This is a genomic window from Paractinoplanes lichenicola (genome assembly GCF_016785085.1).
GTDB lineage: Bacteria > Actinomycetota > Actinomycetes > Mycobacteriales > Micromonosporaceae > Actinoplanes > Actinoplanes lichenicola.
The window spans coordinates 626,645-741,987 of sequence record NZ_JAENHO010000001.1; the positions used below are offsets into that span (position 1 = coordinate 626,645).

General features: G+C 71.4%; 92 protein-coding genes and 3 pseudogenes (2 of these 95 running past the window's edge). 51 read left to right on the forward strand and 44 right to left on the reverse strand.

What is annotated here, in order from left to right:
- The 5 genes and pseudogenes from JKJ07_RS02805 to JKJ07_RS49530 form a co-directional block, all read left to right on the forward strand.
- Positions 1-16,054 carry the 3' portion of an aldo/keto reductase gene (locus JKJ07_RS02805; RefSeq protein ID WP_202989560.1) on the forward strand. The gene continues 1,430 nt to the left of window position 1, outside the view, so only the last 16,054 of its 17,484 coding nucleotides appear in the window; its start codon lies off the left edge, out of view; the stop codon is at positions 16,052-16,054.
- 58 nt (positions 16,055-16,112) lie between these two features.
- Positions 16,113-17,159 (forward strand): hypothetical protein, encoded by a 1,047-nt coding sequence (locus JKJ07_RS02810; protein WP_202989561.1) that lies wholly within the window; start codon positions 16,113-16,115, stop codon positions 17,157-17,159.
- Positions 17,108-17,845 (forward strand): annotated as a pseudogene (locus tag JKJ07_RS02815) (hypothetical protein); the annotation flags it as partial. The gene JKJ07_RS02810 and the pseudogene JKJ07_RS02815, both read left to right, overlap by 52 nt.
- Positions 17,842-18,726 (forward strand): GlcNAc-transferase family protein, encoded by an 885-nt coding sequence (locus JKJ07_RS02820; protein WP_202989563.1) that lies wholly within the window; start codon positions 17,842-17,844, stop codon positions 18,724-18,726. The pseudogene JKJ07_RS02815 and the gene JKJ07_RS02820, both read left to right, overlap by 4 nt.
- A gap of 25 nt (positions 18,727-18,751) precedes the next feature.
- Positions 18,752-19,918, forward strand: coding sequence for an AbfB domain-containing protein (locus JKJ07_RS49530; RefSeq protein ID WP_236028199.1), 1,167 nt, complete (start codon positions 18,752-18,754; stop codon positions 19,916-19,918).
- Here the strand turns inward: JKJ07_RS49530 and JKJ07_RS02830 are convergent.
- Positions 19,884-20,354, reverse strand: a complete 471-nt coding sequence (locus JKJ07_RS02830) for a TetR-like C-terminal domain-containing protein (RefSeq protein ID WP_202989564.1) — start codon at positions 20,352-20,354, stop codon at positions 19,884-19,886. The two genes, JKJ07_RS49530 and JKJ07_RS02830, sit on opposite strands and share 35 nt — an antisense overlap.
- 77 nt (positions 20,355-20,431) lie before the next feature.
- On the opposite strand from JKJ07_RS02830, the gene JKJ07_RS02835 reads away from it, so the two are divergent.
- Both JKJ07_RS02835 and JKJ07_RS02840 read left to right on the forward strand, forming a co-directional pair.
- Positions 20,432-20,800 (forward strand): DoxX family protein, encoded by a 369-nt coding sequence (locus tag JKJ07_RS02835; protein WP_268919075.1) that lies wholly within the window; start codon positions 20,432-20,434, stop codon positions 20,798-20,800.
- 72 nt (positions 20,801-20,872) lie between these two features.
- On the forward strand, positions 20,873-22,825 hold the full coding sequence (locus JKJ07_RS02840; RefSeq protein WP_202989566.1) for an alpha-1,4-glucan--maltose-1-phosphate maltosyltransferase: 1,953 nt from the start codon (positions 20,873-20,875) through the stop codon (positions 22,823-22,825).
- Here the strand turns inward: JKJ07_RS02840 and JKJ07_RS02845 are convergent.
- The gene (locus JKJ07_RS02845; protein WP_202989567.1) at positions 22,822-24,270 is read right to left on the reverse strand and encodes a hypothetical protein; all 1,449 of its coding nucleotides are present in this window, start codon (positions 24,268-24,270) and stop codon (positions 22,822-22,824) included. The genes JKJ07_RS02840 and JKJ07_RS02845 overlap by 4 nt on opposite strands.
- A gap of 123 nt (positions 24,271-24,393) precedes the next feature.
- Between JKJ07_RS02845 and JKJ07_RS02850 the strand changes: the two genes are divergently transcribed.
- The 5 genes from JKJ07_RS02850 (at position 24,394) to JKJ07_RS02870 (ending at position 30,073) form a co-directional block, all read left to right on the forward strand.
- Positions 24,394-25,383 carry a zinc-binding dehydrogenase gene (locus JKJ07_RS02850; protein ID WP_202989568.1) on the forward strand — a complete coding sequence of 330 codons (990 nt, stop codon included), beginning with the start codon at positions 24,394-24,396 and terminating at the stop codon, positions 25,381-25,383.
- 40 nt (positions 25,384-25,423) lie between these two features.
- Complete coding sequence (locus tag JKJ07_RS02855; RefSeq protein ID WP_202989569.1) at positions 25,424-26,287, forward strand: transketolase; 864 nt, start codon at positions 25,424-25,426, stop codon at positions 26,285-26,287.
- The gene (locus tag JKJ07_RS02860) at positions 26,288-27,379 is read left to right on the forward strand and encodes a transketolase family protein (protein ID WP_202989570.1); all 1,092 of its coding nucleotides are present in this window, start codon (positions 26,288-26,290) and stop codon (positions 27,377-27,379) included.
- The gene (locus tag JKJ07_RS02865) at positions 27,376-28,482 is read left to right on the forward strand and encodes an NAD(P)H-binding protein (RefSeq protein WP_202989571.1); all 1,107 of its coding nucleotides are present in this window, start codon (positions 27,376-27,378) and stop codon (positions 28,480-28,482) included. The genes JKJ07_RS02860 and JKJ07_RS02865 overlap by 4 nt, the downstream gene beginning before the upstream one ends.
- A gap of 142 nt (positions 28,483-28,624) precedes the next feature.
- Positions 28,625-30,073, forward strand: a complete 1,449-nt coding sequence (locus tag JKJ07_RS02870) for a four-carbon acid sugar kinase family protein (protein ID WP_202989572.1) — start codon at positions 28,625-28,627, stop codon at positions 30,071-30,073.
- Here JKJ07_RS02870 and JKJ07_RS02875 read toward each other — a convergent pair.
- Positions 30,048-30,623 (reverse strand): hypothetical protein, encoded by a 576-nt coding sequence (locus JKJ07_RS02875; RefSeq protein WP_202989573.1) that lies wholly within the window; start codon positions 30,621-30,623, stop codon positions 30,048-30,050. The genes JKJ07_RS02870 and JKJ07_RS02875 overlap by 26 nt on opposite strands.
- Positions 30,624-30,731: 108 nt before the next feature.
- Here JKJ07_RS02875 and JKJ07_RS02880 point away from each other — a divergent pair, with 108 nt between their 5' ends.
- Complete coding sequence (locus JKJ07_RS02880; RefSeq protein ID WP_202989574.1) at positions 30,732-32,876, forward strand: LamG domain-containing protein; 2,145 nt, start codon at positions 30,732-30,734, stop codon at positions 32,874-32,876.
- A 5-nt stretch (positions 32,877-32,881) separates the two neighbouring features.
- Here JKJ07_RS02880 and JKJ07_RS02885 read toward each other — a convergent pair whose 3' ends face one another.
- Positions 32,882-34,129, reverse strand: coding sequence for a glycoside hydrolase family 140 protein (locus tag JKJ07_RS02885; protein ID WP_202989575.1), 1,248 nt, complete (start codon positions 34,127-34,129; stop codon positions 32,882-32,884).
- A 118-nt stretch (positions 34,130-34,247) separates the two neighbouring features.
- Here JKJ07_RS02885 and JKJ07_RS02890 point away from each other — a divergent pair, with 118 nt between their 5' ends.
- The 8 genes from JKJ07_RS02890 to JKJ07_RS02925 all read left to right on the forward strand — a co-directional run bounded on the left by JKJ07_RS02890 (position 34,248) and on the right by JKJ07_RS02925 (position 44,146).
- On the forward strand, positions 34,248-35,882 hold the full coding sequence (locus JKJ07_RS02890) for an extracellular solute-binding protein (RefSeq protein WP_202989576.1): 1,635 nt from the start codon (positions 34,248-34,250) through the stop codon (positions 35,880-35,882).
- Positions 35,879-36,835, forward strand: a complete 957-nt coding sequence (locus JKJ07_RS02895) for an ABC transporter permease (RefSeq protein WP_307834097.1) — start codon at positions 35,879-35,881, stop codon at positions 36,833-36,835. Before JKJ07_RS02890 ends, JKJ07_RS02895 begins: the two co-directional genes overlap by 4 nt.
- Positions 36,835-37,722: a carbohydrate ABC transporter permease gene (locus tag JKJ07_RS51570; protein ID WP_202989577.1), complete on the forward strand. Its 888-nt coding sequence runs from the start codon at positions 36,835-36,837 to the stop codon at positions 37,720-37,722. Before JKJ07_RS02895 ends, JKJ07_RS51570 begins: the two co-directional genes overlap by 1 nt.
- On the forward strand, positions 37,706-39,997 hold the full coding sequence (locus JKJ07_RS02905; protein ID WP_307834098.1) for a glycoside hydrolase family 2 protein: 2,292 nt from the start codon (positions 37,706-37,708) through the stop codon (positions 39,995-39,997). Before JKJ07_RS51570 ends, JKJ07_RS02905 begins: the two co-directional genes overlap by 17 nt.
- A gap of 45 nt (positions 39,998-40,042) precedes the next feature.
- Entirely contained in the window at positions 40,043-40,771 is a 729-nt protein-coding gene (locus JKJ07_RS02910) for a FadR/GntR family transcriptional regulator (protein WP_202989578.1), read from the forward strand.
- Positions 40,772-40,774: 3 nt separating this feature from the next.
- Positions 40,775-42,418, forward strand: a complete 1,644-nt coding sequence (locus JKJ07_RS02915; protein ID WP_202989579.1) for a D-apionate lactonase family protein — start codon at positions 40,775-40,777, stop codon at positions 42,416-42,418.
- A gap of 77 nt (positions 42,419-42,495) precedes the next feature.
- Positions 42,496-43,242 (forward strand): SDR family NAD(P)-dependent oxidoreductase, encoded by a 747-nt coding sequence (locus JKJ07_RS02920; protein ID WP_202989580.1) that lies wholly within the window; start codon positions 42,496-42,498, stop codon positions 43,240-43,242.
- A gap of 25 nt (positions 43,243-43,267) precedes the next feature.
- On the forward strand, positions 43,268-44,146 hold the full coding sequence (locus JKJ07_RS02925) for an LLM class F420-dependent oxidoreductase (RefSeq protein ID WP_202989581.1): 879 nt from the start codon (positions 43,268-43,270) through the stop codon (positions 44,144-44,146).
- Here JKJ07_RS02925 and JKJ07_RS02930 read toward each other — a convergent pair.
- From JKJ07_RS02930 to JKJ07_RS02945, 4 genes and pseudogenes are all read right to left on the reverse strand, one after another.
- The gene (locus JKJ07_RS02930; protein ID WP_202989582.1) at positions 44,119-45,165 is read right to left on the reverse strand and encodes a hypothetical protein; all 1,047 of its coding nucleotides are present in this window, start codon (positions 45,163-45,165) and stop codon (positions 44,119-44,121) included. The two genes, JKJ07_RS02925 and JKJ07_RS02930, sit on opposite strands and share 28 nt — an antisense overlap.
- A complete protein-coding gene (locus JKJ07_RS02935; RefSeq protein WP_307834099.1) occupies positions 45,162-45,713 on the reverse strand; it encodes an RNA polymerase sigma factor in 552 nt (183 codons plus the stop codon). Before JKJ07_RS02935 ends, JKJ07_RS02930 begins: the two co-directional genes overlap by 4 nt.
- A 31-nt stretch (positions 45,714-45,744) precedes the next feature.
- A pseudogene (locus JKJ07_RS02940) lies at positions 45,745-52,428 on the reverse strand (SDR family NAD(P)-dependent oxidoreductase); the annotation flags it as partial.
- 73 nt (positions 52,429-52,501) lie between these two features.
- Entirely contained in the window at positions 52,502-53,209 is a 708-nt protein-coding gene (locus JKJ07_RS02945) for a hypothetical protein (protein WP_202989585.1), read from the reverse strand.
- 79 nt (positions 53,210-53,288) lie between these two features.
- Between JKJ07_RS02945 and JKJ07_RS02950 the strand changes: the two genes are divergently transcribed.
- From JKJ07_RS02950 to JKJ07_RS02970, 5 genes are all read left to right on the forward strand, one after another.
- A complete protein-coding gene (locus tag JKJ07_RS02950) occupies positions 53,289-53,693 on the forward strand; it encodes a hypothetical protein (RefSeq protein ID WP_202989586.1) in 405 nt (134 codons plus the stop codon).
- A gap of 19 nt (positions 53,694-53,712) precedes the next feature.
- Complete coding sequence (locus tag JKJ07_RS02955) at positions 53,713-54,426, forward strand: hypothetical protein (RefSeq protein ID WP_202989587.1); 714 nt, start codon at positions 53,713-53,715, stop codon at positions 54,424-54,426.
- Positions 54,427-54,546: 120 nt separating this feature from the next.
- Complete coding sequence (locus JKJ07_RS02960; protein ID WP_202989588.1) at positions 54,547-55,482, forward strand: hypothetical protein; 936 nt, start codon at positions 54,547-54,549, stop codon at positions 55,480-55,482.
- Positions 55,483-55,684: 202 nt separating this feature from the next.
- Positions 55,685-56,815 carry a hypothetical protein gene (locus tag JKJ07_RS02965; RefSeq protein ID WP_202989589.1) on the forward strand — a complete coding sequence of 377 codons (1,131 nt, stop codon included), beginning with the start codon at positions 55,685-55,687 and terminating at the stop codon, positions 56,813-56,815.
- Positions 56,816-56,838: 23 nt separating this feature from the next.
- Entirely contained in the window at positions 56,839-57,246 is a 408-nt protein-coding gene (locus tag JKJ07_RS02970) for a hypothetical protein (RefSeq protein WP_202989590.1), read from the forward strand.
- Between the two features lie 7 nt (positions 57,247-57,253).
- Here the strand turns inward: JKJ07_RS02970 and JKJ07_RS02975 are convergent, their stop codons facing one another.
- The 3 genes from JKJ07_RS02975 to JKJ07_RS02985 are packed head-to-tail and all read right to left on the reverse strand — an operon-like array spanning position 57,254 to position 59,239.
- Entirely contained in the window at positions 57,254-57,997 is a 744-nt protein-coding gene (locus JKJ07_RS02975; protein ID WP_202989591.1) for an ABC-2 membrane transporter-related protein, read from the reverse strand.
- Positions 57,994-58,860, reverse strand: a complete 867-nt coding sequence (locus JKJ07_RS02980) for an ABC transporter ATP-binding protein (RefSeq protein WP_202989592.1) — start codon at positions 58,858-58,860, stop codon at positions 57,994-57,996. Before JKJ07_RS02980 ends, JKJ07_RS02975 begins: the two co-directional genes overlap by 4 nt.
- Positions 58,847-59,239 carry a GntR family transcriptional regulator gene (locus JKJ07_RS02985; RefSeq protein ID WP_236028200.1) on the reverse strand — a complete coding sequence of 131 codons (393 nt, stop codon included), beginning with the start codon at positions 59,237-59,239 and terminating at the stop codon, positions 58,847-58,849. Before JKJ07_RS02985 ends, JKJ07_RS02980 begins: the two co-directional genes overlap by 14 nt.
- 108 nt (positions 59,240-59,347) lie before the next feature.
- Here JKJ07_RS02985 and JKJ07_RS50995 point away from each other — a divergent pair, with 108 nt between their 5' ends.
- Genes JKJ07_RS50995 through JKJ07_RS03000 form a run of 4 tightly spaced genes read left to right on the forward strand, consistent with a single transcriptional unit; the run spans position 59,348 to position 62,388 of the window.
- Positions 59,348-59,476, forward strand: coding sequence for a hypothetical protein (locus JKJ07_RS50995; RefSeq protein WP_268919045.1), 129 nt, complete (start codon positions 59,348-59,350; stop codon positions 59,474-59,476).
- A 31-nt stretch (positions 59,477-59,507) separates the two neighbouring features.
- On the forward strand, positions 59,508-60,137 hold the full coding sequence (locus tag JKJ07_RS02990; protein ID WP_202989593.1) for a type IV pilus modification PilV family protein: 630 nt from the start codon (positions 59,508-59,510) through the stop codon (positions 60,135-60,137).
- Entirely contained in the window at positions 60,134-60,778 is a 645-nt protein-coding gene (locus tag JKJ07_RS02995; RefSeq protein ID WP_202989594.1) for a type II secretion system protein, read from the forward strand. Before JKJ07_RS02990 ends, JKJ07_RS02995 begins: the two co-directional genes overlap by 4 nt.
- Positions 60,775-62,388: an RICIN domain-containing protein gene (locus JKJ07_RS03000; RefSeq protein ID WP_202989595.1), complete on the forward strand. Its 1,614-nt coding sequence runs from the start codon at positions 60,775-60,777 to the stop codon at positions 62,386-62,388. Before JKJ07_RS02995 ends, JKJ07_RS03000 begins: the two co-directional genes overlap by 4 nt.
- A gap of 1 nt (position 62,389) precedes the next feature.
- Here JKJ07_RS03000 and JKJ07_RS03005 read toward each other — a convergent pair whose 3' ends face one another.
- From JKJ07_RS03005 to JKJ07_RS03025, 5 genes are all read right to left on the reverse strand, one after another.
- Complete coding sequence (locus JKJ07_RS03005) at positions 62,390-63,118, reverse strand: alpha/beta fold hydrolase (protein ID WP_202989596.1); 729 nt, start codon at positions 63,116-63,118, stop codon at positions 62,390-62,392.
- A gap of 62 nt (positions 63,119-63,180) precedes the next feature.
- The gene (locus JKJ07_RS03010) at positions 63,181-65,835 is read right to left on the reverse strand and encodes a helix-turn-helix transcriptional regulator (RefSeq protein ID WP_202989597.1); all 2,655 of its coding nucleotides are present in this window, start codon (positions 65,833-65,835) and stop codon (positions 63,181-63,183) included.
- A 47-nt stretch (positions 65,836-65,882) separates the two neighbouring features.
- Positions 65,883-66,983, reverse strand: a complete 1,101-nt coding sequence (locus tag JKJ07_RS03015; protein WP_202989599.1) for a DNA glycosylase AlkZ-like family protein — start codon at positions 66,981-66,983, stop codon at positions 65,883-65,885.
- On the reverse strand, positions 66,980-67,792 hold the full coding sequence (locus tag JKJ07_RS03020) for a GNAT family N-acetyltransferase (RefSeq protein ID WP_202989601.1): 813 nt from the start codon (positions 67,790-67,792) through the stop codon (positions 66,980-66,982). Before JKJ07_RS03020 ends, JKJ07_RS03015 begins: the two co-directional genes overlap by 4 nt.
- A gap of 52 nt (positions 67,793-67,844) precedes the next feature.
- Positions 67,845-68,690 carry an NAD-dependent epimerase/dehydratase family protein gene (locus JKJ07_RS03025; RefSeq protein WP_202989603.1) on the reverse strand — a complete coding sequence of 282 codons (846 nt, stop codon included), beginning with the start codon at positions 68,688-68,690 and terminating at the stop codon, positions 67,845-67,847.
- A gap of 82 nt (positions 68,691-68,772) precedes the next feature.
- Between JKJ07_RS03025 and JKJ07_RS03030 the strand changes: the two genes are divergently transcribed.
- A complete protein-coding gene (locus tag JKJ07_RS03030) occupies positions 68,773-69,312 on the forward strand; it encodes a TetR/AcrR family transcriptional regulator (RefSeq protein ID WP_202989605.1) in 540 nt (179 codons plus the stop codon).
- Here JKJ07_RS03030 and JKJ07_RS03035 read toward each other — a convergent pair.
- The 4 genes and pseudogenes from JKJ07_RS03035 to JKJ07_RS03050 all read right to left on the reverse strand — a co-directional run bounded on the left by JKJ07_RS03035 (position 69,301) and on the right by JKJ07_RS03050 (position 72,888).
- On the reverse strand, positions 69,301-70,170 hold the full coding sequence (locus JKJ07_RS03035) for a WD40 repeat domain-containing protein (protein WP_202989607.1): 870 nt from the start codon (positions 70,168-70,170) through the stop codon (positions 69,301-69,303). The genes JKJ07_RS03030 and JKJ07_RS03035 overlap by 12 nt on opposite strands.
- Positions 70,171-70,720: 550 nt before the next feature.
- Positions 70,721-71,958, reverse strand: a pseudogene (locus JKJ07_RS03040) (SPFH domain-containing protein).
- A 14-nt stretch (positions 71,959-71,972) separates the two neighbouring features.
- Complete coding sequence (locus tag JKJ07_RS03045; protein WP_202989609.1) at positions 71,973-72,497, reverse strand: NfeD C-terminal domain-containing protein; 525 nt, start codon at positions 72,495-72,497, stop codon at positions 71,973-71,975.
- The gene (locus tag JKJ07_RS03050; protein WP_202989611.1) at positions 72,487-72,888 is read right to left on the reverse strand and encodes a hypothetical protein; all 402 of its coding nucleotides are present in this window, start codon (positions 72,886-72,888) and stop codon (positions 72,487-72,489) included. Before JKJ07_RS03050 ends, JKJ07_RS03045 begins: the two co-directional genes overlap by 11 nt.
- A gap of 153 nt (positions 72,889-73,041) precedes the next feature.
- Between JKJ07_RS03050 and JKJ07_RS03055 the strand changes: the two genes are divergently transcribed.
- Both JKJ07_RS03055 and JKJ07_RS03060 read left to right on the forward strand, forming a co-directional pair.
- Complete coding sequence (locus tag JKJ07_RS03055) at positions 73,042-74,259, forward strand: sensor histidine kinase (RefSeq protein ID WP_202989612.1); 1,218 nt, start codon at positions 73,042-73,044, stop codon at positions 74,257-74,259.
- On the forward strand, positions 74,256-74,867 hold the full coding sequence (locus JKJ07_RS03060; RefSeq protein ID WP_202989614.1) for a response regulator: 612 nt from the start codon (positions 74,256-74,258) through the stop codon (positions 74,865-74,867). Before JKJ07_RS03055 ends, JKJ07_RS03060 begins: the two co-directional genes overlap by 4 nt.
- Here JKJ07_RS03060 and JKJ07_RS03065 read toward each other — a convergent pair.
- Positions 74,843-75,472, reverse strand: coding sequence for a TetR/AcrR family transcriptional regulator (locus JKJ07_RS03065; RefSeq protein WP_202989616.1), 630 nt, complete (start codon positions 75,470-75,472; stop codon positions 74,843-74,845). The genes JKJ07_RS03060 and JKJ07_RS03065 overlap by 25 nt on opposite strands.
- A 53-nt stretch (positions 75,473-75,525) precedes the next feature.
- Here JKJ07_RS03065 and JKJ07_RS03070 point away from each other — a divergent pair, with 53 nt between their 5' ends.
- On the forward strand, positions 75,526-75,852 hold the full coding sequence (locus JKJ07_RS03070; RefSeq protein WP_202989617.1) for a hypothetical protein: 327 nt from the start codon (positions 75,526-75,528) through the stop codon (positions 75,850-75,852).
- A gap of 188 nt (positions 75,853-76,040) precedes the next feature.
- A complete protein-coding gene (locus JKJ07_RS03075; RefSeq protein WP_202989620.1) occupies positions 76,041-76,808 on the forward strand; it encodes an NPP1 family protein in 768 nt (255 codons plus the stop codon).
- 8 nt (positions 76,809-76,816) lie between these two features.
- Here JKJ07_RS03075 and JKJ07_RS03080 read toward each other — a convergent pair whose 3' ends face one another.
- The gene (locus JKJ07_RS03080) at positions 76,817-77,413 is read right to left on the reverse strand and encodes a hypothetical protein (RefSeq protein ID WP_202989622.1); all 597 of its coding nucleotides are present in this window, start codon (positions 77,411-77,413) and stop codon (positions 76,817-76,819) included.
- Between the two features lie 153 nt (positions 77,414-77,566).
- Here JKJ07_RS03080 and JKJ07_RS03085 point away from each other — a divergent pair, with 153 nt between their 5' ends.
- Both JKJ07_RS03085 and JKJ07_RS49540 read left to right on the forward strand, forming a co-directional pair.
- Entirely contained in the window at positions 77,567-78,232 is a 666-nt protein-coding gene (locus JKJ07_RS03085) for a response regulator transcription factor (RefSeq protein ID WP_202989623.1), read from the forward strand.
- Positions 78,229-79,587 (forward strand): sensor histidine kinase, encoded by a 1,359-nt coding sequence (locus JKJ07_RS49540; RefSeq protein WP_202989625.1) that lies wholly within the window; start codon positions 78,229-78,231, stop codon positions 79,585-79,587. The genes JKJ07_RS03085 and JKJ07_RS49540 overlap by 4 nt, the downstream gene beginning before the upstream one ends.
- Here the strand turns inward: JKJ07_RS49540 and JKJ07_RS03095 are convergent.
- The 3 genes from JKJ07_RS03095 to JKJ07_RS03105 all read right to left on the reverse strand — a co-directional run bounded on the left by JKJ07_RS03095 (position 79,571) and on the right by JKJ07_RS03105 (position 82,003).
- A complete protein-coding gene (locus JKJ07_RS03095) occupies positions 79,571-79,723 on the reverse strand; it encodes a hypothetical protein (RefSeq protein ID WP_202989626.1) in 153 nt (50 codons plus the stop codon). The genes JKJ07_RS49540 and JKJ07_RS03095 overlap by 17 nt on opposite strands.
- A 5-nt stretch (positions 79,724-79,728) precedes the next feature.
- The gene (locus tag JKJ07_RS51575; protein ID WP_202989634.1) at positions 79,729-81,249 is read right to left on the reverse strand and encodes a diguanylate cyclase domain-containing protein; all 1,521 of its coding nucleotides are present in this window, start codon (positions 81,247-81,249) and stop codon (positions 79,729-79,731) included.
- 61 nt (positions 81,250-81,310) lie between these two features.
- The gene (locus JKJ07_RS03105) at positions 81,311-82,003 is read right to left on the reverse strand and encodes a response regulator transcription factor (protein WP_202989636.1); all 693 of its coding nucleotides are present in this window, start codon (positions 82,001-82,003) and stop codon (positions 81,311-81,313) included.
- A 399-nt stretch (positions 82,004-82,402) separates the two neighbouring features.
- On the opposite strand from JKJ07_RS03105, the gene JKJ07_RS03110 reads away from it, so the two are divergent.
- The gene (locus JKJ07_RS03110; protein WP_202989637.1) at positions 82,403-83,299 is read left to right on the forward strand and encodes a hypothetical protein; all 897 of its coding nucleotides are present in this window, start codon (positions 82,403-82,405) and stop codon (positions 83,297-83,299) included.
- Between the two features lie 3 nt (positions 83,300-83,302).
- Here JKJ07_RS03110 and paaI read toward each other — a convergent pair whose 3' ends face one another.
- The 11 genes from paaI to JKJ07_RS03165 all read right to left on the reverse strand — a co-directional run bounded on the left by paaI (position 83,303) and on the right by JKJ07_RS03165 (position 92,669).
- Entirely contained in the window at positions 83,303-83,779 is a 477-nt protein-coding gene (gene paaI, locus JKJ07_RS03115; protein ID WP_236028202.1) for a hydroxyphenylacetyl-CoA thioesterase PaaI, read from the reverse strand.
- 74 nt (positions 83,780-83,853) lie between these two features.
- A complete protein-coding gene (locus tag JKJ07_RS03120) occupies positions 83,854-84,651 on the reverse strand; it encodes an ABC transporter permease (RefSeq protein WP_202989639.1) in 798 nt (265 codons plus the stop codon).
- Positions 84,648-85,469 (reverse strand): ABC transporter permease, encoded by an 822-nt coding sequence (locus tag JKJ07_RS03125; protein WP_202989641.1) that lies wholly within the window; start codon positions 85,467-85,469, stop codon positions 84,648-84,650. The genes JKJ07_RS03120 and JKJ07_RS03125 overlap by 4 nt, the downstream gene beginning before the upstream one ends.
- Positions 85,466-86,251: an ABC transporter ATP-binding protein gene (locus tag JKJ07_RS03130; protein ID WP_202989642.1), complete on the reverse strand. Its 786-nt coding sequence runs from the start codon at positions 86,249-86,251 to the stop codon at positions 85,466-85,468. Before JKJ07_RS03130 ends, JKJ07_RS03125 begins: the two co-directional genes overlap by 4 nt.
- Positions 86,252-86,293: 42 nt before the next feature.
- Positions 86,294-87,349 (reverse strand): ABC transporter substrate-binding protein, encoded by a 1,056-nt coding sequence (locus JKJ07_RS03135; RefSeq protein WP_202989644.1) that lies wholly within the window; start codon positions 87,347-87,349, stop codon positions 86,294-86,296.
- Between the two features lie 155 nt (positions 87,350-87,504).
- A complete protein-coding gene (locus tag JKJ07_RS03140; protein ID WP_202989646.1) occupies positions 87,505-88,089 on the reverse strand; it encodes a helix-turn-helix domain-containing protein in 585 nt (194 codons plus the stop codon).
- Entirely contained in the window at positions 88,086-89,438 is a 1,353-nt protein-coding gene (locus tag JKJ07_RS03145) for an amidohydrolase family protein (RefSeq protein ID WP_202989648.1), read from the reverse strand. Before JKJ07_RS03145 ends, JKJ07_RS03140 begins: the two co-directional genes overlap by 4 nt.
- Complete coding sequence (locus JKJ07_RS03150) at positions 89,435-89,809, reverse strand: nuclear transport factor 2 family protein (protein ID WP_202989650.1); 375 nt, start codon at positions 89,807-89,809, stop codon at positions 89,435-89,437. Before JKJ07_RS03150 ends, JKJ07_RS03145 begins: the two co-directional genes overlap by 4 nt.
- On the reverse strand, positions 89,806-91,167 hold the full coding sequence (locus tag JKJ07_RS03155) for a dihydroorotase (protein ID WP_202989652.1): 1,362 nt from the start codon (positions 91,165-91,167) through the stop codon (positions 89,806-89,808). The genes JKJ07_RS03150 and JKJ07_RS03155 overlap by 4 nt, the downstream gene beginning before the upstream one ends.
- Before the next feature lie 12 nt (positions 91,168-91,179).
- Positions 91,180-91,989: an amidohydrolase family protein gene (locus JKJ07_RS03160; protein WP_202989654.1), complete on the reverse strand. Its 810-nt coding sequence runs from the start codon at positions 91,987-91,989 to the stop codon at positions 91,180-91,182.
- On the reverse strand, positions 91,986-92,669 hold the full coding sequence (locus JKJ07_RS03165; protein WP_202989655.1) for an isochorismatase family protein: 684 nt from the start codon (positions 92,667-92,669) through the stop codon (positions 91,986-91,988). The genes JKJ07_RS03160 and JKJ07_RS03165 overlap by 4 nt, the downstream gene beginning before the upstream one ends.
- Before the next feature lie 131 nt (positions 92,670-92,800).
- Here JKJ07_RS03165 and JKJ07_RS03170 point away from each other — a divergent pair, with 131 nt between their 5' ends.
- The 10 genes from JKJ07_RS03170 to JKJ07_RS03215 all read left to right on the forward strand — a co-directional run bounded on the left by JKJ07_RS03170 (position 92,801) and on the right by JKJ07_RS03215 (position 103,079).
- Complete coding sequence (locus JKJ07_RS03170) at positions 92,801-94,000, forward strand: LLM class flavin-dependent oxidoreductase (protein WP_202989657.1); 1,200 nt, start codon at positions 92,801-92,803, stop codon at positions 93,998-94,000.
- 5 nt (positions 94,001-94,005) lie between these two features.
- On the forward strand, positions 94,006-94,416 hold the full coding sequence (locus JKJ07_RS03175; protein ID WP_202989659.1) for a RidA family protein: 411 nt from the start codon (positions 94,006-94,008) through the stop codon (positions 94,414-94,416).
- Entirely contained in the window at positions 94,413-95,834 is a 1,422-nt protein-coding gene (locus tag JKJ07_RS03180; protein ID WP_202989661.1) for an aldehyde dehydrogenase family protein, read from the forward strand. Before JKJ07_RS03175 ends, JKJ07_RS03180 begins: the two co-directional genes overlap by 4 nt.
- Entirely contained in the window at positions 95,822-98,098 is a 2,277-nt protein-coding gene (locus JKJ07_RS03185; RefSeq protein WP_202989663.1) for an oxidoreductase, read from the forward strand. Before JKJ07_RS03180 ends, JKJ07_RS03185 begins: the two co-directional genes overlap by 13 nt.
- Positions 98,095-98,772, forward strand: coding sequence for an SDR family NAD(P)-dependent oxidoreductase (locus tag JKJ07_RS03190; protein ID WP_202989665.1), 678 nt, complete (start codon positions 98,095-98,097; stop codon positions 98,770-98,772). Before JKJ07_RS03185 ends, JKJ07_RS03190 begins: the two co-directional genes overlap by 4 nt.
- Entirely contained in the window at positions 98,765-100,201 is a 1,437-nt protein-coding gene (locus JKJ07_RS03195; RefSeq protein WP_202989667.1) for a GMC family oxidoreductase, read from the forward strand. Before JKJ07_RS03190 ends, JKJ07_RS03195 begins: the two co-directional genes overlap by 8 nt.
- The gene (locus JKJ07_RS03200) at positions 100,188-101,648 is read left to right on the forward strand and encodes an aldehyde dehydrogenase family protein (RefSeq protein WP_202989669.1); all 1,461 of its coding nucleotides are present in this window, start codon (positions 100,188-100,190) and stop codon (positions 101,646-101,648) included. Before JKJ07_RS03195 ends, JKJ07_RS03200 begins: the two co-directional genes overlap by 14 nt.
- 9 nt (positions 101,649-101,657) lie before the next feature.
- The gene (locus JKJ07_RS03205) at positions 101,658-102,092 is read left to right on the forward strand and encodes an Ohr family peroxiredoxin (RefSeq protein ID WP_202989671.1); all 435 of its coding nucleotides are present in this window, start codon (positions 101,658-101,660) and stop codon (positions 102,090-102,092) included.
- Entirely contained in the window at positions 102,085-102,555 is a 471-nt protein-coding gene (locus tag JKJ07_RS03210) for a flavin reductase family protein (protein WP_307834100.1), read from the forward strand. The genes JKJ07_RS03205 and JKJ07_RS03210 overlap by 8 nt, the downstream gene beginning before the upstream one ends.
- 74 nt (positions 102,556-102,629) lie before the next feature.
- Entirely contained in the window at positions 102,630-103,079 is a 450-nt protein-coding gene (locus tag JKJ07_RS03215; protein ID WP_202989673.1) for a hypothetical protein, read from the forward strand.
- Positions 103,080-103,081: 2 nt separating this feature from the next.
- Here JKJ07_RS03215 and JKJ07_RS03220 read toward each other — a convergent pair whose 3' ends face one another.
- Both JKJ07_RS03220 and JKJ07_RS03225 read right to left on the reverse strand, forming a co-directional pair.
- Positions 103,082-104,218 (reverse strand): Fic family protein, encoded by a 1,137-nt coding sequence (locus tag JKJ07_RS03220; RefSeq protein WP_307834101.1) that lies wholly within the window; start codon positions 104,216-104,218, stop codon positions 103,082-103,084.
- A 68-nt stretch (positions 104,219-104,286) separates the two neighbouring features.
- On the reverse strand, positions 104,287-104,700 hold the full coding sequence (locus JKJ07_RS03225; protein ID WP_202989675.1) for a DUF1761 domain-containing protein: 414 nt from the start codon (positions 104,698-104,700) through the stop codon (positions 104,287-104,289).
- 63 nt (positions 104,701-104,763) lie between these two features.
- Here JKJ07_RS03225 and JKJ07_RS03230 point away from each other — a divergent pair, with 63 nt between their 5' ends.
- Positions 104,764-105,732 carry a helix-turn-helix transcriptional regulator gene (locus JKJ07_RS03230; RefSeq protein ID WP_202989677.1) on the forward strand — a complete coding sequence of 323 codons (969 nt, stop codon included), beginning with the start codon at positions 104,764-104,766 and terminating at the stop codon, positions 105,730-105,732.
- On the opposite strand, the gene JKJ07_RS03235 is transcribed toward JKJ07_RS03230, so the two are convergent.
- Positions 105,729-106,598 carry a hypothetical protein gene (locus JKJ07_RS03235; protein WP_202989679.1) on the reverse strand — a complete coding sequence of 290 codons (870 nt, stop codon included), beginning with the start codon at positions 106,596-106,598 and terminating at the stop codon, positions 105,729-105,731. The genes JKJ07_RS03230 and JKJ07_RS03235 overlap by 4 nt on opposite strands.
- A gap of 84 nt (positions 106,599-106,682) precedes the next feature.
- On the reverse strand, positions 106,683-108,041 hold the full coding sequence (locus JKJ07_RS03240) for a BNR repeat-containing protein (protein ID WP_202989680.1): 1,359 nt from the start codon (positions 108,039-108,041) through the stop codon (positions 106,683-106,685).
- 81 nt (positions 108,042-108,122) lie between these two features.
- Here JKJ07_RS03240 and JKJ07_RS03245 point away from each other — a divergent pair, with 81 nt between their 5' ends.
- The gene (locus JKJ07_RS03245; RefSeq protein ID WP_202989681.1) at positions 108,123-109,109 is read left to right on the forward strand and encodes an aldo/keto reductase; all 987 of its coding nucleotides are present in this window, start codon (positions 108,123-108,125) and stop codon (positions 109,107-109,109) included.
- Between the two features lie 35 nt (positions 109,110-109,144).
- The gene (locus JKJ07_RS03250) at positions 109,145-109,939 is read left to right on the forward strand and encodes a hypothetical protein (protein WP_202989682.1); all 795 of its coding nucleotides are present in this window, start codon (positions 109,145-109,147) and stop codon (positions 109,937-109,939) included.
- On the opposite strand, the gene JKJ07_RS52185 is transcribed toward JKJ07_RS03250, so the two are convergent.
- The 4 genes from JKJ07_RS52185 to JKJ07_RS03270 all read right to left on the reverse strand — a co-directional run.
- A complete protein-coding gene (locus tag JKJ07_RS52185) occupies positions 109,908-110,276 on the reverse strand; it encodes an O-methyltransferase (protein ID WP_369076992.1) in 369 nt (122 codons plus the stop codon). The two genes, JKJ07_RS03250 and JKJ07_RS52185, sit on opposite strands and share 32 nt — an antisense overlap.
- Positions 110,277-110,499: 223 nt before the next feature.
- A complete protein-coding gene (locus JKJ07_RS03260; protein WP_202989684.1) occupies positions 110,500-112,233 on the reverse strand; it encodes an ABC transporter ATP-binding protein in 1,734 nt (577 codons plus the stop codon).
- On the reverse strand, positions 112,230-113,912 hold the full coding sequence (locus JKJ07_RS03265) for an ABC transporter ATP-binding protein (RefSeq protein WP_202989685.1): 1,683 nt from the start codon (positions 113,910-113,912) through the stop codon (positions 112,230-112,232). The genes JKJ07_RS03260 and JKJ07_RS03265 overlap by 4 nt, the downstream gene beginning before the upstream one ends.
- An 83-nt stretch (positions 113,913-113,995) precedes the next feature.
- Positions 113,996-115,343 carry the 3' portion of a sugar porter family MFS transporter gene (locus tag JKJ07_RS03270; protein ID WP_202989686.1) on the reverse strand. Its footprint extends 77 nt past the window's final position, so 1,348 of the gene's 1,425 nt are visible here — the last part of the coding sequence; its start codon lies beyond the right edge, outside the window; the stop codon is at positions 113,996-113,998.

Here is a 115,343-nt window from a genome sequence, read left to right on the forward strand (position 1 = left end):
CGACACTCAGATGCACGTCACGCTGGAGAACTCGCGGCCCAACTCCAAGGTCGAGGACCTGGCGACCGAGGCTCTGCGCCGCAACGTCGAGCAGTTCGTGGCCGATCCGAGCAAGACGGACGACCGTTATCGCGCGGAGTTCGAGAAGCTGGCGCCGAAACTGAGCGATCCGGACGCCTTCGCGCAGTCGGCGACGATCGCGCGGCTGCAGCTGCTCAACGACTCGCCCGAGGTCATCAACAACGAGAACCTGTGGCACTTCCGGGCCTGGGGCAGCACTCCCGAGCAGTCGCACTTCGCCGCGCAGCAGCAGTCGCCGTCGTTCGTCAACCCGATGACGCTCGTCGTGGTCGGGGGCCACGCCGCCCGTACGGCTTCGGTCGACTTCGCGCCCGGCGAGCAGAACGTCGACCCGGAAACGCCGGCGATGCGCTCGTTCGTGCAGACCGCGGCCAAGGTGGCGGCGTGGCGGGACGCGCAGGGGCTGGGTCCGCCGGCGATCAGCGTGGAGTCCGGCGCGAACGGCCGCGGCCTGGTCCGCCTCCTGCCTGACTCGATGCCGAACACGCACGCGACCGAAATGGCCCAGCAGCGCGCCGATTCGGTCCGCGCCGCGCTCAAGCACCAGCTCGACCAGCAGGGCGGCCCGGCCAAAGACATCCCCATCCAAACCGGCACCCGCGGCCGCCGACCAGCCCCCGGCGCGGGCCCGAAAGAACACCGCCGCCGCCGTACGCTCGTCGACCTCGACATGTCCCCGTCCGGCTCCCGAAGCACCGAAACGCGCAACACCGCCCACCGAGACGGTGAAACGCGCAATTTCGGCCAACGGGATACCGAAACGCGCAACTCCGGCCAACGAGAGCCCGAAACGCGCAACTCCGACCAGCAGGATGCTGAAACGCGCAGCATCGACCAACGGGACACCGGAACGCGCAGCATCGACCAACGAGACGGCGGAACGCGCAACTCCGGCCAGCGGGACGCGGGAACGCGCAACTTCAGCCAGCAGGACGGCGGAACGCGCAGCTTCGACCAACAGGACACCGACACGCGCAACACCGGCCAGCAGGATGCTGAAACGCGCAACATCGGTCAACGAGGCGGCGAGCTGCGCAGCGACGCTCACTCAGAGGTTCATGCGAGGGGCACGGAATCGGCGGACGGCGGGGACGGGCGGCGAGCGAGGACGATCGACGGGCCTTGGGCGGCGTTCGGGGCGGACGGGCGTACGGGTTCGGAGATCCGCTCGGCGCTGGACAACGGGTTCCGACGGTTCGATCTGGCCGACAGCTACCGCAACACCGACACAGTGGCCGACGTGCTCAGCGGGCCCGGCGCGCCGCCCCGGGACGGCCTGGAGATCGTCTACAAGTTCGACGTACGGGAAAACGAATCTGCCGATCAGCTCACCGAGCGGCTGACGAGCGTGGCCGACCAGTTCGGTGGGCGCCTCGACAGTGTGCTCGTGCACAACATCGACGGTGGCAGCCGCGACGCGACGCGGCGGGCCTGGGATGTGCTCGCGAACCTGCAGTCGGACGGCCGGATCGATCGGATCGGGCTTGGCAACGTGCGCGACGAACATGTCGATCAGCTGAACGAACTGAACGAACGCTCACCTGTAGGCATTCTGGAGAACTCGCTCGACAGCCTGTTGCGCGACACCGGCGTGCAGGACTTCGTGGCGAGCCGGCGCGGCGACTCCTCGCCGGAGGTGTACTACTACGGCGTACGGCGTCTGGCCTCTTCGATGGGTCTGGACGGGCCGGCCGATCTGCGCGGACTGGCCAGCGCGGTGTCGACCTTCTACGGCGACGCACCCACCCGCATGATCGTCAGCAGCGGCGATCCGGGGCGTCAGGCGGCCGCCCGCGACGACTTCGCCCTGGCCCCGGAGCATCCCGATCACGACGGGGTCGACCAGTTCGACGCGCAGGTGAAAGTGTTCAACTGGCGACAACGGCCGACGTTCGCCACGACCAACGGCCCCGATGTCGAGCTCGACCCGCCGCTGCGACAGTGGCTCAACGACGCGGTGACCGACTCGGCGAACGTGCGCGCGAAGATCACCGCGGACGCAAACGCGCAGAATCGCGCAGTCGACGCAGACTTCATCGCCCACTGGCTGACCGATCGCGGCGTCATCGCCGATCCGGACACCCTGGACGACGTACGCATCCCCGAGCGCTACGGCCTGCGCAGTCAGCACGTGGACCGGCCGCTCGGCAGTGTGCTGCGCGACCTGCTGGGCAACACGAGCTGTGACTGGAAGGCCGCGATCGAGCTGACCCAGCTCACGCTGACCCCGGTCGACGACTGGAACAACCTCTACCCGCACTTCGGCGAGATCGTCACCACGCAGGCCGGCACGGGCAGCGACATCGCCTCGGACGCGGGTTCGCGCACGTCGAGCTGGGCCACCAACGAGGTGCCGGCCGAGGTGCACGATGTTCCGCCGGCGCCGCGGGACGTTCCGGCCGGCATCACGCTGCTCGACGACTCCGAGACGCTGAACAACGAGGCGGCCCGGAGTTTCGCGCCGCGCGACGGGCAGTTCCTGGTCTTCGCCCACGGCACGCCGAAGGGCCTGGTCGTGGGGGGCAAGCTGGTCACCGCCCCGCAGCTGGCCCGGATGCTGCAGGACCATCCGGGCGCCCAAGGCAAGCAGATCGTGCTCGTCTCGTGCGACACCGGCAGCGACCCGAACGGCTTCCCGGCCGAGCTGGCCCGGCAGGACGGCATCTCGTCGGTGACGGCCCCCGACCGTACGGCGTTCGTCACCCCGTCGGGCCGGGTGCTCACGACCGACGCCACCACGTTCGGGCCGGACGGGCGGCCCCGGCCCGACCTGACCAGCCCGGGCCACTGGAACACGTTCACGGGCACGACCGCCGAGCCCGCCGAGTCCGGCCCCGACCTGCCGACAGCCGAAACCGTCCGCGAACTGGTCAGCCGGATCGCCGATGTCGAAAGCCGCACCCCCGATCCGGCCGGCGCAACGACCACCGATCCCCCAGGTCCGGCCGCTGATCCACCGGACGCGCGGAACGACTTTGAGCAGGCCGTCGACTTCGGGCCGAAGAAGGTCACCAAGAAGGAGCTGCTCGAGCAGATCGACGGGGCCGCCAAGCAGTTCACCAAGTCGTACGGGGGTGGGCAGTCGGGCCGTGCGGTCGATCAGTTCCGGCTGCGGTTCTCGCGCGACAAACGAGCGGAACGCGCCGCGCAAACGCTCAGTCACCTGAGCTTCCAGTTGCACGACACCTTCCGTGCGCTGCGCGACGCCAGCCCCAACCGGTCGAGCCTGCCCAAGGACCTCGAGGTCCAGGGCATGCTGATCAACAACCGCCTGGTGTTCGCGACGAACTTCAACGCCACCGTCGACCTGCTCGATGGTGTTCGTATTCCGCGCGGTGACGGTCCGCCGTTGCAGCGGCTGCTCAGCATCGATCAGAGCGACGATCGCCGGCGCGCGCATCTGGCGCAGCAGGATGCCGACGAATACGTGGGCCGGATGGACCGCAGCCGCACCAAGCTGAACGCGGCGTTCGACGGGGCCCGGGACAGCGCGACCGCGCGGGCCATGCGCGCCAACCAGTCCATCCGGATCGCGGACGCCGCCCCGGCGAGCGCGACCGAACGCGCGAACCTGCGCGATCTGCTCACCGACCCGCGCCACGAGGGCTCGGCGATCATGCTGCGGCTGGACGACGCGGGCGACGGTTCGGTGCACGCCGAGCAGAAGCTGATGCTCGCCGTGCACAGCGCCGGCCTCGACCCCGACGACATCCACGGCACCCACCTGGTGATGGGCAAATATCGCCCCTGCCTGGGCTGTTGGGCCGCCCTCAATGCGTACGCGTCCGAGGGTTTCCCGGTCAACTTCAACGACAACCACGGCAACTACTACACCGAGTCTGTTCGTTCGATCATCGACTACCTGCCGCGGCTGGCCGGCTCGGTCGCGCAGAACGTCCGGGGTGCGGCCGATCGTTTGATGAGCGTTTCGGCGCTGTCCCGGCAGTCGCCGCCCGCGGACGCGGTGGACAACAACGGACGGGAAACGGTCATCCCCGCGCACGACGCGCCCAACCGGGGTTACGTCACGCCGTCCGACAGCGAGACCGAATACTTCGACAAGCAACGCCGGTACGTCACCACGAAGCGGAACCTGGACTTCGCGACCAGCAGCCGCACCCGTACGTTGGGGGTGGGCCGGGAGAAGCCGTTCGCGCCGCGCGCCGCCCAGCGCGTGCTCACCGACGCCGAGCGGGCCGACCTGGCCGCGGCATGGAAAACGCGCAACTCCGCGCAAGCCACCGCACTGTTCAAGCACCATGCGGCGCGCGGGGTGAGCAACCAGGAGATGTCGGAGGCGTCCGGGGCCAGCGCGGGGCACGTGGGGCGGCTGGTCAACGACAAGGACGGTCACGAGAAGCGCGACGGGCGCGAGAAAGTGCATCGCCGGGTGCAATCGCGCAGTGGGCGGTCCGAGGCGGGTTCGTCGACGAGCAAGTTCACCAAGCGGCCCGACCTCGACAAGGCCGGCGAAAAGGCGATCCGCGACGCCATGGACGGCACGAAGTTCAAGAGCGCGTGGAAAGAAATCGAGAAGCAGCTGCTTTTCAAGGGCACGTTGCGGGCCGGGCAGCTGCCGGAAACGCTCAACCAGGAGCTCGCCGGGCTGCGGCATCGGCACAACATGCAGAGCATCGCGGATTACCTGCATATCCCGCGCAAGAGCCTGCAACAACACCTGGACAAGCGGTACGGGTCGGTCAACGAGGCCGCTACGAAAACGGCGGCGACAACGAGGCAGCCGAGCCCGATCGACGAGGAGATGCCGGACGCGCCGCCGTTCTCCTCGCCCGCCTTTGGCTACAGCGACGGGCCGCCGTCCTCCTCGCCCGCGTTTGGCTACAGCGACGCACCGCCGTCCCGGATGCCTGGGGTCAATTACAGCGACATTCCCCGTACGACCGGGCCGGCTCGCATGGACGGCGTCAGCTACAGCGACATTCCCCGTACGGTCGCGACGAGCAGCAACGCGCCGATTCGGTACACCGCGCAGCCGGTGACGGCCATGCCGGATGCGCCAGCCAACGCTCGGCCCATTTACGTCGACGAGGACGGCGACACGATCTTCGAGAACGACCGGGGTACGCAGTTCTATCTGAACCGTAATACCGGTCGCTGGCAGTATTTCGACGACGGCGACAACGAGTGGCACGACTATCGGCCCGACGACCCGTACGGGAAAGGAAAGAACACCCGCTGGGCGGCGACCGATGTCACCGGCACGCACGACACCGCGCCGCCGATCACCGAGGTGCCTGCCGGGCTGGCGATGCTCGACCCCGACCAGAACGAGAACTGGCAGGCCGCGCGCAACTATCGGCCGCGGCCGGACGAATATCTCGTGTTCGCGCACGGCACTCCGGACGGCGTCGTCTTCCAGAACAAGCTCGTCACGCCCGAGCAATTGGCCGAGCGGATCACCGCCGATCCGCGCTCGCACGGCAAGCAGATCGTGCTGATCAGCTGTGACACGGCGGCGAGCGATTACGACGTACGGCTGGCCCAACAGCCCGGGATCACCGCGGTCACCGCGCCGACGCAGACGGCCTGGGTGACGCCGAACGGGCGGGTTCTCAGCGCGTCACCCGACCTGCGGCAACCCGGGAATTGGCGGCACACGAGCGGCCACCCGCCTGTTTCGCACATGCTGCCCGGTCAGGACCTGCCCGCCGAGAAGGAAGGTGCGGTCGCTTTCGGCAAGACCAAGAAGGACCTGCTGGCCGAGGTCGACGGCATCGCCAAGAGCTTCACCAAGTCGTACGGGGGTGGGCAGTTCGGCCGGGCGGTCGACGAGTTCCGGCTGCGGTTCGCGCGCGACAAACGCGCAGAACGCGCCGCGCAAACGCTCAGTCACCTCAGCTTCAAACTGCACGACACGTTCCGCGCGTTGCGCGATGCCAGCCCGAATCGGGAGGCCCTGCCCAAGGACCTCGAGGTGCAGGGCATGCTCGTCAACGACCGTCTGGTGTTCGCGACGAACTTCAACGCGACGGTCGACCTGCTCAATGGTGCTCGTATTCCGTCCGGCGACGGCCCGCCGCTGCAACGGCTGCTCAGCATCGAGCAGAGTGACGCACGCCGCCGTGCTCACCTCACGACGCAGGACGCAGACGAATACGTGGGGCGGATGCGGCGCAGCGGGGAGAAGCTCGACGCCGCGTTCGACGGCGCACGCGACAGCGCCACTGCGCGGGCGATGCGCGCCAATGAGCGTTTGCGCATCGTCGACGCCGCGCCGAGCACCGCGGAGGGCAGGCAGCAGCTGCGCGATCTGCTGACCAATCCCGCGCATCGGGGCACGACCATCGTGCTGCGGCACGCGGACAGCGGCGCGGATTCGGTGCACGCCGAACAGAAGTTGATGCTCGCCGTGCACAGCGCGGGGCTCGATCCGGATGACATCCGCGGCACACATGTGGTGATGGGCAAATACCGCCCGTGCCTGGGTTGCTGGGCGGCGCTGAACGCGTACCGGTCCGAGGGTTTCCCGGTCAACTTCAACGACAACTACGGGAATTACTACACCGAATCCTTACGGTCGTTGGTCTCCTTCATGCCGCACCTGGCCGGCTCGGTCGCCGCGCAATTGCGGAGCGCCGCGAACCAATTGATGAGTGTGTCGGCGTTGTCGCGGCAGGCGCCACCCGCGGACGCGTATCAGAACAACGGCCCGGAGAAGGTCATCCCGGTGCACGATGCGCCGAACCGGGGGTACGTCACGCCCTCGGACTCGGAGACCGAATGGGTCGAGAAGCGTCGTGCGTATGTGACCACGAAACGCAACCTCGACCTGGCCACCGGCAGTCGCGTTCGTACGCTCGGGGTCGGTTCCGACAAGCCGTTCGCGCCGCGGGCGGCCCAGCGGGTGCTGACCGAGGGCGAGCGGGGTGACCTGGCGGCCGCGTGGAAGATGCGCGACACCGCGCGGGCGACGGCGCTTTTCAAGCATCATGCGGCGCGCGGGGTGAGCAATCAGGAGATGTCCGAGGCGTCCGGGGCCAGCGCCGGGCACGTGGGGCGGCTCGTCAACGACAAGGACGGCCACGAGAAGCGCGACGGGCGCGAGAAAGTGCATCGCCGGGTGCAATCGCGCAGTGGGCGGTCCGAGGCGGGGTCGACGACGAGCAAGTTCACCAAACGGCCTGACCTCGACACGGACGGCCAGGAAGCACTGCGCGACGCGATGCGCGGTAGCGACTTCTACAGCGATTGGAAGAAGCTCGAAAAGGGCGCGAAGGGCAACCTCCAGGCCCGGCACATTCCGTCGGACCTGAATCGGGCGCTCAATCAGGCGCGGCAGCGATACAACATTCAGAGCATCGCGGACTACGTGCATGTGGCGCGCAAGAGCCTGCAGCAGCATTTGGACAAGAAGTACGGCTCGGTCAACGAGGCGGCCGTGAAGCGCGAGCCGAGCCCCATCGACGAGGAAATGCCCGACGCGCCACCCACCGACTCTCGCTGGGCTGATCCTCGCGAGGCCGAATTTCGCTGGGCCGATCCTCGCGAAGCCGAGTCTCGCTGGGCCGAGTCTCGCTGGGCCGAGTCGAGCCGGGCCGAGTCGAGTCGGGCCGAGTCGAGCCGGATGGCGGCAAATCGCTTCCCGAACGTCAACTACAGCACCGCGCCTATCCGCTACACCGCTCAGCCCGTCACGACTCAGGCGCCGCCGGCCAACGCGCATCCTCTTTACACCGACGAGCACGGCAACACGATTTACGTGAACGACCGGGGCACGCAGTTCTATCTGAACCGTACGACGGGCCGGTGGCAGTATTACGACGAGTCGGATCAGCAGTGGCACGACTATCGGCCCGGCGACCCGTACGGCAAGGGCAAGGGCACGCACTGGGCGGCCACCGATGTTCACGGCACGCACGAAACGCCACCCCCGCCCGTACGGGTGCCTGCCGGTCTGGCCCTGCTCGACGACTCCGAGACCGCGAACTGGCAGATCGCCCGCGACCACCAGCCCCGCCCCGGCGAGTTCCTCGTGTTCGCGCACGGCACGCCCGACGGCATCGTCTTCCAGAACAAAATCGTCACACCCGAGCAGTTGGCCGCGCGCATCAACGAGGATCCACGCTCACACGGCCGGCGGATTGTGCTCGTTTCGTGCGACACGGCCGCCAACGACTACGACGTGCGGCTCGCCCAGCAGCCCGGCATCGCCTCGGTCACCGCCCCCACGCTGACCGCCTGGACCACGCCGTCCGGCCGCATCCTCTCGGCCTCCCCCAACCTGCAGCAGGCCGGCAGCTGGCGGCACACGAGCGGTCATCCGCCGGTCTCGCGCACTCTGCCCGACTACGAGCTGCCCACCTCAGCGCACATCTTCGCGCAATCGGACCCGGCCGCGGACAATGCCGTCGCGTTCGGGCCGGGCACACGCACCATGAACGACGTCTTGTTCGACGCCAAGGTGCGCTATGTCGACGAAGCGCGCATCTTCGAGCAACGGCTGGGCAACTATCTGGCCGATCGCGCGGACCTGAACGCCGAAGTGGGCAAGGTGCTCGACAAGGCCTGGCAGGAGTTGCCCCGGCGGTTCAGGCCGCTGGTCGGCGAGCGCGACCCGCACCTGATCGGCTCGGTCGGCGGTGATCATGCGTACGCGCGGAACTTGGAGGTTGTTCGCGAGGGCACGCTGCGCGAACGGATGACGCTGCTGTGGTCGATCGCGCGCAACGAGGCCCTCGCGGACAAGCTCGGCCCGATCGACCGGCACCCGACGATCGCCGCCGAGCGCGACTTCCGCCGCCAGTATCCGGCCGACAGGGACGGCATCGAGGATCACATTCGGACAGATCAAACCCCCGCTTCCGTACGTCCCCCGCTCAGCTCGCGCGAGCTCGCACATGCCGTGGACGACCAGGGCCGGCTCCGGTGGCGGGCCGCCGACAAGCAGATGCACGTCGCGCTCACGGCGCCCCTGCACCACGACGCGGAACAAACCGGCGGTCTGGTACGCACCGGAACGTCCGGTTCGACCTACCTCGTGCTCTCCCTGGCCGACCGCATGCGTACGCAGTGGGGCCTGGACGTTGATCTCCCGGCCCTGCAACTCGCCTTGATCGCCTACCTGGTGCCGAACGAGGTGCACAGCGTCCACGAGGTGATGGCGGCCGGCCAGCTGGTCGACCCGTCGCTCACCTACGACGACAGCTGGACGCGCTACCGCTCACTCCCGGGCCTGACCGAGGACGAACTACGCACAAACGTGGCCGTCGAGGGCCAGTTCCCGGACGAACGCGCATACGAGGAGCTGCTCGCCCAGCCGAACCGCCCGCAAACCACGTGGTCCGAGCTGCTGGCCAAGCTGGACTCCTTGGACGACTTCTTCAACGACGTCGAGGACGCCCAGCCCGACTCCGACGAGCCCACCCACGCCTCACATATCGTGTCCGATCCCGGCGCCATTGATGGCGGCGCAGACACGCTGCACAGCATGGGCGATCTGGGCGGATTCGATCGTGCCGCGGACACGCAGCACAGCATGGGTGATCACGGTGGCTTAGTCACTGCCGCAGACTCGCAGCACAGCATGGGCGATCACGGTGGCTTAGTCACTGCCGCAGACTCGCAGCACAGGTCGGATGATCTCGGCGGTCTGGATGGCTCAGCCGACGTTCCGACCACCGATGCCGATCTAGCGACCAGGCTCGACGAACTCGACAGCTTCTTCGACGACACGCCGACGACGATGGCCGACCTGGTCGCGAAGCTGGACAGCCTGGACGACTTCTTCTTCGGCGAGGAGGACGCGGCCGAGACCGCCCTGAAGACCCAGGCGGAGATCGACGCTGAGTTCGCCGCGCAACTGAACGACGTGACCACGGCGAACGATTCGCTCACCAACGCGCTCCCTGCGACGCCACCGGCTCGGCAACACCCGATCGCCCTGTTCGCCGCGCTCGGCCGCACCGAGGACGCCATGGACCAAGCCGCGGACAACGTCTCCGCGGCCCGCGACTTGGTCATCGCGGCCGAGCGACGCCACGAGGACACCGGCGGCCGCGTCGACCCGCGTCTGCGCGCGGAAGCGGTCGCCCAGCTCAACGCCGCCCTGACCAACCAACGAGCGGCTCGCAACACCAACACGACAACCCTGAACGCCCTGCACACCGCCTTCGGCGAGCCACTCCCCCCGCCTCGACCCGCGCAGGGACGAGGCCTCGGCGCCCCGACCGTCACCCAGCCACAGCGCAACGCCGCTCAGCCCACGCCCACAACCGCGCAACCCACGCCCACAACCGCGCAACCCACGCTCACAGACGCGCAGTCTGACATCACAAGCGCGCAACCCGAGCACCCGACGCCCATCATCGCGCAGTCCACACTTGCAGACGCGCAGTCCGGCTCCGAGAGCGCGCAACATACGCTCACAAACGCGCAGTCTGAGTCTGCGGCTTTGTCACCTACGTCCACGAACACGCAGCCCACGTCGGCAAGCGCGCAACCTGAGTCCGCCAACGGGCAACTAGCGGACACCGACGCTCGGGCTGAGTTGGCGGGCGTGCAGCATGCGACGACAAGCGCGCAATCTGGGTCCGCAAGTGTGCAACCTGTGGACACGGACGTGCGGGCTGGGGCGACTGGCGCGCAACCCGCGTCCTCAGATGTGCGAACTGGGTTCGACGGCGGGCGAGGGGCGCGGACGGCGGTGAGCGGGCCTCGGCGGGGGGCCGGTCCGAGGCGAGCGGCTGGTCCGGGGCGGGCGGATAGTTCGTGGCGGGGACTTGACGTGCTGGCGACCGTTGCCGAGGACGTTGAGGCGGAGAGTGCGGCTGAGGCTGAGCCCGTCAAAACGCCGGCCAGTGTGCGGCGGGATCTGCCGGGCTACCTGCGGGAGAGCCGAAGCCTGGGCCTGGCCAAGCAGCTAGGGCGCACCGAGAACGTAGACCTGCGAACCCCGCTCGGCGAGGCCGGCGTTGACAACACCACGGTGGAGCGGATTCAGCGGCTGGCCGAGGGTGGGGTGGCGCCGTTCCTCGGGGAGGGGCGGCCGTTTGCGGTGACCGTCGGTAACAGGCCGGCCGAGCTCGTCGTGCGGGCGGTCTTTGACTGGTATGGCATGACTGTGGGCGACAAAGCGGCCAAGCCCAACAAGGCCGAAACCAAAACCACGGCCAAGGACAGCCGTACGGCCACGGTCAAGCATGACGGGCAGGTGGAGGGGCGGGTGGCCTTCGCGGCGCTGCCGCCCCTGGTGGCTGACATCGCGGGGCAGGTGCCGGCGGGTGCGACCGAGACCAGGACGGCGGCGCACGAGAACGAGTTCACGCAGAAGAGCACGGTCGACGTCGACAACGGGCTCGACACCAAGGTGCCGGTGCGGTTCGTGTTGACGTTGCGGGATGCGCGGGGGCAGATCGGGCAGCGGGTGGCCCAGGCCGATGCGACCGTGCGCGTGCCCAAGGGGCTGACCGAGCCGGTCGGGCCCGCGGCGCCGGTCACGACGTTGCCGGCGCTGTTCGGGGTGGAGAGCGCGACCGGGCGGCCGGCGGGGCACCGGGACTTCTTCGAGCAGGTCGCCGCCCTGTTGCCGGGTGAGGTGACGGCGGTCGGAGCGCCGGGGCGGGAGACGCTCAAGCAGTTCCTCGACGACGCGACGATCGCGGCCAAGCTGCCCACGATGGTGGCGGCCGACGGCGACGCGCATCCGGAGGCGGGCTGGGTCACGTCCGATCCGTTGCTGCACGCGCCGCGGCACGGGCGCAATCGGCTGCACAAGGCGCGCGACGGGGTGGTGCAGATGCGGCTGGTGCCCCGTTACGCGCGGGTGACCGACTCCGTGGCCGAGGCAACGCACACCGACACGCAGACCCGCTCGGGCGAGGACAAAAACACCAACACCGCCGCCCGTACGGTCGGGTTGACGGGCGGCGTGGGGGCGGGCACCGAGGCGGGCGCGGTCCGGTTCGCGGTCGGGCCGCGCGTGGGGTTCAGCCGCACGGTCGAGCACGGTCAGGAACACACGGTGGCCACCTCGTCGACGGAGACGAGCACGGTCACCGGGCCCGCCGGGCGCTATCAGGTGGTCTACGACCTCGAAGTGCGCACGATCGGCCAACCGGCGACCCGGCTCAACGGCACGGTCGAGGGCTTCCAGTGGGCCCGGCAGGACCGGATCGACCGTACGGGGATGTCCACCGAGACCCGGAACTGGCGCGGCAACCACGGCCCCGACCGCAAGCTGTTCGCCCCGGCGCACGTCGAGCAGGGCAGGTCGTTCGGCGGGACGATCGTCGACGACTTCACCACCGGCGACCGGCTGTACGAGGCGGTGTCGCGGGCGCTGCGCACGGTGCCGGGCCGCCACGATTACCACGTGTTGTCCAACGCCTTCGTGGGCCAGTTCGACGATCCGGCCCTCACCGACGGGCTGACCGCGGGCGTGCAGGCCGTGATCGCGCGGGACACCAAGGCCCGTAACGCGCTCTCCGACCGGCAGCTGGCCATGCTGCTCGACCGCATCGTCGGGCCGGGCCTGGAGGTGCCGCTGGTCAAGAACGGTCACCTGCACGACTACCACACGGTGGTCAAGGTGACCGGCGAGGTCGGCGCGCTGTCCGACGGCGGCGTGGTGACCAGCGGCGCGTTCGGCACCGGGAGCAAACTCAAGACCAAGACGGGCACCCAGGCCGGCCGCAGCCGTACGGACAAGGCCGAGGTGAGCGTCGAGGGCCGGCTCTACGGCGCGCTCAGCAGCCTGTTCGGCACCCTCACGTTCGGGCCGAAGATCACCCGCACCGGTACGGAGGCGCACACGCTCGGCGTCACGCAGAGCGGCTCGCACACCCACGACCACGGCGGCACGCTCGACGAGGACGGCTCGATCGCCGATCAGCGGATGGTCGAGTTCCTGGCCCCGCTCACGCTGAGTACCACGAGCACGTCGTACCGCAGGCTGAACACGAGCGGACGGCGGCTCACGCTGGGCCGCCCGGGCCGCGACGTTCCCCGTACGGTCGAGCCGGCCGCCCTGCCCGCGCAGAGCCACCGCGTCGACGTGCGCCTGCTCGTGCCCGAACACCGGGTCAGCAAGACGCCGCCCCCGCCCGCACCCGCTTCGGCGCCCCCGGTGAGCACCCCGATCGAGCAGCCCGGCCCGGTCAGTCAGCTGCCCGGCGGCTACTCCCGCGATCTCGACGGCAACCGGGTCGAGGCCTTCACGGCGGCCGCCGACCTGCAGGCCGCGGTCAAGGAGGCGCTGGTCACCGCGTCGGGCGATCCGATCTTCGGCTTCCCGGACGGGGTGTTGTCGTCAGCGATCGCCGACACGTTCTCGCCCGAGAACCTGCGCGGCGATCCGCACGTGTTCAGCCGGCCGATCGTGCTCGACGGCCTCGTCCACCCGCGCCGGGTCGCCGACGTGCACGGCCGGGCCGGCGTACGGCTGCGCCCCTCGAACCCCCAGGTGCTCGACGGGGAGGAGTACGAGCAGGCCAAGCAGAGTCTGGCCGGCGGTGTGGTCGGCAAACAGAGCCGGGGCCATCAGTGGGAGGCCTCGGCGTCGACGACCGGGAGCGCGTCGATCGCGAAATCCGCAGGTGGCCTGCTGATGGCCCAGTTCCAGCCGTTCGCCCGGCGCTGGGGCAAGGCCCGCGGCCAGGAGCTGACCGGCAATTCGCGGCTGCGGCTGACCGGACGGCCGGAACACCGCGTTCCCGTACGCCTCGACGTGACGGCCGAAGTGGTCGCGGAGACCCGCCGACGGGGCAACATCGACCGCTTCGACGTGTTCTCCGACGACAGCGTGCACCGCACCGGCAGTCAGGTGCGGCTGCCGGGCTCGGTAGTCATGTGGATGACCGAGGCGCAGGTTCACCGCATGCGCGAGGCCGACCTGGACCGCGCGCACGTCGACCGCGACGTCGCCCTCGGCCGGGAACAGCTGGCCGAGGCGAATCGGTTGCTGCGCGACCAGCGGGACGCGCTCGCCACGCTCGCCCGTCGGCAAGTGATGGAGCGGGCCGCCGACCCCGACCTGCTGCGGATGCACCGGAGGGCGTACCGGGAACTGCGGTTGACTCAGGGCCGGGACCGGCTCGACCTGCGCACCCGGCACGCGGCCGCGATCGACGCGCTGACCGAGGGCAAGCGGCGCGAGCTGCTCGACCTGGCCGCGCAGCGACCGGCGGAAAGGGCCGACGCAGCCACCGGAACGCTGCCGCCGCCGCCCCGGTCGCTCGGCCTGGGCGGGGTGAGCACACCGATCGACTTGACCGACCGCATCCCGCACCTACGCCGCCGCCTGTCCGAGGCCTTGGGCGAGCAGGCCGCCGAACGCCTGCTGCCCACCTCACCGCTGCGCACGCCGCACGACAACGCGCGCACAGTGCACGACTTCCTGGCCGACCTCGACCGCCACCTGCCCGGCGCGCTCAACGGCGGCCGCAGCCAGCCGTTGCGTCTCGAGGACAAACTCAGCGGCCACACGTACTACCTCACCGCGCAGGCCCGCTTCCCGACCGAGCCGCGGTTCGCCGGCATCGAGCACGTCGAGCAGCTCGGCACGGCGGGCAAGGTGGTGCTGACCACGACGGACACGCGGACCTCGCAGCGTACGGCGTTCGGCGTCACCGGCGCGGCCCGGCTCATGGGGCTGTTCCGCGGCGCCGATCCGGCCGGCCCCGGGCACGGCCCGGCCACCGGCACGCTGGCCGCCGGGCTGCGCGCCACCGCCAACCTGTTCGGCCGCGACAGCAAACGCGTCGAAACGGCCAAGGTCACGCACAAACGCGCAGCCTCGACAAAAGGCCCGGTGGCGACCTGGGACGGCGATGTCGAGATCGACCTGACGATCAGCCGGGGCGAGAGCTTCGACGACACCGGCCGGGGCAACGGGACCGGCCGGGGCGGCGAGACCGGCGGCGTGGTGGTGGCCCGCGACCTGCAGGTGCGACCCGTACGGCTGCACACGCTGGCCGGTGACACGCTGCCCGAGCCGGTGCCCGGCGACGACCGGCTGGGCCTCGCCGACCCGCCCGGCGCGCTCCCCCGCGCCCAGCGCACCCCGGCCGCCCGGCAGGCCTGGCGCGACGCCCCCGGTCATCCGACCCTGCCCGAGGCCGGCCGGTTCGGCGTCGAGCACGTGCTGGCCGACCTGGGCGACCTGCGGGCGGCCGCGGCCGGGGCGATCACCGACTCGGGCGGCGCGGTCGACGCCTCGACGATCGCCGCGCTGCGTGACGGGCTCAGCGTCGACAACCTGCGGACCGCGCTGCCGGCCATGCTCGGCGGCACGTTCCGGGTCCCCCTGCCTGGCGGCGGCGACCGTACGTTGCACGTGGACGCCCGGCTCGTCCCGCGGCCGCGGCTGGCCGGCGTGGACGCCCGGGTCGAGCTGTCCGGCAGCCGCACGCATGACGACGAGACCAAGCGCGAACAGACGACCGGCACCACGTACGGGGTTGGGGCTGTGCTGCCCGCGGCGGCCGGCGGCGTGGCCCACCCGTCGGGCGACCGGCCGAACTTCGGGGCCATGTCCGGCTCGTCGCAGCGTGAGCAGGCGATGTTCGACTCGGCGGCCGCGCAGCAGCTCAAGACCGAGGTGACCACCGGCAAGACGTCGGCTCAACAGCAAACCAGCGCCGAGGTCGCCGCCGACTCGAGCAAGCTGACCCAGACCCTCTCGTACGGGTTGGAACTGCGCTTTGTGGTGACCTCGGAGCCGACCCGCCGGGCGCCGGCCGGGCACCACTCCGGGGGCACCGAGCTGCGGGTGCACGACGCCGTGATCATCCGCCGGGCCGGCGACGACGTGCCGCCGCGGCTGAAGGAGACCGCGGAGCAGGTGGCCGAGGCGTCGAAGGCGTGGACCAAAGCCGTGGCGGCCCGCGACGGCCTGCGTGCGCAGGGTGCCGACCTGACCTCGGCCGACACCGCCGTGGCCGGGGCCGAGCGCGCGTGGTGGACGGCGATCGAGGCCCACCGGCGGGCGTTTGCGGGAGAGAGCGCGGGGGTTTGAGGGCAATCCGGGTCGCCGGGCGTCGATCATGCGGGAACGACCGTGGTCGAATGGCGCCATGGCTGAGTTCCGGACGGTGACCTACGGGGCGGAGTTCCATCGGCTGCTGCTGCGGCTGGCCGGGCACGCCCCCGACGCCGAGCTGGCCGCGGCCCGGCTGGCGCTGGCCGAGGGCCGGACCTCCGACGTCGCGCGGGCTGTGGGGGCCATCGCCGCGGCGGCCCGGCTGGCGCCCACCGACGAGGAGTTCGCGCTGCTGGCCGCGGCCGAGCCGGAGTCCGTGGCCGAGCTGTCGGGCACCCAGCCGGGTCAGTGGCCGCTGCCCGCGGTCGACTTCCAGCCGGCGCTGGCCGATCCCTCGGTGTTCGCCCCCGAGGCGCCGCCGCCGCTGCTCGACCTGACCGACGTGCCCTACTCGTTCGCCGCCTCGGTGACCGATGAGACGGATGCGAAGGCGATCGAGGCGATGGCCCGCATTCCCGGCGTACGGGCGTTGTGGCGGGCCTGGCGGCTCAGCGATCCCCGCGAGACGCCGGTCCGGGTGTTCGTGCTCGCCGCGGACGTGCCGGGCGCGGACCTGCCGGTGGTGGCGGCGCTGCTGCAGCGGGAGACGGGCGCGCCGGTCGAGGCGTACGCGCCGGGTGACGAGCTGCCCGCCTATCAGGTGCAGGCCCGGGGTGCGGCCGCTCTCTTGTGGACAGAACAGGAGCCGTACGGGATCGGCATTGCCCGGGTGTTCGACGGGGTCGATCCGGTGACCGGGCCGTGGTTCGCGCCGGACCATCCCCGGCTCGACGAGGCCGAACGGGAACGGGTCGCCCGCTATCTGGAGTCGGGCCGCCCGGTCCTGATGACGACGCAGCGGATGGCCGACGTGGTCGACCCGGCGCGCGGGGCGGTGGTGCCGATGTCGTACCGGACCGACGGCATCTGGGTGTGGACGGACACGGTCGCCTATTACGCGCGAACGCACAGTCTGGCCCCGGATGCCGAGTTGCTCGACCATGCGCGCGAGCGCCAGTTCCGCGCGCCGACGGTCGACGACGTCGCCGAGCACCGCACCCTCGCGGCCCTGTTCCGCCCGTCGACGGCGAGTGTGCGTTGAGCGTCTTTGTTCCGGCGCTGCCCGATCCGAATACGTTCGGCTCGGCCGTGCCGCCGCTGCTCGACCTGGCGGGCCGCGACCTCGGCGACGACGAGGACCGCGCCGCCGTGGCCGCCGTGAAGGCGCAACCCGGCTCAGTCGCGTTGTGGCGGTCGTGGCGCGTCGCCGAGCCGCCGCCGCAGCGGGTCTACGTGGTGGAGACAAGCGGTCCGGCGCCGGCCCTCGAGGCCCAGGTCTACGCACCCGGGCACAAGCTGTCCGCGGAGACCCGGGCGGCGCGCAATTCCGGCGCCCTGCTGTGGACCGCCCGGCCCGTACGCCCGATCCGCATCGCCCGGGTCTTCGACGACGGCGGCGGGTTCACCTCCGATCATCTCCGTCTCCGCGATTGTCAGCCGATCCTGGATTACCTGGACGGCGGCGCGCCCGTGCTGGGCACCGAGGGCCGGCTGCCCGACGTGGTCGAGCCGGGCCGCGGTGAGGTGGTGCCGATGAGCTATCGCACCGACGGGCAGTGGCTGTGGACCGACTCGGTGGCGTACTACCTGCGGGTGTACGGGCTGGCCCCGGAGACGGACCTGCTCGCGCACATTCGCGCATCCGGCGAGCGCCCGATTGTGGACGCCGTCGACGAGCATCGGGCGCTGGCCGCGCTGTTCCAGTCGCACGCCTTGGTGGCGCAGTGACCATCTTCGTGTCGGTGGCGTCCTATCGCGACCCCGAGCTGGTGCACACGGTGCGCGACTGCCTGGCCAAGGCGGCCCGCCCCGGCGACCTGCGGATCGTGGTGAACTGGCAGCACCGGGGCGACGAGGACGTGTCCGCGCTGACCGGCGACCCGCGGGTCGAGCTGCTCGAGTTCGACGCCGGGCAGAGCCGCGGCGCGTGCTGGGCGCGGGCCCAGGTGATGCGGCACTACGCCGGCGAGGACTGGTTCCTGCAGGTCGACAGCCACACGCGCTTCGCCCAAAACTGGGACGAACGGGTGCTCGCCCTGGCCGCGGCCACCGGTGCCGCCAAACCGATCATCACCTGCTATCCGCCCACGTACGAGCCGGCCCACGAGTTCGCGGGCACCGGCGTGCCCACCGAGACGATGGTGAGCGGCTGGTCGGGCGACGGGTTGCCGATCTTCGGCCAGCGCGAGCTCCCGGTCCTCGACGGCCGCCCCGCACCCGCGCGTTTCGTCGCCGGCGGCTTCCTGTTCGCCCCCGGCTCCCTGGTGCAAGAGGTCCCGTACGACCCCTATCTGTACTTTCACGGCGAGGAGCTGACGGTCTCGCTGCGCGCCTACACCTGGGGTTACGACCTGTTCCACCCGACCGAGGTGCTGGCCTGGCACTACTACATCCGCGAGGGCAGCCCCCGGCACTGGACCGATCACGCGACGGGCTGGCTCGCCCGCGACAAGGCCAGCCGCCGCCGGGTCAACACGCTGCTCCGCTACCCCAACTACGGCCGCTACGGTCTCGGCCGGACCCGCCCGATGGCGGACTACGCGGCCTGGGCCGGGTGCAACTTCCTCCGCCGTACGTGGACCGACTGGCGCGCGCCGGCCCCGGTATGACGTAGGTTGTCATCGGGAGGTATCGATGCGTGTTTCCACGTGGCGTGTCTCGTTCCTGGCCCTGATCCTCGTCCTGGCGACCGCGCCCGCCGCGCCGGCCCAGGCCGCAACCACGGGCGGCACCCGCATCCTGACCCTCGGCGACTCGATCACCGACGGCTTCAATGTGCCCGGCGGCTACCGGATCGCCCTCTGGCGCACGCTCACCGGCGCCGGTCACCGGGTCGACTTCACCGGCTCGCAGGCGAACGGCCCGGCCGACCTGCCCGACCGCGACCACGAGGGCCACTCGGGCTGGCGGATCGACCAGGTGCACGCCCAGGCCACCGGCTGGGTCACCGCCGCCGCCCCCCGCAGCGTGCTGCTGCACCTCGGCACGAACGACATCGTGCAGAACTACGACCTGCCCAACGCCCCCGCGCGCCTCGCCGCGCTGATCGACCGGATCCGCGCCGCCGCGCCCAACGCCGACGTCTTCGTGTCGTCGATCGTGCCGCTCAGCGACCCAGCCCGCGAGGCTGCCGCTACCGCCTACAACGCCGCCCTGCCCGGCATCGTGCGGGCCAAGGGGGCCAAGGTGCACTTCGTCGACCTGCACGCCGCGCTCACCACCGCGCAGCTGGCCGACGGCGTGCACCCGACCCGCGAGGGCTACGACCGGATGGCGGCCGGCTGGGCCTCGGCGCTCGCCTCTGTGCCCGGTGCCGCCGGGGACGACGGCGCGACGACCACCATCCCGACCGGCCTGCGCTCGCTACGCGTCACCACGACCGGCTACACCGACCGCTACGTGCGCCACCAGAACGGCCTGGGCTACACCGCGCACGTCGACGCCGGCAGCGCCGCGCTGCTCAAGCAGGACGCCACCTGGCAGGTCGTCCCGGGCCTGGCCGGCGGCTGCTACAGCCTGCAGGCGCGCAACTATCCCGGCTACTACCTGCGACACCAGAATTCCCGCGTACGCATCTCGCCCGACGACGGCACCACCCTGATGCGCGCCGACGCCACGTGGTGCCCGCGCACCGCCCCCGGCGGCGTACGCCTGACGTCGTGGAACTTCCCCGGCTCGTATCTGCGCCACTACGCGAGCGAGCTGTGGCTGGCCATGCCGGGCGGCCCCAACCCGTGGGACAACGTCACCAGCCTGGCCCCCGACGTCACGTGGTCGTTCGACGCCCCGTGGAGTCCGTGACGGCCAGGAACGGGTCCACCGCGAACCGGAGCGCCTCGGGGAAGAGCCCGGCCGGCGGGATGTGCTCGTTGAGTTCCAGGCTCACCATGCCGTGCACGACCGACCACAGGTGCAGGGCGACACGCTCGGCGCCGGGCTCGTCGCGGAACACCCCGGCCGTCCGGCACCTCGTCACCGCCTCGGTCAGCCGCCCGTACGTCGCGTCCGCGGCCTCCCGGGGCTGGTCCTCGGCCGGTGTTCGCCCGAACATCAGGCCGTACAGATGCGGGCTGGCCAACGCGGCCTCCCGGTAGGCGAGCCCCAGCGCGATCAGGTCGGCCAGGGGGTCGTCAGTGGGCCGGACCGCCGCCAGCTTCGCGTCGAGCCGGCGGAACCCTTCCTCGTGCATGGCGTTGAGCAGGCCGCGCTTGTCACCGAAGAGCGTGTAGACCGGCATCGTCGAGACGCCGCAGGCCGTGGCCAGCCTGCGCAGCGACAGCCCGGCCGGCCCGAACGCGGCCCTGGCCGGTCGCGCTGCGGGGCGGGCTGGCCGCCATGTTCCTGATGACCGGGGTGGCGCACTTCGTCGGATTACGCGCCGAGATGGTCAGCATGGTCCCGCCCGGCCTGCCCGCCCCCGAGCTGCTGGTCACCGTGACCGGCGTGCTCGAGCTGGCGGGCGCCGCGGGGCTGCTGTTCCGGCGTACGGCCCCGCTGGCCGCCACCTGCCTGGGGCTGCTGCTGGTGGCCATGTTCCCGGCGAACGTGCACGCGGCCCGCGCGGGAATCACCACCGCACCCGGCGACGCCCTGCTGCCCCGCACGCTGATGCAGGTGGTCTTCGTCGCCGCGTGCGCCGCGATCCCGGTCCGCTACTGGCGGCGGCCGGGATCGAATGAATAATGGACCAACTCGCGCATACGCGGCGCGGCCGCAGGGCACCCTCCAAGGGAGACACCACTCGGGAGGGTTGTCATGGCGCAGCGGATCGGACGGATCGCGGTGACCGGCGTCGGGCCGGTCGTCGAGCACGGCGACCGACCGGCGAAGTCGGTCACCGGCGAGGAGTTCGAGGTCACCGCGACCGTGTTCCGCGAGGGGCACGAGGCGGTGAACGCCACCGTCGTGCTCACCGATCCCACCGGGCAGGAGCATCCCGTACGGATGACGCGGGTCAACGCCGGTCTCGACCTCTGGTCGGCGACCGTGAGCGCCGACCGGCCGGGCACCTGGTCCTATCGCGTGGAGGGCTGGACCGACCCGTACGGCACCTGGCACCACGACGCGGTGATCAAGGTCGGGGCCGGGGTCGACGTGGAGCTGATGCTCGAGGAGGGCGCCCGCGTTCTCGAACGGGCCGGCGCCGAGCGACTGGCCGAAGCGATCACGGCGCTGCGGGACACCAAGCAGATGCCCGAGGCGCGGCTCGCCGCCGGTCTCTCGGCCGAGGTGCGGGCCGAACTCGAGGCGCGCCCGCTGCGCGACCACGTCACCGCCTCCCGCGAGCACCCGTGGCTGGTCGAGCGGGAGCGGGCCCTCTACGGCGCGTGGTACGAGATGTTCCCGCGTTCCGAGGGCGCCTACTTCGACGAGGGCAGCGGGCGCTGGGTGAGCGGCACGCTCCGGACCGCCGCGGCTCGCCTGGACGCAGTGGCGGGCATGGGCTTCGACGTGGTCTACCTGACCCCGATCCACCCGATCGGCCGGGTCAACCGCAAGGGCCGCAACAACTCGCTCGACTCCGAGCCGTCCGACCCCGGTTCCCCGTACGCGATCGGCTCCTCCGACGGCGGGCACGACGCCCTCCATCCCGATCTCGGCACCTTCGACGACTTCGGCGCCTTCGTGGCCCGCGCCCGCGAGCTGGGCCTGGAGGTGGCGCTCGACCTCGCGCTCAACTGCGCGCCCGACCATCCGTGGGTCGCCGAGCATCCGGAGTGGTTCACAACGCGGGCCGACGGTTCGATCGCGTACGCCGAGAATCCGCCCAAGAAGTATCAGGACATCTATCCGCTCAACTTCGACAACGACCCCGAGGGCCTGTACGCCGAGGTGCTGCGCGTCGTGCGGCTGTGGCTCGGGCACGGGGTCACGATCTTCCGGGTCGACAACCCGCACACGAAGCCACTGTGGGTGTGGGAACGGCTGATCGCCGACGTGGCCGTCGACCGGCCGGACACCGTCTGGCTGTCCGAGGCGTTCACGCGGCCGCCGATGATGCACACGCTGGCCCAGGTCGGCTTCCAGCAGTCGTACACGTATTACGCCTGGCGGCACGGGCGTGACGAGCTGCAGGAATACCTGACCGAGCTGTCCGGCCCGGCCGCGGCCTACATGCGACCGAACTTCTGGCCCACCACGCACGACATCCTGACGCCGTTCATGCAGCGGGGCGGGCCGGCGACGTGGAAGATGCGGGCGGCGCTGGCCGCGACCCTGTCCCCCAGCTACGGCATCTACGCCGGCTACGAGCTGATGGAACGGGTGGCCCGGCCCGGCGCCGAGGAGCAGATCGACAACGAGAAGTACGAGTACAAGGACAGGCGGTGGGCCGAGCACGACGCCGCCGGCTCGACCCTGGCCCCTTACCTGAGCCGGGTGAACGAGATCCGTCGCGCCCACCCGGCCCTGCATCGCCTGCGCAACCTGCGCTTCCACCACGCCGACGACGATCACATCCTGGTGTTCTCCAAGGCCCGGCAGGTCTACGACCGCGACGACGTCATCGTGGTCGTGGCCAACCTGGAACCGGAGCACACCCGCGAGTCCTTCGTCCACCTGACCATGCCCGACCTGGGGCTGGGCTGGGACGACAGCTTCATCGCGCACGACCTGATCACCGGCGAGCACTGGAACTGGTCACAACACAACTTCGTCCGCCTCGGACCGGACACCGAGCCCGTCCACATCATCCGGGTGCGCCGTTAGGAAGTCTTGTACGCGGCGATGTCCGCCTTGTACTTGGCCGGCGCGTTGGGTCCGATCGGCGTCACCGACAGCGCCGAGCGGATGTACGGGCCGGGCTCGTCGAAGTACGACTCGAAGGCCAGGTTCGAGGCGTTGTTCTTGAAGTAGGTCAGGTAGTCGTGGACGTATTGCGGGTTGTCGCCGCCGGCGTGACCCGCCCACTGGCAGTCCGGGGCGACGTTGCAGCCCAGGCCCCACTCCGGTACGGCCCACTTCTTGCCGTTGGCCGCCGCGTAGTCGCGGGTGTCGTTGAGCCGGGCCAGGTGCTCGGCGGTGCCGGCCGTGCCGATGTCCGGGTTCCACGAGTCGTACGTGTCGATGGCGTAGACGCTGATGTACTGCTTGACCGCCTGGAACACCGTACGGGCGCAGTTGGTGCAGGTCTGGTCGCCGCCGTAGTTCGGGTTCCAGACGATCCGCAGGTTCGGCTGCGCCGCCTTGATCCACTGGGCGGCCTGCAGGAAGGACGCCTGCCACTGGGCCTTGTTGTTCGGGATCAGGTTGCCGTCGTAGTCGTACTTGGTGCCGTCCCCGATCATCCAGTACGAGCTGGGCAGGTTCATCTCCCAGCCGAGCCGGACGTAGGCGTTGGCGTCCTTGGCCGCGATGACGTTGGCCAGGTTCTGCCACTGGGCCTGGGTGCCGGTGTTGCCGACGCTGTTGCTGCCCGGCCACAGCGGCACGGTCATGACCAGGTCGTCGCGGGTGGCGTTGAACCCGGTCGGCAGGCCGTTGGCGATCCAGGCCGGGTCGGAGACCGTGCTCCAGTTGTCCCGCGGCGGGAAGAGCACGACGTTGTCGACCGCCGCGCCCCGGTACGCCGCGAACTGGTCGGCCCGGGCCCGGCTCTGCTCCTGCGGGCCGACGCCCGAGCTCCAGGGCAGCCCGCTGGCCCGCCCGCTCGCCGGCGGCGGCGTGGTGGTGCCGGTCGTGACCACGGCCTTGTCGAAGGTGATCGCGTTGCCGCCGGTCGACGCCGGGTTACGCCGGCTGGTCATGGTCAGCTTGAGCGTGTGGGCCGCATCGGTCAGGGTCGGCGACGTGTAGACCGGCACGGTGGTCGCGGTGACCGCCGAGGCGTAGAAGTCGACGTCGACGGCCGCGCCGCCGTCGATCGACACCGTGGCGATGTTGTCCCACGGCTCCTTCATGCCATAGAGGGTGACCTGGCTGCCGGTGAAGCTGACGGTCGCCGCCGAGCCGGCCGTCGAGGTCCAGCGGAAGCTGTTGTCGGCCGCCTTGCCGCAGTTGCCCGAGCACGCGGCCCAGGTGCCCGACCAGGTCACGGCGGAGCTGGTGTCCTCGACCGTGGTGGTGGCGGCGGATGCGCTCGGCGCGGCGACCAGCACTCCCCCGGCCCCGGCGGCCAGCGCGCTCACCGCGACCAGGCATGTACGCAACTTCATGTTCGATGCCTCCCGCTCGTATCGATTGAGGGCTATCTACCTATAGGGCAGTAGGATGGTATGCCACATGCTGTATGTCAACATCGTGTCCCATCGATTTCCGGATTGGTACGGTGGCATGCCATGGAGAGACTTTCGCGCCGCGTCGTGACCCTCGCCCCCGGCCGCATGGAGCTGCGCACCGGGCCGATCCCGGTGCCACCGCCGGGCCACGCCCTGCTTCGCGTCGAGGCCGTCGGCCTGTGCGGCTCCGACTATCACATCTTTGACGGCACCCACCCGTACGCCGTGTTTCCGCAGGTGCAGGGGCACGAGTTCGTCGGCCTGGTGGACGGCGAGCGCATGGTCGTCGACCCGCTGCGGGGCTGCGGCAAATGCTTTCCCTGTACGCGGGGACGCCCCAACTGCTGCGTCGACGTGACGGTGCTGGGGGTGCAGGCGCCGGGCGGGCTGGCCGATCACGTCGTGGTGCCTTCCGGTCAGCTCGTGTCCGCGCGCGGCCTGCCGGCCCACCTCGCTGTGCTGGCCGAGCCGCTTGCCATCGGGCTGCACGCGGTCAACCGGGGCGCGGTGGCGTCCGGCGACGACGTGGTGGTGATCGGAGCCGGGCCGATCGGGCTTGCCGCCGCCCTCGCCGCCGCCGACCGGGGCGCACGGGTACTGGTCGCTGACCGGGTGGCGTCGCGGCTCGAGAAAGCCGTCGCAGTCTGCTTGGTTGACACTACGACCGAAGATTTGGCCACGGCGGTTGCGGAGTTCACGGGTGGCGCGGGCCCGGCAGTCGTCGTGGAGGCGACCGGCGTACCGGCTCTGGTGCGGCTGGCCGTCGACATGGTCGCGCACTCCGGCACGGTCGTGGTCGTCGGCATCTCCACCGACGACGTCGGGCTCAAGGTCAGCGATCTCAGCCGCAAGGAGCTCACCATCGTCGGCTCGCGCAACAGCGCCGGCGAGTTCCCGGCCGCGGTCGACCTGATCGCCCGGCGGCCCGAGGTCGTGGCGGGCTGGGTCACGCACACGTTCGGGCTCGGCGAGGTGCCGCAGGCGATCGCCTTCGCGTCGGCGAACCCGCACCTCGTCGAGAAGGTGGTCATCTCTTGTCTCGCTGACTGATGGAATGCCACTATACCAATCCAGTGGAGGAGATGACTGGATGACTGAACTGCTCACCGCCGAAGCCCTGCTGCAGGACCGCAGCATCGCGATGCGCCTGGCCAATCTGCGGCTCGTCGAGGTGGCCGGGTCGGGCCACTACGGACCCTGTTTCTCCTGCATGGAGATCCTCGTGTCGCTGTATTACCGGTTCCTGCGGGTCCGGCCCGACGAGCCGGACTGGGCCGGGCGCGACCGCTTCGTGCTCGGCAAGGGGCACGCCTGCTCGGCGCTCTACCCGATCCTGGCCGACCTCGGGTTCTTCCCGGACAGCCTGCTCGACACGTTCACCCGGCTCGGCAGCCGGCTCGGCGACCACCCCGACATGCGCAAGATCCCCGGCATCGACTTCTCGTCGGGCTCGCTCGGCCACGGGCTGTCCATCGGCACCGGCATGGCCGACGGCGTACGGCTGGCCGGCCTCGACAGCCGTGTCGTCGTGCTGATGGGCGACGGCGAGCTCAACGAGGGCCAGGTGTGGGAGGCGGCCGGCTACGCGAGCCACCGCGGCCTGTCCAACCTGCTGGCGATCGTCGACGCCAACCGGGTCAGCGTCGACGGCACCACCGCCGAGCTGCTCAGCTACGAGCCCATCGACCAGCGGTTCGCGGCGTTCGGCTGGCACGCCGAGCGGGTCGACGGTCACTCCCACCACGACCTGCTGGCCGCGTACGAGGCCTTCGACGCGCGCCGGGCCGCCGACCCGGACGGCCCGCCCACCGTGCTCGTGGCCGACACCGTGGCCGGCAAGGGCGTCGACTTCATCGAGGGCATGGCCGAGTGGCACGTCGGCTATCTCGGCGGCACCGACCGCGAGCGGGCCGTGGCCTCGATCCGCCGCATGTTCTCTTCCGAGGAGCAGTAGATGCGCACCGCCATGACCTTCTCCCCCGACGGCCGCCGCAACGCCGCCGACCTGCACGACAGCTCCTCGTTCGACCACGTCGGCCGCGACGCCGGGGCCGATTTCGCCGCCGGGCGGGTGCTGGCCGACCTGGCCGACGCCGACCCGCGCATCGTGGTCGGCTGCGCCGATCTGACGTACGTGACCAGGCTGTCCACCTTCGGCGCGCGGCACCCCCGCCGGTTCCTCTACTACGGCATCTCCGAGCGCAACATGATCGGCGCCGCGGCCGGCCTGGCCACGACCGGCCACATCCCGTACGTCTGCACGTTCGCCTGCTTCTCGGCGATCCTGGCCTACGAGAACATCCGCACCGATCTCGCGTATCCGCAGGTCCCCGTGCGGATTCTGGCCACCCACGCGGGCATCTCGATGGGCTTCTTCGGCACCTCGCACCACGCCACCGAGGACATCGCGGCGCTGCGGGCGGTGGCCGGCCTGACCGTGCTGTCCCCGTGCGACCCGGTCGCCACCGAGGCGATGCTGCGAGCCACGGTCGGCCACGACGGCCCCATCTACTTCCGGATCGGCCGCGGCCGCGAGAAGGCCGTCTACACCGACCCCACCCAGCTGCGCCTGGACCGCCCGACCACGCTCACCCAGGGCGGCGACGTCCTCCTGCTGGCCACCGGTGTCATGGTCCAGGAGGCCCTGGCCGCCGCTGCCACCCTGGCCACCGACGGCATCGGCGCCACAGTCGTCGACGTCCACACCCTCAAACCCTTCCCCCGTACGGTCATCGCCGAGCTCGCGGCCGCCCACAGCAGCGTCGTCACCGTCGAGGAGCACACAATCGAGGGCGGCCTGGGCACGCTCACGGTCGAGGCACTGGCCGCCGCCGGGGTCGGCACGCCGGTGCACAAACACGGCCTGCGCGACGAGTTCGCCATCATCGGCCCGCCGACCCACCTCTACCAGTACTACGGCCTCGACCCGCACGGCATCGCCACCGTCGTACGGCGGATGCACGAGCACCGCGCCCGCACTCCCCTGGTGTCCGAGCCGTTGTGGACCCCCGACGACCGCGCCGCCGTGCTGGCCGCCCGCTCATGAAGGTCCTCATACTCGGCGGCACCGGCCTGATCAGCACCGCCATCACCCGCGACCTCCTGGCCCGCGGCGACGAGGTAACCCTGCTCCACCGCAACCCCGGCAGCCCAACCCACCCTGTTCCGCCCGACAACGGCGCGCCTATCCCCGTCCCGCCTGACCGCGGCGCGGCCCTCCCTCCCCCGCACAACCGCGACGCGGCCTCTCCTGCCCCGCACAACCGCGACGCGGCCTCTGCTGCCCCGCACAACGGCGACGTGACCCTCCCTGCCCCGGATGATGACGGCACGCCACTCTCTGGCTCAGGCGGCCCCGGCTCGGCCCGCTCGGTCCGGGGCGACCGGGGCCATCCCGAGGCGCTGCGGGCGGCATGGGGCGACGGGCACGACGCGGTGATCGACATGCTCTGCTTCACCCCGGCCGACGTGAACGTCGCGCTGACCGCCTTCGGCGACCGGGTGCCGCACTACATCATGTGCAGCACGGTCGACGTCTACACCAAGCCGGCCCGCTACCTGCCGGTCGACGAGCACCACGAGCGAAACCCCGACAAACGTTTCCCGTACGCCCGTGACAAGCAGCTCGCGGAGCAACGCCTGCTCGATTCCGGCGTCCCGCTGACGATCCTGCGCCCGGCCGCCACCTATCTCGACACGGCAGTCCCCTCGTACGGCTCGTTCGACCTCGCCGTCGAGCGGCTACGCGCGGGCCTGCCGGTCATCCTGCACGGCAACAACTTCTGGGCCACCTGCCACCGCGACGACGTGGCCCGGGCCTTCGTGTCCGCCACCGCCGTGCCCCCGGCCGGGCGGGCCTACAACGTGACCGGCCACGAGCGCCTGACGTTCGAGCAGTACTGGCGTGCGGTCGCCGACGCCCTCGACGTCAAGCCGAATTTCATCCGAGTCCCGCCCGCCCGGATCGGTGGCTGGTGCGAACTCAACTTCCAGTTCGACAACGTCTTCGACTGCTCGGCCGCCGCCCACGACCTCGGCTTCGCCAGCACTGTGCCCTGGGCCGAAGGCATCACCCACGCCCTCCGCCACCGCCCAATGTCACCCGTGACCCAACAGGAACGAGACGCCTACGAGGAACTACTGAATTGACAGCTACCACGCCCAAACCCGAGCCGAACTGACATGACAGATGCCACCCATACAGACCGAGGCGAACTGACATGACAGATGCCACCCACCAGCGGGACGACTGAAATGTCAGATACCAGGCATGGAGACGAAGCGAGCTGACATGACAGTTCTCGTGCTCGACGATGATCCGACCGGCACGCAATGCGCTTCGGACGTTTCGGTGTTGCTGCGGCCGTATGAGACCGGGCCGTGGACGACGGGGTATGTGCTCACCAATACGCGCGCGCTGGATGCTGACGATGCGGCGGCGCTTGTCACCAGCGTCAAGGAGCGGGCCGGGCCTGGCACCGAGCTGGTGCTGCGCGGCGATTCAACGCTGCGCGGGCACGTGTTCGCCGAGATGAACGCGCTCGGCCTCGAGAACGGGGTCGGCCTGATCGTGCCCGCGTTCCCGGCGGCGGGCCGGATCACCGTCGGCGGCGTCCACTTCGTCGACACCGGCGACAAGGGCAACGGCGGCAACGGCGGCGGCAACGGCAGCAGCAGCGGCGGCAACGGCGGCGGCAACGGCAGCAGCAGCGGCGGCGGCAGCAGCAGCGGCAGCGGCAACGGCGGCGGCAGCAGCAGCGGCAGCAGCAACGGCGGCAGCAGCAGCAGCGGCAGCAGCAACGGCGGCAGCAGCAGCAGCGGCAGCAGCAGCAGCGGCAACGGCGGCGGCAACGGCGGCGGCACCCGGATCAACGTGGCGGACACCGAGTTCGCACGCGACCCTGTGTTCGGCTTCACGGCCCGCACCATGCGCGACTGGGTGACCGAGCTCGGCGGCCCCCGCCCGTATGCGTCGGTTGGCCCCTCTGGGGTACGCGAGGCTCTCCTACGCCTCCCGAACGGCGGGGTGGTCGTCCCCGACGTGACCGACGACGCCGACCTGATCCCGATCCTGGCCGGCCTGACCGCGGCCCGCCAAGCCGGACGCCACGTAGTTGTCCGCTGCGCGGCACCGCTCGCAGCCCTGCTCGCCGGCGTCACCGGCCGTCTGGTCCCGGCCCCGAAACCCGCCCGCCCCGGACTGCTGATCGTCTGCGGCTCGCACACCGCCGCCGCCACCGCTCAGCTCGCCGCACTGGCCGCCCACACGCCACCACACTTGGTCGTGCCGACCGACGCCCCCGGAACGTCCGCGGCCACGCGAGCACGAGCCACCAGAACGAGCACCGACGCGCTTGTTGAGGTTGCGCGGAGGCAGCTGCGGGAAGCGGGCGTTGCCGTGGTTACTACCGAGCGGGTTCGGCGGGCGGAGCACGGGACGTTGGCCGACGGCGCGCGGGTCATGGCCGCGCTTACCGGCGTCGTTGCGCGACTGGCCCCGTACGTGGGAATGGTTGTCACCAAGGGCGGCATCACCTCGGCCGAGGTTGCCACGAGTGGGCTCGGCGCCAGCGTCGCCACCGTGCGGGGGCAGGTCGAGACCGGGGTGCCGCTGTGGGACGTGGGTGGGGTGCCGGTCGCCGTCGTGCCCGGGAACATCGGTGACGCCGGCACGCTCGTCCGGATGATGCGCTACTTCACCGGGGGCAGAGGGCCTACGTCGACCTTGCCTCCCATGTGAAGGCGATCGTTGCGGACTTGGAGGTCATGATGTTGTCGTCCTGGAGCTGCCAGTTGAACTGGTAGCTGCGGGTCGCGCTGGTGGTGGCGATCCAGCGGCTGACGCCGGTCGCGTAGCTGTTGGATGCGGCCGAGAACGCGGCGACGGTGTAGGCGGTGGCGTTGAGGTCGTTGGGGTTGTAGAGGGTGGCGGTGCTGGTGAAACCGGCGCAGGATCCGGTGCTCTCCTTGATCTGCAGGGTCAGGTAGGAACCCAGGCTGCCGCTCAGCCCGCTGGCCGGCAGGTAGAGACGGACTTCCGCCGGCAATGACCCGGTGTAGGTGGTCGTCAGGCAGCTGGTGCCGTAGCTGCCCGGGATCGGGCCGGAAACGTTGATCACCGGGCTGGTGGACGAGTTGCTGAGCGTGACGGAGCCGGTGGTCAGGGCGTTGGCGCCGTTCGTCGCCTTGCCGCTGAAGGAGGCGTCCGCGTATCTCCACAGCATTGCCGTGCCGCCCACCGCGAGGAGGGCGACCGCGATGCTCAGCCGGCGGCCGAAGGAGCGCTTCATAACCTTCCGATCGGCATCGAAACGGCGGCCCTGAGCCCGCCCTGCCGCTATCCGGTCTTTGAGGCGTTATCGGCGCGTTTACGGGTGGATTGCCGCAATATGGCAAGCATGCGCAAACCGCTGCGCCGCCGTTCGGCGCTGGCCGGGTTCGCCGCGCTGGTGCTGCTGGTGAGCACATTCCTGCTGCCGGAAGCGTACGCGGTGTTCAGCGGCACGGTGAAGAACACCAGCACGGTGACCGCGGCGGCGGCTTTCCCCACGACCCGGCAGCTGACCGACACCGACGCGGCGACCATCGCGCATCGGCTGGACGAGGCCCCGTCGGCCGCGTTGACCCCGACGCTGGCGGACTCGGCCGGCACGTCCGAGCCCGGGACGGCGTACGGGCCGACCAACGGTCCCGCGCTCCGGTGGGATCTCGACGAGGCCGCGGGCGCCACCGTCACGGACCGTTCCGGTTCGGCGAATCCCGGCGCGCTGGGTTCGGGCGCGTCGTGGACGACCGCGTCGCGGGAGCGCACCGGGGCGCTGCTGCTGGACGGATCCGCCGACGGCTACGTCGCCGGCGCGGGTCCCGCGGTCGACACCACCAAGGCGTTCACGATCTCCGCGTGGGTCTACTTGACCGGCTCGACGGTGCCGTCGTCGAACGCCTGGGTCGGCAGCCAGGGAGGTTCCCAGGCGTCGGCCTTCGGCCTGGGGCTCAGCTCGGGCAGCTGGGCCTTCGCGATGTCGGCCGCGGACGCCGCCGCCCCGGCCTTCGACAGCGCGGTGTCCCCGGCCGCCGCGGTCACGCAGACGTGGACCCAGCTGGCCGCGGTGTTCGACCCGAGCCAGGCCGGGGCGCAGCTGCGGCTGTACGTCAACGGGGCGCTCGCGGCGACCGCGGCGCACACCAGCACCTGGTCGGCCGGTGGGGCGTTCCAACTCGGCCGGCTGCTCGCCGGTGGCGGCTGGCGGGAGCCCTGGCCCGGCCGGATCGAGTCGGTGCTGGCCTACCGCCGCGCCCTGCCCGCCGCGGAAGTGGCCGGTCTCTACACCGACAACCCGACCGGCGTGTTTCACCTGCAGGAGAACAGCGGCACGACGAGCCGCGACGGCAGCGGCAACGGCAACACCCTGACGCTGTCGGCCGCGGCGACCTGGACCGCGCTCGGACACAACGGGCCCGCGCTGTCGTTCGACGGCACGGCCAACTCCTTCGCCTCCGGCGCGACGACGGCCGTCGACACCACGGCCAGCTTCAGCGTCATGGCCTGGGTCTTTCCGACCAGCACGAGCGGCTCCGGCAGCAGGACGGCGGTGAGCCAGGACGGCAACCAGCTCAGCGGCTTCTTCCTGCAGACCAAGAACAACCGCTGGGCCTTCGCGATGCCGGGCTACGACATCGCCGGCACCGGCACCGATGCGATCGTGGCGCCCGGAACCGCGACGCCCTATGCCTGGACTCATCTCGCCGGTGTCTTCGACAGCTCGGCCGGCACACTGACCCTCTACGTCAACGGTGTCAGCCAGGGCAGCGTCTCGCACACGTTGACCCCCAACCAGACCGGGCGGCTACGCATCGGGCGGGCCCAGTACAACGCCGTTCCCGCCGACTTCTTCATCGGGCGCGTCGACGAGGTGCGGATCCACCGGCGGGTGCTGTCCGCGACCGAGGTCGCCAACGCGATGGGACCCGCGCCGCTCAGCGCCGGGATGCCCGGTGCGCTGCAGGGCCCGCAGCAGGGCCTGACCGCCACCACCGCGATGGCGTTCAACGGGACGACCACCATCGCCAACAGTGTCGCGGTGACCAACCCCGGGCCGTTCACGGTCGAGTGCTGGTTCAAGACGACGTCGACGCTGGGCGGCGGCATCATCGCGTTCCAGACGTCGCCGTCGCAGACCCTGCCCTCGACGGCCGGCGAGAACTTCGACCGTGTCCTGTACATGGACGCCCAGGGCAAGCTGCGGTTCTTCGCCTATCCGAGCGGCACCACCAGAACCATCACCTCCACGGCCGCGTACAACGACGGGGCCTGGCACCACCTCATCGCCGAGATCGGCCCGGTCGGCATGCGCGTCTACGTCGACGCCGCGCAGGCGGTCACCGACGCGACCATCACGACCGCGCAGAACTTCACCGGCTACTGGCGCTGGGGCGGCTCCTCCCTCGGCGGCTATTTCACCGGCAGCATCGACGAGATCGCCGTCTATCCCACGGAACTGCTGGCCCAGCCGATCTCGTGGCACTACCACGCGAACCACTGACGCGATCACCGGCTGAACAGGATCAAGCTGTCCGAGAGGTATTCCGGCTGCTCCACGACCGTACGGCCGTTCTCGTGGCGGACGACGGCGCGGTCCTCGTTGCGGGCGCCCAGGTTCCAGCACGTCACCGCCCAGTCGCGCAGGTCGACGTCGAGGGTCACGGCGAACGGGTGGGGCAAGTAGAGCGCGGCCCGATCGGCGCCCAGACCGAAGTGGGCGCCGCTGCGGTCGGCGAGCACCAGGTCCGTACGGGAAACCAGGTCGTGAAGATCGTGGGATTCGACGATGCGGCGCAGGAGGCCGACATCCCACGCGCCGTCGAAGCGGAGGGCGACGTCGGCCGGGAACGGGGTGCCGGAGAAGTGTTCGCCGTTGAAGGGCTCGCCCGCGCGGTGCCAGGACCAGACGCCGTGGGCGCCGTAGCCGAGACCCGCGCCGGAGCCGGACAGCACTGAGGTCCACGAGGCCAGCCGTACGTCGTACGCGGTGTGCCGGCCCGCGCCCTTGCCGTAGCCGTGGCCCTCGTAGCAGGGCTCCATGCTGACGATCGGGTGCCGGACGGGCAGTTCCCGCAGGGCGGCCGCCTGAAGCGCGGGCTGGGTGTCCCACTCGTCGTCGTGACCGGCCTGGTACGCGTAGAAGTCGATCAGCTCGGTCAGGTGCGGCGGCTGGGTCACGAAGACGCCGGGGTGCAGGGTGCGCAGGTTGTCGGGCGCCTTGTCGCGCAGCCGGTGCAGCACCCGCTCGTAGCGCTCGACCGAGCGGGGATCGGTGAAGTTCTCGTCGCCGCTCGCCGCGAAGAGCACGCCCAGGTCGGCGAAGGTGGCGATGACCCGGTCGACGTGCTCGTCGGTCTGTTCCTCGGTGAGCACCAGCTCCGGCGTGAGGTCGGCACCCCACGTGCCGGGCACGTAGTTGCACCAGAGCACAACCAGGATCGGCAACAGGCCGTGCTCGATCGCTTCCTCGCACATCGACCGGGCCTCGGCGTAATACGCGGGGTCGGGCCGGTCGAGGTCGCCGTCGAGGAACGGCTCGCGTTCGCCGGCCGAGGCGCTGCGGTCGTGCGGGATCGGCAGCACGTTGATGTTCAGCGCGTTGAACCCCTGGCGGCGCCGCAGCCGCAGGTAGGAGCGCCACTCGTCGCGGGTGGGCCGGGTGAACGCGCCCCAGATCGTGTCGGCCAGCAGGAACGCGGGCTCGCCGTCGACGAGAAACCGGGGCGTACGGGGATCGATCGTGACACGCGGCATGGGGCGCGGCTCCATTCGTGCGGCTGGATGGAAATCCACTGTTTACATTCGACGAATTGGCATGTCAGCATACGGCATACCATCCGACCGAGTGACACCCGTTGAGGAGTGACCCGACATGAAGCACCTCAACCGGAGGACCTTTCTGGGCCTGACCGCCGGGGTGGCGGGCGCCGCCGCGCTGGGCGCGTGCAGCGACAGCGGAAGCGGCAAGTCGAACGTGCCCTCCGGCGACAACGCGAGCGTCAAGCTGCCCGACGCCGCGCCCCGCAGCCCCCTGCCCGGCCAGCTCACCAGCACCGTCCCCGGCGTTCCGGCCGCGTACACGCAATATCCGGCCGACCCCGCCCGCACGGTGACCACGCCGCCCGGTTCCGGCGGCGAGATCACCACCATGCAGATCAACTTCGGCGCTCCCCCGCCCGCGAGCAGCCGCTGGCAGGAGGCGATCGACAAGGAGCTCAACGCCCGGATCAAGGCGACCCTGGTCTCGGACGCCGACCTCGCGCAGAAGACGCAGACCTACATCGCCGGCGGCGACATCCCGGACGTGTTCTATCTGCACCTGCAGAAGGTGCCGGCCGCCCTCAAATACGTGCAGCAGGGCGCGTTCATCGAGCTGTCGAAATACATCGGCGGCGCCGCGGCCAAGGACTACCCCAACCTGGCCGCCCTGCCCGAGATCACCTGGCGCAACTCGGCGGTCGGCGGCGGGCTCTTCGGCGTGCCCCGCGCGGTGCCGGCGGCCAACACCGGGCAGCCCTTGTTCCGCGGCGACTGGCTGGCCAAGCTCGGCGGGAGCGCCCCGACCGACGCCGACTCGCTCTACGCGATGCTCGAGGCCTTCTCGAAGGGCGGCAACTACGCGTTCGGCGCGATCACCCCGTGGGACCAGGAGTTCGTGCTCTCGATGTTCGGCGTGCCCAACCAGTGGCGCCAGAACGGCGACGGAACGCTGGTCAAGGACCTCGAGACCGACGAGTTCGCGGCCGCCCTGGAATATCTGGCCAAGCTCTATCAGGCCGGCGGCTTCCACCCGAACGCCGTCGGCAACGGCTGGTCCGAGGCGCAGGACCTGTGGACGAGCGGCAAGACCGGCTTCTTCGGCGGCAACATCCTGGCCTCGATGACCTATCTGCGCGGCACGCCGATCAAGGGCGTGGCCGACATGGTGGCCGACATCCGGCCGTTCATCGCGCCCGGGCGCACCAGCGGCGCCAAGCCCGGTTTCTACGAGGGGCCGGCCGGCTACGGCATCTTCGCGATCCCGTCGAAGCTGGAGAAGGACGAGAAGAAGGTCCGCGAGCTGCTCGGCGTGCTCAACTACTTCGCGGCGCCGTTCGGGAGCGCCGAGTTCACGCTGATCAACTATGGCGTGCTGGGCCACAACTACACGGTCAAGGACGGCATCCCGACCCCGTCGCAGGACCCGGCCCGGCAGGCCGAGCTGGCCGCGCAATATCTGCCCAGCCCCGGTGAGGCCAGCATCTACATCCCCGGGCCGCCCAACCAGTCGCAGCAGGTGCAGAAGTATTTCGAGCAGGTGCAGCCCGACCTGATCCCGAACCCGGTGATGACGAAGGTCTCGCAGACCAACATCTCGAAGGGCACCACGCTGGAGAACCTCGTCAAGGACAACTTCAAGCAGTTCGTCAGCGGTCGCCGGCCCCTGACCGAGCTCGAGGAGTTCCGCAAGACCTGGAGGGAGCAGGGCGGCGACGCCGTACGCCGCGAGTTCCAGGACGCGCGGTGAGTCTCACCACGGCCGAGCCCGTACGGGAAACCACGGCAGCGCCGCCGGAGAAGCCGAAGAAACGATCACGGATGCGTCAGCACCCCTGGATGTATCTGTTCATCCTGCCCGGCGTGCTGTACTTCACGGTCTTTCAGTACCTGCCGCTCCTCGGCAACCTGGTCGCGTTCAAGGACTACTCCCCGTTCCTCGGCTTCTCGGCCAGCCCGTGGGTCGGTTTCAGCAATTTCACCGGCTTGCTGACCGACTCCGAGTTCCTCACCGCGCTGCAGAACACCCTGCTGATCAGCCTGTTGCAGGTCGTCGTGGCGTTCCCGGCCCCGATCCTGCTCGCGCTGCTGCTCAACAGCCTGCTCTCCGACCGGGTCAAGCGCTGGGTGCAGTCGGTGGTCTATCTGCCGCACTTCTTCGGCTGGGTCATCGTCATCTCGATCTGGCAGGCCGTGTTCGGCGGGGTCGGGCCGATGGCCGAGCTGCTGCACGCGCTCGGCTTCGGCCAGCAGAACGTGATGGCCAACCCCGACACGTTCCTGGCCCTGGTCACGGCCCAGGTGGTCTGGAAGGAGATCGGCTGGGGCACGATCGTCTTCTTCGCGGCGATCTCGGCGATCCCGGTCGAGCGCTACGAGGCGGCCGCGGTCGACGGGGCCGGCGGCTGGCGGCGTACGTGGCACGTGACGCTGCCCGGCATCAGCAGCGTCATCGTCCTGCTGCTGATCCTGCGGCTGGGCACCGTGCTCAACGTCGGCTTCGAGCAACTCCTGCTGCAACAACACGCGGTGGGCGCGGACGCGGCTCAAGTGCTCGACACGTACGGGTATTTCCGCGGTGTTGTCGGCGGGGAGTGGGGGCTGGCCACCGCGGCCGGACTGGTCAAAGGCATCGTCGGCACGGCTCTCGTGATCGCGGCTAATTCGATCGCCAAAAGGGCCGGGCAGGGAGGGCTGTTCTAGTGACTACTGTGAGCCGGCCGCCGTGGATGGCCCGGCCGTCCTGGCCCGTCCAGGCGCTCAAGGCCGTCGTGATCGGCGCCATCGTCCTGGTGATGCTCTATCCGCTCGTCTACGTGGTGGCGACCAGCTTCTCGGCCGACACCGGCACGGTCGCCGGCACCGGGCTGCTGCCCGAGCACTACTCGCTGCAGGCGTACAGGTCGATCTTCGCGGGCAACGTGGTGCTCCGCTCGCTGCTGGTCTCGATCGGGGTCACGCTGATCGGCACGGCGCTGTCGATGGTGGTGTCGATCGGCATGGCCTGGGGGCTCAGCCGCACCCGGGACGTCCCGGGCAGCCGGTTCGTCCTCTACGCGGTGCTGGGCACGATGCTGTTCACCTCGGGCATCATCCCCAACTATCTGCTGGTCAAGTCGCTCGGCCTGCTCGACTCGTACTGGTCGATGGTGCTGCCGGTGGTGGCCAACGCGTTCAACATCGTGGTGCTGCGCAACTTCTTCATGGAGATCCCGCGCGACCTGATCGACTCGGCCAAGATGGACGGCGCCTCCGAGTGGCAGGTGCTGGTGCGCATCGCGCTGCCGCTGTCCAAGGCCGTGCTCGCGGTCATCGCGCTGTTCTACGCGGTCGGCTACTGGAACGACTTCTTCAACGCGCTGATCTACGTCAACGACCACGCCAAGTGGCCGATCCAGCTGGTGCTCAACCAGTACGTCGTGCTGGGCGAGAGCATCAACCAGGCCGGCCCGCCGACGACCGCGCACCTGCCGGTCGAGTCGCTCAAGATGGCCGTCGTCGTCATCGCGACCGCCCCGATCCTCGTCGTCTATCCGTTCCTGCAACGGTATTTCACGAAGGGCATGCTGACCGGTGCGATCAAAGGTTGACACGGGCTGGACGCTGCACGGCCCGATGGAGGCGCCGGCCACTGTCCCCGGCTGCGTCCACACCGACCTGCTGGCGGCGGGGCTGATCGAGGACCCGCTGCTGGCCGACAACGAGAAGACCAGCCAGTGGATCGGCTGGGCGGACTGGGAGTATCGGACCGTCTTCCCCGGCGTCACCGCGGAACAGGCCGACCTGGTCTTCCACGGGCTGGACACGGTCGCGACGATCACCTTGAACGGGATCGTGATCGGCACGACCGAGAACATGCACCGCACGTATCGGTTCCCGGTGCGCGAACTGCTGCGCGACAGCAACGAGCTCAGCGTGCATTTCGCGTCGGCCGAGCGCTTTGCGGCCGATCGGGGCGGCGAGGACTGGCCTAATCCCTTTCACCGGCCCTACCCGGTGATCCGCAAGAACGCCTGCAACTTCGGCTGGGACTGGGGACCCGACCTGGTCACCGCGGGCATCTGGCGGCCGGTCGAGCTGCACACCTGGCACACCGCGCGCCTCGACTCCGTCCGGCCGGTCGTCCGGCGTACGGGGAAGGGTTGGTCTGTCGCCGTGGCCGTCGAGATCGCGCGGGCCGCCGACGACGAGGTGACAGTGTCGGCCGACGTGGCCGGAGTTTCCGCCCGTACGCGAATCGACGGCACGACGGCCGAACTCGTGCTGGAGGTGGCGGATCCGGAGGTCTGGTGGCCGGTCGGGCATGGCGAGCAGCCGCTGTACGAGTTGACCGTCCGGCTCGGCGACAACCTCGACGTGTGGCGGCGGCGGATCGGCTTTCGCACCGTCGAGCTGGACACCAGCCCGGACGAGATCGGGTCGCGGTTCGTGCTGAAGGTCAACGACAAGCCGGTCTTCGCCCGCGGCGTCAACTGGATCCCCGACGATGTGTTCGTCAGCCGCGTCACGCCGCAGGACTATCGCGAGCGGCTCGGTCAGGCACTCGAGGCCAACGTCAACCTCGTACGGGTGTGGGGTGGCGGGCTGTACGAGAGTGACGACTTCTACGACGTCTGCGACGAGGTTGGGCTGCTGGTGTGGCAGGACTTCCTCTTCGCCTGCGCGGCCTATCCGGAGGACAAGTGGCTCGCGGGTGAGGTCGAGGCCGAGGCGCGCGAGCAGATCGTGCGGCTGGCCCCGCATCCGAGCCTCGTGCTGTGGAACGGCAACAACGAAAACCTTTGGGGGTACGAGGATTGGGGGTGGCCCGCGCAGTTGCAGGGCCGGGCGTGGGGCGCCGGCTACTACCTCGACCTGTTACCGCGGCTGGTGGCCGAGCTCGACCCGGCGCGACCGTACTGGGCCGGCAGCCCGTGGTCCGGCTCGCAAGACCTGCACCCCAACGACGACCGGCACGGGGTGAGCCACCTGTGGGACGTGTGGAACGACAAGGACTACCTGGCCTACCGCGACCGTACGCCCCGGTTCGCCGCCGAGTTCGGCTATCAGGGGCCGCCGGCGTGGTCGACCGTTGTGCGCGGCATCGGTGACGCGGCCGAGGGACATCAGAAGGCGGCCGACGGGCACGCCAAGCTCGCCCGCGGGCTGACCGAGCACTTCCGGTCACCGGACGACGCGCACTTCCGCACCCAGGTGGTGCAGGCCCGAGCCGTACGGGTGGGGGTCGAGCATCTGCGGGCGGCCCGGCCGACGTGCATGGGCGCGATCTGGTGGCAGCTCAACGACTGCTGGGCCGGGCCGTCGTGGTCGGTGGTCGACGGGGACGGACGGTTGAAACCCGCCTGGTACGCGCTGCGGGACGCGTACCGGCCGCGGCTGATCGGGCTCGACCCGGACCTGGTGGTGGTCAACGACACCGACGCCCCGTGGACCGGGACCGCCACGGTGACCCGGTACGACCTCGCCGGCACGGTGCTCGAGTCGGTGCTCGTCGACGTCGACTGCCAGCCCCGCTCGGCCCTGCGGATCCCCACGCTGACGTCGGCCTTCGTCCGCGCGACCTTCGACGGGGAGACGGCCGATTGGCTGCCCGACCTCGGCCTCCCGGTCGCCCGTCTCACCGCGTCCTGCGTTCCCGCGCCGGGAGGTTACGTCGTCGAGGTCAAGGCCCACACCCTGCTGCGGGAGCTGTGCCTGTTCCCCGATCGGCTCGACCCGGCGGCCACGGTGGACACCATGCTGGTCACACTGCTGCCGGAAGAGCAGACCCGATTCACCGTACGGTCCGGGAAGGCGCTCGCGGCGGCGGACCTGACGACGGCGCCCGTGTTGCGCTGCGTCAACGACGGCCTGTCCATTCCCTGATGCATTTGGCATGATGGAATGCCACAGACCTGGAAAGGCGGACCGTTGACCTCCGAAGACGTGCAGTTCCCGACGCTCGAGCGCAGCCCGACCCTGTCGGACCGTGTCACCGACAGTGTGCTGCAGATGATCACGAGCAACGCGCTCAAGCCCGGCGAGCGGCTGCCCTCCGAGCGTGATCTGGGCATCAAGTTCGGGGTGTCGCGCACGGTCGTCCGCGAGGCGCTGCGGTCGCTGGCCGCCAAGGGTGTGCTCGACGTGCGTACGGGCAGCGGGGCGATCGTGGCCCGGGTCGGGGTCGAGACGGCCAGCCAGACGCTGCGCCTGTTCGTCCAGGGTTCGCGCGCCGGCTCGGATGCTCTTCACTACGACCAGATCAACGACGTACGGGAAATGCTCGAGACCCGGGTGGCCCGGATCGCCGCCCGGGCCGCGCAACCGGCCGACCTCGACCGCCTGCGCGAGCTGCACGAACAGATGAAGAAGGCCAAGAACGACGTCGAACTGGCATCGAGCCTCGACGTGGCCTTTCATCGGGAGATCGCGGTGGCCACCGGCAACCCGCTCTTCGTCGTCATCATCGACTCGATCGAGCCCGCGCTGCTCGAGATCCGCCGCAAGACGCTGGGCTCGGCCGGGCGGCCGACGAAGGCCCTGCGCGCGCACGCCCAGATCCTCGAACGCATCGTGGCCGCCGACGCCGAGGGCGCCGAGTCGGCGATGAACGAGCACCTGGCCGACTCGCGGGCGGTCTGGGCCCGGCTCGAGAGCTGAGCCTTGGCCACCCTGCGCGCCCCGGGCGCAAGCCTCACCCTCGACGGCGGCGCGCTGCGTGACCTGCGCATCCACGGGCATCGGGTGCTCGACGCCATCACCGTGGCCGCGCGGGACGCCTCGTGGGGCACGTTCCCGGCCTCTGTAGACGCTTCCGTCGACGGCTCGGCGGCCGCCTTGAGCGGTACGCACGGGGACGTCTTCGCCTGGAGCGGGCGGGTCTCGGTGGCCCCCGGCGAGATCCGGTTCACGATGCGCGGGCGGGTGCTGCGCGACTTCGACAGCCGGCGTGTCGGGGTTTGCCTGCTGCATCCGCTCTCGCTGGCCGGAGTTGATTTTCACACCGACACCGGGCCGGGCGTCTTCGGCATGGCCATCAACCCGGGGACGCCGGCCAGCGGCTTCCGGCGGCTGCAGTACGACGTGGGATGCCCGGTGGAGATTCTGCTCGAGGGGCCGGCCTTCGAGATGGAGGACCATCGGAACTGGTCTGATCCGGGGTGGAAAAGCTACTGCCCGCCCCTGAGCGACCCGCAGCCACTCCGTCGCCACGCGGGTGAAGAAGTGGTGCAGGCGGTCACGATCCGCGCCCGCCCCAGCCTTGTACCCGTGATCTCGCTGGTCGGCCGCGGCGCAGTCAGGCTGTCATTGACCGGCCACAGCGCCTCCTCGCTCAGCCACGCCCATATCCCACCCGCCCCGGCCGGGCACGACCCCACCTCCCGCGGCCCGGGCGGCTCCACCCAACTCCTTCCCGCTCCAGCTGGCCACGATCCGGTCTCGGTGGCTCTGATCGGCCGGGGGCCCGACGAGCTTGCTGCGGGTGCGCGGGTTTTGGCGGGGCGTCCCGGCCTGCGGCGGGTCGCGGTTTTCGACCCGGAGACGCACACCACCGCGCCCGGCTCGGTCGAGCTGGTCCGGTCGGTGCTGCGCGAACATGGCTGCGCGGCGGCGGTGGGCGGCGGCTCGCGGGCTCACCTGGCCGAGCTGAACCGGCTCGACGAGATCGGCGACTGGGACTTCTGCACCTTCCCGATCACCGCTCAGGCCCACCACAGCGACGACGCCTCGATCCTGGCCACGGCCCGGGCCATGCCCGCGATGATCGCGACGGCCCGCCGCATCCTGCCGGGGCGGCCGATCGTCGTGGGGCCGCTGGCCTTCCGCCGTCGGGTTGACGCGAACTGCCCCGCCACGCCGGACGATCCGCCCGACGACCGCGAGACCGAGCCGCTCGGCGCCACCTATCTGCTCGGCGCGCTGCTAGGGCTGCGCGGGGCCGAGGCGCTGGAAGTGCTGCTGGCTACGGACGGCCCGTCCAACGCCCGGCCCGCCCCAGCCGAGGCGCCGCCCTCTCCGCACCGCCCGCGCGGGGTCTCGAACACAGGCCTGGTCGTCACGGCCTCACCCGGCGCGGCGCTCTCTTCGTATGGCATGACCTCACCCGGCGTGCTGCTGGCTCGGCTCGGGGCGCTGAGGGGACGGCCCTTCGTCGATCTGCCGACGGGCCACCCCGATGTGCTTGCCGCCACCGTCCTCGGCGGACCCGTGCCGATGACGCTGGTGGCCAATCTTGGTCGGGAACCGTTCGAGATTCTCGGGCATGTGGTCGCCGGGCACGGCCATCTTGTTGTCGAGCAGGAGTAGCCGCATGTCCGGGTTTACCTCGCCACCCATCGGGCGCCGGCCACCAACCAAACTCGTTGTCGAACAGGAGCAGTCGCATGTCCAGGCTGAGCGGGAAGTCCGGTGTCGTCACGGGGGCGGCTGGGGGGATCGGGGCGGCCGCGTGCCGGGCGTTCGCGGCCGAGGGGGCCTTTGTCGGTCTGCTCGACCGGCCGGGGCCGGGCCTCGACAAGCTGGCCGCCGAGCTGGGTGACAGGGCGATCGCTCTGCCGGCCGACGTCACCAGTGAGCCCGAGGTGTCGGCGGCGTTCGGCACGTGGGGGCGGCCGGCCGATTTCGTCTACGTCTGTGCGGGGCAGCAGCTGCACGACGTCGACGGTCCGATCGGCGATGTGACGCTGGAGACCTGGGACTCCACGATCGCGGTCAACCTGACCGGGGCGTTCCTCTGCGTCAAGCACGCGATCGGCGCCCTGTGTGCGGCCCCGGCCGGGTCGTTGATCCTGTGCGGCTCGCCGACCGGGCTGACCATGTCGGGTGCGGGCAACACCGCGTACGGGGCCTCGAAAGCCGGAATGATGGCGCTGGCCCGCATCGTCGCGGCCGACTACGCCGATCGGAACGTCCGGGCCAACATCATCGTGCCCGGCACCACCCGCACCCCGCTGATCGAGCCCCTGCTGGCCGACGACGACATCCACGCGGCGCTGCTGGCCGGCGCCCCGATCGGCCGCATCGGCACCCCCGACGACCTGATCGGCATCGCCGTCTTCCTGGCCTCCGACGAGTCCCGCTACGCGACCGGCGCCACGTTCCCCGTCGACGGCGGCCTCACGATCCGCTGACACATTTGCGACGTACTGTTCGGGTATGACACAGAGAATCGTCAGCGTGTGGCAACCGTTCTTCCTCGGCGCCGAGAGCCCGCAGGCCGCCCGCGAGGCCGCGATCGAACTCGAGGAGCTCGGTTACTCGCGGATCTGGTTCTCCGCGGGCTTCGACGAGCAGATTCCCACTCGCTTCCGGGAGCTGCTGGACGGCACCCGGAGCATCGGCGTCGCCACCGGGATCGCCTCCATCTGGCACACGACGCCGGCCGAGGTCGCGGCGCTGACCGAGGACGCGGAGAAGGCCCACCCCGGCCGGTTCCTGCTCGGGCTCGGCACCAGCCACGCCGTGCTGGTCGACGGGGACGGCGCCCGCTACCGCAAGCCGTACTCCAAGATGGTCGAATATCTCGACGCCCTCGACGAGGCCGGCCTGGCCCCCGAGCGCCGCGTGCTGGCCGCGCTCGGGCCGAAGATGCTCGAGCTCTCCCGCGACCGTTCGGCCGGCGCCCACCCGTATTTCACGACCCCCGAGCACACCGCCGAGGCCCGCGCGACGCTCGGCCCCGACCGCCTGCTCGCGCCCGAGGTGGCCGTGGTCGTCGAGCCGGACCCCGACCGCGCGCGGGCGATCGCCCGGCAATACACCGCCGGCTATCTCACGCTGCCGAACTACACCAACAACCTGCGCCGGCTCGGCTGGACCGACGCCGACCTGGCCGACGCCGGCAGCGACCGGCTGATCGACGCCGTGATCCCGTGGGGCACGGCCGAGCAGGTCGCGGCCGGCCTCGAGAAGCACTACCAGGCCGGCGCCGACGAGGTGGCGATCCAGGTGCTCAACGGCGGCGACAACACCGCCTTCCCCGCCGACGCCTTCCGGGCCCTGGCGGGCTACTTGCAGCCCAAGCCCTCCTTGTAGCCGCGGGGCTCCTGGCCGGCCACGGCCTTGTCCGCGTACTCCCAGAGCACCTCGGACCAGTCGCCCGGCGCCTCCATCTCCTTGAGGACCTTCCAGTTGTGGGTGCCGCGCAGTGCCTGAGTCGCCTTGGCCAGCGCGGCAGAGTCGCCGGCCTGCTTCGCCCGCGCGTGCTCCTCGAGCCAGCCGCAGGCGACCGGGCCGGTGACCTGGGCCCCGAACTGGTAGGGGTCGTTGACGCCGAGCCCGCTCAGCACCGACTTGTCGAAGCCGGGCGGCAGCGGGATGTCGGCCAGCACCTTGTCGAGCGCCTCGTCCTCGCGTTCGGGGGTGACGATGCTCGCGGGCAGCGCGGCCAGCCAGGTCTCCACGTCGACCTGCTTGACCTTGGCGATCGTCTGGTCGAAGGTCGCCCTGGTCCAGCCGCCGCCGGTCCGCAGCTCGACGAAGCTGCCGCCGTGGGGCTCGGTCATCGCCGCGAAGTCGTCCTTGCTGTACGTGAAGACGTCGGCGTCCCACCCGGCGACCGTGGTGGCCTCGGGCTTGCTGACGTTCTCGCGGTCGCGGTGCCGGTCGTCGTAGCCGTCGGCCGGATACCAGTTCATCTCCAGGCTGCGCTTGCCCTTGACGAAGTTGATCGTGCCGGAGTCCTCGGTGAAGCCATAGACGTGGTCGGCCGTCCAGCCGGGCTCGTCGATCAGCAGGCGCGGGTTCCTCTCAGCCGCCGCGAGGGCCACCGGCGAGAACCGGGCGCCCTTGCCGGCGGTGGCGGGCAGCGAAGTGGCGGGGGCCGCCTCGGGGCCGGCCGGGGCGGCGGGGTCGTCGCGCATGACGAACGTGACCGCCAGCAAGCCGGTGACGGCGGCGGCCGCGGCCAGGGCCGGTCCGAGCCGTCGGATCAGGGAAAAACGGGGCTGGTCGCCCATGATCTCCTCCAGGAGAGCTTGCTTCTCCGCGCCCACGTCGATCCGGCGGTACGGGTCAGCCGCGCGGATCACCTCATCGATCATGTCCTCGGTCATCGGCCCTCCTCCGGGGTGATTGCGGTCAGGACGTCCAGCACATGTCCGTCGTAGCGCGGATCGTCACCGAGAATCTCGCGGACCCTCGCGCGGGCCCGGGAGAGCCGGGTGCGGACCGCCGCGGCGCTGATCCCGAGCACGACCGCCGCCTCGCGGGGCTTGAGCTCCTCCCACACGGTCAGCGTCAGCACCTCGCGGTCGAGGTCGCCCAGCCGGGCCAGCGCGTCGTGCACGGCCAGCCGCTCGGTCACCTCGGCGCTCGGATCCCTGGTGGCCAGCGACAACCGGCGGCGCAGCCGGGCCCCCAGCCGCTCCCGGCGCAGCCCGGCCCGATGATGATTGGACAGCACCAGGCGGGCCACGCCGTACAACCAGAGCCGGGTCTCGTCGTCGGCGGGCACCTCCGTACGGCGGCGCCAGGCCACCAGGAAGGTCTCGGCGACCACGTCGGCCGCGTCGGCGGGCTGCTCCACCCGCCGCGTCGCGAACGCGAGCAGGGAGTCGAAGTCACGCTCGTACGCGCGTCGGAAGCGTTCCTCGTCGTTCACGCTCACCCCATGTCCGGCTGCCCTCCCATCGTTACCGCGAGTTCACGAACGTGCGAATCGCGGCCGCGATCGCGTCGGGGTGGTCGAGCATCGTGAAGTGGTCGCCGGGCACCTCGACCCGCTGGTGGGGGCCGGAGCGGGTCGCCCGCCACTCCCCCGCGGGCATGCCGGCGCGCGGTGCGGAGGCCGCGATCAGCAGGGTCGGCGTGGTCAGCGGGCCGGGGCGCCAGCCGTGCATCAGGCGCAGATAGGTGCCGACCGTCAGCATCGCGGTCTGGTCGAGATGACCCCGCAGGCGACCCAGGCCGTCCGTGATCAGGGCGGCCACCCACTTCGCGGCGTCAAAGCCCAGATCCACCTCGTACGTGTCCAGCAGCACCAGCGCCGAGGCCGGGGTGCCCGCGGCTTCCAGGCGGGCGGCCACCGCGTGGGCCAGCAGGCCGCCGCTGGACCGGCCGACCAGCACGAGCGGACGGTCGCCGGCCGCTGTACGGGCTGCGGCTGTCAGGTGGTCGAACAGGTCTTCGCGGGTCTCGGGCAGGTGGGCGCGGGTCGCGAAGCCGGGCAAGGTCAGCACCGAGGCGCCGCCCAGCGTGCGGGTCAGGCCGTGGAACTCGGCCGCCCCGGCCGGGCCGAGCGACGGGACGCCGACGATCGCCGGGCTGGTTCCGGCATCGTCGCGGCGGGCGAGGGACAACGGCGGGGCGGTCCGGTCGGCTACCGGGAGACCGGAGGCGCTGATCAGCAGGTTGACGGCGAGGCGGGGGTCGGCGTCGGCGATCGCGTAGAACATCTCGGGCAGCGAGTGCTCCAGCTCCACTGCGGGCACCGAGTAGGCGGAGGCCCAGGGAGCGGAAGCCGCGACCGGAGAAGCCGCCACCGGAGAAGCTGCGGCCCGTGAGGGCGCGACCGGGGTGGGCGAGGGCGTAGCCGTGGCCGCCTTGCTCAGCTCCCCCGCGATCCACGCGGCCAGGGCGGCGGGAGTCGGGTGGTCGAAGACGACGGTGGCCGGCATCGCGACCCCGGTCGCGGCGACCAGGCGGGTTCGCAGCTGGATCGAGCTGACCGAGTCGAGGCCCTGGTCGGTGAACGCGCCCCGCACGTCGACGGTCGTGGCGTCGGCCTGGCCGAGTTCGGCTGCCACCTCGTCGCGGACCAGGGTCTCGAGGGCGGCCGTCAGCTCGTCGCCGGTGAGGGCGCCCAGGTCGGGCCGGGCGACGACGGGGGCCGGGGCGGCGGGGGCCCGGGACGGCAGGTGCAGCGGGGCCAGCACCGGCTCGTCGGAGCGCAGCGCGGCGTCGAAGGCGGCGGTCACCTCGGACGGCGTCATCGGGCGGATCCGCGTACGGGAAATGGGCATGCCCCCGTCGAGTGCGAGCGGTCCCCAGGCCAGTGAGAGTGCGGGCTTCCCGGCGGAGTGGCGGCGGCGGGCCAGGTCGTCGAGGAAGGCATTGCCGGCGGCGTAGGCGGCCTGGCCGGCGTTGCCGAGCAGGCCCGAGGCGGACGAGCAGAGCACGAACGCGGCCAGGTCGCCGGTCAGCTCGTCGAGGTGCCAGGCCGCGTCCACCTTGGGTCGGAGCACGGCGTCGGCGCGTTCGCGGGTGAGGGTGGCCAGCGGGCCGTCGTCGATCACGCCGGCCGTGTGCACGACGGCGGTGACCGGCGGGTCGGCCTCGGCCAGCACGGCGGCCAGCGCGTCCCGGTCGGCGACGTCGGCGGCCCGTACGGTGACGGTTGCGCCGGGCGCCTCGAAGGGCGTGCCGCTGCGGCTGACCATCAGCAGATGCTTGACGCCGTGCTTCGCGACCAGGTGCCGGGCCAGCACCCCGGCCAGCGCCCCGGATCCGCCGGTGATCAGCACCGACCCGTCCCCGAAGCCGGTGGCCGGGCCGTCGGTGGTGGCTCGCACCAGCCGCGGCACTTCAGCTCCTTCGACCTGACCCGGGTATTCGGCGGCGGCGACCCGGGCCAGGGCCGCGACGACCGGCGAGGTGTCCTCGACCACGACCCGGTCGGGCCCGCTCAGCGCCTCGCGCAGGCGGGTCGCGGCGGACCAGAACTGCTCGTGGACCTCAGCCGGTGTCCGAGCGGCAACGAAGTCAGGTGTCCGCACCGGAACGGGGTCGGATGTCCGCGCGGGACCGGGGTCGTGCGTCCACACCGGCCGATGGAGCGGGACGGGCAGCGGCCGCAGGGTCAGCCGGGACACCTCCAGCAGCGGCCGCCCCGACGGCTCGGCCAGCTGCACGCCCAGCGTGTCCGGCCCGCTCAAGGTCAGCCGGACCCGAGCCGCGGGCGTACCGGAGCCGTAGCGACGCACGCCCGACCAGACGAACGGCAACCGGGGCGTGGCGTCCCGCTCGGCGGCCAGGCGGGCCGGGTGCAGGGCCGCGTCCAGCAGCGCCGGGTGCAGCCCCGACCGTCCCCCGGCAGCGGCGGGCAGCCTGACCTCGGCGTAAACAGTGTCGCCGACACGCCAGGCCGCGGTCACACCCTGGAAGGCGGGCCCGTAGTCACCATCGTCGTAGAGCCCGGCCAGGTCCAGCGCTTCCGCGGCAGGCGGCCACGCCGCGGCCCAGTCCCAGGACGAAGCCGAGTCCGTGCGCGGCGAGCAGTGACCCGAAGCGTGCAGGTCGTCGCCCGCGTAGATCTCCAAAGTGCCGTCACGCAGCACCAAGCGCAGCTCGATCTCGTCGTCGGTGACCGGGAGTGGGCGGGTGATGGTCAGGTCGTCGAGCACGGGCAGGCCCGCCCGTTCGCCGAACGCCGTGGCCAGCTCGACGAAGAGCGTGCCGGGCACGATTGTCTCGCCGCCGATCCGGTGGTCGCGCAGCCACGGGTGGGTCTCGGGCGACAAGTGGGCGGTGGCCACGTGCTCGCCGCTGCCGGGCACCTCGACCACCGTGTCCAGGCCGGCGGGCACGCGGCGCGCGGTCGACGACAGCCAGAAGCGCTTACGGTTGAACGGATAGGTGGGCAAGTTCGCGGCCGTCCGGGCGTCCGCGGGCCCGAGCAGGGCGGCCCGGTCGAGGTTCACCCCGTGGGCCCACAGCGCGGCCGCCCCCGCCTGCGACGCCACGAGCACCCCCTGCGGGATCAGCGGGGTCAGCGACGCCGCCGGGCTCATCTCGACGACCAGGGCGGGCAGGGCGGCCACGGCGTCGCCGAAGCGCACCGGCTGCCGGATCTGCCGCGTCCAATATCCGGCCGAGCGCAGGTCGTCGCCCACGGCCAACCGGCCGGTCACCGTGGAGAGGATCGGCACAACCGGTTCCCCGTACGGGATCGTGGCCGCGACCCGCTCGAACTCGGCGAGCACGGGCTCCATCCGTACGGAATGGAAAGCGTGACTGACCCGCAGGGCCGTGGTCCGGTGGCCGTTCTCCCGCAGGGAGGCGGCGAGCGCCTCGACCGCCGCGGTGTCGCCGGAGATCACGACCGAGCGGGGCCCGTTGATCGCGGCCACGTCGACGCCCGGGGTCAGCAGCGGGCGGATTTCGGCCTCGGAGGCGTCCACGGCGATCATCGCCCCGCCAGCGGGCAGCGCACCCATCAGCCGGGCGCGGGCCGACACGAGGGTCGCGGCGTCGGCCAGGGTCAGGATGCCGGCCACGTGGGCCACCGCCAGCTCGCCGATCGAGTGCCCGACCAGCACGTCCGGCCGCACGCCCCAGGCCGTCAGCTGCCGGTATGCGGCCACGCCGTACGCGAACAGGAAGGGCTGGACATACTCCGTACGGGAAAGGTCTTGATCTGGATTGCCCAGGGCGTCCATCGCCTCGGCGAACGCGGACCGGAAGACCTCGTGGGGCAGCGCACCCGGCCGTTGCGCGCCCTGCCCCGGGAACGCGAACGCGACCTTGCCCGCGGGCCGCCCGTCACCGGTGACCAGCTCCGGATGCGCGTGCCCGCGAGCCAGGGCGACCAGCGCGTCCCGGGTTCCCGCCGCCCGGAAGCGTTGCGCCGCCTTGACCCCGAGCGCCGCGGGCGACAAGCCACCGTGCGACAGCAGGCGCTCGGCCTGCCGCCGCAACGTGATCGCGTCGGCCGCGGACACCAGCAACGGACCGTCGGCGAGTTTGTTGTCACGCGCCGGAGACGCCGGCGCCTCCTCGAGGATGACGTGCGCGTTCGTGCCCGAGATGCCGAACGCCGACACCCCGGCCCGGCGCGGCGCCGGCGACGCGGGCCAGTCGCGGGCGTCGGTCAGCAGCGTGGCGTCGCCGGCGGTCCAGTCGACGTGCGGGTTGGGCCGGTCGACGTGCAGGGTGCGGGGCAGCCGGTCGTGCCGCATCGCCTCGACCATCTTGATCACCCCGGCGACCCCGGCCGCGGCCTGGGTGTGGCCGACGTTCGACTTGATCGAGCCCAGCCACAGCGGGCGGCCCGCGGGCCGGTCGCGGCCGTAGGTGGCCAGCAACGCCTGCGCCTCGATCGGGTCACCCAGCAGCGTGCCGGTGCCGTGCGCCTCGACCGCGTCCACGTCGGCGGCGGTCAGGCCCGCGTCGGCCAGGGCGGCCCGGATCACCCGCTGCTGGGCCGGGCCGTGCGGGGCGGCCAGCCCGTTGGAGGCGCCGTCGGAGCCGACCGCCGAGCCGCGCAGCAGGCCGAGCACGGGGTGGCCGTGCCGCTGCGCGTCGGAGAGCCGTTCGAGCAGCAGCAACCCGGCGCCCTCGGACCAGACCGTGCCGTCCGCGTCGGCCGAGAACGCCTTGACCCGGCCGTCCGGGGCGAGCCCGCGCAGCCGGCTGAAGGCGACGAACGGGGCCGGGGTGGCCATCACCGTGGCGCCGCCCGCGACCGCCAGCGCGCAGTCCCCGGCGCGCAGGGCCCGGGCGGCCTGGTGCAGCGCGACCAGCGAGGACGAGCAGGCGGTGTCGATCGTGACGGCCGGGCCGGTGAGCCCGAACGTGTAGGCGATCCGGCCCGACGCCACGCTGCCGGCCGAGCCCAGCCCGAGGTGGCTCTCCAGTTCGGCGCTCGGCTCCTCGGCGCGCCCGGCGTAGTCGCGATACATCAGGCCCACGTACGTGCCGGTGTCGCTGCCGCGCACGGTGGCCGGGTCGATTCCGGCGCGCTCCCACAGCTCCCACGCCGTCTCGAGCAGTAGCCGCTGCTGCGGGTCCATGGCCAGCGCCTCGACCGGGCCGATCCCGAACGGTGTGGGATCGAAATCGGTCACGTTGTCGAGGAAGCCGCCCGCTTGGGCGTACGTGTGGCCGGCCGCGTCCGGGTCGGGGTCGTAGAGGTCCGGATCCCAGCCGCGGTCCTGCGGGAACGGCGTGATCGCGTCGATCTCCTTGTCGACCAGCGCCCACAGGTCCTCCGGCGACGTCACCCCACCCGGGTAACGGCAGGCCATGGCCACGATCGCGATCGGATCCTGAGCGACCGATTTGTCGCTCTTTAGTTCATGCCTGATCACCTTCCCGGATGCGGTGCGCGGGATTTCCGTGATCAGATGGATCTCGTCGGGCGCCTTGGCCGCGGACATCCTCTTCCGTACGTCCTTGAGCAGCGCGCTCGGGTCGACGTATCTGTCCGCAGGCACCACATAGGCCACGGCGACCTGCCCGAGCCGGTGGTGCGGCCGCCCGGCCACGGCCACGTCGGCCACCCCCGGCAGCTCCCGCAGCACATTCTCGATCTCGGCCGGGTGCACGTTCGCCCCGCCCCGGATGATCAGGTCGCCGGCCCGCCCGGTCAGCACGAGCTGGTCGCCCTCGAACCGGCCCAGGTCCCCGGTGCGATACCAGCCGTCCAGGTCGGGCTGCCCGCGATAGCCCCGCATGACCGGGCCGCCGACCAGCACCTCGCCCTCGGCGCTGATCCGCACCGGGGCCAGCGGCCGCCCGACCGAGCCGTCGGCCACGATCTGCTGACCCGGCTGCTCCATCGCGATCGAGCCGCACGTCTCGGTGCTGCCGTAGCTGTTGACCAGCGGCGCCCCCAGGGCCCGGCGCACCGCGACGCGCAGGGCCGGCGGGCAGGGCGCACCCCCGGTGACGCACATCTTGAGCGTCGGCACGTCGAGGGTTCTGTCCTTCAGAGCCGCCAGCAGACTGTGGTACGTCGTCGGGACGCCGGTCAGCACGGTCGGCCGCACCCGTTCCAGGGCCTCGATCAGCTCGCCCTCGGACGGGTGGTCGAGGATCGTCGCCCGCGCCCCGAGCACCAGGACGCCGAGCACGCAGCGCGCGTGCCCGAGCGCGTGGAACATCGGCAGCGGCCACAGCAGGTGATCGTTCGCGGTCATACCCAGGTGGTCGACGAACATTCGCCGGGTGTTGGACAGCCACACGCCCTGGCTCGACACCACGCCCTTGGGCCGCCCGGTGCTGCCCGACGTGTAGTGGATCCACGTGTCCTCGTCCGCGCCCAGGTCGTCGCGGGCCGTCCCGCCCCGACCGGCCTCGACCAGGTCGTCGACGGTGACGCCGTGCGCGCCCACCACTACGGCCGGGTGGCAGTCCTCGGTGAAGGCGGCCAGCTCGGCGGTGGACGCCCGGGGGTTGACCGGCACCCCGATCCCGGCCGCCCGTACGGTTCCGAGCACCGCCACGGCCAGGTCGGGCCCGGCGGGCAGGCTGATCAGCACGGGCTCGCCCCGCCGATGCCCGCGAGCGGCCAGCCCGGCCGCGAACCACCGGGTCCGCTCCTCCAACCGGCCGAACGTCAACTCGTCGTACGCAGCGTGGTCCGGCCGCTCGGCAGCGTGACGACGCAACAGGTCCGGGATCGTCTCCAGCACCCGGCAACCATGCCCGACCGTGTCAAGACCGTCGAATTTAGACTGTGCGGAGGTCCAACGCGTGCCGCAGGAACGACTCGGCGTTGCCCGTCGACCACCACAGCACGCCGTTGCGATACCAGACGTCGGTGGCCTCGGGGCTGATCCGTACGGTGCGGTTGGTCTCGATGTCGTAGATCAGCAGCTCGTCGCGCCCGCTCAGCTCGGAGGCGGCGGTCACCCGGGCGAACACCTCGAAGCGGCCCAGCACCGCGACGTCCGAGATCACCGTACGGGCCGTTTCCCTGGCGACCAGGCGGCGATCATTGCCGTCGGTGCGCACGACCTCGATCTTGGGGTACCCGTCCTCGTCGAGCGAGACGGCCCGGCACCACAGCGGGCTGCAGGCGGTCTCGCTGAGCCGGGTCGCGGGCATGGCGCGTTCCTCGCCGGTCACCTGGTTGCGCAGCCGCCCGGCGCCCGAGACGTCGGCCAGGCCGTCGACCATCCAGGGCCAGCCCGTCAACGCCCAGCTTCCTTCCACCGTACGGGTCCGGACTGCGCCCCCGGTGAGCGCGACCGACCGCACTTCGGTGTCGTCGTCGGGCCCGGCCGCCACCCAGTGCACCCGGCCCTCGGCGACGACCAGGTCGTACTGGGTCTGATAAAACCGCGAGTCGCCGGTGTCGGCGGTCAACCGGCGGGCCGGGCGCTCGCCACGCAGGTCGACGGCCCACAGCTGCTGCCCGGCGGCTGTCCCACTCACGCATGCGCCGTCTCCCTGGAATGTGCCAGCCCGCCCCAAGATCCGGTAAGCGGGGTGGCCGCGGGCGGACGGTGGGGTCATGAAGATACTTGCCTCCGTCCTCACTGTCGCCGCGGCGGGCGCTGCCGTGATCTCGCCCGCCGCGGCCGCCACCGCGAGCACCCCACGCTGCGCCCCGACCCGGCCTGCCACCGACTTCTACGCCGCCGGCCGGGTTGCCTCGGCTCCGATCGACTCCCGGTGCACCACCATCGCCGTCTCGGGCGTGCGTGACGCCGCCCGGCCCGCCGACACGTGCCAGACCTTCCTGGTGGCCCTGCTGTCGGCCGACGGGCGCGACCCCACCTACACCGAGCCCGTACGGGTGTGTTCGCGTGGGGTGATCGCCACCGGCGTCCCCGCCGGCACCCGGTTCCGCGTGCTCTACGAGGTCGACTACATCGAGCCCCGCCCGCAATCCGTGCGCTACATGGTCTGGCGCTGAACGGGGAATGAGAGAAGACATGTCTTTGCGACCGCTTCGCCGCGCCCTGCCCTTGCTGCTCGTGGCCGCGACCGCCGCCGCGTGCAGCTCGAACGGCCGCGCCGAGACCCCACCGGCTTCGAGCCCGCCGTCCGCGGTGGCCGCCGCCGGCAGCGCGCCGTCACCGTCGGCGGCGCAGACGATTCCCGCCTCGGCGTTCTTCCAGATGCCGGGCGACATGAAACGCGAGCAGCAGAAGGCCGACGGCGCCACCGCGGTGCCCAAGCTCTGCGGCCGCGAACTGGCGGCCGGCAAGGGCGTCGTGGCCAGCGCGGCCCTGATGAACCTCTATCAGGCCCCGGAGGCCCCCGAGGGCTCGGTGCCGCAGGGGATCCTCTATCAGACCATCCGCTCGTACGAGGGTGACAGCGCGGCCGCCTTCATGGACCGGGCCCGCGACGGCCTGGCCGCCTGCAAGTCCTACAAGACCGCCGAGAACACGGTCAAGGTGCAGACGAAGCCGCTCCCCGGCACCGCCGACGAAGCGCTGCACATCAACCTGGTGCAGCCCCAGCTCGACCTGCCCGGCAACCCGACCGGCGGCACCCAGACCAACACCGTGGTGGTCCTGCGTTTCGGCTCGGTCATCACCATCCTGAACGACGCCGAATACGAACGCAGCAGCAGCGACCACGACTTCGTCCTCATCTTCACCGACGAGGCCACGAAGGCCATCCGCTCCTGGCGCGGCTGAGACACCGTACGGCCGTGGGCGGGGTTCTGATGATCGAGAACCCCGCCGAGCCCCTTGCCGATGTTCCGCAGCCGTGACTACATTCGGTGGTGACGTGATCACGCGTTGACCCTGCCGGGGGTGCGGATGCGCGCGAAAAGGCCATTTCGGACGGGGTTCCTTCTCCTGCTGATCACGATGTCCGGGCTCGGTGCGTGTTCCCGGGCCACTCCCCTCTGCGCCTATGGCGACGCGCTGGCGAAACAAGCGAACCTCACCCAGGCGTCGGACGCGTACGCCCAGGCACAACGCAACGACGAGGGCGATTGCGCCGACGACGGGCTCGAAGAGGTCGCCGACGACATGGCCGCGGCCCGAGCCGGGGACGCCAAGGGCCGCGCCGCGCTCCGGGCCGGCGACACCGCCGCCGCCAAGGCCGCGTTCGAGAGCTCGTTGAAGATCGATCGCGGCGACCCGGTGGCCATCGTGGAGTTGCAGCGAATCGGCTCGACCGTGCCCAGCGCCGCCCCGACGCCGCCGCCGCTGGTGGTGACCGCCGCCCGTCCGAGCGGCACACTCGCCTGGACCGGCATCACCATCGCCCTCGTCATGAGCATCCTCACGGCGGTCGCCTGGTGGCGGCTGCGGCGACACGTCCGTGCGGTCGACGAGCGCTGGGAACGGTCCGACCGCAATCGAGAATACAAGTACGACAGGGCGAGCCGGCCCCTCGACGACGCGTCCTCGCAACTGAGGGACCTGACCGAGCAGTTGAAACAAGCACGGACTCGGCAAGACCAACTGGACGGCAAGATCGGCACCTTCGCCACCGAGGTGTCCGAGGTTCGGAGCGCGCTGAGCCAGCTGACGACAATCTCCACCCGGCAGAAGGCCGCTCTGGGCGGAACGATGCGGGACACCGCGAGCCTGAGGGCCGAGTTGAAAGCTGTCGCCGCGGAGTCGGCCCTCCAAAGACGGCAACTCGAGACGCTCGCCTCCCTGATGATCGACGGACGGCCGAGGTTCCGCACCGAGCGTTTCGGGCCGAAGCCGAAGCTGGAGGATGATCGTGACTGACCGGGAAGTCGAGATCGACGTCCGGCTCGGGTGGGTCGACGCCGGGCCGCCGGGCTGGCTTCTCCTGCACCGATGCATCCGCCGCGGCACGAGCGAGTTCCACGAATACTGGCGCGCGGACAACATCACCGCCCTCGACCTGGTCACGCTTCGCCAGAGCGCGGAGCGGACGAGCCAATGGTCGGCCGTCCTGGCGGGGTTGGTGGTCGAGAGCATCACCATCGCCACCGAGCCCCGCCCCGTAGTGCTGCGCCTGCGCGACGTCGACGCGGTGACAAGGGACGCATACGAGCAGGAACGTGCGAACAGAACGGTGGCGCTCGACGACGTCACCGTCCGGTTCACCGTGCGCGAAGGCCGCCTGACCGTTCAGGATGCGACCCTCCGGACAGCCGATCACAGCGTGGCCGCTCCGGCCCTGCGCGATGCGCTCGACAGTGTGGACGTGGAGACTCGGACGCCCGATCGTGATCTGCGACAGCGCCGGACCGCGGATCGGACCGAACAACTGGCGGCGCCCCGGATCATTTTGCGCGACGTTCGCGGCGTCCAGATCGGCGACCACAATGTGCAGATCAATCGGTTCATCGCCCGCAACGAGGAGCTGTCGCTCGATTTCGAGGAGGTGCTCAGGCGCACGGACGTCCGGGTGGCGATCCGGAGCCTTCAGCGAGATCCGAGCGACAACGACCGTCGTAAAGATCTGGAGCGGGTTCTGCGGGACAACGGGTGGAGCTTCTTCCCGAAACGACAGTTCTTGGAAGCCAGAAGTGAGGGGGAACGGGGCCTGCTCCGCGGGCTCGTCAGTTTCGAGTCGCGCGGGCTGCAGATCGGCGACGGCGGCGAGCAGCGAAACACCTTTGTCTACCGGGCCTGGTCGCCGGACGCCGCCGAGCTGCTCCGAGGCGATCGCGACGTGGCCCGAGCGCTGACCGTCTATCTGTGTCCCCGCACGGACGGCGACCGCGATTTCGAGGTCTTGCGGGGTGTTCTGGAGAGATCCATCAGCGAGCTGCCGATCAGGTGGGACAGGGACCGGCTGGTGCAGTATCGGGCGCCCCGAGCCGGCGAGACCGTACGGGTGGAACGGGCGGACGCGGTCAGCATCGGCGATTTCCGCTCAGTGCGGTCTACCGAGGAAAGAGACATCCGCATCGCCCGAAGAAGAACAGCGATTCCCAAACCGACCCGCGATCTGCCCGATGAGGACGAAGGCCGGAAGGCGCCCTCGGTCGAGAGGACGCGTGACGCCGAAGACGACGTGGACATCCGACAACGTCAGGATTGGCGTGCGGATCGCGACGATGATTTCGGGTTCGACAGAGGTTACTGAGGAGCAGGAACGAGGGAGCGATCATGGTTGATGTCGGTGATCTGGCCGGAAACGCGATGCCATACCTGTCGGCGGTCGCCGCCGCGTACGGCGCCGGTGTTGTGGAGCGCGTCAGCGAGAAGGCCGAAGACGCGACCGCCGACGCCACCTCCCGGTTCGGCGGACGTCTGCTGCGCCGGCTGCTCGGCTCGGCCCGGGCCAAGCAGGTGCGAGAAGCGGCGACCGAGCTCGGCGAAAACCCCGAGGACGAGTCGGGAGCCGTTGTCCTGCGGGCCCAGGTGCACAAGGCACTGGCCGAGGATCCTCAGCTGCGCTCGGACATCGCGGCCCTGCTGGCCGAGGCGCCGGCCAAGTACAACGTGCACATCACCGGCTCCCAGGGCATCCAAACAGGCGACGGCAACACCCAGTACAACAAATTCGACAGCTAGGAAGGCGTCAGCGGGTGCCGATGCGGGGGGCCAACAGCACCAGGCCGGCCACCGCAGCGGCGGCGACTGCGCTGGTCAGATAGGCGATCGGGTCCAGGAGATAGAGGTCCCCGGTCGGCGGTGGCATGAAGTACGACGGCCCGGCGGCCACGCCGGCCGCGAAGAGGATGGCGAACGGGCCGCCCGCCGCGGTCAGCACCAACGTGCGCAGGGTGTGGCCGGTGCTCAGGCCGATCACCCCGCCCAGCGCGATGAGCAGCGCGGTCTGCGCGACCATGAAGGCGGCGTTGTTGAGGTGCAGCAGCTGCAACATCTCGTACGTGTCGTTCGCCAGCACGGTGTAGCGGGTGGCGACCAGGCGGTGGAGCAGCGCCACAACGGCCGAGCAGGTCAGGCCCGCGGCCAGGGCCCAGCCGAACTTGACGGTCACCCAGCGCCGCCGGGTGATCGACTGGGTCAGTGCGAAGGCGAGCGTGTCGTCCTCGCGCTCGCGGGCGAACAGCGCCACGCCGATGATGAGCCCGAGCAGCGGCGGGACGAAAGCCGCGACGAGCTCCATCCGGAACACGGCGCCCACGGCCGCGCCATGCGGGTAGCAGACGTTCGGGTCGAGGCAGTCGGCCAGGTCCGCGTCGGCCAGCTGCCGGCGGACGATCGAGACGCCGTGCAGGGTGACAGCCGCGGATCCAGCGGTCAGTAAAGCGGCCACGAGCAGGTAGGGGCGGAGCAAGCGGAGCGCGAGCCAGGTCATGCGGGCGTCACCTCGTCGATCGGCTGCGGCACCCCGGCGCGCAGGTAGGCCAGCAGCAGCTCGTCCAGGGTCGGGCGATGCCAGGTGACCGGGCCGGCGAGCGGCGCCACGGCCCGGACCAGGGCGGTGAACTCGTCGCCGTCGCGGCGCAGCTCGATCACGCCGTGGTCGTCGAGGACGCCCAGATCCCGTACGGGCCCGGCCGCGACCCGATGCTGGTCGAGGGCCGGCTCGATCTCGGCGGCCAGGCGCACCCGCCCGTCGCCGAGCACCACGACGTGGTCGCAGACGCCCTCGATCTCGGCCACCACGTGCGAGGACATGAGCACGGTGGTCCCGCGGTCGGCGACGTCGGCCATCAGCGCCCCGATCAGCTCGGTGCGGGCCACCGGGTCGAGACCGGCCAGCGGTTCGTCCAGCACGAGCAGGTCGGGCCGCTTGCCCAGCGCCAGCACGAGGGCGAGCCGGGTGCGCTGCCCCACCGAGAGCGAGCCGACCCGGGCCGTGGCGCGCAGCCCGCCGACGCCGAGCAGGGAGATCGCGTGCGCCCGGTCCCAGCGCGGATTGAGCCGGGCGCCGAGCCGCAGCGTCTGCGCGACCGTCAGCATCGGATAGAGCGCCGCCTGCTGTCCGACATAGCCGATCCGCGCCAGTCCCCTCTCGACCGGCTCACCAAAGATCAAGACCCTTCCCCCGTACGGCCTGAGCAGCCCGGCGACGGCCCGGAGCACCGTGGTCTTGCCCGCGCCGTTGCGGCCCAGCAGAGCCACCACCGCGCCCCGCCGGACCGTGAAGGAGCAGTCGCGCAGCCCGTACGAGTGGCTGACCCCCTCGACGGCCAGCGCCTCGTCAGGCGTTCGCATGCGATTCCCCCACGTCGGCGATGAGCGCGTGAATGTCGGCCGGCTCCAGCCCCGCGGTCCGGGCCCGCTCGAACCACTCGGCCAGCTCAGCCCGCAGACCGTCGAGGTCGGCCGCCGGCCGGGCCAGGCCCGCCCGCACGAACGTGCCCGACCCCTGCCGCGGCTCGACCAGCCCGGCCACCTCGAGATCTCGATACGCCCGCAGCACCGTGTTGGGGTTGATGCCGGCGCGCTCGGCCACCTCGCGCGCGGTGGGCAGGCGATCGCCGGGCGCCAGCCGCCCGGTCCGCACGGCCTGCTGCACCTGCCGCACGAGCTGCGCATAGACGGCGGTGCCGGACCGCCGGTCGACCCGGAACACGATCACCCTGTCACTCAATCCACTAGTTCATTAGTGGACCGAGTATCCATTGCCCCTCTTCCAGCGTCAACAAGTCGACGCTGGTCGTGGCCCACCGGCTCAGCAGCATCCGGGCCGCCGACCGCGGTGGTTCTGGAGGACGGCCGGATCATCGAGGACGGCACCATAGCCGACCTGCTCGCCGCGGGTGGCCGGTTCGCCGAGTTCTGGGAGGGGCAGAGCGCCGCGTCCGGCCGGCGCCTCTCAGTTCTCTAAAAGCGGGGCGGCTCCGGCCGATCCTGCAGGTGTGGAATCGAGCACACGGCGCCGGGCGGACGAGGGCTTCACGCTCGTCGAGCTGACCGTCGCGCTGGCGATCATCACGGTGGTGATGACCTCGTTGACCGTGTTCCTGGTCCACTCGCGCGACGCCGGCCGGTACGCGACCCAGCGCGACACCGCCGTGCGGCTCGCGCTCGACGGCATGGAGAAGGCCCGCGGCATGCGGGGCTCGGCGCTGCTCGGCGGCCGTCAGCAGTGCCTGACCCCGTGCGCCGACGTCGTGTCGGCCCAGGCCGGCACGCTGCTGGGCACGAACACGACCCGCTGGGACGCGGCCGGGCCGGGAACCCTGGCGGTGCCCCAGCCCGGCGCCCAGTCGGACGGCTCGGTCGTCGCCGCGCCGGGCGACCCGGAGATCCTCCAGCTCGACGGGCTGCCGTTCAAGCGCTTCTACTATCTCGGCGCCTGCTGGCAGCCGCCGGTCGGCTCGGTCACGACCGGGATCGCCTGCGGCCCGGCCACCACCACGGCGCCGCTGGTCCGCCTGGTCGTGGCCGTCACCTGGAGGGACTCGCAGTGCCCGGCCAACACCTGCTCGCATGCCGAGGCGGCGCTGTTCAGCACCGCGATCGTCGACCCGTTCCTCGTCGGATGAGGCGACCGCCCGGCCGCGCCGACTCCGGTTACAGCCTGATCGAGATGATGGTCGTCCTCGGCATCGTCTCGGTGATCGGCACGATGTTCACGACGGCGGTGATGCAGGTGTATCGCACCGCGGACGCGATCGAGGCCGACTCGGTCGTCCAGTCGCAGCTCAGCGTCGCCCTGCTGCAGCTGGACAAGACGATCCGGTACGCCTATTCCATCTCCGCCGTGCACACCGAGGGCGGCAACCCGTACGTGGAATATCTGGTGCTGGCCGTCCCGCCGGGAGGCTCCACGCAGGTCAAGCGCTGTCTTCAGCTGCGGCTGACGGGTGCGGATCCGCAGAACCTCCAGCTGCAGTCGCGGTCGTGGACGGTGGGGCCGACGGTCACGCCGAGCGGGTGGACGCCGCTCGCCTCGAACATCACCACCGTGGCCGGCGCCGCGCCCTTCTTCCGGACCCAGCCCACCACCGCGCTCAACCACCAGAGCCTCGGCATCCGGCTGTCGGCGCGGCAGGGATCGACGAGCCGCACCAGCTCCGTCACCTACACCGCGCTCAACACGTATGCGAGTACCGCGCTGGACGCCGCCGGCCAGCCGCTCGCACCCTCGGCCGAGCCCTGCTACAACGCGGCCGCGCGCTCATGATCCGCCGGCTGCGGGACTCGCGCGGCTCGCTGCCGCTGGCGATGCTGCTGAGCATCGTCGGCGTCGGCGCGGCCGCCCTGCTCGGCGCGGTCGTGGCCAGTCAGATCAGCACCACCCGCTACGACACCAACCGCGCGGCCGCGATCAGCGCGGCCCAGAGCGGCGTCGAGACCAGCCTCGCGCAGTTCCGGTCCGTGCCGATCAACTCCTCCGGCGACGCCGCCCTGGCCACCGTGCCGTGCGCGGCCACGCCCGGCGGCCCCAGCCTCAAGCTGAGCGGCAGCGTCAGCGCGGGCACGCCGGCCGGTTACGCCGTCAACATCTACTACCTGACGCTGAGCCCACCGGCCGGGGCGGACCCCGAGACCTGGGCCAAGTCGAACCGGCTGGGCTGCGCGGCCGGGGGCGGGCCGGCCCTCGTGCCGCTGTACGCCCTGATCGCCTCGACCGGCACCGCCGCCACCGCATCGCGCACGCTGCTGGCCACCTATCTCTTCCAGAGCCGGACGAAGCCCAACGTGCCGGGCGGGACGATCAAGGTCTACAACAGCGACCAGTGCGTGACCGCGCCGCGCGAGGTCACCGGGACCAACCCGCTGACCGTCGGGTCGCCGGTCGTGCTGGCGACGTGCGACGCCTCCGACCCGAAACAGAACTTCACCTACAACCCCACGCTGCAGGTGCAGATCAAGGGCAGCGAGGGTTCGGTCAACTTCCCCAACGGCGCCTGCGTGTCGGCCGTCAGCGTCGACAAGACCCCGGTGACGTTCGTCGACTGCGACGCGACCAAGCGCACCCAGATCTGGAGCCTCAACAACCGCGACAACTTCGAGGGCACCACCGACGGCGTCAACCCCAACGGCAAGTGCTTCAACGTCGACTGGACGACCCTGCCGCCCCGGCTGCTGATCAACAACGTCATCGCGGGCAACGCCAACCGGGTGGCCGGCACCCAGGGCGACGGCACCGACGGCACCCCGTGCAGCGGCACCTCGGGCGACTACACCAAATACAAGACGTTCTTCCCGGACGCCAGCGCGGGCACCGGGGCCGCCGGCGACGTCACCAAGCAGCTGGTCAACTACGACCAGTTCGGCCGCTGCCTCGACGTCACGGGGAACAACGTCGGCTCGGCGTTCCTGGTCGTGTTCCCCTGCAAGCAGGCCCCGAACAAGGTCATCCAGTGGAACCAGGTCTGGTTCCTCCCCGCGGTCGCCGTCGGCAGCACATCGGCCCAGGGCCGCGTCTACCTCAAGGCCGCCGACGGCATCACCACATACTGTCTCTACAGTCCCGGCTCCACCGCGTGGGGCCAGTACGTGAGGGTCGCGCTGTGCAACCTGAGCAGCGCGATCCCGGCCAACCAGCTGTGGACCAGGAGCGTCTTCACCGGTATCAGCCAGACCTCGTACCGGATCGAGTCGACCTTCGGCACGTCGGCGACGGCGCCGTACTGCATCATGCCGTCGCCGACGGACTACTGGGACCAGTTCAGCGCCATGCACATCAGCAAGCTCGTCCTCGGCGCCTGCACCGGCTCCAACCTGCAGAAGTGGAACGCCTCCCCGAGCATCCTGAGCTCGGTGGTCTCCGACTACCAGGAGAAGTAGCTCAATCTCCGACCTGCTCGGCGGCGGCCAGGATCGCCTCGACGGTCACCTCGGGGTGCGAGACCAGCGACAGGTGCGAGGCGGCGACCTCGAAGGTCTTGGCGCCGGCCCGTTCGGCCATCGACTTCTGCGTGGCGGCCGGGATCACCAGGTCGTCGGTGCCGATGACGGCCCAGCTGGGCAGGGTGCGCCACGCGGCCGCGGCCGACGGGGTGGCGTTGGCGCTCAACGTGATCGGCCGCTGCCCGGCGGCGATCAGCCAGCCGTCCGCCTCGGGCAGGTCCTGGGCGAAGAACTGGAACACGGTGTCCGGCTTGAGGTAGGCCTCGGCGTCCCCCTCGGGCGCGCCCGGGTAGCCGATGACGTCGAGCACCGTCGTCGGGTCCGGCACGTCGAGGGCCGAGCCCGAGCCGCCGAGGATCCCGAAGATCGCCTCGCCCTCGGCCGGGATGAAGGCGTTGACGTAGACCAGGGCCTCCGCCGTGGGCACGTCACCGGCGGCGTTGCCGATGACCACACCCCCGTACGAGTGGCCGACCAGCACGACCGGGCCGCTGGTGCGCTGGTTGACGAACGAGGCCACGTACGCGGCATCGGACGCGACACCCCGCAGCGGGTTGGGCGGCGCCAGCACGGGAAAACTCCGGGCGCGCAGTTCCGCCGTCACCGCGTTCCAGCTCGAAGCGTCCGCCCAGGCCCCGTGAACCAGAACGATGGTGGGTTTGGCCATGGTGTTCCCCCTGTGATCAGTTGAGCGTCGTCAGGCGGAGCATGGCGGAGCGCAGTGGAAATCTAGTGAACGGCCGTGATGATCCGGGCCAGCTCCGTGCGCGAGCTGACGTTGACCTTCGGATAGATCCGGTAGAGGTGGGTGCTGATCGTGCGGGGCGACAGGAACAGCCGCTCGCCGATCTCGCGGTTGGTCAGCCCGTCCGCGGCCAGCCGGGCGATCTGCTGCTCCTGCGGGGTCAGCACGGCCAGCGCGTCGATCGGCTTGCGGCGCGTCTCCCCCGTCGCCCGCAGCTCCGCCCGGGCCCGGTCGGCCCACGGAGCGGCGCCGAGCGCGTCGAAGGTGGCGACGGCCGCCCGCAGCAGGGGCCGGCTCTCGGTGACCTTGTAGGCGCGGCGCAAGGCGGCGCCCGCGGTCAGCTGCAGCCGGGCCCGCTCGAACGGCCAGCCGGTGAGGTCGGCGGCCAGCGCGGTCTCATAGTCGCCGGTGAGCACGGCCCGGGCATAGCCGAGACCGGCCAGCAGCGCCGGCGACTGGCTGCGCGCGCCCACCGGCTCCAGGGCGGCCACGATCGGGCGCAGGTCGTCGAGCAGGCCACCCAGCATCGCCGCCTCGGCCAGGTGCCCGAGCAGGTGCAGCTGCTGGTGCGGGAAGTAGGCGGCGGCGCCCGGCTCGAACACCCGCTGCAGCTGCCCGAACGCGTCGTCGGCCCGGCCCTCGGCCAGCGCGGCCACGCCCCGCGCGCGCTGCACGAGGGCGAGCATCGGCAGCATCCGGGCGGCGTGGATGACCTGCTCGGCCGAGTCGGCGCGGCGCCGGGCCCCGGCCGCGTCGCCGCGCAACGCCTCGACCAGGGCTATGGTCAGGCCACCGCCCATGGCCCACATCGGCTGCCCGGCCTCGTTCGCCACCGCGATGCACTCGGCCGCCAACGGCAGCGCACCCCGGGTGTCGCCGAGGCCCGCCCGCGCCGCCGCGGCCGTGTTGAGCGCCTGCGACAGGCCGCCGATCCGGCCCTGCGCGCGGAAGTCGGCCGCCGCCGACAGCGCGAACGTGCCGGCCAGGTCGAACGCGCCGACCGCCCAGGCCGACATGGCCAGCTCGCTGCGCATGGCCGGGGCCAGATCCATCCGGTGCACCAGGCTGCGCAGCCGGGCCAGCCCCTGCGCGCCGTGGGCCGACGGCGAGACCATGGGCAGGATGGCGGCCGGGTTCGGATCGTCGGCGGGCAGGCCGAGAGCCACGGTGACCTCGGCGAACCGGTCGGCCACGGCGGCCGGCACGGCGGAGTAGTAGACCCGCAGCGCGACCTCGGTGAGCGCCTTGACCGCGAAGCCGGCCTCGCCGTCGCGGCGCATCTCGTCGATCAGATCCGCGTACGCCAGCAGCCGCTCCGGCCCCGACCAGGCGTTCGGATAGTAGGTGTCACGGATCCAGGTCAGCCGGGCGCGGTCGGCCCGGCTCAGCGGCTTCTCGTCGATCTCGGCCAGCAGCCGCCGTACGGTGTCCGCGTCGCCCTGCTCGTGCGCCAGATCGCAGGCCCAGATCTGCCGGTTGCCGCGCTCGGCCGGATCCTCGCTGAGCTGCACCGCACGCTGGACCGCGGCCAGCGCCACCGACACCGCCTGCCGCTCGGTCGCGCCGAGGGCGCTCTCGGTGAGCTCGCGGGCCAGCGCCTCGTCGGGCCCGGTGACCGCCCACGCCCGATGCCACAGCCGCCGGTCGGGGCTGCCCGCCACCACCTCGGCCAGGGCCGCGTGCACCCGCCGCCGGTCGCCGGGCGCCGCCCCCTGGCGCAGCGCCGACCGCAGGAGCGGATGCCGGAAGCGCAGCTCGTACGCGTCGTCGACGCTCACCAAACGGGCCGTGACTGCGGGCTGAATCGCGTCGGTCGGCACCTCGCCACCGGTCAGCACCGCGGTCGCGGCGAGGATCTCGTCGAGCCCGCCTCCGTCGTCCAGCGCGGCCACGAGCAGCAGGTCGCGGGTCAGGGGCGGCAGGTCGGCGACGAGACCGGCGAACGTCCGCTCGACCCGGCTGCTCAGCGGCAGCGCCGACGGCAGCAGCGCCGAGCCGCCGAGCCGGGCCGCCGCCGCGCCGAGCTCGACGACGCCGAGCGGATTGCCCGCGGCCCCGCTCAGCACCCGCTCGCGCAGCACGTCGGTCAGACCCGGCGCCGTACGCTCGAGCAGCCGGTCGGCGTCGGCCGGTTCCAGCGGTTCCAGCCGCAGCTCGGGCAGCCCCGCCGCGGCCAGCCGCTGGTCGACGTCCTCGCCGTCGCGCACGGCCATGACCACGGCGATCCGGTCCGACTCGATCCGCCGGGCCAGAAACGTCAGCGTCGCCCAGGTCGAGGCGTCGAGCCAGTGCGCGTCCTCGATCGCCAGCAGCACCGGCTCGCCGGTCGCGGCCAGCAGATCAACAACTTCAAGCGCCCGCCGGTACGGTGACTCGGCCGCCACCCGGGCCGGGCGCAGTGGCCGCAGCAGGTGGTCGAGTCCCGCGTACGGGATGAGCACCTCGACCTGGACCCCGGCGACGCTCAGGATCCGCAGCCCCCGATCGCGCCCGGCCGCGACCGCGTGCTCGAGCAGCGCCGACTTGCCGATGCCGGCCTCGCCGCGCAGCACCACCGCGGCGCCGCGCCCCTCGACCGCCTCGCCGAGCAGCGACTCCAGCGCCCTGACCTGGTCGTCGCGCCCAACGATCTTCCCCATGCCTCATCTTGCAACGACGCCGGGCGACCCGCCGGGTGACGATGACCTCAGTTCAGGACCGTCACGGCTTGGTCGGTCAGGCGGGCGGCCTCGGCGGTCAGGTCGTCGTGCGAGACCGGGCCCGCCTCGGCGAACAGGGTGACGGTGATGCCGTCGTCGCCGGACTCCCAGGTGCCGGCGACCCGGCCGGCGCTTACCACCACCGGCGAGATCCAGCCGGCCGCCTTGCTGATCAGGGACCGGCGCTGCGGCGCGATGATCTCCTCGTTCTTGGTGCCGGGGCCGAGCACGAACTGGTCGAAGGCGGGCAGCAGACGGACGCCGGGGAAGGGTTCGGCGGCCTCGATGCCGGGGATGTCCGCCGTACGGGCGAACGCTTTTCTGCCCTCGACGGTCACCTCGGTCAGCTCGCCCGCCTCGGTGAGCGCGGCGAACCACTGCTTGAGCGCGGCCTTCCTCGACTGGCCGCGGATGAGCCACTGGTCGAACGTGTCCATCGTGGCCGGCCCGTAGGCGCCCAGATAGGCCGGGATGATCCGCGCGGCCGCCGCGTCGGGCTCGGGCAGCCCGGGCCAGCCGTCGAGCCACGTCGCCGGGCTGGTGAAGGTGACCCTGGTGCCGTCGTTGGGGCCGTTGCACAGCAGGCCCTGCCAGGCCAGCGGCTTGAGCACGGCACCCCAGCCCGAGCCGAGCAGGTCGGCCAGCGAGTCGTCGCGGGTGCGCTCGAGGATCCGCGCGGCGAGCTGCTCGCGGGTCAGCACCGCGTCGTGCAGCACCTCGCGCACGGCGTCGGCGATCGCGTCGATCTGGGCCACGGTGGCGAAAGTCTTCTGCCAGGCCCCTTTCTCCCACGTACGGGCGGCGGCGAGCAGGCTCAAGCAGGCGGCCGCGTCGTCCGGGGTGAGCAGGTGCAGCGTGCCCCGCATGGCCCACACCTTGATCAGCTTGCGGTCCCGCAGCGCCTTGGCCGCCAGCCCCTTCGCCGCGGTGGGCCGGCGCGCGGCGACGGCCTGGTCGGCAGCCGCGGCGACCTGGGCCTGCACCCCGCACAGGCGCCGGACGATCCGCTCGGCCGAGATCCCCTTGGGGCGGTCGAGCAGCTGCCGCCGCATCCGCCACGCCAGCACCTGATCCAGGTCCAGGTTCATCGGCCGCCCTTTCCGTAGGTGACCGTGCGGCCCGCGTCGCGGAAGCCGATGTGGTGATAGAGCTGCCGGGGCACCGGGTAGGCCGCGTCGCCGCGCGGGCACACCTTCGCGCGGGTCGCCCCGGCCTCGCGCATCGCGTGCAGGCAGGCCAGGCTGACGGCGGCGCCGAGGCCCCGCCGGGCGTGCCGCGGGTCGGTGCCGACCGGCTCGAGCAGGGCGGCCCGGTTGACCTCGTCGAGCCAGCCGAGGGCGGACGCGGCCAGGGTGCCGTCGGGCGCCTCCACGACGAGGTCCAGGTCGCGCCGGTAGGGCCGGGTGGCCGCGATCATCGCGTACCGCTCGGTGGTCATGCCGGACTCGCCGTCCCCCAGGTCCACCGGGGGCACCTGCAGCTCGCCGATCCACTTCGGGCGCCAGGCGGCCCGGTGCACCGCGGCCCGCTCCGCGAGCTCCCCGGGGCGGACGGCGCGCACCGCGTACCCCTCGGGCAGCCGCGGCGCCGGGAGGTCGTCCAGCTCCCGCACGCAGTGCCGGAAGAACGGCTCGTCCACCTCGCGGAAGCCGGCCTCGAGCAGGGCAGCGAGCAGCTCGGTGTCGGTGTCCATCGCGGTGGCCGTCGTCGTCTCGGGGAACCGGCCCAGCACCTCACGCACCAGGTCCGGCGGGGCGTACAGCTCCAGGTGGCCCGGCGCGGGCACCCAGCCCCAGGCTGTCACCTCGCCGTCCGGCCCGCGCCAGAGCTCCGCCGTGCCGTTCGCCAGCGCCGGGCTCTGCCAGGCCAGGTCGCCGATGTGCCAGTGACTGTCCACCGTCCAGCCACGCTGCACGGCCTTTGCATGCCGAGGAGCTCCGCGGGAGAGATCACGCACCGATTCTGCCGTAGGCGCCGGCCGCGATGTCGTCGAGCAGGGCCGGGCCGGTCGGCTGCCAGCCGAGCAGGTCGCGGGTGCGGGCGCTCGACGCGGACAGGTTCAGCGCCAGGAAGCCGCCGACGAAGCCGAAGTGGGCCGGGTCGGCGACCGGCGCCACCGGCAGGTTCAGGGCCCGGCCGAGCGCCTCGGCGATCGTACGGGTGGGGATGCTCTCCTCGGCCACGGCGTGCAGCCGGGCCCCGGCGGGCGCGCCCTCGACGGCCAGCCGGATCAGCCGGGCCGCGTCGCCGCGGTGGACGGCCGACCAGGGTGTCGAGCCGTCGCCGAGAAAGGCCGAGACGCCCGTACGCCGGGCCGCGTCGGCCAGGAACGTGACGAAACCCCAGTCGCCCATGCCGTGCACGGTCGGCGCGAACCGGACCACGATCGTGCGGGCGCCGGGGCCCGCATGCTGCTCGTTGCCGTGCGGGTCGACGTCGTCCTCCACGATCGGCCGGTCCCGGGCCAGGCCGGAGAGCCCGTCGACGACGACGAGCGGCCGGTCGGGGTCGGCCAGGGCCCCGATCGCGGCCCGGTCGGCGCGGTCGTTGCCCTCCGGGTCGGCCCAGTCGTGCTTGTTGGCCAGATGGACGACGGCGTCGGCGGGCTCGGCGCCGCGGCGCAGGGAGGCGAGGTCGTCCAGGTCGCCCCGGACCACGACGGCGCCCTTGGCCGCGAGCGCGGCGGCGGAGGTGTCGGACCGGGCCAGCCCCGAGACTTTGTGACCCGCCGCGAGAAGGTCGTCGACGGTGGCCGAGCCGATCCAGCCGGTCGCGCCGGTGACGAAGACGTGCATGAGAGGGGTCCTTCCATTTCGAGTCACAGTGTCTCGAAACCATAGCAGATAACGATGCACGGTGTCTCGATATACTTCGGGCATGAACCAGCCGAAGGCGGGGCGGCCCCGCAGCGAGCAGGCCCGCGAGGCCGTCCTCCACGCGGTCGACGACATGCTGCTCGAGGTCGGCTATGCGGCGATGACGATGAAGGCGATCGCCGAGCGGGCCGGGGTGGGGCGCCAGACGGTCTATCGGTGGTGGTCAACCAAGGCGGAGATCCTGTTCGAGGCGAGCGTGGCCGACGCGGAGGAGGAACTGGCGGTGCCGCCGGCGGACGATCCCCGCGCGGAGGTCACGGCGTATCTCGACGCCCTCGTGGTGTTCCTGACCCGCTCCCCGGCGGGCGCGGCCTATCGGGCGCTGCTGGCCGCGGCCGAGCACGATCCGGCGGTCAAGGCGCTGGTCGCCTCGCGGGACGTGCTGGGCGACAGCGCGCGCGCCGTGCTGGACCGGGTGTCGACCGCCTCCGACCAGGCCGTCGCCCGGCTCGTCGGCCCGCCGTTCTTCTGGGTGATGAGCGGGCGCGACCCTGCGGCGCTGGACACGGCGGCGCTCGCCGGCGACTTCCTAGACGGCTAGCTCGGCGCCCGTCGTCAGGGCCAGCAGGGTCGGGCGGGGCTGCGGGCCGCAGACGGCGATCAGGTCACCGGCGATGTCGATCGAGCGTACGGACATGGTGTTCAGCGTGGTCTCCCAGCGGACCGTGCCGCTCCGGTCGACCGCCACCGCCCACGTGTCGCCGCACGAGGCGACCAGGCGGCCGTCCTCCGAGCAGGCCAGCGCGCGCGGCCGCTCCCGCGCCACGCGCAGCGCCTGCACCGAGCGGAAGTCGGCGTCGAAACAGGTGGCCTGCCCGTCGACGCCCGCCGCCACCAGCAGCGTGCTCGACCAGGTGCAGGCGCTCACCGGCTTGCCGGTCAGCCGGACCCACTCCCCCGGGCGCCGCTTGGGATGCCACGCCCGGGCCCAGCCGCTCTCGGTGACGATGACGACCTCGTCGCCGCGATAGTGCGCGGCCAGCACGGGCCGCCCGCCGCTCAGGTCGGCCAGGCCCACGCAGGCCCCGCTGCCGACGTCCCACACCGACGTGCGGCCGTCGCCGGTCATCACGTAGACCCAGGACCCGCCGGCCACCCAGCCCACGTGCCGGGGCCGGTCGGGCAGCGCCGCCCAGCTCACGAAGAGCTGCGGCGGCCGGTCGTCGCGCAGCCGCCAGACCGCGCCGGTGCCGTCGATCGACGCCGTGGCCAGCATGTCCTCGACGGCCGGGTTCCACGCCGCCGCGACGATGCCCCGGCCCAGCCGCAACCGGCCGGCCCGCCGCGGGCGCTCCGGGTCCGACGTGTCCCACACGGCCAGTTCGCCGTTGGGCGCGCTGACCGTGAGCCGGCGCGCGTCGCGACGGAAAGCCATCGCCCGGTACGGAGAAGTCCTCACTTGATCTGCCCCTGGTCCGCTTTTGCTCGACGCGTTCCGTGGCCAGGACGGGGTGCCTCACGGTGGCGGCCGTGAAGCACCCCGTCGCTTGTGCGGCCATGGCGAATCGGGCCGCGCCGATCGCCGCCGGTGAACTATTTCTGGGAAACGCATGGTGGACACACCAGGGAGTGCGCGCCAATGCGGGAATGCCGCGGCGCGCGGGTGTGCTAATTAGACACTTAACTCAAGTAACAGTAACTCCGGCCCTCACGTTCATGACCTCCGACCAGGCCATAAATTCATCCAGGCATTGCTTAACAGTCCTCGGGTATCGCGAGCCGCCGCCACGGCAATGGGCTCGAACGATGTACACCGACATGCTTCTATATAGATCGACGATGTGCAAGCGCCGATCAAGGGTGAGTCGCGCATTGGGGTCGCCGGTCCGCTCTTCTTATCTGCTGACCGGGGACCTGGTCCGGGCACCCCACCGGAACACGCCGGAAATGGCGCACGGTCGAAACCGGCGCCACCGATGTTCCCGGCTCTTAATGCCCGGCCGACCCGGTTATGAGGTCGAGGCGTTGCGGTCGTTCGAGGGCTGGCTGTTGTGGTGCGTACGCCGGGACAGCAGCTCGGCGAGGTCGATGCCGATCAGGTCGGTGCCGAGTTGCAGGCCCTGGGCCACGTTGCCGGCCACCGACTTGGTCAGCGCCGACGCGCCCTCGGTGGAGATGACCGTCATCTTGTCGATCGCGCCGATGGGCCGGCTGGCCGCCTCGACGACCTGGGGCAGCACCCGGGCCAGCAGGTCGAGCACGGCCGCCTCGCCGTACTGCGCGAACGCGTCGGCCTTGAGCCGCATCGACTCGGCGTCGCCGCGGCCGCGGGCCAGGGCCGCCGCCCCCTCCGCGTGGCCCTCGCGCTCGGTCGCCTCGGCCAGGGCCGAGCGGCGGGCCCGCTCGCCCTCGCCGACCAGCCGGGACTGCTCGGCGTCGGCCTGGGCCGCGGCGATGGTGGCCTGCCGGCGGGCGTCCGCGGCGAGCACGTCCGCGTTGCGGGCCGCCTCGGCCGCCTGCTCCACCCGGTAGCGCTCGGCGTCGGCCGGCCGGCGGACCTCGATGTCGAGCTCGCGCCCCTTGAGCTCGGCCCGGCGCTCGGCGAGCTTCTGCCGCTCCAGCACGACCCCCTGCTTCTGCTGGGCCTCGGCGAGCGGGCCGGCCGCGGCCGAGCGGGCCTGGGCCGCCTCGACCTCCGCGCGGATCTGCGCCTTCTTGAGCTCCAGGTTGCGCTCGGCGGTGGCGATCGCCTCCTCGGCCAGCAGCCGGGCCTCCTCGGAGGCCTGGGTCGCGATCGCCTCGGCCACCGCCGCGTCCTTGAGGATCCGGGCCGCCTCGGGCCGGCCCAGGTCCTGCAGATAGCTGCCCTCGGTGAGGATGTCCTGCACCTGGAACGTGTCGAGCACGAGACCCTGGTTGGTCATCGAGTGCTCGGCCTCCTCGGCGACCGCGCTGGCGAACGTCACCCGATCGCCGATGATCTCCTCGATGGTGAGCCGGCCGACGATCGCGCGCAGCGAGCCCGCCAGCACCTCCCGGGTGAACTGGTCGATCTCCTTCTGCTGGTGCAGGAAGCGCTGGACAGGTCGGTCAAGCGGGCGCCCTGCGAGTCGGTGACCGAGCGGCCCCGGCGGCCGGTGATGATGAAGGCCTCGTTGGGCCCGGCCACCTTGATCCGGGACAGCACCAACATCACGAGGAGGAAGACGACCAGGACGCCGCCGGCGGTCGCGAGCAGCAGGGACATTTCGGCACCCCTTGTCAGACGGGTGGAAGTGGTTCGACGACAACGCTGGAGTGGCTGGTCGCCTCGATCACGAAGACCTCGGCGCCCAGCGGGAGGGCACGGGCGGCGCGGGCGTGCAGCTTCACCTGCTGACCGGCGACCCGTACGCGGACCTCGCCGTACCCGTGCTCGGCGATCGGGGTGACCACGACGCCGATCGCGCCGACGAGATCGGCCCGGCCGGGAGTGGCATCGGTCGGGATGTTCTGCGCCCAGCGGGAGAGCCGGACGGCGAGGTAGGCCGTCGGCAGCGCGGCCGCCAGCCCGATCGAGCTCGCCGCGGCCACGCCGCCGGGCGTACCCACGCCAAGCAGCTCGCCGGCGATGGCCGCGGCGAACCCGAACGCCCCCAGAAAATCCGCTACGGTCTGCGTCGACGCGCCCCCGACCCGGCCGCCCCCGATCATCCCGAGCAGACCCGAGCCGAGTACGCCCAGCAGCAGGATCGCGGCCCCCGACGCGCCGATCAGCAGGAAGACCAGGGTCGCGCTACTCGTCACACCAGTCTTTGACGTCGTCGTCGGTGAGCAACCGGATCAACCCGCCGTTGACGGCGGCGCCGACGATCGCCGGCAGGATCGCGCCGGTGAAGAGCAGCACGACGGCGCCGATGATGTTGATGACGCTGATGCCGACCGCGGTGCTCCGGGCCCAGGAGCGGCCGAGCCAGATGAACACGCCACACGCCAGCTGGGTCGCGGACAGCCCCAGCTGCGCCAAGTACAGCAGGAAGACGATCGCGGGCACCGAGGCGCCGTGCGAGTCGAGGACATCGGCGAACAGGACCAGGCTGAGCAGAAGACCCAGCAGGCCGAAGCCGCCGACCAGGCCGGCCGCCGTCTTCGCCTTCCGTGGACGGACCGGCTGGATGGGCTCGGGATTGCTTTGCACGCCCGCGTCGTACAAAGGAAACGCCTCCTCCGTGCAACTGTCGATTGTGGTCGGTGTGACCTCTGTCGATGAGTGTGGGCCGCCCGGACGGGCCTTTCCATGCCGCACCGGTGCGGCATGGACCGGGCTTCGGAGCCGTGTCAAACTGCGGGCGTGGACAGCGAGCCGGACCTGCTTCGGGCGGTTGACCTGCACCAGCGCATCCGGGCCATCACCACCGGCGTGATCCTGCTGTCCCGGGTGGGCACGCTGGGCATGGTCGGCCTGAGCATCGTGGCGATCGCCCGGGCCGACGGATACACCGACAAGCCCGCGGCCACGGTCATCTACGTGGCGGTCGCGGCGTGGAGTGTGGTCTTCCTGCCCGCCGCCGCGACGCGCGACCCGATCCCCTGGTGGGTGCTGACCGTCGACGTCACCGTCACCGCCACCGCCGCCGCGACCCTGCCGTGGACGCTGACCGACGAGGCGTTCGCCACCGTGGCGGTGCCCGACTTCGAGCCGGTCGCCGTCTCCACCGCGGTCGCCGTGGCCCTGGCCAGCGCGTCCTGGCGGGCCACGGCGGCCGGCTGCCTGGCCCTGGCCGTGGCGTTCTTCGTGGGTCAGTTCTCGTCGCCGGATTACTACGAGCTCGCCTCCGTGGCCAACATCGTCGGCTGGCAGGTGGTCACGGCCGCCTGCTGCTGCCTGTTCATCCGCCGCCTGCGGGCGGTCGCGGACGCGGTCGACGTGGCCACCGACCGGGTGATCGCCGCCCGGGAACGGGTCGCCGCCCGGCGCAGCCAGGACGTGGAACGGATGCGCCACTTCCAGGAGCAGCTGCTGCGGCACCGCGCGCTGCACGACGGCCCGCTGCGGCTGCTGACCGCGATCGCCGGTCAGGGCCCGGCCGGGCATCCCGACCCGCGGGTGCGCAGCCAGGCCGCGATCAGCGCCAACGTGCTGCGCGGCACCACCCCGGACGACGCGGACGGCTCGCTCACCGAGCTCTCGCTGGCCCTGATCGAGGCCGGCAACGACAGCGCCACCCAGGGCCTGCGGGTGGAATACCACTTCGCCAACCTGCCCGACACGCTGCCGCTCGAGGTGCTGCAAGCGTTCCGTCAAGCGACCGGCGAGGCCCTGGCCAACGTGGCCCGGCACGCCGGCAGCAGCCGGGTCCGGCTGACCGCGCTGTCCGACCGGCAGCCCGCGCCGACGGTCACGGTCGCCGTTGTCGACCAGGGCAAGGGCTTCGACCCGGAGTCGACCCCGTACGGCTACGGCATCCGGCACTCCATCACCGCGCGCATGGACGAGGTGGGCGGTACGGCCTCCGTGGACAGCCATCCCGGCCAGGGCACCCGCGTCGACCTGCGGTGGCCGGCATGATCCGGGTCGCCATCATCGACAACGACAAGCTGGTGCCGGCCGGGCTGCGGGCGCTGCTGGCCGAGGCCGCCGACATCCGGATCGTGCACACCGCCACCAGCCTGGCCGCCCATCTCGCGGCCGCGCCCGAGGCCGACGTCGTGCTGCTCGATCTGAGGCTCGAGGACGGCACCGAGGCGGCCGCCAACGTCGCGGCGCTGCGGCGTGGGGGCGTACGGGTGCTGGTCTTCTCGGTGCACGGGGACAGGCGGCACGTGCGCGCCACCGTGCGGGCCGGGGCGGGCGGTTATCTGGTCAAGGACGACGACGCGGCCAAGCTCGCCGACGCCATCCGCAACGTGCACGACGGCCAGCCGGCGCTCACGGCCGAACTGATGACCATCATCAACGACGACCCGCCCGAGCTGTCGCCGCAGGAGGCGCGCGCCCTTTACCTGTACGGCACCGGCAGCACCCTGGCCGCCACGGCGCGCCGCATGGGCGTGACGATCCCGACCGTACGCTCGTATCTGACCCGCATCCGCGCCAAGTGGGCCGCCATCGACGAACCCGTCGACGACGTCCGCACCCTGATCGACCAGTATCAGCCGCCGCCACCGTCGCCGTGACCGGCGGCGCGGATGCCCGCCACGAGCAAGCCAAGGCCGTAGCGGAACTGCTCCTCCGACCCGGTGACCGGCAGCGCGTCGCCCGGTGGGGCACCGGGCAGGGCCGAGATCGCGGCCTTGACCTGTTCCCAGCGCTCGTCCGGGGCGCCCGCCCGCGCGGCCATGGCCAGGGCCGCCGACAGGTAGGCGACGAGCGCCTGGACCGTACGCACACCGTCCTCGGGGGACAGTCCGGCCTCGGTGAGCGCGGAGGCCATCGCCCCGAACAGCGGCCGCGCGCTCGGGCCGAGCGGCGGGCGGGCGGCGAGGTGGCCCGCGATGCCCGGATGCTGCAGCGCCGCCGCGCGGATGGCCAGGAACAGCTCGGTGAGCCGCTCGTCCCACGGCAGCTCCGGGGCGGGCAGCGGCAGGCCGGTCAGGGCCCGGTCGGCGACGGCGTCGAGCAGGGCCTCGCGGTCGGGGAAGTGCCGATACAGCGCCATCGGGTCGCAGCCCAGCTCGTTGGCGATCCGGCGCATCGACATCGCGGCCGGGCCCTCCCGATCGCCGACCCGCAGGGCGGCGGCGGTGATGGCGTCGGTAGTCAGGGTGGCGCGTCGTGGCATGCGGAGACTCTACGCCGTAGACAATCCGGCGGCCGTTTGTCTACGCTGTAGACATGACAGCGTTGACGATCGCCCGTACCGCCGCCGTGCTGACCGCCGTGGGCACGGTCGGCTACCTGTTCCCGGCCGGCCTGTTCCGCACCGACAACATCTTCCTGATCCCCGACCTGCTGCTCAGCCTCCTGCTGCTGCTCGCCGCGGCCGCCCCGGCCCGGTACGCGGTGACGGACCTGCTCTGCGCGTTCTGCTTCGCGGGCGGGGTGCTGGTCACCGCCGTCTCCTGGTATGCGGTGGACGGGCGGGTCGGCCCGGGCGCCCTGCTCGGCGCGGTCACGTCGGCCGTCATGGCCGCCGTCCTGATCCGCCGGCGACCCGCGTGACCGCGCGGCGGGACGGTTCCGGGAGGTGCTCGCCGCCCTCCTGACGAGCAACCTGACCCCGTACGTGGCCGCGCGGTTCGCCCTCGACGACGCGGCCGCCGCCTACCGGGCGGACACCCGCGGCACAGTCCTCCTGATTCCCCGAGGCGCCATTGACTGCCTTCTATGCGGACGGGCAGGATCGCGGCATGCGTCCCCTCGCTCGCCTCGGAGCCGTGTCCGGCTTCGCCGCCGTCCTCCTCGCGGTGGCGGCCACGCCGGCGTTCGCCGACCCGCCCCGCACCCTGCCGCAGAACGCCAACGGCTACGAGCAGTCCTTCTCCCCCGCGTACGACTACGACACCGACGGCTGTTACGCGGTGCCCGCGATCGGCCCCGACGGCACGCTCAACGGCGGGCTCAACACCACCGGCGCGGTCAACGGCAGCTGCCGCGACCAGTCCGACCTCGACAACTCCCAGACGTACGCCCGCTCGAAGTGCAACAACGGCTGGTGCGCCATCGTCTACGCCAGCTATTTCGAGAAGGACCAGGCCGTCGCGGGCAGCGGGCTCGGCGGCCACCGGCACGACTGGGAACACGTCATCTCCTGGGTCAGCCAGGCGTCCAACCAGGTCGAATACGTCAGCACCACGCAGCACAGCTCGCAGCGCACATACGCCCGGTCGCAGGTGCGGTTCGACGGCACCCATCCGAAAGTCGTCTATCACAAGGACGGCGCCTCGACCCACTTCTTCCGGCTGGCCAACGGCAACGACGAGCCGCCGGAGAACCACTACCACAACTGGCGCTACCCGCCGCTCGTCGGCTGGGACGGTTTCCCCAGCCTCCAGCTGCGCGACAAGCTGACCGCGGCCAATTTCGGGTCGGCCACCCTCAAGACCCGCGACGGCTCGTTCGAGTCGCTGCTCAACGCGGCCAAGCCGGGTGGCGTCCCCTTCAACCCGTACGCCTGATCAAGCCGTCACGCGGTCGGGGCCGGCGTCGGCGCCCCGCCCTCCGACGGCGCCCCGCCCTCCGACGGCGCCCCGCCCTCCGACGGCGCCCCGCTTTCCGACGGCGCGGGCGCGCCCTCGGGGCCGGGGCGTCCGTGCTTGCCCGGGCCCTCGCCGCGGCCGCCCGGACCCCAGGGGCCGCGCTTGCCCTCGGGGCGGTCCGGGGCGAGGGTGACCGAGGTGGCGTCGAGCGAGACGCCGTCGGCGTTCACCGTGCCCTCGGCGTGCACCCGGACGCCGACCTTGACCTCCGACGGCACCGTGGCGATGTTGATCTGGCGGGTGAAGCCGTCGCGGTCCTCGATGAGGATCTTGCCGCCGTCGATCGAATTGACCGTGCCGCCCAGGTGCGGCTTGTGCTCACGCTGGGCGGGGCCGCGGGCCGGATCGCCGGGCGACGACGACGTGGACGGGCCCCCGGGCGACGACGTGGACGGGGACGGCGACGGGTCGGCCTGGGCCAGTCCGGCGACGCCGAGGGCGAGCCCGCCACCGGCGACGACGGCGATCGCGATCCGGCTGAGCCGGCCGGCGGTGGTGGCGGATTCGGGCAGGGGCAGCTTCAACGTCGGCTCCTTGTTCGGGGCGCCGCCACGGCCGGGGCGCCTGATCACCACGCTGACCGGCGGGCCTGAAGACGACCTGAAGCGGGCCGCTTCTTCAGCCGGTCTTCAGGTTGGTGACGGCTCGGGCATAGGCGGCCGGGTCAGACTGGGCCGATGGTCGCTCGGGTGCTGGTGGTGGAGGACGAGGGGGCCATCCGGGAACCGCTGACCACGGCGCTGCGGGCCGCCGGGCACGAGGTGCGGGCGTGCGCCGACGGCACCGGGTTCGAGGCGGTGGTCGACTCGTTCCGGCCCGACCTGGCCCTGCTCGACGTAACCCTGCCCGGCGGCCGGGACGGCTTCGAGCTCGCGCGGGCACTGGGCGAGCGCAGCGACTGCGCCGTGCTGATGGTGACCGCCCGCGACGCCGTCGCCGACCGGCTCACCGGTTTCGCGGCGGGCGCCGACGACTACGTGGTCAAGCCGTTCGCCACCGTCGAGGTGCTGGCCCGGGTGACGGCCGTTCTGCGCCGGCTGGGCCGGGTGCCGGCCACCGTCCAGGTCGGCGACCTGATCGTCGACGAGGGGGCGCAGGTCGCCGTGCGGGCGGGCACGCCGCTGACGCTGACCGGCACCGAGTTCAAGCTGCTGGCCTATCTGATCGGGCACCGCGGCCGGATCCTGTCCAAGACACAGCTGCTGACCCAGGTCTGGGGCTACGACGAATACGATCCCAACCTGGTCGAGGTGCACGTCAGCGCCCTGCGCCGCAAGCTCGAGCAGCACGGCCCGCGCCTGATCCACACCGAGCGCGGCCTCGGCTACGTGGTGCGGCCGTGAGGCGGCCGGCCTCGCTGCGGGGCCGGGTCACCCTGGGCGTGCTCGCGCTGCTGTCGGTGATCCTGGCCGGGTTGTTCACGGCGGTCGACGTGGCCCTGTCGGCCCGGCTGCACGCCGACGCCCGCACCCGGCTGACCGACCGGATGGCCCTGGCCGAGCAGTTGCAGGGCACGCTGAGCATGCAGCGGCTGGCCGACCGGCTGCGGGGCGACGGCGTGGTCGTCCGGCTGTGCACCGCCGACGGCGCGACCTGTGCCACCGCCGCCTCGGACGCGCCGCCACCCGGAGCGGGCCGCCCCCGTGGTCCCCGCCCCGGGCGCCCCGAGACGACCCGGACCGCGACCGTGCCGGTGGAGACGGCGGGCAGCGTGATCTTCGTACGCTCGACGCTGCCGGGCGACCAGGTGCTGACGCTGAGCCTGGACACCACCCAGATCACCGAGGCGGTCAACCGGCTGATCGCGTTCGAGGTGGCGGGCGGGGCGCTGGCCCTGGTGCTGGCCGGTCTCGCGTCGGCCCGGATCTCGCGCCGGGCGTTGCGGCCGCTGGAGGACATGACCGCGGTGGCCCGGCAGATCGCGTCGGGCGACCGGGGGCAACGGCTCGACGTGCCCCGGTCGGACACGGAACTGGGCCGTACGGCCGCGGCCTTTGACGCCATGCTCGACGAGCTGGAGGCGGGCGAGGTGCGGATGCGCTCGTTCCTCAGCGACGCCTCGCACGAGCTGCGCACGCCGCTGGCCGGCCTGCAGGCCAACGCCGAGCTGCTGCTGCGCGAGAACCCGGACCGCGAGGAGCGGGAACGGATCGCGGTCGCGATGGTGCGCGAGTCCCGCCGGGCCGCCCGGCTGGTCGACGACCTGCTCACGATGGCCCGGCTCGGGCAGGGCATGCCGCTGGTGACCGAGCGGGTCGACCTGCTCGCCCTGGCCGAGGCCGAGGTGGACCGGGCCCGGTCGCTCTCCCCCGGGCTGACCTTCGAGGTCACCGGGGAGCCCGGCGTGCGGACCGACGGCGACCCCGGGCGACTTGGCCAGATCGTCACCAACCTGCTCGACAACGCCCGCTATGCCACCCCGGCGGGCGGCCGGGTCTCGGTGCGGGTCGGCCGCGACGGGCCGCGGATCCACCTCGAGGTCGCCGACACCGGCCCGGGCGTCGCACCGGGCGAACGCGCGCTGATCTTCGAGCGGTTCGGCCGCGGCGACGCCTCCCGCTCCCGGCACACCGGCGGCGCCGGCCTGGGCCTGCCGATCGCGCGGGGCCTGGCCCAGGCCCACGGCGGCGACCTGACCTACGTCGAGGGCGGGCCCGGTGCGACCTTCCGGCTGGACCTGCCTAGGCCGGGGGCGTGACTCGTAGGCTGGGCAGCTTGCGCCGGCGGATGAGGAACTCGGCCACGACGAGGTTGGGCAGCCAGCACAGGAACGGCACGGCGGCGTAGGCGTCGACGTGCATCTGCTCGCCGCCGACGTCGCGTCCGGCGAGCAACTGCCTCAGGGCACCGCGACGGGCGTGATCGAGTCGTCGCCGTGCAGGGCCCAGCCGGGGCCGGTCGTCTTCGCGCGCTTGGCCTCGTACATGGCGGTGTCGGCTCGCTGGAGCAGCTCGTCGGTGCCCGCCCCGCCGCCGCCGACCGCGATGCCGATGCTGGCGGTGCAGCGCAGCGTGGCGCCGCCGATCGTGACCGGCTCGGCCAGCGCGTGCAGGATGCGGGTGGCCACCGCGACCGCGTTGTCCGGCATGCTGATGTCGACCAGCACCACCGCGAACTCGTCGCCGCCGAGCCGCCCGACGGTGTCCGCGCCCAGCACCGACCGCTGCAGGGCGTTCGAGGCCGCGATCAGCATCTTGTCGCCGGCCTCATGCCCGTACGTGTCGTTGACCGGCTTGAAGTCGTTGAGGTCGATGAACAGCACCGCCACCCGGCCGTCGGCGGGCAGCTCGGCGAGCGCCCGGTCCAGCGCCTTGAGGAACGCGCCCCGGTTGAGCAGCCCGGTCAGCACGTCGTGGGCGGCCTCGTGCTGCAGCAACTCCTGGAACTCACGGCGCTCGGTCACGTCGCGGTGGCTGATCACCAGGCCGCCGACCGCGGGGTTGGCGGTCAGGTCGCGCAGGGTCACGTCGTGCCAGTGCCAGCTGCCGTCGGCGTGCCGGGTGCGCACCTCCGTACGCTGCTCGGTCGCCCCGCCCCCGCCGAACGCCCGCAGCGCGGTCACGTCGTCGGGGTGGATGAGCTGGTAGTAGTCGGTGCCCGCCAGCTCCTCGGGCCGGTAGCCCATGACCGCGAGCGCGGCCGGGCTGACCGAGTCGATCACACCGTCCTCGTCGACCACGTTGATCACGTCGGCGGAGTCCTGCACCAGGGCGCGGTAGCGTTCCTCGCGCCGCCGCAGCTGCTCGGCCGCCGCGTCCTGCACCTCGTGCATCTCGACCTGGGCCCGGTGGATGAACCGCCAGTAGGCGAGCTGCACGGCGCACATCGCGAGCACGAACCCGGCGTGCAGCAGGCTGAACGCGACCGGGTGGGCCCAGGCGCGCGGGTCGGAGAAGACGACCTCGGGCACGAGGATGCCGACCACCACGTGATGCACCGCGACCAGGGTCACCGAGAGCACCAGCGTCAGCCACTCCTGATAGAGGCTGATCAGCCCGAGCACCACGAAGAACGCGAAGTGCAGGTCGGTCAGGCCGCCGCCGGCGTGCACCAGTGCGGCCGAGCCGAGCAGCAGCCCCAGGGAGACCACGAGCGAGGCCGCGAGCTGCGACCGGACCCAGGTGGCCAGGGCCGCGCAGACCGCGGTGGCGGCCACCATGCCCCACACGATCGCGAGGCCGCCCCCGTGCCCGGCATGCGGCTGCTGCAGAAGCGCGGCGATCCGCTCCTGGAAGGCAGCCCCCGCCACGATGACCGGCAACGACATGATCAGCACGGCGCGCAGGGCCCGGTGCCGGGCGGTGAAAGCACCGTCCGGCAGCCGGATGTCCGGCACTACCCTGCTGATCCAGTTGGCCACGCCCTATTCATCGGACGCCACCCTCAGCATTCTGAGCAGATCTTGGCGTGGCTTCCCGCCGCTACGGCGGGCCTGCGGGGAGCAGCCGGTTCTGATAGGCGGCGACGACGGCCTGGGTGCGGCCGTGCACTCCGAGCTTCATGATGACCCGGCTCACGTGGGTTCGCACGGTGGCCTGGGACAGGAAGAGCCGGGCGGCGATCTCACCGTTCTCGTAGCCGCGGGCCATGTGCTCGAGGATCTCGAGCTCGCGCGGGGTGAGCCGGTCGAGCACACTGGGCGACGGCGGGCCGGGCTCGGGCGCGACGGAGGCCGCGGCGGCGATCACGGCGCCGGTGACCGCCGGATGCAGGAAGCAGCCGCCGCCGGCGATCTCCCGGATGCCGGTGGCCAGGTGACCGATGGCGCCACTGCGAACGCAGTGCTTGAGCAGATAACCCGAGGCGCCGGCCCGCAGCGCCTCGGCGACCGTGCCGTCCTCCTGAGAAATGGTCAGGACGGCGACTCGGGGATGGTACGGATCCCCGGGGATCAGGTCGGGACCGGTGATGACCTTCGTCGCGGCGATGCCGTCCATGACCGCCATGCGCAAGTCCATCAGGACGACGTCGGGGCGGTGCCGGCGGGACAAGTCGATCGCCTCGCGGCCGTCGACGGCCTCCGCCACGACCTCCATGTCCGGTTCCCGGGTGAGCAGGATCTTGACGAAGGCCCGGTTGAGCTCCTCGTCGTCGGCCACCAGCACGGCGATCACCGGACTGGTTCCCGTTCGGGCCGGGCCGGCGGAAGCCGTGCGGAGAACGCGGCCGAGATGATCGGGACGGCGAGCGGTTTCTCCACAGTGTCCATGAACCGCACCACCGGGCGAATACGGTGATCGACTTTCATCGCTCGCTACTCCCCGCCTCGTCGGCGACGCCGGAGGAACGCGACCGAAAAGTCAGATTTATTGGTATCCATACCTACATTCTGGTCGCGTTCCGGAACGGGCGGGTCGTTCCGCCGACGTACTGGCCGTTCGGCCGAGTACCGCAGCTGACGTACGACCACGACACGGTGTTTACGCAGCCGAGATGACGCCCGGCGGGGCCACCGGGGCTGATCCTGGAGCGGTCCGGAAGTCCGGACATATCGGGAACAACTGGAGGACGACATGACGGTCTCGACGGTCCGGCGCATCGGCACTCGCACGGTGTCGATCGGAGTCCATGAGGACCCTGACGTGACCCCGGCGGAGACTCGGCGCAATTACCCCGCCGCCCGGATCGGCCGGGAGTTCATCCCGCCGCTCAAGCCCGGGGTGAACCCGCGAAAGGTGCTCGACAAGATCAAGGAATTCGCCGAGAAGTGGAGCGACGGCGGCGTCTACGTGTCTTACAAGCCGCCGCCCCGCGAGGTTCGTGCGGGAGCGTGGACCGACGTGCACCGCGGGATCGGTCAGTGGCTGGCCAAGCACCCCGAGGTCGCCGTCATCGTGCACCACGAGCCGGAGGGCGGGGCCGGCCGGCTCGAGGGCCCGGAGTTCGCCCGCATGTTCAAGCAGGCCCGCGACGAGATCAAGGACGGCTGGTCCGGCGCGCGCGTGGTCTATTGCGCCATGGCGTACCAGTGGGGCCCGTCCGGCGACGTGATGAAGAACCCCGCCCCTTGGCGCGGGGTCGAGGCCGATGAATACCTGTGCGACGTCTACTCGGGGAAGACCTTCCCGACCGAGTTCATCCTGCCCAAGCACCCCGGTTACGTCGCCTGGTACGACCAGATCGTCCGCCCGCGCCTGCGCAACGGCGAGACGGTGGCGTACGGCCTGGCCGAACGCGGCTTCATGGGCAACGATGAGCTGCGGGCCAAGGCGATCCGCCGCGAGTCGGCCTGGCTGCGCGGCGTCTTCGAGAAGTACGAGGCCAGCGGCGACCTGCTCGACCTGCCGCCGTGCGCCTACCTCGCGTGGTCCAGCGTCGGCTGGGAGAACGAGAAGGGCTGGCTCCTGCACGGCGATTCGGCGGTCGCCATGCGCGAACTGCTCGCCGACTTCGACGAGCACGTGCGCTGACGGTCAGTCGAAAAGCGGGCGGCCGACGGTGCGGCTGCGGCCGCGGAACTCGGCGATGGGCTCGCCGGGGGTGCCTTCGGGGCGCAGCCGCGACACGGTGACGTCGTAGAGGCCGGTGCGGCCTTTGACGGCGCGTTCGTCGGCGCGGGCCAGCAGGTGGTCGCCGACCCGGCCGGGTTCGAGGAACGTGATGTCGAACCCGGCCGCCGGGGCCAGGACGCCGTACGAGTTGCAGGCGATCGCGAACGCCGTGTCGGCCAGCGTCGCGATCACCCCGCCGTGGCAGGTGTCCCAGCCGTTGACCATGTCGGGGCGGACGACCATGGTGACCTCGCCCCCGCCCGGCCGTACGCTGCGCAACACGATGCCGAGCAGTTTCGCGGCCTGGTCGGCACCCAGCATGAGCTCGGCCGAGCGCCGGGCGATCTCGTCGGCGTTCAAGATGGCTTCGGCCGGGCGACGAGCGAAGTCAGCGTTCAAGATGGGCTCGGCCGGGCGACGAGCGAAGTCAGCGTTCAAGATGGGCTCGGCCGGGCGACGAGCGAAGTCAGCGTTCATGCCTGGGTGAATCCCATCCGGGCCAGCACGGCCGACTCGACCACGCCGACCAGCTGATAGATCAGCAGGGTGGCCAGGGTGATCAGCACGGCCAGGCCCCAGACCGCGTTGATCCGGGACTCGCCGACGGCGGCGACGATCGCGTAGCCGATGCCCTGACCGGTGGCCAGCCACTCGGCGATCAGCGCGCCGGTGATCGCGCCGGGCGCGGAGATCCGCACCGCCGCGAACAGGGCCGGCACCGCCGCGGGCACGGCCACCTTGCGCAGCGTCTGCCAGCGGCCGGCGCCATAGACGGTGACCAGGTCGAGCGCGGCCGTCGGGGCGCTGCGCAGGCCGAAGACGATGTTGACGAGCGCCGGGAAGAGCACCACGAGCCCGCCCATCACGGCGACGGTCACCGACGTACGGCCGAAGATCAGCACCAGGATCGGCGCGATCGCGATCAGCGGCACGGACTGCAGCAGCAGCACCATCGGCAGCAGCGCGCTCTCCAGCGGGCGGAAGAGCAGGAACACGGCCGCGACGACGAGCGCGACGGCGAGGCCGGCGACAAATCCGAGCAGCGCGTCGGTCAGCGTCGTGCCGAGCAGCCCGAGCGCCTCCGACCGGTTCTGCGCCGCCTTGGGCAGGGTGAAGAAGTAGTCGGCGACGTCCATCGGGCTCTTGCCGACGAAGGCCGGGATGTCGAAGACGCGCAGGGCGGCGATCCACAGCAGCAGGACGGCCGCGATCGAGATGGCGGCCCGGCCGGCGCTGCGGCCGACCGCCCGGGTGACCCGCAGGCCGGTCATCGGCCCTCCTTCGCTCCGGCCGCCCACGGCGCGGCGAACCGGCCGATCAGCGCCACGATCAGATAGCCGGCCAGCGAGACCAGCCCGGCCACGAGGGCGATCCCCCACGTACGCGGGATCTGCAGCGTCTGCTGCGCGTTGATCAGCGCCGGGCCCACGCCGACGTCGACCCCGCCGAGGTATTCGCCCAGCACCGCGCCGAGGAACGCGGACGGCGCGGCCACCTTGAGCGCGGTCAGCAGGCTGGGGATCGCGGCGATGAGCCGCACCTTGACGAGCTGCTGCCAGCGCGAGCCGCCGTACGCGGCGACCAGGTCGAGCGCCGCCTTGTCGGCCGCCTTGAGACCGAGCAGGGCGCCGACCACCGTCGTGAAGAAGACCAGCATCCCGGCCAGGAACACCGCGGTGCCGGCGACCTCCCCGCTCTGCGGCGGGTCGATCAAAATCCGCAGGATGGGGCCGATGGCCACGATCGGGATGCAGTAGGTGACGACCGCGAACTGCGAGACGACCCCCTCGAGCTGCCGGATCACCATCACGGCCGCGGCCAGCGCGATCGCGATCAGGTTGCCGAAGACGTAGCCCAGGGCGGCCTCGCGCAGCGTCAGCGACACGTTCGGGCCGTAGAACGAGAAGCCGTCGGTGATCGCCGTGCTGAGCACCCGGGCCGGGGTGGGGATCGACCCGCCGCCGCCGTCGGCCGAGGCGGCGCCGACATTGCGCAGCACGGTCGCGGCCAGCAGCCACCAGATCGCGACGACCCCGACGGCGCCGGCCGCCACCCGGCCCCCGGCGCCGGCCCGCCGCCACCGGCTCACGAGGTGCTCACCGCGGGCGTCGCGCCCTCGAACAGCAGCGCCGACGCGCGGTCCTGCAGCGCGTGGAACTCGGGCGTGCGCATCATCTCGGCGGTGCGCGGCCGGGGCAGATCGACGTCGAGCACCTCGACGACCCGGCCCGGCCGGGCGCTCATCACGGCGACCCGGTCGGACAGGAAGATCGCCTCACTGATGCCGTGGGTGACCATCAGGGTGGTGGCCGGCTTGGCGGCCAGGATACGCAGCAGCTCGCCGTTGAGCCGCTGCCGGGTCATGTCGTCGAGGGCGCCGAACGGCTCGTCGAGCAGCAGCACCGACGGCTTGAGGACCAGCGACCGGGCGATCGCGACCCGCTGGCGCATGCCGCCGGAGAGCTGGGCCGGCTTGGCCTTCTCGAAGCCCTGCAACCCGACCAGCTCGATCAGGCCGGCGATGAGGCCGGGCTCGGGCTTGAGCCCGGCCACCTCGAGCGGCAGCCGGATGTTCTTCTCGACCGTCCGCCAGTTGAGCAGGGCCGCGTCCTGGAACGCGATGCCGAGCGCGTGCGATTCGCGGAGCTCGCGGGGCGTCTTGCCGTCGACGGTGACGGTGCCGTCCGAGGCGGTCTCCAGGCCCGCGAGGATCCGCAGGATCGTCGACTTGCCGCATCCGCTCGGGCCGAGCAGGGAGAGGAACTCCCCCTGCTCGGTCGCCAGGGACACGTCCTGCAGCGCCGTGACGACCGATCCGCGCAGGGTGAAGCTCTTGCTCAGGCCGCGGATGTCGATGCCGGTGTGTGGCATGGGGGTCTCTCCGATCGACGGGTCGACGGGTCGGCGGGCGGGTTACTTGAGCAGGTCCGGGTGGTCCTTGTAGACCTCGGTGATAAGCGAGGTGTCGAAGAGGTCGCCGCTGGTGATCTCCACGCCGGTAGCCTTCAGCGACGCGAGGCTCGTGTCGATCGCCTGGTCGGAGATGGTGAGCAGGCCGTTCGTCGCGGTCTCGTCGCTCTGGATGAGCTTGTTGGCCTCGGTCGCCTGCAGCTTCTGGGTCTCGGCGTCCAGGTTCAGCGCCTTGCCGTAGTTGTTGACCGCGAGGTCGACCGCGCCGTCGACATCGGCCACGGCGTCGTTCCAGCCGCGGATGGTGGCGTACAGGTAGTCCTTGAGGGCCTGGCGCTTGTTGTCGATCGAGTCCTGGCTGACCACGAAGGCCTCGGTCACGAACGGCAGCCCGTTGTCGGCGAACGGCAGGTTCTGCACCTTGAAGCCGCGTTGCTGCAGCGTGATCGACTCGCTGGTGACGAAGGCCAGATAGCCGTCGACCTCGCCGTTGGTCAGCACCGAGGGGTCATATTGCACCGGGACGACGGTGACGTCCGACTCGGCGACGCCGTTGGCGGCCAGCAACGCCTTGAACAGGCCCTCGTTGCCGGTCTGGACGCCGACCTTCTTGCCCGCCAGCTGCTTGGCCGTGGTGATGTTGGCCTTGTCGGCGAGCGAGAGGATCGTGAACGGGTTCTTCTGATAGGTGGCCCCGATGACCTTCAGCGGGGCCTGCTCGTTGTTGATGGCCTGGGCCACGGTGATCGGGTCGCTGATGCCGATGAGCGACTTGCCCGACGCGACCTGGGTCTCGGTCGAGCCCGGCCCGGCGACCAGGTTGACCGAGCTGAACCCGGCCTCCTTGTAGTAGCCCTTGGAATCGGCGAAGTACTCGCCGGCGAACTCGATGTCCTTGACCCAGGACAGCTGGACGGTCAGGGCGCCGTGGTCGGCGGGGCCGGACGATTCGGCGGAGGAGTCGTCGCCGCCACCACAGGCGGTCAGGGCGAGGGCGGCGGCGGTCAGAACGACGAGGAATCGGCGGCGGGAAGACATTGAGAAGGACAAAACCGTCATGGCGGCGGCTCCTAAGCTCAGAAAAGGGAGGGGTTGAATTCCATCAATAGCGGAACCACGAACACCTATACCGAACACTAGGGATCGCACGTTTCCCCGCGCGTCGACAGTGTTTCGGAGTCGTAAACAGCTGGCCTGGCCAGCAGTGATAAAGATCAGTACGAGGGTGGGGCGCTGGAGAAGAGCAGCACGACGGGCTCGTCGGTCGGGTTCTCGAGCCGGTGCGGGGTGCTCGGGTCGTACGACAGGGTGTCGCCCTCTCGCAGATCGAAGCGCTCGGGGCCGAGCCAGACGTCGACCCGTCCGCGCTCGACGAAGACGGCCGTCTCGGCCGCGCCGTACGACAGCATGCCCTCGCCGGTGGTGCCGCGCGGGGCCAGCGTCGAACGGATCACCTGGAGCTTGGTGAACGCCCGGGGCGTCAGCAGCTCCTCGTCCCACTCCGAGTTGGGGTGGACCAGCCGCGGCCCCTGCCCGGCCCGCACCAGCCGGCTGTTCGAGCGGCTCTCGAACATGCTGCCGATGGTCTGGCCGAGCGCCTTCGCGATCCGCATCAGGGTGGCGATCGACGGGCTGGCCTCACCCCGCTCGACCTGCGACAGGAAGCTGACCGAGACGCCCGACTCGGCCGCCAGCGCCCGCAGCGACACCTTGCGCTCGAGCCGCAGCTCGCGGATGTAGGTGCCGAGCTTGCGCTCGAAGCCGGCGGCGTCGGTCATCAGGTCCTCGGGCGTGGTCACGTGAGCACAGTAACGGCCGGGTGCGTTCCGGTCAGCGGAGTCCACGCCGCCGTCAGCGTGTCCACCGCCGCCCCGATCTCCTGCACGTCGACGGTCAAAAGCTTCCCTTCCCGTACGACGGTCCGCCCGCCCACGACCACTCGCTCCACCGCCTCCGGCAGCATCGAGTAGACGACGTTCTGGGTGGCCGTACGCCGGGGTCGCAGCGACGGCGCGGTCAGGTCCAGCCCGACCAGGTCGGCCCGGTAGCCGGGGGCGATCAGCCCGACCGGCAGGCGCAGTGCGCGGCCGCCGGCCGAGGTGCCCAGCCGCAGCGCCTCGGTCGCCGTCAGCGCCGTGCCGTCGCGGCCGACCGCCTTGGCCAGCAGCGCGGCCATCCGCATCTCCTCGAACAGCGACTGCCGGCTGTTGGCGCCCCCGGCGTCGGTGCCGAGGCAGACCGGGATGCCGCGGTCGAGCATCTTGCGGACGGGTGCGATGCCGCCGCCGAGGAACGCGTTGGCCGACGGGTTGTGCACGACCGTGCTGCCGTGCTCGGCCAGCAGGTTGAGGTCGGCCACATCGACCCGTACGGCGTGCACGGCCAGGGTCCGCTCGTCGAGCGCGCCGAGCGCCGCCATCCGGCCGATCGGCGTCGTGCCGAACCGGGTGATCGACGCGTCCACCTCACCCTGGCTGTCGGCCAGGTGCACATGCACGGGGACGTCGAACTCGGCGCCCAGTGCGGCCCCGAGCTCGAGCATCGCCGGCCCCGCCCCGAGCACCGAGTGCGGCGCCGGGTGCACGTCGACGAGCGGGTCGCCGGCCACCGCCGTACGGAGCTCGCGGAAGTTCTTTTCGTAGAGCGCCGGGGACTCCTGATAGCGCCGCGGGCCCGGATCGGCGTCGAACATGCACCGGGCCAGCACCGCCCGCAGGCCGACCTCGCGGGCCGCCTCGATGATCGCGAAGGAGTTGTCGTTGCCGTCGTCGTGCAGATAGAAGAACTCGACGGCGGTGGTGATGCCCATCCGGAGCATTTCGGCGAAGTCGTAGCGGGCGGCCAGGTTGATCGCGTCCCGGTCGAGCCCGGCCGCGGTCGGGTGCACCAGCTTGCCCATCCAGTCGCCGAACCGCAGGTCGTCACCGAAGCCGCGGATCAGCGCCTGGAACGTGTGCCCGTGACCGTTGACGCCGCCGGGCACGATCGCCCGGTCGGCCCAGTGCTCGACCTCGGCGTCCGGGAAGTCGGCTGTGATCGCCGAAGCAGGGCCGGCGGCCACGATGGTGTCACCGTCGACCGCGATCGCCACGTCGGCCACCCACTCGTCGGAGACGAACCCCAGGGGCGCGGTGATCAGCCGGGTCACGGCGTCAGCACCTTGTCGACGAGCTCCTGATCACCTTCGAAGAACCGTACGGTGGCGAGCTTGTTGTCGCGGACCGTCGACAGGATCAGCCGGCGCCAGCTCGACCCGTTGGCCGAGGCGGTGGCCACCGTGACCACGTGCTCGTCGCCGGCCAGCAACTCGTCCGGGGTGAGCCGGAACGTGCCGTTGGTCAGGCAGGCCATCGTCGCGCCGAACTCCCCCACCCCGGCGTGCCCGTGATAGGTGCCCGACGCCGGATGCGAGCCGGGCACTTCGAGCACGACGTCGTCGGCGTAGAACGGCATCGCGGCGGGCGGTCCCCCGGCCTTCATGGCGTCGAAATAGCCCTGCAGTACGGCGAGGTTGCTCATCGGATGTACTCCCCGTAGCCGGACTTGCCGGTGAGCTCCTCGTCGCGCACCACGAACTGACCCCGTACGAGGGTGTGCCGGGGCCAGCCCTTGAGCGGCATGTCCTCGTAGAGCGAGTAGTCGGAGAACGTGCCCAGCCACTCGGGGTCGGGCGTACGGGTCTTCTGCAGGTCGACGATCGCCAGGTCGGCGTCGAGCCCGACGGCGATGTCGCCCTTGCGGTGGTCGGCCTTGATCAGCTCGGCCGGGTTCTTGGCGGTCAGCTCGGCGATCCGCTGCAGCGGCAGACCCCGGCGGTGATGGCCCTCCGACAGCAGCACCGGCAGCGTGGTCGGCGCGCCCGGGAAGCCGGCGCTGGCCTTCCAGATGCCGCCCTCCTTGGCGACCCGTTGCCGGCCGACGTGGTCGGAGCCGAGGGTGTTGACGGTGCCGTCGGCGAGCGCCGCCCACAGCGCTTCCGGGTGCTCCGCCGTACGCAACGGGGGGTTGACCTTGCCGACGATGCCGCCGGACCAGTCGGACGTGTGGGTCAGGTAGTGCGGGCAGGTCTCGGCGAACAGCGCGTCGGAGGCGAACTCGAGCCGGGCCTTGCGCAGCTGGTCGAGCGAGTCGGCCGTGCTGACGTGCACGAAATACATGCGGCAGCCGGTCCGCTGGGCGAAGAACGTGGCCTTGCGGATCGCCTCGGCCTCGACGAACGGCGGCCGCGACTCGTCCCAGGCGGCCAGGTCGTCGCGGCCGTCGGCGATCAGCTTGTCGCGCAGCACCCAGACGATCTCGGGGTTCTCCGCGTGCACCAGCAGCAGGTCGCCGCGCTCGGCGACGGCCTGGGCGATGCCGAAGAAGCGCCCGTCGTGGGTGCCCTCGACGTTGAGATACGCGCCCTCGTCGCCGCGGAAGTGCATGAAGTACTTGAACGAGCGCAGGCCGTACCGGCTGCGGTACTCGTCGATCTCGCTGATGTGCTGGTCGGTCATCAGCGTGCAGTGATAGCCGAAGTCGATGTACGCCAGCGAATCCGCGGTCGTCGTGTGCTCGGAGAGCATCGGCAGGTAGGAGCCGCCGTTGGAGAGCATGTACATCATCGTGGTGACGCCGCCCTTGGCCGCGGCGGCGGTGTCGGTGCGGTATTCCTCGAGGCCCGAGGTCGACAGCGCGATGTGGTTGTGCGGGTCGACGCCGCCGGGCATGACGTGCAGGCCGGTCACGTCGACGCGCTCGGTGGCGTCGACCGCCGTGCCGGGCGTGAGCACCGCCGCGATCTTGCCGTCCCGCACACCGACGTCGGCGAGGCGTGGCACGTCGCGGGGGCGGACGACCGTGCCGCCGGTGAGCACCAGGTCAAAGGGGGGCTGCATTCAGATTCTCCTTCAAAAGAGCAGGCTCAGCGGGCGGTCGTCGATGATCGACTCGAGCAGGGCAGGGTCGAAGTCCAAGGCGCGGAACTGCGCCAGGCAGTCGGCCGGGCGATAGATGGGGAAGTCGGAGCCGAACAGCACCCGGTCCTGGACGCCGTAGTCGAGCAGGTTCTGCAGGATCTGGGTGAGCTGCGCCGGGCGGCCGTAGCGGGCCGAGAGGTCGGTGAAGACGTTGGGGTTCTTGAACATCACGGCGGCGGTCTCGAACGACCACGGCTGGCCGGCGTGCGCGATGATGATCTTGGTGTCCTGGAAGGTGCGGGCCACCTTGTCGAGCAGCATCGGCTGGGCGTACTCCAGATAGCCGCTGCGCAGGAACACCCCGCCCTGGTGAAATGTCAGCGCCAAGCCGTGGTCGGCGGCGGCCCGATAGACCGCGAACGCCTCGTCGCTGTGTGGATGGAAGCCTTGATAGGGCGGGGAAAGCTTGAGACCTTTGAGCCCGAGGTCAGTGGCCGCGTAGTGGACCTTCTGCACCGCGTGGCGATCGGACGGGTCAACGCTGCCAAAACCGACATATTTGTCCGGATTTTTCGTGACTAGTCCGGCGATGTGCTCATTGGGAATGTCGAGGTCGATCTCGCAGGCGACCAGGCCGAGGATGACCGCGGCGTCGATGCCGGCCTCGCGCATCGCTTCCTCGTACGCGTCCCAGTCGCCGTCCGCGCTCGGGTGGGCCGACACGTTGGCGTCGAGCTCCGGGCCCCAGTGCGGGCCGAGATGCTCGGGCAGCCAGGTGTGGCTGTGCCAGTCGACCCTCATGCGATCGTGCTCAGGTAGTCGCCGGCCGCGTCCACGGTGATGACGTCGGCGTATTTGGAGGCCAGGTCGAAGAGGGCGACCTCGTGCACCACGTCGAGGCGGTCGAACACCGCGTCACCGATGACACCGACCCGGAACCCGTACGAGAAGGCATCGACGGCGCTGGCCCGCACGCAGCCGCTGGTCGTGGCGCCGGCCAGCAGCACGGTGTCGACGCCGCGCTGGACGAGATGAGTGAGCAGGCCGGTCGCGAAGAACGCGCTCGGATGGTCCTTGGCGATCAGCGGCTCGTCGTCGCGCGGGGCGGCGCCGGGCACGAAGTCGTACGCGCCCTCGCCGGTCGAGGCCAGGGTCGGCGTCTTGGCCGCGTAGCCCCCGGGGGTGAGCTTGGTCTTGGGGGCGACGTGCGGGTGGAAGACCGGGATGCCGGCCGCGCGGGCCGCCTTCAGGAGCTGCGCGATCCGGTCGACGGCAGCCCAGCCGCGGTCGCCGGTGGCGGTCGGGAACTCGGCCATGGCCTCGGCGATCGGCGCCCGCTCGTGGCCGACCGTGCGGTACTGCACGTCGATCACCAGCAGGGCCGGGCGTACACCTAGACCGGACACTCGGCCGAAGCCGGCCCGTTCATAAAGCGTCTCGTCCGCCGCGCTGATCGCGGTCGGCCACCAGGAGTTCGGCATGGCGCCGAGGCTAAAACCCCTGTTCGCAGCCTGTCAATCATTACAGGAATTAATAAATCAGGACTGGACACCGGTTCGTCAGGCCTGTAAGTCTGTCCGCCATAGGTTCACTGCCGCTGGGAGGACGCGCTGTGCAGTTCGACTACCTGTTCACGATGGATAACCCGGGAAACGAACGGTCCTATCGCGAGCTCCTCGACATGGCCACCGAGCAGATCGTGCACCTGGACGAGTCCGGTTTCGGCACGCTCTGGCAGGGTGAGCACCACTTCGGCGGCGAGGGTTTCGAGATCAACCCCAACCCGATCCTGGCCGGGGCGTATGTCGCCGGCATTACGACGCGACTGCGGATCGGGACGGGCGCGGTCACCCCACCGTTCTGGCACCCGCTGCGCCTGGCCGAGGACCTGGCGCTGCTCGACCAGATGAGCCGGGGCCGCCTCGACATCGGCGTCGCCCGCGGCATCCAGCGCCGCGAGTTCACGAACTTCTACCCGCAGGCCGACCGCGGCGCCGACGAGCAGCGCAACTGGCGCTTCTTCCTCGAGCACATGGAGATCCTGAAGAAGGCGTGGACCCAGGAGGCGTTCTCGCACAAGGGCGAGTTCTGGACGTTCCCGGCCCCGGGCATCCCGGACGGCGCGACCTGGTATCCGCGCAACCCGCTCTGGCGGGCCGAGGACGGCGAGTACATCGCCATGTCGATCATCCCGAAGCCGTACCAGAAGCCGTACCCGAGCCTCTGGAACCTGCTGGACAAGACGCCCGGGTTCGTCACCTCGGCCCAGGAGCGGATGAACGTGATCACCTGGCTGCGCTCCCGCGAGGGCCTGCGCGAAGTGATGGACGCCTACCAGGGCGCGCTGACCGAGACGCTGGGCCGGCCGGCCGCGCGCGGCGAGGGGGTGTCGCTGATGCGCATGGTCTACGTGGCCGAGACCGACGCGCAGGCCGAGGCCGACACCCGCGAGCTGATCAACGCGCTCTACTCGTACGTCGGCGGGGTCCGCCCGCGCAACATGTTCGCCAACCCCGGCGAGAAGCTGAGCGACGAGGACCAGACCGGCGAGTGGTGGAAGTTCCTGTTCCCCCGCGAGCACCTGTTCATCGGCTCGCCCGACACCGTGCGGGCGCAGATCAAGAACCTGCAGGACGAGTACGGCGTCCAGCGGCTGGTGCTGTGGTCGTGGATCCCGGGTCTCAACCAGGAGCAGGTCATGCGGTCCAACCGGCTGTTCGCCGACGAGATCATGCCGAACTTCCCGGAGCCCGCGCCCGAGCCCGTACGCCCCGAGCTGCCGGCCGGTTTCGGCCCGCTGACCGGGGACTGATCGCCATGCGCCGGATCATCCGGGTGCCCGAGGGCCCCCAGTACGACGAGTCGTACCCGCTCTCGCAGGGCGTCGAGACCGAGACGATGGTGTTCGCCAACGGGATGGCGTTCGACAACGATTCCCGTACGCGCATGGCCGCCGCCGTGAGCATCGCGGACGAGACGCGCATCGTGTTCGACGCGCTGGCCGCGATCCTGGCCGACGCCGGCGCCTCGCTCGCCGACGTCGTGAAGACCACGGTCTACCTGACCGAGAAGTCGTTCTACGACGAGATGAACAGCGTTTACCGCACCCATTGGGCGCCGGGCGAGTTCCCGACGCGCGCCACTGTCTACGTAGGAATCGGAAGTGAGTGCCGGGTGGAGATCGACGTGATCGCGGTGAAGCCGTCACTCCCTCGGGAGTTGTCATGACCGAGCGGGCCGTCAACCTGATCGGCGGTTCTCTGGAGCCGTCGACCGGCGCTGAGATCCCGGTGACCTCACCCTGGACCGGGGAGACCATCGGGGCGGTGGGGGCCGGGGACGCGGCGGCCGTGGATCGGGCCGTGGCCGCGGCGCGGGCGGCATTGCCCGGGTGGGCTGCTCTGGCGTCGACCCGGCGAGCCCGGATCCTCGTCCGGCTGGCCGGTTTGATCGAGGCCAACGCCGACGAGCTGGCCTCGGTCATCTCGCGGGACAACGGGAAGACCCTGGGCGACGCGCGGGCCGAGCTCGAGCGGGCCCGCGAGCATCTGGAGGCCGCGGCCACCGCTCCCGCCCTGCTGGCCGGCGAGCACGTGGTCGACGTCGTCTCCGGCATCGACGCCACGCTCGTGCGGGAACCGATCGGCGTGGCCGCGATCGTGGCGCCGTTCAACTTCCCGATCATGACCGGGCTGATCTACTGGTCCTGGGCCTTGGCCTGCGGCAACACCGTCGTGATCAAACCTTCCGAGCAGACCCCGTACGGGGGTGCCGCGCTCGGCCGGCTGTTCGGCGAGGCGGGCTTCCCGGACGGCGTGGTCAACGTCGTGCAGGGTGGGCGCGCGGTCGTCGAGGCGCTCTGCGACCACCCGGATGTGGCCAGCGTGTCTCTGGTCGGGTCGTCGGCCACCGCGGCTGCTGTTTATGCCCGGGCCTCGGCGGCGGGTAAGCGGGCGCAGGCGGCCGGGGGTGCGCGGAATCCGCTTGTGGCTTTGCCGGACGCTGATCCCGACGTCGTCGCCTCCGCCGTCACCACGTCCTCGTTCGGCATGTCCGGGCAACGCTGCTTGTCCAGCAGCATCCTCGTCACCGTGGGCTCGCAACCGGCCCTGATCTCCTCCGTCGAGGCTCTCGCCCGCGCGACCACGGTCGCCTCGGCCCCCGACGCCGCAGGCTCGCCGCCGATGATCTCCCGCGCCGCCGTGGATGCCGTCGCCGACGTGCTGACCAAGGCGGGAGACGACGTGTTGGTCGACGGCCGTTCTGCTGAAGGCCCGGGATTTGTGATCGGCCCGTCGGTGGTGCGCGCAACCGTGGACAGCCCACTGCTGACCGAGGAGATCTTCGGCCCGATCCTTTTCGTGGTCGAGGTGCCGACGCTCGACGACGCCATCGCCTTCACGAACGCCAGCCCGTTCGGCAACGCGGCCTCGATCTACACCGCCGACGGGGCCGCCGCCCGCGCGTTCACCAGCCGCGCCGACGTCGGCAACATCGGCGTCAACGTCGGCGTGGCCGCCCCGACGGCGCAGGTCGGCTTTGGCGGGCGGCGCAGGTCTTTCCTGGGCACGATCCACTCCCAGGGCCGCACCGCCGTCGACTTCTTCACCGACCTCAAGTCGGTGTCGGCGAGGTGGGTCGGCTGAACACAGACCTGTCACCCCTGCTGACGTCGTTCGATCTCGGCCCCGCCCGCATCAAGAACCGGATCTTCGTCGCGCCGCACACGACGAACTTCGGGGCGGCCGGCCGCAACCTGGTCACCGAACGCCACCTCGACTACCACCGGGAACGGGCCCGCGGCGGGGCCGGACTGATCATCACCGAGGGCATCCGGGTGCACCCGACCAGCCTGCGCCGGCTGGGCATCCACGCCTACGACGACGAGGCGCTGGCCGGGCTGACCGCGCTGGCCGACGTGGTGCACGCCGAGGACACCCGGCTGTTCGCCCAGCTGCTGCACACCGGGCGGCATTCCGGCGACGAACACCAGGGCAGCTGGGGTGCCGGGCCGGCGCCGTGGAGCACCGGGGCGCACTCGCCGCACGTCATGAACGCGTACGACCTGGACGCCGTGATCGCCGGGTTCGCGGCGGCCGCGGCCCGGGTCGTCGAGGCCGGGTTCGACGGCATGGAGGTGCATCTGGGCCACGGGCATCTGCTGCAGCAATTCCTGTCCCCGCTCACGAACGACCGGCGCGACGGCTACGGCGGCTCGTTCGAGGCGCGGGCCCGGCTCGCCCGCGAGGTGCTGGTGGCGGTGGTCGACGCGGTGGCCGGCCGGGCGGCGGTCGGACTGCGGCTGTCGGCCGACGAGTTCCTGCCCGGCGGCCTCGGCCCGGACGACGTGGTCCGGATCGTCGCGCACCTGCGCGAGGTGGCGCCGGTCGACTTCCTGCACGTCAGCCATTCCGCGTACGTGGGGGCGGCCTCGCTGAGCACGCAGATGGCCGACATGAGCTACGGGCGGGCGCCGTTCCGGCATCTGCCCGCCCGCTTCAAGCGCGAGTTCCCCGACGTGCCCGTGCTGGCGATCTGCCGCATCGACACCCTGGCCACGGGCGCCTCCATGGTGGCGGCCGGCGAGGCCGACCTGGTCGGCTTCGCCCGCGCCCACATAGCCGAACCCGCCCTGACCCGCCGCACCCTCGCGCTGACCGGGACCTCAAACGCGCAAGCCAGCGCCGCAAACGCACAAGCCGCAGGCACTTCTGCGCGGGATGGGGGCGCGGACGGGCCGGGTCTCGTCCGTCGGGCCCCGCGGCATTGCATCGCCTGCAACCAGGGGTGCAACGCCAACCTGGAGGCGATCACCCCGATCACCTGCACGGTCAACCCGGCCGTGGGCGACGAGCGGGCCTGGGCGACGGCCGAGGCGGCCCACCCGTCGCCGCGGTCGGTGCTGGTGGTGGGGGCCGGCCCGGCGGGCCTGGAAGCGGCGATCACCGCGGCTCGGCGCGGACATCGAGTCGTGCTCGCCGACGCCGCTGACGCTCCCGGCGGTTCGCTGCCGGACGTGGCCCGGATCCGGCCCGGGTTCGCCCTTCTGCTCGACGACCTGCTGACGGAACTCGACACCAGTGACGTGATCCGCCGCTTCGGCGCCGAGGTCACTGCGGCCACGGTCGCCGCACTGTCCCCCGACGTAGTCGTCCTCGCCACCGGCGCCACCACCCACCCAGCCGACGCGCTGACCCTCCTCAGCGGGCCACTCCACGCCCCAAGTGGCATGCAACCCGATGACACACCACGCCGTTGCACCCCACGGATTGTCGCCGGTGACACATCCGCCCAGCACGGCGACGCAACCTTCATCGCCAGATCCGCTGCACCGCTCGGAGATGCTCGGGTGGCGGGTAACGGGCCGCCGGTGCTGGAGCTCCGCGATGTCGTGCGGGACCCGGAGTCGGCGGGTGCGGTCACCCTCGTACTGGATGAACTGGGGTCGTGGGAGGCCTTTGCCCTGGCCGAATATCTTGCGGCGCGCGGCACGACGGTCCGGCTCGTGAGTCCGTTGGCGAGCATGGCCCCGCGCATCACTGTCTATTCGCGGCTCGGTCTGGCCGAACGGCTGCGGGCGGCCGGTGTTCGCGTTTTCACGATGCACCGGCCCACGGCCGCGGACGGTGACGCCGTCACCATCACTCACACGGTCGACGGGTCGGCGCAGACGCTGACCGGCATCGACTCGATCGTGCACGTGCGGCCGGCCCGGGCCCGCGCCGGGCTGCTCGACGAACTCGCGGCCGAGGGCTGGACCGGCGAGGTGCATCTGGTCGGCGACGCGTTCGCGCCCCGCACCGTGCAAGAAGCCGTCTACGAGGGGCGAGCCGTCGGGCTGCTGATCGGCGCCCCCACCCTGACCGAAGGACCCGCCATGCGCCCTCCTTACGCCTTGGTCGCGGCATGACGACCGCCCTGATCACCGGCGCCGCGGGAGCGATCGGGCAGGCCATCGCGGCCGCGCTCGAGGCAGCGGGCCGGCACGTGATCCGGGCCGACTCCCACGAGGCACCGGGCGTCCGGCATCTCGACGTCACCGATGACGAGTCCTGTGCCGAGCTGGTGGCCTCGATCGACGACCTGTCGCTGCTCGTCAACGCGGCCGGGGTCATGGTGCGCCGCACCGCCCTCGACACCGACGTCGCCACGTTCCAGCGGGTGCTCGACGTCAACCTGACCGGCGCGTTCAGAATGGCCCGAGCCGCGCACCCCGCGCTGGCGAAAAACGGCGGCTCGATCGTGTCGATCTCGTCCACGCACGCCTTCCTGGCCGCCAAGGGCTCCTTCGCGTACGGGGTGAGCAAGGCCGGCGTGAGCCACCTGACCCGGCTGCTCGCCCTGGAGTGGGCGGCCGACAACATCCGGGTCAACGCGGTCGCCCCGACGGTCGTGCCCAGCGCGATGACCGCCGGTGTGCTGGCCGACCCCGCGTACGTCAGCCGGAAGCTGGCCGCCATCCCGCTCGGCGCGCCGATCGCCCCCGAGCACGTCGCCGCGGCCGTGGCCTACCTGGCCTCCCCCGCGGCGGCGTCGACCACCGGTCAGATCCTCGTCCTCGATGGTGGTGAGAGCCTTGCGTAAGACAGTCGTGGTCATCGGCAGCGGCGCCGCCGGCCTGTTCTGCGCGGACGGCCTGGCCGCCCGCGGCGACACCGATGTCATCCTGCTGGAGGCGGGCCCCGACCCCGGCACTCCCCCGCCGGCTTGGATGCGCACCGACCTCGCGACCCCTGGCGAGTTCGAGTGGGGTTATGTCGACGCCGACTCCGGGCGGCCGCTGCTGCGGGGCCGGGTCACGGGTGGCTGCACGTCGACCAACTCAGCGGCGGCGCTGCGCGGGCAGCCGTGGTGCTTCGACGACTGGGGCGTCGAGGGCTGGCGCTGGGACGACGTCGCGCCCTTCTTCCGGGCGCTGGAAACCGATGTGCAGTACGGCGATCGGCCCTGGCACGGCGACAGCGGCCCGATCCCCATCACCCGGCTCAGCTTCGGTCCGGTCGACACCGCCTTCGCGCAGTGGGCGGCCGACCGGGGGCACGCCTGGGTCGACGACCAGAACGAGCCGGGCGTGCTCGGCGTCGGGCACTGGCCGACCAACACGGTCGACGGGAACGTGCGCTACGGCGTACACGAGGCCCTGATGCCCCGGATGCGCCCGCACCTGCGCGCTGATACCACTGCGGAACGGCTGCTGTTCGACGGCGATCGGTGCGTCGGCGTTCTCACCGGGGCTGGAACGATCCGGGCCGACCACGTCGTGCTCTGCGCGGGCGCGGTCGAATCGCCGGCGCTGCTGCTGCGCTCGGGTATCGGGCCGGCCGCCGACCTGGCCGCGGCCGGCATCCCGCTGGTGCACGACGCGCCCGAAGTCGGGGCCAACCTGCAGGACCACCCGTGGACCGTGCTGCAGGTGCGGGCGGCCGACCCCGCGGCGCCGGGCCGGCGGCCGGTCAACGGCGTGCTGCTGCGCTACGAGATCCTGGCCGACGACCGGGTCGAGGTGCACCTCTATCCGCATCAGGCCCAGCCGTATCTGCCCGGCGAGGATCCGGCCGAGGTGTTCCTGGGGCTCGGCCTGATGCGGGCGATCAGCCGGGGCTCGGTGCGGCTGGCGGCCGACGGGTCGACCGAGGTGCACCTCAATCACCTCGGCGACCCGCAGGACGCCAAGGCGTTCGACCTGCTGCTCGACGACGCCCAGGCGGCCCTCGATGCGCTCGGGGACGTTCTGGTGGAACCCGAGGACGCGTGGTGGCGGGACCGTTCGCGGCTCTCCGACCACCTGGAGTCGTACGGGCATCTGGTCGGCACCTGCCGAATGGGAACGGACGCCGCCGCTGTCGTCGACCCCGCCCTGGCCGTACGCGGTGTCACCGGTGTCTCGATCGCCGACGCGTCGATCATGCCCGCCAGTCCCCGCGCCAACACGATGCTCGCCTCCATGATGATCGGCCTGCGCGGCGCCGCGCTGGTCCCGTTGCAACCAGAGGACCGCCATGCCACTTCTTGATTCCGGCCGGATGGCCAAGACGCTGTACAGGGGCGCCGCCCAACCGGCCACCGTCACCGGCGACATCACCGAACCGGCCACCGGGGCCGTGCTCGGCCAGATCGCCGCCGCGTCCACTGAGGACCTCGACGGCGCCGTCGCCCGGCTCGTCGACGGCCAGCGCGCCTGGGCCCGGCGGCCCGCGTTCGAGCGCTCCGGCATCCTGCGCGAGGCCGGACGCCTGATCGAGGCGAACATGCCCGAGCTGGCCGACTGGCTCGTCCGCGAGGGCGGCGCCACCGTCGGCAAGGCCATGTTCGAGCTCACCATCAGCGCGCAGGCCCTGCACGCGGCGGCCGGGCTGGCCCTGGAGCCGACCGGCGAGACCTATCCCTCCCCGGAGGGCCGGCTCAGCATCAGCCGCCGGATCCCGGCCGGTGTCGTCGGAGTCATCGCGCCGTTCAACTCCCCGCTGTTTCTCGCGCTGCGCAGCGTCGCCCCGGCGCTGGCCGTCGGCAACAGCGTCGTCGTCAAACCCGACCCCCGTACGGCGGTCAGCGGCGGCGCCATCATCGCCGAGGCGCTGTTCCAGGCCGGCCTGCCCGAGGACGCCCTCGCCGTGCTGCCCGGCGACGGCACGCTGGGCGCGGCCCTGGTCGACCACCCGGACGTGCCGATCATCGCGTTCACCGGCTCGACCACGGCCGGCCGGGCCATCGCCGTACGGGCGGCTCAGCGGCTCAAGCGCGTGCACCTCGAGCTCGGCGGCAACTCGGCGCTCGTGGTGTTCGACGACGTCGACCTGGACGCCGCGACCAGCGCCGGGGCCTGGGGATCGTTCCTGCACGCCGGGCAGATCTGCATGTCGTCGAGCCGGCATCTCGTGCACGAGGCGATCGCCGACGAGTACGTGGCCCGGCTGGCCGCCCGCGCCAGCGCCCTGCCGGTCGGCAACGCGGCGCTCGACCCGTCCGTCGCGATCGGACCCATCATCGACGCCCGGCAGCGCGACGCCGTCCACACGATCGTGACGGACACCGCCGACGCGGGTGCCACGGTTGTCACCGGTGGCACGTACGACGGGCTGTTCTACTCCCCGACCGTGCTCTCCGGCGTACGCCCGGGCATGAGCGCGTACGACCTGGAGATCTTCGGCCCGGTCGCGCCGGTCACCACGTTCGCGTCCTTCGACGAGGCCGTCGAGCTGGCCAACGGCACCGAATACGGCCTCTCGGCCGGGGTGCTGACCGCCGACGTCGGCCGCGGGCTGGCCTTCGCCGACCGCATCGTCAGCGGCAACGTGCACGTCAACGACCAGACCCTGGTCGACGACGTGCTCCAGCCGTTCGGTGGCGTACGGGCCTCCGGCAACGGCAGCCGCGTGGGTTCCAGCCGGTACAACGCCGACGCCTTCACCGAGCAGCAGTGGCTCACCAGCCGGCCCACCATCGCCCGCTACCCCTTCTGAGGAGTTCCCGTGTCGCACATCTACACCGCTAAAGCCCACGTCGCGGGCGGGCGCAACGGCCACGGCCGTACGGACGACGGCAAGCTCGACGTCGGCCTGTCCCGCCCGGCCACCGGCGGCCCCGGCACCAACCCCGAGCAGCTGTTCGCCGTGGCCTACGCCGCCTGTTTCGAGGGCGCCCTGGCCACCGTGGCCCGCCGGGCCCGCGTCGATTTGGGCGAGACCAGCGTCGAGTCGTCGGTCTCGCTCTCGTCGGTCGACGACGGCAGCTTCCGGATCGGCGCCACCCTGGCCGTGACGATCCCCGGCGTGACCGACCCGGCCGAGGCGGTCAAGCTGGCCACCGAGGCCGACCGGGTCTGCCCGTACTCGAACGCGGTGCGCGGCAACGTCGAGGTGGCCATCACCGCCAACGGCCAGTGGGTGGCGGGCCCCCGTGACTGAGCTGAGGAGGGCGTTCACCCTCTATCCCCGCGGCGTGATGGCCGTGGCCGCCCAGATCGACGGCGCGCCGGTCGGGCTCGCGGTCAGCGCGTTCGTGTCGGTGTCGCTCGACCCGCCACTGATCGCCCTCTGCATCGACGCGGCCTCCCGCACGTGGCCCGCGCTGCGCGGCGCCGACACGATCGGGGTCAGCGTGCTCACCGAGGAGCACGCCTGGCTCGGCCGCCAACTGGCCAGCCGCAGCCGCGACCGTTTCGCCGACGCGAAGTTCGACGAGACGGCCCGGGGCGCGCTGCTGCTCGACGGCGCCGCGGCCCGCTTCGAGTGCAGCCAGGAATCCGAGCTCCCCGGCGGCGACCACCTCATCGCGCTGCTCCGGGTGGAATCGATGACCGCCGACCCGGATCGCAAGCCGCTGCTCTGGCACGACTCGGAATTCCGGGCGGTCGCCCCGCTCCCCTGACGTGGCGCGGGGGCGCGACACCGTTCGCGCCCCCGCGCTACGCTCGGGCGTCAACCGAGCGGCGGTGCACAACGATGACTGACCCGGCACGACGCCCCCTCAACCCCGGCGGCGGCCCGATCCTGCGTCGCACGTACGGCCGGCTGCTGGCCATCTCCGTCGTCACCGTACTCCTCGTCTGGGCCATCGCGATCTCGGTCCTGGCCATCTCGGACGGTCACGCGGTGCTTATCGCGCTGGCGTACGCCGTGCTCGCCGTCGCCTCGCTCTGCCTGCTCGCCGCCACCGCCCGCGCCCGCGCCGCGATCCACGACGACGTCGCCGACCTGCCCGGCCTGCGCCTCTCCGCCACCCTGACCCGCATCGCCAGCTACGCCGGCTGGGCGGGCGCCCTCCCCGTGGTCGTCACGGGCATCGTGCAGGACGCCGTGCTGGCGGGCATCGTGCTCGCCGCGACCGCCCTGATCCTCGGCACCGCCGCCGACGGCACCCACCGCATCACCACACGCATCCTCACCACCTGACCTCATTCCCCGTACGGCGGAGCAAGAGTGAACGGCGTACGGGCCAGCTCCAGCGCCGCCTCCGGGAACCGCGCCCCTTCGGTGTAGTAACGCGCCCGCGTCCGCCCGACAGGAGCCAGCAAGCCGGCGGTCACCAGGTCACGCAGGTCGCGCTGGGCCTGCTGCAAAGTCAGCCCCTCCGCCTGCTCGTACCGTGAACGGCGGACCCGACCGGCGACAGCGACGTCGTGCAGCGCCGAGATCACTCGTTCGTCCAGACCGGCCGGGCCGACGAACGAGGCGAGCAGATCCCAGACTGCGCGGGACTGGTCCAGCCGCTTCTGCACAGTCTGCGCCTGCTGGTGATAGGCGACCAGATTGAACCGGATCCAGCCCGAGACGTCCTGCTCGGGCCGATAGGTGGCACCTCGGCGCTGAAGCTCCTGGTAGTACTCCCACGTGTTGCCGGGCCGGCCCAGCCACGCCTCGATGGACGAGAACTCCGGGGCCAGGGTGCCCTCGCGAGCAATCATCAACGTCTGCAGCGACCGCGACATCCGGCCGTTACCGTCGGCCCACGGGTGGATCGACACCAGGTGCAGGTGGGCCATGGCCGCGCGGATCAGCGGATGGATGTCACTGTCGGCGTTGAGCCAGTCGACCAGCTCGGCCATCAGATCCGGCACGTCCCCGGCGTCGGGAGCGGTGTAGGCCGCGACCCGCGGATCGCGGGGGTCGGTGACGTAGACCGGCCCGGCACGCCACTGCCCCGCCGGCTTGTTCCGCGTGTGGCGGTGTCCTTGCAACATCCAGTGCAGGGCGTTCAGCAATCCCTTGCCGTACTCGAAATCGGCTACGTCGTGCAGGGACTGCACATAGGTCATCATGCGCTGGTAGGCGAGCGTTTCCTCGCGGTTCTCGTCGGACACGTCGACGTCCCGCTCGCCGTCCATCAGGTCCTGAACGTCCTGGGTGCTGACCCTGAACCCCTCGATCGAGTTCGACGCGGCAACGGCATCAGCCGTCAAGAACTTGCGCAGCCCCGACGTCCACTTGCCAGGTCGATCCTGGACCTGGTGACGTAGGCGTTCTCGCATCTCATCAATGGCAGCGAGCACGGTCTGGTCGGATGCGGTCAAGCGCGGCGTCGGAAAAAGCACTGTCCAATGATAGAATGACGCAATCATTACGTCAAAGGGCCGCGGCTGACTGCAGCAGGGGCGAAAGATCAGACCGCCACCAGCACGACGCTGACGATGAGGCTGCCGAGCAGGTTGTAGGGGCCGGAGATGGCCGCGTAGGCCAGCGGGCGGGGGAAGTTGGGGTTGATGGCGATGTTCACCGTGTTGGCGGTGAGGTAGCCGAGGCCGACGATCAGACCGAACAGCAGGGCATCCCCGTACGTGTCGATGCGCAGTGCCGCCATGAGGATCGCGCTCGTGATGGTGATGATCAGGGCCGTCAGCGGCGGGCCGGCGTAGAAGAGCGGCGTGCCGAGCGGCTTGGCATCGGCTTCGCGGCCAAGGGACCGGTTGTAGGGCTTGGGAAAGAGCGCCGCGAACCAGACGCCGCCGAGCAGCACGAAGGCGATGAAGGCGAGCAGGATGCCGAGCCAGTTGAGGTCGTCCAGAACGTTGAACATGTGAGCAAGATTGGCAGCGGTAGGTGTCAGGGTGTGGCACCTACCTCGGGCAGAATCGCGGGTATGCCGAAGACTTCCGCGCGGCTCCTGGCCCTGCTCTCGCTGCTGCAGGCGCGCCGGGACTGGCCGGGCACGCTGCTGGCCGACCGGCTCGACATCAGCCTGCGCACCGTGCGCCGCGACGTCGACCGGCTGCGCGAGCTCGGCTATCCGATCGCCGCGATCAAGGGGCCCGACGGGGGTTACCGGCTCACCGCGGGCACCGAGCTGCCGCCGCTGCTGTTCGACGACGAGCAGGCCGTCGCGCTCGCCGTCGCCCTGCAGGTCGCCGCGACCACCCCGGGCAACGGGCTGGCCGAGTCGGCCGCGCGGGCGCTGAACACGATCCGCCAGGTGCTGCCGGCCCGGCTGCGCAACCGCATCGAGGCCGTACGGGTCACCGCGGTCGAACGGCCCGCCACCCGCCCGGCGGCCCCGGTCGACGGCGACGTGCTGCTGGCCCTGACCGCCGCCGTGCACGCCCGCGAGGTGCTGCGTTTCGACTACGGCCCGGAAGACCTGAGCCGGCCGCCCCGCCGGGTCGAGCCGCACCACGTGATCACGTGGGACGGGCGCTGGTATCTGGTCGCGTGGGACCTCGACCGGGCCGACTGGCGCACTTTCCGGGCCGACCGGATCACCGTACGGACCCCCAACGGCCCCCGCTTCACCCCGCGCGAGCTGCCCGGTGGCGACGTCACGGCGTACGTGATCGGGAAGTTTCGCGGCTCCGAGGACGGGAGCTGGCCCTGCCAGGGCACGGTGCTGCTCGACCTGCCGGCCGCCACCGTGGCCCTCTACACCCGGGAGGGCATCGTGGAGGAGGCCGGGCCCGGCCGCTGCAGGCTCACCGTCGGCTCCTGGTCGTGGCCCGCGCTGGCCGCCACCATCGCCCGCTTCGACGCCGACATCGAGGTGGTCGGCCCGGCCGAGCTGACCAACGCCTTCGCTCGCCTGGCCGATCGGTTCTCGAGAATCGCGCCGGCGAACTAGCTGAGTGTGGCCGCCTGAATATCGACGTTGCCGCACGACGGATGGAACGGGAGAACGTTGGCCCAGGTGACCCGGAGCAATTGCCCGGCCGGGGCCTTGAACGTGAGAACGAATACCGCGGTGCCGTTCGTCTGCTGATTCTCCAGGCTCGCCCGCACGGTCCGCCCGGCGAGGGTCGCCGTCAATTGTCCCCGGGCCATCCACACCCCGGCATAGAGGCGCAGGGTGCGGGTGGTGGGCGACGCGGCCACCGAGAAGGCGAAGCTTCCGTCGGCCTGACAGACGTACAGGCCGGTGGGTGACGGCCCGGTCGTGGTGGTCGGCGCGCCGCCGGTCCAGCGGAAGCTCTGCGGGTTGTTGTCGTAGCGGCTGCGGACGCCCTTGACGCTCAGCTCCTTGATCTCGCCGGTGCCGCCGCCGCGCCGGTTGACCGCCTCGGGGCTGGTCAGTCCCCAGTGGACCCAGTCGCGGGCGCCCAGCGCCGAAAGGTCGACCACGGCGGGAACCGGGGCCTGGCTGACGCTCAAGGCCGGCGTGACCGGCTTCGGGCTGGGTTTGGCCTTGGGCGGCGTCGTGTCGGCCGTCCCCACCGTCGGCACGGGCGGCTCCTCAGGCGAGGGCAAGGCCGAGGGTGGTGGCGCCGACGACTCCTCAGCCTCCGGCAACAGGGGCGGGTTCCACGGCGTCGGCAGGGCGACCGCCGGCGGGGCGGGCTCGGCGGGCCGGTTCACGAGAAACACGACCAGGGCGGTCGTCGCGAGCAGCACGAGGCTGCCGGCCACGGCGAACACCAGGGTCAGGCGGGCCCGGCGGGAGCCGTCCGGCTCGGCGTACAGGCCGGCCAGTTCCTCGCGATGTGTCGGCACGGATTACCTCGTCAGGTCGCACGGCGTTCCGGCGAGTCAGCGTACCGATACCAAAGGTGAGCCGATAGGTCTGAATAAATGGTTTCAGGAGGACTGCGTTCGCCAGTCCTGCACGTCGATCTGACTGCCGCCGTAACGGGGGGCGAAGATGCTCAGGACCCCGAGCGACCGGAGCCGTTGATGGTCGATCAGCGGATCGGAGTAACAGACCGGGCCCGACGTGTAGCGAATCGTCCAGTCGGTCCAGCCGGAGGCGCGCGACGCGGTTTCGATGTGCAGCTTGCGCGTGCTCGAATCACCGCTCGCGACGTACAGGTTGTCGTTGGCGTCGACGGCTATGTCGCCGCGCGCGGAGCGTTCGAGGAACGGCGTGTAGGTCTGGTGCCAGACCTTGCTCTCCTTGTCGCGCCAATAGTGGACCAGCACGGCGGTCTCCCGCGCGCTGGTGAAGTCGGGGTTGCTCGGAGCGGCCGCGGGCAGGTGGGAGGCGAGCACGTGCACGATCCCCGCCGCGTCGACCACCTGCGACTCCTGGTTGATCAAACCGCGGTTCTGGCCGATCCCCCACACTTTCAGGTTCGCCGCGGCCGACGCCAGCGGGTTGCTTCCGGTCGTCGCGACCACGGTGCCGGCACTGTTGCGCCACGTGCGGCCCTTGTCCTTGCTGTACGCATAGAAGAGGTCGTGATTCGTCGCGGCGTCCGAGGTCTCCCGGACGGTCCAGGTCACGTGCAGCAGCGGCCCGCTCGGGTCGAAGTTGTCGTATTCGATGCCGAACAGGTAGGCGTTGTTGTTGTAGGTCGTGCCGTCGATGAACTCGCCGAGATACGTCCACGCGCCGGCCCGATATTCGTAGAGCACCTCGTCACCGGTGCCACTGACCCCCGTACGGATGGCTAGTTGCAGCGTGCCGTCGGGGTGCGCGAAGAACTGCGGGTACGTCACGACGGCCATGCTCGTGCTGGTCAGGCTGCTCTGCACGGCGCCGAAGCGGTCGGCCGTCCAGGCGTGCGCGCCCGGCGTGGTGGCGAGCCCGGCGACCGACTTGCGATAGCGGAACACCGACGAGTGCGTGTCGAAGGCCAGGTGGATGGTGCCGTCGGCCGGGGCGATGCCGATGCTGATCGTGTTGTGCGAGTCGGTGGAGGTGGTGCGGTAGTCGGTCAGGCGCAGGTTGGCCCACGCGCCGGAGGGCAGCTGCCGCCGCGAGAGGTTGACGTAGCCGTCCTGATCCCAGAACGCCGCATACTGCCAGCCGTTGACCGTGACGATGCCGTCCTGCTGGAAGGACTCGCCGTTCATGTAACCCGTGTACGTCAGGGCCGTACGCCCGTTGGTCGTCAGCACGGTCGTGGAGATGGCCGTCACCGTCGGCGCGGCCGGGACTGCGATCGACACCGCCGCCAGTACCGACGCCAGCGCGACCTTGACATAGATAGCCATAAATGGATGCTACGCCTGTGGGCCGAACCAGGTAATGACAGAACCTCCCGGGCCCGGTGGCGACGGGTCTACGGTTGCCGCATGCAGAAGCGCATCCTCGGCAACGACCTCGAAGTGTCCGCCATCGGCTTCGGCGCGATGGGCATGAGCCAGAGCTACGGCCCCGGTCCCGATCGGGCGGCCAACATCGCCCTGCTCCGCGACGCCGTCGAGCTCGGGGTCACGTTCTTCGACACCGCCGAGGTCTATGGGCCTTTCGTCAACGAGGAGCTGGTCGGCGAGGCCCTCTCCCCCGTACGGGATGAGGTCGTCCTCGCCACGAAGTTCGGGTTCGCCTTCGACGCCGACGGCAAGCAGACCGGCCTGTCGAGCCGCCCCGAGCACATCAAGCAGGTCGCCGACGCCTCCCTCAAGCGGCTGCGCACCGACCGCATCGACCTGTTCTATCAGCACCGGGTCAACCCCGACGTGCCGATCGAGGACGTGGCGGGCGCCGTCAAGGAGCTGATCGAGGCGGGCAAGGTCAAGCATTTCGGCATGTCCGAGGCGGCCGCGGCCACCGTGCGCCGCGCCCACGCCGTGCAGCCGGTCACCGCCCTGCAGAATGAGTATTCGCTGTGGTGGAAGCGCCCCGAGGCCGAGATCATCCCGCTCTGCGAGGAGCTCACCATCGGCCTGGTGCCGTACAGCCCGCTCGGCAAGGGCTTCCTCACCGGCACCATCACCGCCGACACCGCGTTCACGCCGGGCGACATCCGCGGCACGATCCCGCGCTTCGAGGCCGACGCCCGCAAGGTTAATCAGGAACTGGTCGAGCTGCTCGGCACCATCGCCGCCGGCAAGAACGCGACGACCGCCCAGATCGCCCTGGCCTGGCTGCTCGCCCGCAAGCCGTGGATCGTCCCGATCCCGGGCACCCGCCGCCCCGAACGCCTGCGGGAAAATCTCGGCGCCGCCGACGTCACGCTGACCAGCGACGACCTGGCGGAGATCGACGCCGCCACGGCCCGGGTCGAGATCCAGGGCGGCCGTTACGCCCCGGCCACCGAGGCCATGACCAACCGCTAGAAGCCCTGGGGGGCGAGGCCGGTACGGTCGGAGCAGTGACGTTGCTGCTCCTCAAACTCACGCTCGCGCCGCTGCTGGTCGCCGGGTCGTCGCTGGCCGGTCGCCGCTGGGGCAGCCACGTCACCGGCACACTCGTCGCACTACCCATCGTGGCCGGCCCGATCCTGCTGATCACGTGCCTGGAACAGGGCACCCGTTTCGGCGCCCGAGCGGCGTCGTCCGCGCTGCTCGGCCTGGTCTCGCTGGCGGTCTTCGCAGTGGTTTTCGCGTACGCGAGCCGCCGCGCACGCTGGCCGTCCGCCCTGACCGTGTCCTGGACGGCGACGGTGCTGGCCGACATCCTGCTGGCCCAGGTGACGGTGACGCTGCCCGCCGGCTGGGCCCTGCTGCTGGTGCTGGCCTCCGTGTGGGCCGGCACCCGCCTGCTGGCGGCCCTCGACCGGGACCAGGGTGATTCGCCCCCGGTGACGCCGCCGTGGTGGGACCTGCCGGCCCGCGCGGCGGCAACCGCCGTCCTTGTCCTGACGGTCACCGGAATCGCCGCGACCGCCGGCCCGGTGGTGACCGGCATCCTGGCCCCGTTCCCGATCGCCACCAGCGTGGTCGCCGCCTTCGTGCTGGCCCAGCAGGGCTCCCCCGCGGTGATCGCCACGCTCGGCGGAACCATGCGGGGCCTGATCGGCTTCGCGTTGTTCTGCTTCCTGGTGGCCGTGCTGCTCGGCCCCCTGGGCATCGCGTTCGCGTTCGTAATCGCGACCGCAGCCGTGCTCCTGGTGCAGGCGACGTGGACGGCGGCGGTCAGGCGAACGCGCGCCGGGTCACCAGGATGAGGCCGGTCGCGGCGGGAAGTTCGGCCGCGATCAGGCGCGGATCGGTCAGGAGCCTGCGGCGGACCTCCGCGACCGCCGCGAGGTGGGCGGCCTCGGTGTAGCGGGCCGGGTCCATGTCGTCGACCACCAGGGTTCCGCCCGGCCGCAGCGCCGCGATGGTGCGGTCGAGCCCGGTCCATTTGCCACCCTCGGCATCGGCGAAGATCAGCTCGTACGAGCCGAGCGTGGCCAGCAAACCCTCGGCGTCACCGCTGTGCACCCGCACCGGTGACGGCCAGTCGGCCTGCGCCGCGAGGGCGGCCAGCTCCTCGTCCCGCTCCACAGTGTCGATCACCACGCGGGATCCGGCGGCGGCCCCGTACGCGAGCCAGGCCGTCCGACACCCGACCCGGTTCCCAGCTCGAGAATGCGCCCACCGGCCGGAACCGCCGCCGCCAGCACCGCGAGCAGCGCCCCGGCCGCCGGCTCGCACGAGTAGGCGAACCCACGCTCCGCGGCGCGCCGAGCAGCCTCCCGTCACACTCCGCACGATCGGTTCGGCCAGCATGACCGTCATCGTCTCAGCTTCGGGCGGACCAGGCCGCCCAGAGATCGGCGTAACGGCCGCCCGCGGCGACCAGGTCGGCGTGGGGGCCGGATTCGACGATCGTGCCGTGCTCCATGACGATGACCCGGTCGGCCGCGGCGGCCTGGGTGAGGCGGTGAGCGACCACCAGCGCGGTGCGCCCCTCCAGGGCCGCGGCGGCCGCCTGTTCCAGGTCGCGGGCGCCCGCGCTGCCCGCCTCGGCCGTGGCCTCGTCGAGGACCACGACCGGCGGGTCCAGCAGCACCACCCGGGCCAGGGCCAGTTGCTGGGCCTGGGCCGCGGTCAGGGCATGCCCGCCGTCGCCGACCACCGTGCCGAGGCCCGCGGGCAGGTCCCGCGCCCAGGTCAGCGCGCCGACCCGGGCCAGGGCCGCGGTCACCTCGTCGTCCGTCGCGGCGGGACGGGCCAGGCGCAGGTCGTCGGCGAGCGGGCCGGCGAAGACGTGGGTCTCCTGGCTGACGATGGCGACGGTGCTCGCGGGCAGGTCGGTCACCGCGACCCCGCCCACGGTGGCCCGGCCGCGATCGGGCCGCAGGATGCCGGCGGCCAGCGAGGCGGCGGTGGTCTTGCCCGCTCCGGTCGAGCCGACCAGCGCGACCCGCTCCCCGGGGGCCACGCGCAGCGAGACCCCGTCCAGCACGGGCGGGCCGTCGCCGTACGCGAAGCTGACGTCGTCGAGCGCAAGTTCTCGGCCCGGCGGCGGCTCGGCCCCGTCGCGCTGCTCGACCGGCATGCCGAGCACCCCGACCAGGCGGGCCAGGCTTGCGCCGGCGTCCTGGGCCCGGTCGAAGGTGGCCATCAGCATCGCCATCGGGTTGAAGAGCCGGTGGAACAGCAGGGCGGCCGCGGACACCTCACCCACGGTGACCTGCCCCGACCGTACGAGAAGGAAGCCGGTCACGAGCACGGCGCCCAGCCCGATGAGCTCGGCCCGGTTGATCCGCCCCACGAAGCGGGTGTAGAGGCCGAACACGCTCATCGAGATGTCCCGGGCGCGGGCGGAAGCGGTCTCGATGTCGGCCCGGTGCCGGTCCTCGAGGCGGTAGGCGTGCACGGTGGCCAGGCCCTGCATGCCCTCGACGAACAGCTGGGAGCGGTCGGCGATGGCGACCCGCTCGGCGGCGTAGGACGGGGCGGCGCGCGGCAGATACCAGCGCAGCCCGATCACGTAGAGCGGCACCGACAGCGCCCCGGCCAGGCCCAGACGCCAGTCGAGCCCGGCCATCGCGATCAGGCTCAGCGTGGTGAGCAGCAGGGCCGAGATCATGCCGGGCAGGAACTCGGACACGGCCCGGCCGATCGCGGCGATGTCGGCGCTGACCCGCGAGAGCAGGTCGCCGCGGCCGGCCCGGTCGAGCACCAGCGCGGGCAGCCGGAGCGCGGTGGCGACGGTCTGTTCGCGCAGGTCGGCCAGGATCCGGGAACCGAGCCGGCTGATCAGGTGGCCGGCCACCCCGGTCGCGACCCCACCGGCGACGGCGGCGGCCACGATGGTCACGGCGACGCCGAGGATCGCGCCCGGTTCGCTGCCGGCCCGGATGCGGTCGACCAGCAGACCCAGGGCGTACGCGGGAATGATCGACGCCCCCGCCGCGAGCAGGCCGGCGGCCAGGGTGACCGCGCTGCTGCCCTTGCGCTGCCACAGCTCGGCGCCCAGCCAGGCCCGGGTCCGGCGGCCGTCGGCGATCGGCAGGATCTGGCCGGTCATCGCAGCACCGCCCGCCGGTAGGCCTCGTCGGTCGCGCTGAGGCCGGCGTGGCTGCCCTCGGCGGTGACGGCGCCGTCGGCGATCACGACGACCCGGTCGGCCGCGGCGAGCAGGGCCGGGCTGCTGGTGATGACGACGGTGCCGAACCGGGCCTGGTCGTCGTGCCGCAGCGCGCGGATGCCGCCGGCGATGACCTGCTCGGTGACGGCGTCGACCGCGCTCGTCGGATGGTGCAGCACCAGCAGCGGCGGCCGGGCGAGCAGGGCCCGGGCCAGCGCGACCCGTTGCCGCTGGCCGCCCGACAGGTTGGTGCCGCGTTCGGTGACGGGGGTGTCGAGCCCGGCCAGCTGGTCGGCCGCGGCGGCTCGGAGCGCCCGTGGGAGGTGGTCGCCGCCGTCCGCGCGCAGGTCGATATTGCTGCCCAGCGTGCCGGTGAACAGGTCGGCCTGGTGCGGCTCGACGTGCAGCAGCCGGCGGGCCCGGTCGCGCTCGACGGTCTCCAGCGGCACCCCCGAGAGCAAAATCGTTCCCTCGTACGCGTCGGGGACGGCCAGCAGCCGCACCAGCGCGTCGGCGTCGGCCGCCCGGTGGGCCACGACGCCGACGAACTCCCCCGGGCGTACGTGCAGGTCGAGTCCGCTCAGCGGGCCGTGCTCGACGCCCGTCAAGCGCAGCTCGCAGGCCGGCTCGTCGGGTTCGGCGGTGCCGTCCGGCAGCACCAGCCCCGACCCGATGACCCCGGCGACCCGGTCGGCCGAGGCCCGCGCGGTGGCGTACCAGCTGGGCACGATGGCCAGCGTGCCGAACGGCTCGATCAGGAACTGGGCGGAGCCGATCACGGTGATGAACTGGCCGATCGTGATCCGGCCGGTCAGCGCGAACCAGCCGGCGACGATCGCGATACCGCCCGCCAGCAGCGTGCTCAGCATCGTCGAGGCGCCCTGGTACGCGTTCTGGGTGCGCGACGACCGCAGGGTGGCGGCCAGCGAGAGCCTGCTCACCGCCCGGTAGCGCTCGGCCGCCGCGTCCTGCGCCCCGATGCCCCGCAGCGGCCGCAGCCCCGTGACCAGGTCGGTGGCCAGCGAGGTGGCCCGGCCCGCCTGTTCCTGCTGGTCGGCGACGCGGCGGGCGATCAGCGGGGCGGTCAGGTTGAGCACGGCCAGCACGATCGGGGTGGCGATCAGCACGATCAGCCCGAGCGGCCACGAGATCACCAACAGCGTGATCGCGCTGACCGCCGCCGCCACCAGCGCGCTGGTCACCCGCGGGATGTGGTCGAGCACGTACGAGGTGTATTCGGCGTCGGTGGTCGAGACGGTGAGCAGGTCGCCGGGCCGCCGGTCGGTCCGCAGCCCCCGCGGGTGCAGGATCTTCGCGGCGACCTCGACCCGCAGCAGGTGCCCCTCGCGGGCGATCGCGCGCTGCAGGTTCCGCGCGCCGAAGCGGTAGGTCACCGTCAGCACCAGATACGTCGCGGCCAGCACGCCGATCCAGAGCAGCAGCGCGCCCACGTCACCGGTGTCGACCGCCCGGTCGACGATCACGCCGATGAGTACCGGCACGAGGGCCGCGCAGAGCTGATAGACACCGGCCAGGACGGTTCCGGCCCAGAGCCGCCGCCCGTTGCGGGCGACCGCCCGGCGCAGCACCGCGGCGCCGGGCTTGGTTGTGCGCGACACCGCGAAGCTCCTCACCCAAAGATCAAGTAAGGGGAGCCTAACCGTCGATGTCGTGGTTCGCCCTCGGCGGTGACGCCCGCCACCTACCGGCCCGCAAACTCCCGGGGCGAGAACTTGCCCTGTTCCAGCCGGTTCTCGATCTCCTCCAGGCTGCGGCCGGTCAGCTCGGGCATCTTCCGGTACAGGAAGACGAACGCGATGATGTTGAAGGCCGCGTACATCCAGAACGTCTGGCCCGTGCCGATGGCCTTCATGGTGCTCAGCAGCGTCAGGGTGATGAGCACATTGGTCCCCCACAGCGACGCCGACTGCGCCGCGGCGCCGGCCGCCCGGGTCGCCAGCGGATAGATCTCGGAACCGGTCAGCCAGCCCATCAGCTGGATCCCGCCGGCGGTGAACGCCATGAAGGCGATCAGGGTGGCGACGATCCACGGGATCATCGACTTGCCGTCGTGGCCGGTGACGAAGAACGAGCCGAGCACGATGAGCGCGATCGCGGCGCACGGCAACGTCAGCAGGGTCAGCCGGCGCCGCCCGACCCGGTCGATGATCGACAGGCCGATGAGCTGGGCGATCAGGTAGGTCAGGCCGAGCGCGACGGAGACCCGCAGCGCGGTCGAGTCGGAGAAGCCGTTGTCGGTCAGGATGGTCGGCGTGTAATAGACGATCATCTCGATGCCGGACAGCTGCGTGAAGACGGCCAGCCCGCAGCCGACCACGAGCGCCGGCCGCACCCAGGCCGCCCTGAGCCCGGCCCAGCCGCGGGTGCCGGCCCGCTTCTCGGCCTGCGCGTTGTCCTCGATCTCGCGCATCTCGCCGGACAGGTCGCTGCCGTGCGGGCGCACCCGCTCCAGCGCCTGTCGCGCCCGGTCGAGGTGGCCCTCCCGGGCGAGCCAGCGCGGGCTCTCCGGCAGCTTGAGCATCAGGGCGAACATGATCGCGGCCGGGACGGCGGCCATGCCGATCGCCACCCGCCAGTCGATGATCTCCGCCGCGCCCACGATCGTCGCGATGACGATGCCGACCCCGATCGCGATCTGGAAGAACAGCACCAGGCGCCCGCGGTAGGCCGTCGGCGCCAGCTCGGCCACATACACCGGGGCGGTCTGCGTGGCCCCGCCGACCGCGAAGCCGAGCACGAGGCGGCTGAGCGACAGGGTGATCGGGTCGGGCGAGAGCGAGGCCGCGAGCGACCCGATCACGAAGACGACGCCGATGAGCAGCAGGGTGCCGTGCCGGCCCCGCCGTTCGGCCAGCCGGCTGCTGGTGAGGGCGCCGATGACCGCGCCCACGAGGATCGAGGCGGCGATCACCTGTTCCCACACGTGATCGATGTCGAAGTCCTCGCCGATCTGCAGCAGGGCGCCGGAGATGATGCCGGTGTCGTACCCGTACAGCAGGCCCGAGACGGCCGAGACGAGGGCGACCGCG

What these genes read in the sequence shown, in the direction of transcription:
- JKJ07_RS03030 (WP_202989605.1), top strand. Translation starts at nt 68,773, where the DNA reads ATGAACCAGCCGAAGGCGGGGCGGCCCCGCAGCGAGCAGGCCCGCGAG.
- JKJ07_RS02890 (WP_202989576.1), top strand. Translation starts at nt 34,248, where the DNA reads ATGAAGCACCTCAACCGGAGGACCTTTCTGGGCCTGACCGCCGGGGTG.
- JKJ07_RS03075 (WP_202989620.1), top strand. Translation starts at nt 76,041, where the DNA reads ATGCGTCCCCTCGCTCGCCTCGGAGCCGTGTCCGGCTTCGCCGCCGTC.
- JKJ07_RS03225 (WP_202989675.1), bottom strand. Translation starts at nt 104,700, where the DNA reads ATGTTCAACGTTCTGGACGACCTCAACTGGCTCGGCATCCTGCTCGCC.
- JKJ07_RS02875 (WP_202989573.1), bottom strand. Translation starts at nt 30,623, where the DNA reads ATGAAGCGCTCCTTCGGCCGCCGGCTGAGCATCGCGGTCGCCCTCCTC.
- JKJ07_RS02855 (WP_202989569.1), top strand. Translation starts at nt 25,424, where the DNA reads ATGACTGAACTGCTCACCGCCGAAGCCCTGCTGCAGGACCGCAGCATC.
- JKJ07_RS02980 (WP_202989592.1), bottom strand. Translation starts at nt 58,860, where the DNA reads ATGCGAACGCCTGACGAGGCGCTGGCCGTCGAGGGGGTCAGCCACTCG.
- JKJ07_RS03190 (WP_202989665.1), top strand. Translation starts at nt 98,095, where the DNA reads ATGACGACCGCCCTGATCACCGGCGCCGCGGGAGCGATCGGGCAGGCC.
- JKJ07_RS02970 (WP_202989590.1), top strand. Translation starts at nt 56,839, where the DNA reads ATGGTTGATGTCGGTGATCTGGCCGGAAACGCGATGCCATACCTGTCG.
- JKJ07_RS02830 (WP_202989564.1), bottom strand. Translation starts at nt 20,354, where the DNA reads ATGCCGGTCTACACGCTCTTCGGTGACAAGCGCGGCCTGCTCAACGCC.
- JKJ07_RS02850 (WP_202989568.1), top strand. Translation starts at nt 24,394, where the DNA reads ATGGAGAGACTTTCGCGCCGCGTCGTGACCCTCGCCCCCGGCCGCATG.
- JKJ07_RS03175 (WP_202989659.1), top strand. Translation starts at nt 94,006, where the DNA reads ATGCGCCGGATCATCCGGGTGCCCGAGGGCCCCCAGTACGACGAGTCG.
- JKJ07_RS02925 (WP_202989581.1), top strand. Translation starts at nt 43,268, where the DNA reads ATGACACAGAGAATCGTCAGCGTGTGGCAACCGTTCTTCCTCGGCGCC.
- JKJ07_RS03010 (WP_202989597.1), bottom strand. Translation starts at nt 65,835, where the DNA reads ATGGGGAAGATCGTTGGGCGCGACGACCAGGTCAGGGCGCTGGAGTCG.
- JKJ07_RS03110 (WP_202989637.1), top strand. Translation starts at nt 82,403, where the DNA reads ATGACGGTCTCGACGGTCCGGCGCATCGGCACTCGCACGGTGTCGATC.
- JKJ07_RS03065 (WP_202989616.1), bottom strand. Translation starts at nt 75,472, where the DNA reads ATGCCACGACGCGCCACCCTGACTACCGACGCCATCACCGCCGCCGCC.
- JKJ07_RS03180 (WP_202989661.1), top strand. Translation starts at nt 94,413, where the DNA reads ATGACCGAGCGGGCCGTCAACCTGATCGGCGGTTCTCTGGAGCCGTCG.
- JKJ07_RS03000 (WP_202989595.1), top strand. Translation starts at nt 60,775, where the DNA reads ATGATCCGCCGGCTGCGGGACTCGCGCGGCTCGCTGCCGCTGGCGATG.
- JKJ07_RS49530 (WP_236028199.1), top strand. Translation starts at nt 18,752, where the DNA reads ATGCGTGTTTCCACGTGGCGTGTCTCGTTCCTGGCCCTGATCCTCGTC.
- JKJ07_RS02845 (WP_202989567.1), bottom strand. Translation starts at nt 24,270, where the DNA reads ATGAAGTTGCGTACATGCCTGGTCGCGGTGAGCGCGCTGGCCGCCGGG.
- JKJ07_RS03240 (WP_202989680.1), bottom strand. Translation starts at nt 108,041, where the DNA reads ATGGCTATCTATGTCAAGGTCGCGCTGGCGTCGGTACTGGCGGCGGTG.
- JKJ07_RS03245 (WP_202989681.1), top strand. Translation starts at nt 108,123, where the DNA reads ATGCAGAAGCGCATCCTCGGCAACGACCTCGAAGTGTCCGCCATCGGC.
- JKJ07_RS02810 (WP_202989561.1), top strand. Translation starts at nt 16,113, where the DNA reads ATGGCTGAGTTCCGGACGGTGACCTACGGGGCGGAGTTCCATCGGCTG.
- JKJ07_RS03120 (WP_202989639.1), bottom strand. Translation starts at nt 84,651, where the DNA reads ATGACCGGCCTGCGGGTCACCCGGGCGGTCGGCCGCAGCGCCGGCCGG.
- JKJ07_RS02860 (WP_202989570.1), top strand. Translation starts at nt 26,288, where the DNA reads ATGCGCACCGCCATGACCTTCTCCCCCGACGGCCGCCGCAACGCCGCC.
- JKJ07_RS02950 (WP_202989586.1), top strand. Translation starts at nt 53,289, where the DNA reads ATGAAGATACTTGCCTCCGTCCTCACTGTCGCCGCGGCGGGCGCTGCC.
- JKJ07_RS03025 (WP_202989603.1), bottom strand. Translation starts at nt 68,690, where the DNA reads ATGCACGTCTTCGTCACCGGCGCGACCGGCTGGATCGGCTCGGCCACC.
- JKJ07_RS03160 (WP_202989654.1), bottom strand. Translation starts at nt 91,989, where the DNA reads ATGAGGGTCGACTGGCACAGCCACACCTGGCTGCCCGAGCATCTCGGC.
- JKJ07_RS03165 (WP_202989655.1), bottom strand. Translation starts at nt 92,669, where the DNA reads ATGCCGAACTCCTGGTGGCCGACCGCGATCAGCGCGGCGGACGAGACG.
- JKJ07_RS03135 (WP_202989644.1), bottom strand. Translation starts at nt 87,349, where the DNA reads ATGACGGTTTTGTCCTTCTCAATGTCTTCCCGCCGCCGATTCCTCGTC.
- JKJ07_RS03070 (WP_202989617.1), top strand. Translation starts at nt 75,526, where the DNA reads ATGACAGCGTTGACGATCGCCCGTACCGCCGCCGTGCTGACCGCCGTG.
- JKJ07_RS03150 (WP_202989650.1), bottom strand. Translation starts at nt 89,809, where the DNA reads ATGAGCAACCTCGCCGTACTGCAGGGCTATTTCGACGCCATGAAGGCC.
- JKJ07_RS02885 (WP_202989575.1), bottom strand. Translation starts at nt 34,129, where the DNA reads ATGCCGCGTGTCACGATCGATCCCCGTACGCCCCGGTTTCTCGTCGAC.
- JKJ07_RS02865 (WP_202989571.1), top strand. Translation starts at nt 27,376, where the DNA reads ATGAAGGTCCTCATACTCGGCGGCACCGGCCTGATCAGCACCGCCATC.
- JKJ07_RS02975 (WP_202989591.1), bottom strand. Translation starts at nt 57,997, where the DNA reads ATGACCTGGCTCGCGCTCCGCTTGCTCCGCCCCTACCTGCTCGTGGCC.
- JKJ07_RS02880 (WP_202989574.1), top strand. Translation starts at nt 30,732, where the DNA reads ATGCGCAAACCGCTGCGCCGCCGTTCGGCGCTGGCCGGGTTCGCCGCG.
- JKJ07_RS02870 (WP_202989572.1), top strand. Translation starts at nt 28,625, where the DNA reads ATGACAGTTCTCGTGCTCGACGATGATCCGACCGGCACGCAATGCGCT.
- JKJ07_RS03230 (WP_202989677.1), top strand. Translation starts at nt 104,764, where the DNA reads ATGCCGAAGACTTCCGCGCGGCTCCTGGCCCTGCTCTCGCTGCTGCAG.
- JKJ07_RS02930 (WP_202989582.1), bottom strand. Translation starts at nt 45,165, where the DNA reads ATGACCGAGGACATGATCGATGAGGTGATCCGCGCGGCTGACCCGTAC.
- JKJ07_RS02955 (WP_202989587.1), top strand. Translation starts at nt 53,713, where the DNA reads ATGTCTTTGCGACCGCTTCGCCGCGCCCTGCCCTTGCTGCTCGTGGCC.
- JKJ07_RS03200 (WP_202989669.1), top strand. Translation starts at nt 100,188, where the DNA reads ATGCCACTTCTTGATTCCGGCCGGATGGCCAAGACGCTGTACAGGGGC.
- JKJ07_RS02840 (WP_202989566.1), top strand. Translation starts at nt 20,873, where the DNA reads ATGGCGCAGCGGATCGGACGGATCGCGGTGACCGGCGTCGGGCCGGTC.
- JKJ07_RS03155 (WP_202989652.1), bottom strand. Translation starts at nt 91,167, where the DNA reads ATGCAGCCCCCCTTTGACCTGGTGCTCACCGGCGGCACGGTCGTCCGC.
- JKJ07_RS03085 (WP_202989623.1), top strand. Translation starts at nt 77,567, where the DNA reads ATGGTCGCTCGGGTGCTGGTGGTGGAGGACGAGGGGGCCATCCGGGAA.
- JKJ07_RS03005 (WP_202989596.1), bottom strand. Translation starts at nt 63,118, where the DNA reads ATGGCCAAACCCACCATCGTTCTGGTTCACGGGGCCTGGGCGGACGCT.
- JKJ07_RS03060 (WP_202989614.1), top strand. Translation starts at nt 74,256, where the DNA reads ATGATCCGGGTCGCCATCATCGACAACGACAAGCTGGTGCCGGCCGGG.
- JKJ07_RS03015 (WP_202989599.1), bottom strand. Translation starts at nt 66,983, where the DNA reads ATGAACCTGGACCTGGATCAGGTGCTGGCGTGGCGGATGCGGCGGCAG.
- JKJ07_RS02995 (WP_202989594.1), top strand. Translation starts at nt 60,134, where the DNA reads ATGAGGCGACCGCCCGGCCGCGCCGACTCCGGTTACAGCCTGATCGAG.
- JKJ07_RS03260 (WP_202989684.1), bottom strand. Translation starts at nt 112,233, where the DNA reads ATGACCGGCCAGATCCTGCCGATCGCCGACGGCCGCCGGACCCGGGCC.
- JKJ07_RS03215 (WP_202989673.1), top strand. Translation starts at nt 102,630, where the DNA reads ATGACTGACCCGGCACGACGCCCCCTCAACCCCGGCGGCGGCCCGATC.
- JKJ07_RS03130 (WP_202989642.1), bottom strand. Translation starts at nt 86,251, where the DNA reads ATGCCACACACCGGCATCGACATCCGCGGCCTGAGCAAGAGCTTCACC.
- JKJ07_RS02920 (WP_202989580.1), top strand. Translation starts at nt 42,496, where the DNA reads ATGTCCAGGCTGAGCGGGAAGTCCGGTGTCGTCACGGGGGCGGCTGGG.